91 protein-coding genes, 6 tRNA genes, 2 pseudogenes and 1 riboswitch (2 of these 100 only partly in view) are annotated in these 115,343 nt (G+C 53.8%); of the genes and pseudogenes, 30 read left to right on the top strand and 69 right to left on the bottom strand.

All coding sequences use genetic code 11. The features are described 5' to 3' along the window. A protein-coding gene (locus ABKA16_RS02435) for an alpha/beta fold hydrolase (RefSeq protein WP_380999161.1) crosses the window boundary here: on the bottom strand, positions 1-1,174 show its 5' portion. The gene continues 218 nt to the left of window position 1, outside the view; only the first 1,174 of its 1,392 coding nucleotides appear in the window; it begins with the start codon at positions 1,172-1,174; the stop codon falls past the left edge of the window. 150 nt (positions 1,175-1,324) lie between these two features. On the opposite strand from ABKA16_RS02435, the gene ABKA16_RS02430 reads away from it, so the two are divergent. Next, positions 1,325-1,398, top strand: a tRNA-Arg gene (locus ABKA16_RS02430). Between the two features lie 31 nt (positions 1,399-1,429). Further along, a complete protein-coding gene (locus ABKA16_RS02425; protein ID WP_380999163.1) occupies positions 1,430-2,623 on the top strand; it encodes an SLC13 family permease in 1,194 nt (397 codons plus the stop codon). A 72-nt stretch (positions 2,624-2,695) separates the two neighbouring features. On the opposite strand, the gene ABKA16_RS02420 is transcribed toward ABKA16_RS02425, so the two are convergent. Together ABKA16_RS02420 and ABKA16_RS02415 are read right to left on the bottom strand one after the other, a co-directional pair. After that, on the bottom strand, positions 2,696-5,239 hold the full coding sequence (locus ABKA16_RS02420) for an ATP-binding cassette domain-containing protein (RefSeq protein WP_380999166.1): 2,544 nt from the start codon (positions 5,237-5,239) through the stop codon (positions 2,696-2,698). An 81-nt stretch (positions 5,240-5,320) separates the two neighbouring features. After that, entirely contained in the window at positions 5,321-5,998 is a 678-nt protein-coding gene (locus ABKA16_RS02415) for an ECF transporter S component (protein WP_380999169.1), read from the bottom strand. Between the two features lie 276 nt (positions 5,999-6,274). Here ABKA16_RS02415 and ABKA16_RS02410 point away from each other — a divergent pair, with 276 nt between their 5' ends. From ABKA16_RS02410 to glnA, 4 genes are all read left to right on the top strand, one after another. Further along, positions 6,275-6,955, top strand: a complete 681-nt coding sequence (locus tag ABKA16_RS02410; RefSeq protein WP_380999171.1) for a DUF3043 domain-containing protein — start codon at positions 6,275-6,277, stop codon at positions 6,953-6,955. A gap of 12 nt (positions 6,956-6,967) precedes the next feature. After that, on the top strand, positions 6,968-8,497 hold the full coding sequence (locus tag ABKA16_RS02405) for a dihydrolipoyl dehydrogenase family protein (RefSeq protein WP_380999174.1): 1,530 nt from the start codon (positions 6,968-6,970) through the stop codon (positions 8,495-8,497). A gap of 64 nt (positions 8,498-8,561) precedes the next feature. Then, entirely contained in the window at positions 8,562-9,368 is an 807-nt protein-coding gene (locus ABKA16_RS02400; RefSeq protein WP_380999177.1) for a DUF4191 domain-containing protein, read from the top strand. Positions 9,369-9,473: 105 nt separating this feature from the next. Continuing rightward, positions 9,474-10,910, top strand: coding sequence for a type I glutamate--ammonia ligase (gene glnA, locus ABKA16_RS02395; RefSeq protein ID WP_380999180.1), 1,437 nt, complete (start codon positions 9,474-9,476; stop codon positions 10,908-10,910). 156 nt (positions 10,911-11,066) lie between these two features. Here the strand turns inward: glnA and ABKA16_RS02390 are convergent, their stop codons facing one another. The 5 genes from ABKA16_RS02390 to ABKA16_RS02370 form a co-directional block, all read right to left on the bottom strand. Beyond that, positions 11,067-12,365: a hypothetical protein gene (locus tag ABKA16_RS02390; protein WP_380999183.1), complete on the bottom strand. Its 1,299-nt coding sequence runs from the start codon at positions 12,363-12,365 to the stop codon at positions 11,067-11,069. Between the two features lie 72 nt (positions 12,366-12,437). Continuing rightward, positions 12,438-15,401 carry a multicopper oxidase domain-containing protein gene (locus tag ABKA16_RS02385; RefSeq protein WP_380999186.1) on the bottom strand — a complete coding sequence of 988 codons (2,964 nt, stop codon included), beginning with the start codon at positions 15,399-15,401 and terminating at the stop codon, positions 12,438-12,440. Next, complete coding sequence (locus tag ABKA16_RS02380; RefSeq protein WP_381000129.1) at positions 15,398-16,618, bottom strand: P-loop NTPase; 1,221 nt, start codon at positions 16,616-16,618, stop codon at positions 15,398-15,400. Before ABKA16_RS02380 ends, ABKA16_RS02385 begins: the two co-directional genes overlap by 4 nt. Before the next feature lie 139 nt (positions 16,619-16,757). After that, positions 16,758-19,361, bottom strand: a complete 2,604-nt coding sequence (gene ligA / locus ABKA16_RS02375; RefSeq protein WP_380999188.1) for an NAD-dependent DNA ligase LigA — start codon at positions 19,359-19,361, stop codon at positions 16,758-16,760. Between the two features lie 102 nt (positions 19,362-19,463). Beyond that, positions 19,464-23,225 (bottom strand): tetratricopeptide repeat protein, encoded by a 3,762-nt coding sequence (locus tag ABKA16_RS02370; protein ID WP_380999191.1) that lies wholly within the window; start codon positions 23,223-23,225, stop codon positions 19,464-19,466. A gap of 92 nt (positions 23,226-23,317) precedes the next feature. Here ABKA16_RS02370 and ABKA16_RS02365 point away from each other — a divergent pair, with 92 nt between their 5' ends. Next, entirely contained in the window at positions 23,318-25,771 is a 2,454-nt protein-coding gene (locus ABKA16_RS02365; RefSeq protein ID WP_380999194.1) for a hypothetical protein, read from the top strand. On the opposite strand, the gene ABKA16_RS02360 is transcribed toward ABKA16_RS02365, so the two are convergent. Together ABKA16_RS02360 and ppgK are read right to left on the bottom strand one after the other, a co-directional pair. Further along, complete coding sequence (locus ABKA16_RS02360) at positions 25,768-27,003, bottom strand: pyridoxal phosphate-dependent aminotransferase (RefSeq protein WP_380999197.1); 1,236 nt, start codon at positions 27,001-27,003, stop codon at positions 25,768-25,770. The two genes, ABKA16_RS02365 and ABKA16_RS02360, sit on opposite strands and share 4 nt — an antisense overlap. Before the next feature lie 57 nt (positions 27,004-27,060). After that, complete coding sequence (ppgK, locus tag ABKA16_RS02355) at positions 27,061-27,831, bottom strand: polyphosphate--glucose phosphotransferase (RefSeq protein WP_380999200.1); 771 nt, start codon at positions 27,829-27,831, stop codon at positions 27,061-27,063. 131 nt (positions 27,832-27,962) lie between these two features. Here ppgK and ABKA16_RS02350 point away from each other — a divergent pair, with 131 nt between their 5' ends. From ABKA16_RS02350 to ABKA16_RS02330, 5 genes are all read left to right on the top strand, one after another. Then, entirely contained in the window at positions 27,963-28,766 is an 804-nt protein-coding gene (locus ABKA16_RS02350) for a nitroreductase family protein (RefSeq protein WP_380999203.1), read from the top strand. A gap of 52 nt (positions 28,767-28,818) precedes the next feature. Next, positions 28,819-28,936, top strand: a riboswitch (FMN riboswitch). A 3-nt stretch (positions 28,937-28,939) separates the two neighbouring features. Continuing rightward, positions 28,940-29,506 (top strand): ECF transporter S component, encoded by a 567-nt coding sequence (locus ABKA16_RS02345; protein ID WP_380999206.1) that lies wholly within the window; start codon positions 28,940-28,942, stop codon positions 29,504-29,506. Positions 29,507-29,515: 9 nt separating this feature from the next. After that, positions 29,516-32,095, top strand: a complete 2,580-nt coding sequence (locus ABKA16_RS02340; RefSeq protein WP_380999209.1) for an energy-coupling factor transporter ATPase — start codon at positions 29,516-29,518, stop codon at positions 32,093-32,095. Positions 32,096-32,202: 107 nt separating this feature from the next. Next, complete coding sequence (locus ABKA16_RS02335; RefSeq protein ID WP_380999212.1) at positions 32,203-32,841, top strand: hypothetical protein; 639 nt, start codon at positions 32,203-32,205, stop codon at positions 32,839-32,841. 215 nt (positions 32,842-33,056) lie between these two features. Then, positions 33,057-33,887: a type III pantothenate kinase gene (locus tag ABKA16_RS02330; protein WP_380999214.1), complete on the top strand. Its 831-nt coding sequence runs from the start codon at positions 33,057-33,059 to the stop codon at positions 33,885-33,887. Positions 33,888-33,947: 60 nt separating this feature from the next. On the opposite strand, the gene ABKA16_RS02325 is transcribed toward ABKA16_RS02330, so the two are convergent. From ABKA16_RS02325 to map, 11 genes and pseudogenes are all read right to left on the bottom strand, one after another. After that, entirely contained in the window at positions 33,948-35,699 is a 1,752-nt protein-coding gene (locus tag ABKA16_RS02325) for an MDR family MFS transporter (protein ID WP_380999217.1), read from the bottom strand. Between the two features lie 73 nt (positions 35,700-35,772). Then, entirely contained in the window at positions 35,773-36,609 is an 837-nt protein-coding gene (locus ABKA16_RS02320) for a pseudouridine synthase (protein ID WP_380999220.1), read from the bottom strand. Then, a complete protein-coding gene (locus ABKA16_RS02315; protein ID WP_380999223.1) occupies positions 36,606-37,640 on the bottom strand; it encodes an ADP-dependent NAD(P)H-hydrate dehydratase in 1,035 nt (344 codons plus the stop codon). The genes ABKA16_RS02320 and ABKA16_RS02315 overlap by 4 nt, the downstream gene beginning before the upstream one ends. 24 nt (positions 37,641-37,664) lie before the next feature. Continuing rightward, entirely contained in the window at positions 37,665-39,551 is a 1,887-nt protein-coding gene (glmS, locus tag ABKA16_RS02310) for a glutamine--fructose-6-phosphate transaminase (isomerizing) (protein WP_380999224.1), read from the bottom strand. 191 nt (positions 39,552-39,742) lie between these two features. Next, a complete protein-coding gene (locus ABKA16_RS02305; RefSeq protein ID WP_380999227.1) occupies positions 39,743-40,315 on the bottom strand; it encodes an NADPH-dependent FMN reductase in 573 nt (190 codons plus the stop codon). A gap of 128 nt (positions 40,316-40,443) precedes the next feature. Beyond that, the gene (smpB, locus tag ABKA16_RS02300) at positions 40,444-40,929 is read right to left on the bottom strand and encodes an SsrA-binding protein SmpB (RefSeq protein WP_380999230.1); all 486 of its coding nucleotides are present in this window, start codon (positions 40,927-40,929) and stop codon (positions 40,444-40,446) included. Positions 40,930-41,031: 102 nt separating this feature from the next. Then, on the bottom strand, positions 41,032-42,534 hold the full coding sequence (locus ABKA16_RS02295) for a CHAP domain-containing protein (RefSeq protein WP_380999233.1): 1,503 nt from the start codon (positions 42,532-42,534) through the stop codon (positions 41,032-41,034). 145 nt (positions 42,535-42,679) lie between these two features. Then, positions 42,680-43,603: a permease-like cell division protein FtsX gene (ftsX, locus tag ABKA16_RS02290; protein ID WP_007147441.1), complete on the bottom strand. Its 924-nt coding sequence runs from the start codon at positions 43,601-43,603 to the stop codon at positions 42,680-42,682. A gap of 74 nt (positions 43,604-43,677) precedes the next feature. Further along, positions 43,678-44,622 (bottom strand): annotated as a pseudogene (ftsE, locus tag ABKA16_RS02285) (cell division ATP-binding protein FtsE); the annotation flags it as partial. Between the two features lie 48 nt (positions 44,623-44,670). Next, on the bottom strand, positions 44,671-45,792 hold the full coding sequence (prfB, locus tag ABKA16_RS02280; RefSeq protein ID WP_380999239.1) for a peptide chain release factor 2: 1,122 nt from the start codon (positions 45,790-45,792) through the stop codon (positions 44,671-44,673). A 167-nt stretch (positions 45,793-45,959) separates the two neighbouring features. Beyond that, on the bottom strand, positions 45,960-46,757 hold the full coding sequence (map, locus tag ABKA16_RS02275) for a type I methionyl aminopeptidase (RefSeq protein WP_380999242.1): 798 nt from the start codon (positions 46,755-46,757) through the stop codon (positions 45,960-45,962). 147 nt (positions 46,758-46,904) lie between these two features. Here map and ABKA16_RS02270 point away from each other — a divergent pair, with 147 nt between their 5' ends. Continuing rightward, positions 46,905-48,998 carry a M13 family metallopeptidase gene (locus ABKA16_RS02270; protein WP_380999245.1) on the top strand — a complete coding sequence of 698 codons (2,094 nt, stop codon included), beginning with the start codon at positions 46,905-46,907 and terminating at the stop codon, positions 48,996-48,998. Positions 48,999-49,119: 121 nt separating this feature from the next. Here the strand turns inward: ABKA16_RS02270 and ABKA16_RS02265 are convergent, their stop codons facing one another. From ABKA16_RS02265 to orn, 4 genes are all read right to left on the bottom strand, one after another. Then, on the bottom strand, positions 49,120-49,689 hold the full coding sequence (locus ABKA16_RS02265) for a single-stranded DNA-binding protein (protein ID WP_380999248.1): 570 nt from the start codon (positions 49,687-49,689) through the stop codon (positions 49,120-49,122). 253 nt (positions 49,690-49,942) lie between these two features. Then, positions 49,943-51,736, bottom strand: a complete 1,794-nt coding sequence (locus ABKA16_RS02260; RefSeq protein WP_380999251.1) for a proline--tRNA ligase — start codon at positions 51,734-51,736, stop codon at positions 49,943-49,945. A gap of 119 nt (positions 51,737-51,855) precedes the next feature. Beyond that, the gene (locus ABKA16_RS02255; RefSeq protein WP_381000130.1) at positions 51,856-53,289 is read right to left on the bottom strand and encodes a PIF1 family DEAD/DEAH box helicase; all 1,434 of its coding nucleotides are present in this window, start codon (positions 53,287-53,289) and stop codon (positions 51,856-51,858) included. A 72-nt stretch (positions 53,290-53,361) separates the two neighbouring features. Then, positions 53,362-54,087 (bottom strand): oligoribonuclease, encoded by a 726-nt coding sequence (gene orn / locus ABKA16_RS02250; protein WP_380999254.1) that lies wholly within the window; start codon positions 54,085-54,087, stop codon positions 53,362-53,364. 223 nt (positions 54,088-54,310) lie between these two features. On the opposite strand from orn, the gene ABKA16_RS02245 reads away from it, so the two are divergent. Both ABKA16_RS02245 and ABKA16_RS02240 read left to right on the top strand, forming a co-directional pair. Continuing rightward, positions 54,311-56,065, top strand: coding sequence for a glycoside hydrolase family 13 protein (locus ABKA16_RS02245; RefSeq protein WP_380999257.1), 1,755 nt, complete (start codon positions 54,311-54,313; stop codon positions 56,063-56,065). Between the two features lie 25 nt (positions 56,066-56,090). Beyond that, complete coding sequence (locus ABKA16_RS02240) at positions 56,091-56,624, top strand: peptidylprolyl isomerase (RefSeq protein ID WP_380999260.1); 534 nt, start codon at positions 56,091-56,093, stop codon at positions 56,622-56,624. Between the two features lie 107 nt (positions 56,625-56,731). Here ABKA16_RS02240 and guaB read toward each other — a convergent pair whose 3' ends face one another. From guaB to ABKA16_RS02175, 13 genes are all read right to left on the bottom strand, one after another. Continuing rightward, positions 56,732-58,282: an IMP dehydrogenase gene (gene guaB / locus ABKA16_RS02235; protein WP_380999262.1), complete on the bottom strand. Its 1,551-nt coding sequence runs from the start codon at positions 58,280-58,282 to the stop codon at positions 56,732-56,734. A 94-nt stretch (positions 58,283-58,376) separates the two neighbouring features. Then, positions 58,377-58,931: a hypothetical protein gene (locus ABKA16_RS02230; protein WP_380999265.1), complete on the bottom strand. Its 555-nt coding sequence runs from the start codon at positions 58,929-58,931 to the stop codon at positions 58,377-58,379. Continuing rightward, positions 58,915-60,261 carry a glycosyltransferase family 4 protein gene (locus ABKA16_RS02225; protein ID WP_380999268.1) on the bottom strand — a complete coding sequence of 449 codons (1,347 nt, stop codon included), beginning with the start codon at positions 60,259-60,261 and terminating at the stop codon, positions 58,915-58,917. The genes ABKA16_RS02230 and ABKA16_RS02225 overlap by 17 nt, the downstream gene beginning before the upstream one ends. Positions 60,262-60,299: 38 nt before the next feature. Then, complete coding sequence (locus ABKA16_RS02220; RefSeq protein WP_380999271.1) at positions 60,300-60,998, bottom strand: L-threonylcarbamoyladenylate synthase; 699 nt, start codon at positions 60,996-60,998, stop codon at positions 60,300-60,302. Between the two features lie 66 nt (positions 60,999-61,064). Further along, positions 61,065-61,691, bottom strand: a complete 627-nt coding sequence (locus ABKA16_RS02215; RefSeq protein ID WP_380999274.1) for a YesL family protein — start codon at positions 61,689-61,691, stop codon at positions 61,065-61,067. Between the two features lie 155 nt (positions 61,692-61,846). Further along, the gene (locus ABKA16_RS02210; protein WP_380999277.1) at positions 61,847-63,175 is read right to left on the bottom strand and encodes an ABC transporter substrate-binding protein; all 1,329 of its coding nucleotides are present in this window, start codon (positions 63,173-63,175) and stop codon (positions 61,847-61,849) included. Positions 63,176-63,374: 199 nt separating this feature from the next. Further along, on the bottom strand, positions 63,375-64,244 hold the full coding sequence (locus ABKA16_RS02205) for a carbohydrate ABC transporter permease (RefSeq protein ID WP_380999280.1): 870 nt from the start codon (positions 64,242-64,244) through the stop codon (positions 63,375-63,377). Continuing rightward, positions 64,241-65,095 (bottom strand): carbohydrate ABC transporter permease, encoded by an 855-nt coding sequence (locus ABKA16_RS02200; RefSeq protein WP_380999283.1) that lies wholly within the window; start codon positions 65,093-65,095, stop codon positions 64,241-64,243. The genes ABKA16_RS02205 and ABKA16_RS02200 overlap by 4 nt, the downstream gene beginning before the upstream one ends. 116 nt (positions 65,096-65,211) lie before the next feature. Further along, complete coding sequence (locus ABKA16_RS02195; protein ID WP_380999286.1) at positions 65,212-65,973, bottom strand: ABC transporter permease; 762 nt, start codon at positions 65,971-65,973, stop codon at positions 65,212-65,214. A 52-nt stretch (positions 65,974-66,025) separates the two neighbouring features. Beyond that, the gene (locus ABKA16_RS02190; protein ID WP_380999289.1) at positions 66,026-66,961 is read right to left on the bottom strand and encodes an HAD family hydrolase; all 936 of its coding nucleotides are present in this window, start codon (positions 66,959-66,961) and stop codon (positions 66,026-66,028) included. Positions 66,962-67,090: 129 nt separating this feature from the next. Next, positions 67,091-67,945 carry a sugar ABC transporter permease gene (locus ABKA16_RS02185; protein WP_231198091.1) on the bottom strand — a complete coding sequence of 285 codons (855 nt, stop codon included), beginning with the start codon at positions 67,943-67,945 and terminating at the stop codon, positions 67,091-67,093. 56 nt (positions 67,946-68,001) lie between these two features. Further along, positions 68,002-69,408 carry a carbohydrate ABC transporter permease gene (locus ABKA16_RS02180; RefSeq protein WP_007147463.1) on the bottom strand — a complete coding sequence of 469 codons (1,407 nt, stop codon included), beginning with the start codon at positions 69,406-69,408 and terminating at the stop codon, positions 68,002-68,004. 121 nt (positions 69,409-69,529) lie between these two features. Beyond that, positions 69,530-70,756, bottom strand: coding sequence for an extracellular solute-binding protein (locus ABKA16_RS02175; protein ID WP_380999292.1), 1,227 nt, complete (start codon positions 70,754-70,756; stop codon positions 69,530-69,532). A gap of 264 nt (positions 70,757-71,020) precedes the next feature. Between ABKA16_RS02175 and ABKA16_RS02170 the strand changes: the two genes are divergently transcribed. Then, complete coding sequence (locus tag ABKA16_RS02170; protein WP_380999295.1) at positions 71,021-72,787, top strand: alpha-amylase family glycosyl hydrolase; 1,767 nt, start codon at positions 71,021-71,023, stop codon at positions 72,785-72,787. An 18-nt stretch (positions 72,788-72,805) separates the two neighbouring features. Here ABKA16_RS02170 and ABKA16_RS02165 read toward each other — a convergent pair whose 3' ends face one another. The 5 genes from ABKA16_RS02165 to ABKA16_RS02145 form a co-directional block, all read right to left on the bottom strand. Continuing rightward, complete coding sequence (locus ABKA16_RS02165) at positions 72,806-73,894, bottom strand: N5-glutamine methyltransferase family protein (protein WP_380999297.1); 1,089 nt, start codon at positions 73,892-73,894, stop codon at positions 72,806-72,808. Positions 73,895-73,970: 76 nt separating this feature from the next. Further along, the gene (gene prfA, locus ABKA16_RS02160; RefSeq protein ID WP_380999300.1) at positions 73,971-75,065 is read right to left on the bottom strand and encodes a peptide chain release factor 1; all 1,095 of its coding nucleotides are present in this window, start codon (positions 75,063-75,065) and stop codon (positions 73,971-73,973) included. Between the two features lie 222 nt (positions 75,066-75,287). Further along, positions 75,288-75,500 carry a 50S ribosomal protein L31 gene (rpmE, locus tag ABKA16_RS02155; RefSeq protein WP_007147468.1) on the bottom strand — a complete coding sequence of 71 codons (213 nt, stop codon included), beginning with the start codon at positions 75,498-75,500 and terminating at the stop codon, positions 75,288-75,290. Between the two features lie 184 nt (positions 75,501-75,684). Then, positions 75,685-75,758, bottom strand: a tRNA-Ile gene (locus ABKA16_RS02150). Between the two features lie 272 nt (positions 75,759-76,030). After that, complete coding sequence (locus tag ABKA16_RS02145; protein ID WP_380999303.1) at positions 76,031-76,711, bottom strand: hypothetical protein; 681 nt, start codon at positions 76,709-76,711, stop codon at positions 76,031-76,033. A gap of 451 nt (positions 76,712-77,162) precedes the next feature. Between ABKA16_RS02145 and ettA the strand changes: the two genes are divergently transcribed. Then, on the top strand, positions 77,163-78,842 hold the full coding sequence (ettA, locus tag ABKA16_RS02140) for an energy-dependent translational throttle protein EttA (protein ID WP_380999306.1): 1,680 nt from the start codon (positions 77,163-77,165) through the stop codon (positions 78,840-78,842). 80 nt (positions 78,843-78,922) lie between these two features. Beyond that, positions 78,923-79,954 carry an acyl-CoA thioesterase gene (locus ABKA16_RS02135; RefSeq protein WP_380999309.1) on the top strand — a complete coding sequence of 344 codons (1,032 nt, stop codon included), beginning with the start codon at positions 78,923-78,925 and terminating at the stop codon, positions 79,952-79,954. A gap of 52 nt (positions 79,955-80,006) precedes the next feature. On the opposite strand, the gene ABKA16_RS02130 is transcribed toward ABKA16_RS02135, so the two are convergent. From ABKA16_RS02130 to ABKA16_RS02090, 9 genes are all read right to left on the bottom strand, one after another. Next, positions 80,007-80,936, bottom strand: a complete 930-nt coding sequence (locus ABKA16_RS02130) for a hypothetical protein (RefSeq protein WP_380999311.1) — start codon at positions 80,934-80,936, stop codon at positions 80,007-80,009. A 1-nt stretch (position 80,937) separates the two neighbouring features. Beyond that, a complete protein-coding gene (locus ABKA16_RS02125; protein ID WP_380999314.1) occupies positions 80,938-81,471 on the bottom strand; it encodes a DUF3180 domain-containing protein in 534 nt (177 codons plus the stop codon). After that, complete coding sequence (gene folK, locus ABKA16_RS02120) at positions 81,468-82,520, bottom strand: 2-amino-4-hydroxy-6-hydroxymethyldihydropteridine diphosphokinase (RefSeq protein WP_380999317.1); 1,053 nt, start codon at positions 82,518-82,520, stop codon at positions 81,468-81,470. The genes ABKA16_RS02125 and folK overlap by 4 nt, the downstream gene beginning before the upstream one ends. 9 nt (positions 82,521-82,529) lie before the next feature. Further along, complete coding sequence (gene folP, locus ABKA16_RS02115) at positions 82,530-83,480, bottom strand: dihydropteroate synthase (protein ID WP_381000133.1); 951 nt, start codon at positions 83,478-83,480, stop codon at positions 82,530-82,532. Positions 83,481-83,545: 65 nt separating this feature from the next. Further along, positions 83,546-86,134, bottom strand: a complete 2,589-nt coding sequence (gene ftsH / locus ABKA16_RS02110; protein WP_380999320.1) for an ATP-dependent zinc metalloprotease FtsH — start codon at positions 86,132-86,134, stop codon at positions 83,546-83,548. Further along, positions 86,131-86,697, bottom strand: coding sequence for a hypoxanthine phosphoribosyltransferase (hpt, locus tag ABKA16_RS02105; RefSeq protein ID WP_017147473.1), 567 nt, complete (start codon positions 86,695-86,697; stop codon positions 86,131-86,133). Before hpt ends, ftsH begins: the two co-directional genes overlap by 4 nt. A 57-nt stretch (positions 86,698-86,754) precedes the next feature. Then, on the bottom strand, positions 86,755-88,020 hold the full coding sequence (tilS, locus tag ABKA16_RS02100; RefSeq protein ID WP_380999323.1) for a tRNA lysidine(34) synthetase TilS: 1,266 nt from the start codon (positions 88,018-88,020) through the stop codon (positions 86,755-86,757). Between the two features lie 6 nt (positions 88,021-88,026). Further along, on the bottom strand, positions 88,027-89,277 hold the full coding sequence (locus tag ABKA16_RS02095) for a glycosyltransferase family 2 protein (protein ID WP_380999326.1): 1,251 nt from the start codon (positions 89,275-89,277) through the stop codon (positions 88,027-88,029). Then, on the bottom strand, positions 89,277-90,977 hold the full coding sequence (locus tag ABKA16_RS02090) for an AI-2E family transporter (RefSeq protein ID WP_434156700.1): 1,701 nt from the start codon (positions 90,975-90,977) through the stop codon (positions 89,277-89,279). Before ABKA16_RS02090 ends, ABKA16_RS02095 begins: the two co-directional genes overlap by 1 nt. 143 nt (positions 90,978-91,120) lie before the next feature. Here ABKA16_RS02090 and ABKA16_RS02085 point away from each other — a divergent pair, with 143 nt between their 5' ends. Then, positions 91,121-92,020 carry a glycosyltransferase gene (locus tag ABKA16_RS02085; protein WP_380999331.1) on the top strand — a complete coding sequence of 300 codons (900 nt, stop codon included), beginning with the start codon at positions 91,121-91,123 and terminating at the stop codon, positions 92,018-92,020. 60 nt (positions 92,021-92,080) lie between these two features. Here the strand turns inward: ABKA16_RS02085 and ABKA16_RS02080 are convergent, their stop codons facing one another. After that, the gene (locus ABKA16_RS02080) at positions 92,081-92,653 is read right to left on the bottom strand and encodes a TetR/AcrR family transcriptional regulator (protein WP_380999334.1); all 573 of its coding nucleotides are present in this window, start codon (positions 92,651-92,653) and stop codon (positions 92,081-92,083) included. Between the two features lie 129 nt (positions 92,654-92,782). Here ABKA16_RS02080 and ABKA16_RS02075 point away from each other — a divergent pair, with 129 nt between their 5' ends. Beyond that, positions 92,783-93,292, top strand: coding sequence for an HXXEE domain-containing protein (locus ABKA16_RS02075; RefSeq protein WP_380999337.1), 510 nt, complete (start codon positions 92,783-92,785; stop codon positions 93,290-93,292). Positions 93,293-93,298: 6 nt separating this feature from the next. On the opposite strand, the gene ABKA16_RS02070 is transcribed toward ABKA16_RS02075, so the two are convergent. Next, positions 93,299-93,370: transfer RNA gene (locus tag ABKA16_RS02070), tRNA-Glu, on the bottom strand. 135 nt (positions 93,371-93,505) lie between these two features. After that, a complete protein-coding gene (gene trmB / locus ABKA16_RS02065; protein ID WP_380999338.1) occupies positions 93,506-94,372 on the bottom strand; it encodes a tRNA (guanosine(46)-N7)-methyltransferase TrmB in 867 nt (288 codons plus the stop codon). 112 nt (positions 94,373-94,484) lie between these two features. Between trmB and galE the strand changes: the two genes are divergently transcribed. The 3 genes from galE (at position 94,485) to ABKA16_RS02050 (ending at position 95,764) form a co-directional block, all read left to right on the top strand. Next, the gene (gene galE / locus ABKA16_RS02060; protein ID WP_380999341.1) at positions 94,485-95,495 is read left to right on the top strand and encodes a UDP-glucose 4-epimerase GalE; all 1,011 of its coding nucleotides are present in this window, start codon (positions 94,485-94,487) and stop codon (positions 95,493-95,495) included. A 78-nt stretch (positions 95,496-95,573) separates the two neighbouring features. Beyond that, positions 95,574-95,647, top strand: a tRNA-Asp gene (locus tag ABKA16_RS02055). Between the two features lie 44 nt (positions 95,648-95,691). After that, positions 95,692-95,764, top strand: a tRNA-Phe gene (locus ABKA16_RS02050). A gap of 456 nt (positions 95,765-96,220) precedes the next feature. On the opposite strand, the gene ABKA16_RS02045 is transcribed toward ABKA16_RS02050, so the two are convergent. From ABKA16_RS02045 to ABKA16_RS02035, 3 genes are all read right to left on the bottom strand, one after another. Beyond that, positions 96,221-96,748 (bottom strand): low molecular weight protein-tyrosine-phosphatase, encoded by a 528-nt coding sequence (locus tag ABKA16_RS02045; protein WP_380999344.1) that lies wholly within the window; start codon positions 96,746-96,748, stop codon positions 96,221-96,223. A 162-nt stretch (positions 96,749-96,910) separates the two neighbouring features. Then, positions 96,911-97,606 carry a dihydrofolate reductase gene (locus tag ABKA16_RS02040; protein ID WP_380999347.1) on the bottom strand — a complete coding sequence of 232 codons (696 nt, stop codon included), beginning with the start codon at positions 97,604-97,606 and terminating at the stop codon, positions 96,911-96,913. A 74-nt stretch (positions 97,607-97,680) separates the two neighbouring features. Next, positions 97,681-98,556 (bottom strand): thymidylate synthase, encoded by an 876-nt coding sequence (locus ABKA16_RS02035; RefSeq protein ID WP_380999350.1) that lies wholly within the window; start codon positions 98,554-98,556, stop codon positions 97,681-97,683. 205 nt (positions 98,557-98,761) lie between these two features. Here ABKA16_RS02035 and ABKA16_RS02030 point away from each other — a divergent pair, with 205 nt between their 5' ends. Continuing rightward, positions 98,762-99,172, top strand: a complete 411-nt coding sequence (locus tag ABKA16_RS02030; RefSeq protein WP_380999353.1) for an OsmC family protein — start codon at positions 98,762-98,764, stop codon at positions 99,170-99,172. 20 nt (positions 99,173-99,192) lie between these two features. Here the strand turns inward: ABKA16_RS02030 and ABKA16_RS02025 are convergent, their stop codons facing one another. From ABKA16_RS02025 to manA, 3 genes are all read right to left on the bottom strand, one after another. Next, positions 99,193-100,269, bottom strand: a complete 1,077-nt coding sequence (locus tag ABKA16_RS02025; RefSeq protein WP_380999355.1) for a universal stress protein — start codon at positions 100,267-100,269, stop codon at positions 99,193-99,195. Positions 100,270-100,371: 102 nt separating this feature from the next. After that, the gene (locus ABKA16_RS02020; protein ID WP_380999358.1) at positions 100,372-101,463 is read right to left on the bottom strand and encodes a CHAP domain-containing protein; all 1,092 of its coding nucleotides are present in this window, start codon (positions 101,461-101,463) and stop codon (positions 100,372-100,374) included. Positions 101,464-101,581: 118 nt separating this feature from the next. After that, on the bottom strand, positions 101,582-102,910 hold the full coding sequence (gene manA, locus ABKA16_RS02015) for a mannose-6-phosphate isomerase, class I (RefSeq protein WP_380999361.1): 1,329 nt from the start codon (positions 102,908-102,910) through the stop codon (positions 101,582-101,584). A gap of 126 nt (positions 102,911-103,036) precedes the next feature. Here manA and ABKA16_RS02010 point away from each other — a divergent pair, with 126 nt between their 5' ends. After that, on the top strand, positions 103,037-103,303 hold the full coding sequence (locus tag ABKA16_RS02010; protein WP_380999364.1) for a DUF2530 domain-containing protein: 267 nt from the start codon (positions 103,037-103,039) through the stop codon (positions 103,301-103,303). Between the two features lie 284 nt (positions 103,304-103,587). On the opposite strand, the gene ABKA16_RS02005 is transcribed toward ABKA16_RS02010, so the two are convergent. Genes ABKA16_RS02005 through lysS form a run of 3 tightly spaced genes read right to left on the bottom strand, consistent with a single transcriptional unit; the run spans position 103,588 to position 107,142 of the window. Further along, entirely contained in the window at positions 103,588-104,328 is a 741-nt protein-coding gene (locus ABKA16_RS02005; RefSeq protein WP_380999366.1) for a phosphoglyceromutase, read from the bottom strand. A gap of 41 nt (positions 104,329-104,369) precedes the next feature. Then, entirely contained in the window at positions 104,370-105,524 is a 1,155-nt protein-coding gene (locus tag ABKA16_RS02000) for a prenyltransferase (RefSeq protein ID WP_380999368.1), read from the bottom strand. Then, positions 105,517-107,142 (bottom strand): lysine--tRNA ligase, encoded by a 1,626-nt coding sequence (gene lysS, locus ABKA16_RS01995; RefSeq protein ID WP_381000135.1) that lies wholly within the window; start codon positions 107,140-107,142, stop codon positions 105,517-105,519. The genes ABKA16_RS02000 and lysS overlap by 8 nt, the downstream gene beginning before the upstream one ends. A 360-nt stretch (positions 107,143-107,502) precedes the next feature. On the opposite strand from lysS, the gene ABKA16_RS01990 reads away from it, so the two are divergent. Both ABKA16_RS01990 and ABKA16_RS01985 read left to right on the top strand, forming a co-directional pair. Continuing rightward, positions 107,503-107,871, top strand: a complete 369-nt coding sequence (locus ABKA16_RS01990) for a YhbY family RNA-binding protein (protein WP_380999369.1) — start codon at positions 107,503-107,505, stop codon at positions 107,869-107,871. A 216-nt stretch (positions 107,872-108,087) separates the two neighbouring features. Continuing rightward, a tRNA-Pro gene (locus ABKA16_RS01985) sits at positions 108,088-108,161 on the top strand. A 61-nt stretch (positions 108,162-108,222) separates the two neighbouring features. Here the strand turns inward: ABKA16_RS01985 and ABKA16_RS01980 are convergent. Then, entirely contained in the window at positions 108,223-108,693 is a 471-nt protein-coding gene (locus tag ABKA16_RS01980) for a GNAT family N-acetyltransferase (RefSeq protein WP_380999371.1), read from the bottom strand. Positions 108,694-109,032: 339 nt separating this feature from the next. On the opposite strand from ABKA16_RS01980, the gene ABKA16_RS01975 reads away from it, so the two are divergent. The 3 genes from ABKA16_RS01975 to gdhA all read left to right on the top strand — a co-directional run bounded on the left by ABKA16_RS01975 (position 109,033) and on the right by gdhA (position 113,659). Further along, complete coding sequence (locus ABKA16_RS01975) at positions 109,033-111,360, top strand: DUF4037 domain-containing protein (protein WP_394968679.1); 2,328 nt, start codon at positions 109,033-109,035, stop codon at positions 111,358-111,360. A gap of 1 nt (position 111,361) precedes the next feature. After that, a complete protein-coding gene (locus ABKA16_RS01970) occupies positions 111,362-112,051 on the top strand; it encodes a DUF4125 family protein (RefSeq protein WP_380999375.1) in 690 nt (229 codons plus the stop codon). 258 nt (positions 112,052-112,309) lie between these two features. Beyond that, complete coding sequence (gdhA, locus tag ABKA16_RS01965; RefSeq protein ID WP_380999377.1) at positions 112,310-113,659, top strand: NADP-specific glutamate dehydrogenase; 1,350 nt, start codon at positions 112,310-112,312, stop codon at positions 113,657-113,659. Between the two features lie 58 nt (positions 113,660-113,717). Here the strand turns inward: gdhA and ABKA16_RS01960 are convergent, their stop codons facing one another. The 4 genes and pseudogenes from ABKA16_RS01960 to mobQ all read right to left on the bottom strand — a co-directional run. Continuing rightward, complete coding sequence (locus tag ABKA16_RS01960; protein ID WP_380999379.1) at positions 113,718-114,014, bottom strand: hypothetical protein; 297 nt, start codon at positions 114,012-114,014, stop codon at positions 113,718-113,720. Next, complete coding sequence (locus ABKA16_RS01955) at positions 114,007-114,267, bottom strand: hypothetical protein (RefSeq protein ID WP_380999381.1); 261 nt, start codon at positions 114,265-114,267, stop codon at positions 114,007-114,009. The genes ABKA16_RS01960 and ABKA16_RS01955 overlap by 8 nt, the downstream gene beginning before the upstream one ends. A 75-nt stretch (positions 114,268-114,342) precedes the next feature. Then, positions 114,343-114,990 carry a hypothetical protein gene (locus ABKA16_RS01950; RefSeq protein WP_380999383.1) on the bottom strand — a complete coding sequence of 216 codons (648 nt, stop codon included), beginning with the start codon at positions 114,988-114,990 and terminating at the stop codon, positions 114,343-114,345. After that, a pseudogene (gene mobQ, locus ABKA16_RS01945) lies at positions 114,968-115,343 on the bottom strand (MobQ family relaxase) (it continues 29 nt past the right edge of the window). Before mobQ ends, ABKA16_RS01950 begins: the two are co-directional and overlap by 23 nt.

The following is a 115,343-nucleotide window of genomic DNA, read 5'->3' as shown; positions in this document are numbered from 1 at the left end:
GCTGGGCGGCATCATAGATCGTGCCCCAATGGGTATCAGACATCATAAGGCTAACAGGATCCCGGAACGGTTTCAGTGAACTGTCCTCTTCAAACATTTCTGGGAGTGCAGCCTCCCCGATGAAAGCCAGAGGGCGCGCATCCGTGCTGAATCGGGGGTCTGAACCAATAACATGCGAAGCTGCCCATCCTGCCGGAGCACAGTCCCCATTCTGATAGATGAACTCCTGCAGAGGCCAGTACAGAGGGCTTGCATATGAGGAAGTAAGGCTCAGGACTTCCTGGAGGAACCCGTCAGACAGCTGGATATCCCCCGCATGCCCGGGACCCTCAGGCACACTTCCGTCCAGGCCGGCGAGCGCCCCGTCAACAGTCCAATGCATGCGTTCATAACCCGGCTTCATACCGAAATCGCCGCCCAGCATCTGCAGCCGCCTCACTGTGAACGGATCACCATTAGGCAACCGGACGTCATGGGACGAAATATAATCAGCAATTATATTTATACGTTTTATATCCTGCGGATAGCGGCTATAATATTGCTGAGTCTTTTTATACATGCGCGGAACTGTATGCTCATATACTTCTTTTGGATCACCGGGGATATGCATAACGCCGCCGGTAATAAACGATGCCTGCACAGCCTCAGGGTACAGCGACAGATAGGTGAGGGTAAGGAACCCGCCATATGACTGGCCTAAGGTCATCCACTGCACGCCGCCAAATTCGGACCGGCGCAGATACTCAAAATCCCTGATGACCGAATCTGCCAGGAAATGATGGAGATAGTCCGCACCGGCGCGCGGATCGTCAGCAAAACGCTGCATGATATGGGAATCAATGCGTGAAGACCTGCCGGTGCCGCGCTGGTCAGGAAGGACAACGCGGTAGTGTTTGACGGCTTCAGCAAGCCACGGGACCGAATCCGCGCTGTACGGGCGGGGACCTGCACCGCCGGGACCTCCCTGCAGGAAAAGGAGAAGCGGCATGTCATCATGCGCATGCCCAGCTGCACACACTGTCCGGTAAAACAGTTTCAGCCCGCTGCCTGCACCGCCTGGGATACCGGTACTGCCCGCAGTGATGCCGTCCGCACCGCCCCAGTCTAAAGGCACATCAACAGAATGGTCTTCAACATACAGGCCCGGCACATAATAAGAATCCAGAAGCGTCATAAACCCCAGTATAAAGCACAGCAGGCTCAACACCGGCACAGAAGGCCCTTATCAGGCGGGTTGCCTTGCGACACCCGATGTTGCACGATTTTGATAAGATATAGGTAGTGTCTGAGTGCGCATCACACCGTTGCCCGCTCATGGTACTGCGGCCCCGTAGCTCAGCTGGATAGAGCAGGAAACTTCTAATTTCAAGGTCGTCAGTTCGAATCTGATTGGGGCCACGTTTTAGTTGCACTTTCCATGGAGGATGCGGTGAGACGCTGGATCAGGCAGACGCTTAAGCGGGAAACTATACTCGTTATCGCCGCTATCCTTGCGATCATATCTTGTTTTATTGTCCATCCGGACAGCCAGTATCTTGGATATATACACACACATACCATTGCCCAGCTCGTATGCCTGATGCTCGTAGTGGCGGGGCTCCAGAGGATCGGTGTTTTCCGCATCATAGGTGCAAAAATGCTGAGCCACGCCCGCACACCGCGGCTGCTGGTACTGATTTTTATCAGCCTCACTTTTTTCTCCAGCATGTTCATCACTAATGATGTAGCTCTGGTGACTTTCGTGCCCTTTGCCATCGCGGTTATGATTATGGCCGGGATGGAGGATAAGACAGTCCTTGCAGTGACCCTTATGACGCTTGGGGCGAACCTTGGAAGCATGCTTACCCCTATCGGCAACGCGCATAACCTTTATCTGAAGGCAAAAACCAATATGCCGATGGGCGATTTTATCCTCATCATGGCGCCATATTCAGGCATAGCAGCGGTACTGCTTGTTATTGCAACATTCATCTTTTTCAGCAGCAAGCCTATACCTGGTTTTGAGGGGCTGGATGCAGACACTATTGAACGTAATATCCTTGCCCCGCATCCCGATACGGAAGCCCCTGATGAGATCCGCATCATCGGATACGGTGCCGGCTACGGAGGATGGCGGCTAGGCGTCTATATCGCCCTGTTTGTTGTGTGTACCTTAGAAGTGGCCGGCCTTATACCCATGTGGGCTATGGTAGTGATCTGCTTTGCAGCTTTCATGTTCTGCGACCGCCGAGCCTTCTTCCACGTGGACTGGGGGCTTCCCCTCACCTTCATCGCGTTCTTTATCTTCATCGGGAATATGAAGCGGGTACCGGAATTCTACACACTGGCTGCGCATCTTGTGCAGATCGATCCCCTTGATGTATCCGTAGGTGCAAGCCAGCTTATCAGCAACGTCCCTTCAACACTCCTGCTCTCCAACTTCTCTTCGGCATGGAAAGAGCTTATTGTCGGGACGAACCTCGGCGGTATGGGGACACTTATCGCTTCAATGGCATCCCTTGTTTCGTTCAAGGCAGTTACTGGGAAGTATCCGGACCAGAAGGGGAAATACCTCGGCGTCTATACTGTTACCAATGTCATTTTCCTTGCGATCCTGCTTACCGCTGCCCATTTGATCCTTTAGCCTTCCCCTTCCTTCTTTTCTTTTCCCTTCCCCTTTCAAAAAACACGCCCGTATATCCCTTCTAATATGCCTTCAGGCATTAACATGCCCCATAAAGGTGAATGTACCTGCAAACCATGCTGCAAGCAGTGCAAGTACAGGTATCGCAATACATAGCGCAACATACACATAATCCCGTTTATGCACAGTGCTCAGCCTCCAATGGGACCTTTTGCGATATCCGCCGAATCCGCGCGCCTGCATTGCAGTTGACAGGGATGTTGACCGCCGTATGGAAAGGACCAGGAGGGCAAAACTCTGGGATAAGAAATCTGCTGTTCTAGATTTCCCGCCGATCCCGCGTGACCTGCGCGATAAGGACAGGGCAGCCCAGTCGTCTGAAATAACTGAGAACAGACGCATCCCTGCCAGCCCGCCGTAGACGAAGCGGTCAGGCAAATGGAACTGTTGTGAGAAAGCGTCAGCCAGGCCGGTGGGATCAATACCCGATATCAGGGCAATTGCAGGGACGCCTATAGCAATAATGCGCAGCGCGGTTGCCAGCGCAAGCATAACCGACCCCTGTGAAACCGTTATGATCCCCCAGTGTGCATAGACCTGCCCGGACACCTGCCCATACAGGAGCACGGATACTGCCGATGCTGCAGACCCAAGAAAAATGATCCATGTCCGCCGGATTATCTCCCGTATCCCATACTTCGCCGCGGTGAGGGATACAAAAACAAGGAAGCATGCCGCTGAAGAAGAAACAATATCAAGGCTTATGACCATCAGCAGGCACAATACCAGTGCCCCCAGGAGACGGACAGCAGGATTGATGGATGCAATAATTTTTGAAGGGCTGGACCGTTTCTCCTCTTCACAGCGCTGCCGCTGAGGGGTAACGCCGATAGTCTGCGGTATCCCTGGATCTGCGCAGGCGGTATGAGGCGCATGGCCTGCATCCGGGCACCCCATACCTGGCGGATCCGCCCCCGGGCTGTCTGCGCCCAGGCCAACAGGCTGCAGTCGGATCACACGCGCACCGATACGTTCAATGAACTCTTCGTCATGGGTGACAACGACAATGCACTTCCCCTGGTCCCTGAGGCCTGAGATCATATCGACCATATATTCCCACGTCTTACGGTCCTGCCCGAATGTAGGCTCATCCAGGATCAGGACTTCGGGTTCGGCTGCAAGCGCCGCTGCAACAGTAAGCCTCCGCTTCTGCCCTCCGGACAGGGTATACGGATTAGCTGCAGACAGGCCGTCCAGCCCATACCGCTCCAAAAGGCTGTGCGCTTTCGCTGCCGCGCTTCCCTGAGGCTCGCTGCCAATCGACAGCAGGACTTCTCCCAGCACTGTCCCCGCTGCAAACTGATGTTCAGGGTTCTGGAACACATACTGGATCCTTTGGGCAAGGTCAGGCGATCCCCAGCCTGCGGGATCCGAGGACCCTAAATCCCCCTGGACACGCCTGCCTGCTGTTACCGTACCGGATACCGGTTCAAGCAGCCCCGCCAGAGTGAGGGCCAGCGTCGATTTTCCGGAGCCATTGTCACCGGTCAGCGCAGTGATCTCGCCGGACCGGAACGCGCAGCTGATATGCTCAGCAATGGGGATGCTGTTGTACCCGATCGCAAGGTCTTCGGCAGTAAGGGCAATATCGGCACTCAGAACGGGCCGGTCCGCTGAAGCATCAGGCGCAGCAGGGCTGCCCATGGCTGTGCTGCCGGCAGCGGTATGGATACCTATATCTTTGGCATCTTTGGCATTAAGGTACGGCTTCTTCCTGTACCGCTGCGGGACCCACACCCCCAGATCATCCAGTTCCTGAAGATGTCCGCCAAAAACATCATCCGGGGCGCCGTCCGCAGCAATAGCCGTTGAACCGCCATCGCTGCCGAGGACAACTACCCGGGTAATAATATCCAGCCATTCATCAGCTTTGTGCTCCACAAGGAGCATAGTAGGGTTTTCAGCGTCTAAAACAGTACGGATAGCATGCACCAGGCTCCGCACTCCGGCAGGATCGATCATTGATGCCGGTTCATCAAGAAGCAGGGCATCGGGCCGCATGGACAGGACCCCTGCAAGCGCAAGCCTCTGAGCCTGCCCTCCGCTTAAATGCGCTGCCTGCCTGTGCCATTGCACACTGCCGAGACCCGTTTCCTCCATAGCCGTATGGACACGCTGCGTTATCCTGCTGCGTTCGACACCCATGTTCTCAGGGCCGAACGCCACATTATCCGCCGTCCGCTCAAAAACCGTCTGCGCCTCCGGATCCTGCAGCACCAGGCCGCAGCGCCCTATTGATTCCGTGGGGGGCTTCCCGTCAATAAAGATGCTGCCCTCCCCTATGCCGCCATCTTCATCCGGCCGTGCATCCAGGGATACTGCGCGCTGAGACGGAAGCCCCTTATCATCTGCATCGTCTGCCCAAGCCCCGCGCGATGTACCTAAAAGCCCTGCCGCAGCCTGCAGGATAGTCGATTTCCCTATGCAGGAAGCCCCCATAAGGAGCACACGCTCCCCGGCATCTATGGTCAGGCTAAGATGGCGGACGGCCCACTGCCAGCGCAGGGCGGGCCGGTACCCCCAATCAGTGAATACTATTGAGCAAGGCTGTGCCATGGTTCCGAATCCCCGGGCTGACAGCGGCTGCTGCGGTATCTGCCGGCCGCCGCATTGCTGTCCTCCAACGCAGAAAGCATATCACTCAGCTTCAGCCGCTGACACATTATCCTGCCCATCCTGTACCTTCATACGCACTGCCTGCCCTGACGGGAAACGGTCCAAAGCACCGGTTTTCGCGATCGCCAGGTAAAGGAGCCACATACATATCCCGGCGATAACTGCCCCGGAAACTATTGTGCTTACACCTTCAACAGCCTTTTTCACAGCAGATGACCCCTGCAGGTATCCCAGAACCGCATATCCTATGTAGCATGCAGCTGCGGAGAACAGCCCCGACAATACCGCAGTGAACCAGTTCCACACCCTGTAAAGGCAAAAAAGGAAAACCAGTTCTGCACCGATCCCCTGAAGGAGCCCGCTGATAACCGTTTCAGCACCTCCCCAGGCGTTGCCGAGAAGGGATTCAAGCAGGGCTGCCACCATCTCAGCATAAACAGCAGCCCCCGGTTTCCTTATTATGATCGCTGCAAGCGGCCCAGCGAAAAGGAACAGTCCGTTAACGAGGCCTATCAGCCCCGGGATGAACGCGAAGGCAGGCTTAAGCGCCTGATAAGCCCATGCCCCTCCCCAATAGATAAAAGCACTGACTACCCCTATAACCGAGGCGACGACGATATCTACCACACGCCACCGCAGAAGAGCCGTGCGTGGAGATCGGGAATGTACTGGTTGTACTGATGGAATATTCGAGTCCATAATGTGCCTTTCCTTAGTAAAATACTCGAAAAGCACGGGTCAAGCGACTTTCCGTATGCCGGTATTACCCGGTGGACGTTCTATCGGTATCGGCCTGGCAGCCAGACCGTTTCTCAGCCTTGCCCCCTGCAGCAGAAGATCGGGATACCATACAGGTATCCGTATGACCTGTCTGCCGGGCAGAAGGGTAAAGCACCCGTGTCAGTTCCTATAATTGCACAGGGCAGCGATAATTGCAGCGTTTAGCGTCTATCCTTGCCGGTATGGTAAAAAACCATGGAATGGAACTTATTCAAGAGGAAAAAAGACTCCGAAACTGCTCTATCAGATGAAGGCAGCGGCACCTCATCACAGGCAGCTTCATCCGATAATGCCGGTAATGCTGCCGGCAGCAGCAAAAAAGGCAGGCCTACCCCTAAACGCAGCCAGGCAGAGGCCCGAAAGCTGCGCCCTCTGGTTCCCAAAGACCGTAAGGCAAGCCGCAAAGCTGCCCGGCTCCGGTCCCGTGAACGCCAGGACAAGGAATACGAAGCAATGCGTACGGGCGACATTGCACATATGCCTGCCGCTGAGCGTCTCCCATTCCGTATTTATATCCGAAATTACGTAGATTCCCGGTGGAATATTGCAGAATACTTCATGCCCTTCATCCTCGTTGTCCTCGTCCTGTCGCTGGTCGTGATCAGATGGTTCCCTGCCCTCGCCCTTGTGCTTATGGTCCTGATTTACGCATATTTCTTTGTTGCCGTGGCTGATCTGATTATTATGTGGCGCGGACTGAAAAAGCAGCTTATCCTGCATTACGGTGAAGAAAGCGTTAACCGCAAAATGCGCTCCGGGATGTATGCCGCCCAGCGGGCTATGAATATACGCCGCTGGCGCCTGCCTAAACCGGCCCATCCCAAACACAGCGGTTATAAGCAGTGGCGCGAAAAAAATATTATAAAAGATAAGTAGTATTGCCGGATTATGCCTCAGACAAACGGGAATATACGTAAAAGGCAGGAGCACGGCAGCTCCGGCCGTTATGACTATGACGTTGCTGTTATCGGAGCCGGCCCCGGCGGATACGCAACTGCACTGCGTGCCGCAGAGCTGGGGCTGAAAACTGCGCTTATTGAAAAAGACGCGACCCTGGGAGGTACCTGCCTGAACCGGGGGTGTATCCCCACCAAGGCGCTGCTCACCGCAGCCCATGCCCGCGAAGAGATATCAAAAGCACAGTATTGGGGTATTTCTGTAGATGAGACCGCCGTATCGGCAAATACCGGGAAACTGTTTGAGCAGAAGGCAAAGATAACCGGCACGATGGTTTCAGGCCTTGCATCCCTTATCGATTTCCGCGGGATAACAGTTATTAAAGGATATGCTTCAATCAGCGGTAAGGATGGCCCGCATACGGTCCGGGTCTCTGCTGACGGCACCGGGAAAACATCCGTCACTGCAGGGAATGTGATACTCGCTTTAGGGTCATGCACAGTACCATTCCCAGGCGTTGGATTCTCTGATACGGTCCTTGATTCTGACCGGGCACTTGAGCTCGCAGAGATCCCGGAAACTGTGGGGATCATCGGCTCCGGGGCTATAGCACTGGAGTTCGCCAGCTTCTGGAATGCGATGGGAAGCTCAGTCACTGTTTTTATGCGTAAAGGCCGTCCCCTGTCGCATGGCGATAGCCATATGGGGGCATCCGTTATGCGGGGCCTGAAACGCGCAGGGATAAAATTTATACCTTCGTCGCATGTGACAGATATTGCGGAAACCCGTGAAAGCAAGCCGCAGGCTGTTATCTCCTATACCCGCGGTACCGGGGACAGCAGCGAAGTGCTCGAATTCAAGGCAGACAAGGTGCTTATCGCTATCGGGCGCAGGCCTGCGACGGAAAGCCCCTGGCTGCACAGCCTCAATATTGCGATAGGCAGCGATGGAATTATAAAAACCGATCCGTTCGGGAAAACATCGATCCCCAATATCTGGGCAGCCGGGGATGTGACCGCCGGCCGCCAGCTTGCGCATAAGGCTTTTGCGCAGGGTATTGTTATTGCTGAAAGCATCGCCTGTGAACAGGGGATATTAAGCACCCTCCCCCGACCGGTCGATGAAAAAACTGTCCCGCAGGTAGTCTACTCGACAACCGAGGCAACAAGCGTAGGGTATACTTCCGAGCAGGCACAGGGGCTGTCCGGACAGTTCACAGATGTTGAGGAAACCGTCCTTCCCCTCCTGTCCAATTCACGGGTGCTTATGGAACAGTCAGGCGGGAGCATCACTGTTGTTACTGCACGGCATCCCGGGAAAGGCGGGGATACCCGTTATGTGATCGGGATACACATAGCCGGAGTGCGTGCAGGCGAGCTGATTGCTGAGGCTGAACAGATAATCGGGAACCATATCCCTCTGGCTGATGCTGCCCGGCTTATCCATCCCCACCCTACGCTGAGCGAATCACTCGGCGAGGCACTGCTTAAAGCTGACGGCAAGCCCCTTCACGTGCGTTAAGTAGTATCTGTCAAGTACACTGATATCAGGTAGTTTTACAGTTGACACTATATAAGAGGTATGTATGGCCGACCTGAAATCACGCAACAGCAGGAACACAAACCCTAAACCTTCCCCCGCATCTTCAGCTTCCCGCAAAAACAGCGGGAAGCCCAAGCGCCGCAATATTTTCAAGCAGATGAAGATGATCTATGATTTTACAAAAAAAGAAGACCCGTCCATCACATGGTGGATGCTCGGAGGCTTCATCATCCCTGCAGCCCTTATTATCGGGCTGGGGTTCATCCTGCGGAACGGGTGGATAGGCTGGATCCTCAACATCATCACGGCACTGCTGCTGGGGTTCCTTGTAATGACAGTCATCCTGACCAACCGGAGCGAAGCGGCCGGATACAAACGCCTTGAAGGCCAGCCTGGCGCTGCAGGGGCAGTGCTGGACAGCCTGTCAAGCGGGCGCTTCACAGGACGGGTCATCCAGTTCACCAAAGAACCGGTATGGGTCGATCCCCGCACGAAGAATGCGATCTGGCGCGGGACTTCACTGTACGGTGTCTACCTTGTGGCAGAGGGCCCGCTTGATGCCACAAATGCAGCGATGGACAGGGAGACCCAGAAAATACGGCGTGTTACTCAGGGGTCTGATATCCCTGTCTACAGGGTCTCTGTGGGCAACGGCGAGGGGCAGATCCCGCTGAGCAAACTGCGGAGGCATTTGCGCAAACGCCATAAAATCAAATTTACCATGGACGAGCTTGAGCATGTCAACGACCGCCTGCGTACGCTGCAAAGCAAAAATGGGCTGCCTATCCCGAAGGGCGTTGATCCTGCCCGTATGAAGAAGGTAAGCCGCAGGGCAATGCGCGGCAAGTAATTTACAGAACTTATGTGTACCCCGAACTACACTGGAAAGAAAGATATCTAACCACAGATATCACAAATCCGCAAGGATAAATACGGTACTGGAAAGGAGCGGCATATGGCCGGCATAAGTACAAAAGAAGATGTAGAAGCCCTTATCGATAAAGAAGAAGTAGAGTACGTATCTGTACGTTTCACTGATCTGATAGGTGTCCAGCAGCATTTTACAGTACCGGCAAGCGAATTCCTCAAAGACGCCTTTACCGACGGCATGCCGTTTGACGGCTCATCAATGCAGGGGTTCCAGGCAATCAACCAGTCCGATATGAAGCTTATCCCGGATGTAGAAACTGCTTATATTGATCCGTTCCGCACCCATAAAACCCTGAACGTTGCATTTTCTATCGTTGACCCTATAACGGATGAGCCGTATTCACGCGACCCCCGCCAGGTAGCTCTGAAAGCCGAAGCTTACCTTAACTCCACCGGCATTGCAGATACAGCTGATTTTGCACCGGAAGCTGAATTCTTTATTTTTGACAAAGTACGGTTTGAAAATTCCATGCGCCGATCTTTCTACGAGATAGATTCCGTGGAAGCACCGTGGAATTCCGCTGAGGAGTACGAAGAAGACGGTATGCCCAACGTCGGGTTCAAGAACAGGGTGAAGCGCGGATATTTCCCTGTCCCTCCAATCGACCACAGCCAGGACCTCCGCGATGATATGGTTGCCAACCTTCAGAAAGTGGGGCTGATACTTGAGCGGTCACACCATGAAGTCGGCGCTGCAGGGCAGCAGGAGATCAACTACCGCTTCAATACCCTGACCCATGCAGGCGATGACCTTATGAAATATAAGTATGTTGTCCACGAAACAGCATACCTTGCCGGGAAAGCTGCGACTTTTATGCCTAAACCCCTTGCAGGCGATAACGGTACGGGCATGCACTGCCACCAGTCGCTGTGGAAGAACGGGGAACCCCTGTTTTACAGCGAAAACGGGTACGGCGGGCTGTCGGATATTGCCCGCTGGTATATTGGAGGGCTGATAAAGCACTCTTCCTCCGTACTGGCATTCACCAACCCTTCCCTGAACTCCTACAAGCGCCTGGTTCCCGGGTATGAAGCGCCTGTAAACCTTGTATACTCTGCCCGTAACCGTTCGGCAGCTATCCGCATACCTCTGGCCGGCACTTCCCCGGCTGCCAAGCGTATTGAGTTCCGCGCGCCTGACCCCAGCTGCAACCCGTTCCTTGCCTTCTCAGCACAGCTGATGGCAGGGCTTGACGGTATCCTCAACCATATAGAGCCGCCGGATCCTATCGATAAGGACCTTTACGAGCTGCCGCCCGAAGATCATGCCCTGGTAAAACAGGTCCCCGCTTCTCTTGATGAGGCCCTGAAATCCCTGGAAGAAGACCATGACTTCCTCAGCGAAGGTGATGTGTTCACTGATGACCTTATCCAGACATGGATAGACCTCAAGAATGCTGAGATCGAGATGCAGAGGCTTGCCCCTACCCCATTGGAATACGAGCTGTATTTCCATATTTAATGTGATCCCTGCTCTGGCTGCCGGCAGTCAGAGCAGGGATGCGAGGAACCGGAAGTATTCGTGTTCTTCCTTTTCCAGAAGCTGCGGATCATGGATCCGAATTCCGGACCGGGAATGGGAAATAGCTGCCCCAACGGCAAAGTTTTTATCTTATGATTAAACTTCCAGTGTAACGTTTTCTCCAAATACTAAAAGGAGGGCACAGATAATGATCGCAACTGCTACCACTACTATCTCGTAGCCTGCCAGCCATTCGAAATGGGCTTTCCTACGTTTTACGCATGTCCAATAGGTCGCCAGCTGCATCCGGAAACCGATAATACCCAAAGCAGCAATCATAAGAAGTACAAAGCCATCAAACAGCACTCCGTTAGCAGCGATAGAATGGGCGAACAGTGCCTGGACAAGCAAGCCAACGGCCAGAATACCAAATAAGACAGAGCTGGAAACAAAAGCGGGTTTCCAGTAGGCGTCAGGATTTCCTTTGCTCCGGATCAAATACATATGTATCGCCAAAAGGCATACCACAGCGATGACGCATATTACCACGGTAGGCACGATATTGGCCGGTACCCTGTTATGCAGGCTATCCCACGTATCATACCACGTATACCTATCCGGAGAACACTCCTTACTCCCCGCAACACCAACACACGGTTGTCCAGGAATGTGCCCCTGCCACCGGGCCAGATTCAACGGAGCTGGCCTGCTATAATCCCATCGATCAGCAATAGGACCCGTCAGCACACCCGGCCTAATATACGAGTCATACCACCAGTTCCACCCTAAGCCATAGCCCACAAGGACAGAAAAAGCAAATAAAACCACTGCCGAACTAAAACGCAGCACAGGATACAGTATTTTTCCCGACACAATAACAGCGGTAGGATCCTTCTTCCACGCACGGTAACTGCTGATAGATACCCAAAACGACATGAGCACAATACTCATCAGGCCAAAAGATATAAATATATAATCGAATGCGCCTACGATAGTGTTGTCTTGCAGGTTCCAATACCAGTTTTTTACTGACTGCGGGACCAAGGAATCAGGCAAAATATAAATAAAATTAAACAGCCATGACTGGCCGCGGCTGCGGCTGTCCATACTCTGCCGGATATACCATGCCTCCAAAAACGTAGAAACACAAAACCCCACAGCATACACAACAGTCCATACCCACACACGCCGCCACGAATACGACGACCTCCCCTCCTTGGCATCAGGCATCGTTTTAGTGGACTGGACAGGTTCCCCCTCATTATTCGTATGCTTAGCCTCAGTAAACAGCATAGCGCCGGTAGGAAGCAAAGAGAGACTAGGATAGCCGTCATCCACGCCAGAAAAAGTAATGGGGTATTCGGCATCACCGACACGCTGTGTCAAACCCTTACCGTCATTATTATCACTATTCTCAGGCTTATCATTATACTGGAGATTACCGGAATCAGACATACTATACCTTTTCCCTATATGTTCCTTAATAGTTTTAAGAGTACCCTTTCCTTCAGAAAATAATGCGTATTATTATTTACTTACATCAATATACCCGTGCTGCCCCTTTTCAGCAAGGCTCATGGAATGGTTGACAAAGGGGTACCTTCCCGGCGTCTGGAAATCGATCTCCACAAATCCGCCCTGCGCAGGCATGAGGGGAAGTACCTGAGCCCCGGTATTATGTTCCATCGCACCGGATCCTGAAGAATTATCCTTCACCGTGTATCTGCCTTCGGTCCATACGCTTGAGAACTGCGCGCCTATCACGTGGAATGGCATGGAACAGCTGATCCCGTCATTCATCACCCAGATACGTATACGTTTGCCGGCCTGCGCAGTAAGGGGATGTGCGTCATACTGGAATGCGCGGCCGTTGAATACCGCTATATCGGGTACCATCCGCGCTATTTTTTGGGTGTCGGCACCTTTCCCATTGCCGCCAAGGTACATTTCCCCGCCGACAAGGACGTACTCCTTATCCACCCGAGGAAGGCCTGCCTGCGGTTCAATGACCACTGCCCCGTACATACCGCCCGCAATATGTACAGTCATCGGGGCAGTTGAACAGTGGTACATCCATATTCCTGCACGCGATGCCCGGAATGTGTAGACCAAGGATTTTCCCGGTTTTACGGAACGCATCGCCTTATCCGGAGCAGCATCATCGCCTGCATGGAAATCAAGGGAATGATCCATAGACCCTTTATTGACCAGGGTCACTTCAAAAACATCCCCTACCTTCCCGCGGAGCACAGGTCCGGGGATAGTGCCGTTGTAGCGCATTACTGTTTGCGTAAACCCTTCAGCAACAGTGATTTTTGCCTCAGTGACAGTCATTGTTACCCTGCGTACTACGCCCTGCATGCCATTAATGCTTCCGCTGCTCTGTGTTGACTGCGGATCCGTATAATCAGGCATACGGGGATCGTACGGCTCGCTCTTTTCCGCCTGCCTGCGCAGAGCTGCAGATGAAGGTACGGGAGTGGAAGACTGGGCGTTGCTGCTGCTACTGCTGTCTGAAGGCTGCCGGACATGGCTTCCCTGCTGTGAAGAAGGGCCGGCGATCTCATTGCCGTTATTATCTAAAGCAGCTATATGGAGGGCCATCCCCATCTGCCTGTGTCCTGCCAGGGAACACCATCCTTCCATACTGTACGCAATTACGCCGGCATCCAGCTTTTTAACCTCCCCGGGAGATACACGTCCGGTCGTCGCACCGTTATCTATAACCAGGTCATGCGTCTGATCACCCGTATTGGAGAACTCAATAACAAGCCTGTTGCCCGCAGGCACCGCCAGCCGTGCAGGGGCGAAGGACATCCCGTCAGCCCCTACGCGGAGTTTGACGGTTGTGGTTTTCCCGGTAGGTGCAACTGCTGCGGTGTGCTGACTCTGACCCTGTCCATGCAGCCCCTGCGGCAGCGAAGGGCTGCCCGAAACCCCGCCCTGGTTAGCCACAAGCGCAGGATGCATCCCGATTATTAAACTGCATACTAAAAGCACTGCTGCCGTACACAGTACAGACCATTCGGATACTGTGAAAAAGGTACGGCGGGACCGGGCATAGTCAGATATATCTGAATGCGTCTGCGTTACGCGCCTGCGGACCCTTGCGTGACTGGGCGTCTGCGCGGCAGGAGCCCCTGAGTTCTCCGGACGTTTCAGATGTCGGGGATCCTCCTTATGGGGCTGTTCCGGTTCCTCCGGATGCCCAGACGGATGCGCAGCTGAAGTTTCCCGGCGCGGAGAAACCGCCCTGGCGGGACCGGTAGAACCAACAGAACCAGCAGAGCTGGCGGGACTGGCAGGGACCACAGGATGCTTATTCCTCCGGCGCCTGGATGCTGCGTAAATATTCATCCCCAGGACGCATAATATAAGCGAAAAGACTGCAATAACATCAATAAAATCACCTGTCTGCCACAGGGCAGATACTCCTCGTGCAGCGCCGAGCAGCCTTAATACCAGCCCAAGATGCAGAAGGGCCAGCGGCAGCCACAGGACGGGGCTGTAGGGCATTGCCCGCCGGATAACAGAGGGGACGATAACGCATACATGGGCAATAACCATTGATATGGTGAATCCCAAAGCCAGTGCATGTATCCCCATATCTGCCCAATAACCATTATCGCCGTAAACTCCGAATATCCATAAAATACTGGCGAACAGCGCCCACGCATACCCCAGGAGCATGCAGACACCCATAAAACCTGTAACCCCGCGCACCTTCCATGTTTTTATTGCCGTATCATTAAGCAGCATTGTTGCCAGTAATGCAAGCAATGCCAGGCCGAGGACAGCATATCCCGCGGGAGGGAGCATCAGCTGCAGCGGCAACGAAAGCACAGCTGCTGCGGAAGAAGCTATAAGAACGGGTTCAACATACATGCCGACAAAAGAAACATGCGCAAGTTCAAGCCGCTCCCCAACAATAGTCAGCACAAGAAAAACCATCCACCATGGGGCAAGTGCAGAAGCATTGATGCCGGACGCCCATAATCCTGCCGAACAGGCGCCGGCAGCTGATCCAAGTAGCTGGATGAGGACAGACACAGAGTGCTGCCTGGCCCAGATAACGGCATACACGGCGCTCAGCAGGGACATCCCGGCAGCCCAGAAAATCCCCGGGACCAGCTGCCAGAGGGACAGTGGGACCACCCTCATCATGATGAGGATCATGGACAGCATTCCCAGCGCTTCGCTCAGAGGCGCGAGAAAACCCCATGCGGGCTTGCGCGGGGAACCCGCGCGGAAGGCGACACCCCGTTCCAGGCATATTGCGGTGCCCAGGAAACCAAACACCATCAATGCCCCGTGGGCATCAGCAAGCGGCGGACGTGTGACCGGCGAGGGAAGGTTGGAGCGCAAAAGCGCAGCAAAGGTCCCGGCCAGGGCGGCAAGGCCCGCACATATCAGCAGGAAGAACCGGGGCCATGGGAACGCAACAGAATGCCCTGTCCGGCGGGGGCCGTTTATTGTATCAAAATCTTTCATTTTTCCTGCCCCTTATCTTTTCCGCGGCTGCCTTCTGCCGTCCGGTACCTTGCTTCCTCATCGCCGCCGGCACCCATAAGCTGGTCAACAATATGTTTGAACTGCTGCGCGATCCGGGTATCAGCCACGGAACCATCCTCATTGAGGACGACAGGACGCCCCGCCTCCCCTGTTACACGGATACTCTGATCCAGGGGAAGCTGTGCCAGCAGAGGGACATCATACCCCACATCCCTGGTCAGCTGGCTGCTGACACGCTGACCTCCCCCCTGGCCGAAAATATGCAGCCTTTCGCCTGCATGGTCGTACCATGACATATTCTCAATGACCCCAGCAACCTTAACAGGAAGCTGGAGGCTCACCAGCCCGGCACGCACAGCAATATCGGACGCTGACGGCTGAGGCGTAGTCACAACAAGCATATGGGCATTAGGAAGAGCCTGTACCACAGTGATCGTCATATCGCCTGTCCCAGGCGGCAAATCAATAACAAGCACATCAGGCTGCCCCCACCACACATCCGACAGGAACTGTTCCAGGGACCTCTGCAGCCTCGGACCGCGCCACAGGATCGCCCTTTCGGAGCCGGCGAACATGCCAATAGATATAAGTTTGACCCCCCATGCTTCCATGGGCATAAGCATGCCGTTAAGATTAGTGGGGCTCCCGTGGATGCCGAACAGTTTCGGCAATGAAAACCCATAAATATCGGCATCAATGGCTGCCGTACTGTACCCCATTGCTGCGAAAGCTGCGGCGAGGTTTGCCGAAACCGCAGATTTCCCTACCCCGCCTTTCCCCGATGCCACGGCAAAAATACGTGTTTTTACACCGCTTTTATGGAAAGGGTTCTCCCTGCGTTCTTTTTTAAGCTGTGCTACCAGGCTGTTAAGCTTTTCTTCACTCATGGTATCGACCTGTGTGCTGATGCTCACATGTGCTGCCGAATAGCTGCCCGCCACATTTTCAATACCTGACACGATAGTGCTGCTCAGCGGGCAGCCCGGCACAGTAAGCTCCAGATGGACAGTAATATCATAATATGGGCGTTCCCGGGAAAGAGGCATGCCCTTGCTGCCGGCACCAGGGCTGTACCGGAACAGCTCCTCAAAAGTTGGCTTGCCTTCAACGGGCCTGATATCGATCCCCACGACCATATTAAGGTCTGTGATGCTCCTTCCAAGCTCAGGGTCGATCACCGCCGAAAGCCTGTCCATAATATCCGTGCAGACAGCCCGGCGGAATTCCTTTTCGTCATCAGAAATACATTCCGGGATGCCTGACCCCGATACAATATCGTCAGTATTGCCGGCATCCCCATTGCCGACATCCCCGGGGATGCTCCTGATAGGAAAATCATTCATGAGGGACATCCCCATGCATAAGGAGCTGGTTGAACTGGTCTTCATCCAGCATAGGTATGCCGAGCTCTTCAGCCTTTGCTGCCTTGGAACCTGCAGAAGAACCGACAACCACATATGAAGTTTTTTTGCTTACGGAACCGGAAGCCCTGCCTCCCCTGGCTTCAATAGCTTCTTTCGCCGATTCGCGGGAAAAACCAGCAAGAGTCCCTGTGACCACAACAGTTTTGCCTTCAAGCGTCTGCTCCAGCCCAGGGTCTTCAGCTGCCTGGCTCCCAATACCGGCAGAAGCCCATGCATGCAGTATTTTCCCTCTCCAGCTTTCCGGATCCCGTGCCTGGAGGAACCATGATGCAACAGAGGCTGCGATCTCGGCACCGACCCCATCAACGGAAACAAGGTCTTCTTCCGAAGCAGCCGCCACAGCATCCAGCGTCCTGAACCTTTTCGCAATAAGCCTTGCGGTTGGGGCGCCAACATGGCGGATAGACAGTGCTACAAGGACCCTCCACAGTTCAGCATCCTTAGCTTTATTAAATTCGCTGAGCATCTCTACTGTTGTGCGTGAGGGCTGGGCATCAGAAGCCTTATCCCCCTTGGCAGGAAGGTTATAGAATGCCGGGAACTGTGACCATAGTCCGCTTCCTCCCTTGTTTTTACGGGTTTTTGTTTTCTTCCCTGTGACAGGGTCAGTGTCCTGTGCCACTTCGATAATAGGGATTTCCCGCCATATCCGTACATCGCGCAGGTCTTCTGCCCTGAGGGAGAACAAATCAGCTTCACTTGTCACTGCAGGGGACTGCATTTCAGGGAGCTGTAGCGCGGGGTCGGGCTCATACAACGGCGGTTCCTGGCCGGGGGCCACCGTTATTTCCCTGGTATCAGGCAGGTATTCTGATACCGAATCAGGCCGGTTATTCTCGGGGTTAGTGAGGGCAAGCGCGCTCTGCTCCCCCAGATGCTCAACATCAAAAGCCTGGCGTGATGCAAGATGAAGTATCCGGTTGGACAGCTGCGCCGGGCAGGATTCCACATTAGGGCAGCGGATATCTTTATCGCCTTCCTTCTCAGGAGCGAGTTCGGTTCCGCAGCTTGGGCAGTATCGTGGCATAACAAACCTGCGCAGCTGCCCCTCGCGGCCTTTGCGCGCGGCAAGTACCGGCCCTACAAGCTCAGGTATCACATCTCCCGCTTTGCGTACAACTACAGTATCGCCGATCAGGACACCTTTATGGTCAACTTCATAAGCATTATGCAGGGTCGTCCGCGAAACAGTGGAGCCTGCTACACGCACCGGTTTCAGATGCGCTACGGGGGTAACGCGCCCCGTACGCCCCACCTGCACTGAAATATCAAGTAGTTCAGTATTGACTTCTTCAGGAGGGTATTTATATGCAATAGCCCACCGCGGTGCCCGCGCAGTGGAACCCAGCCGGCGCTGCAGTGCCAGGTCATCAACCTTTACCACGATCCCGTCAAGGGCATGTTCGATATCATAGCGGTGTTCATCGTAATAGGAGACCATTTCAAGGATCTGGTCAAAATTTACGGCTTCGCGGGTATGGCCCGATACCGGGATACCCCATATCTTATAAAGGCTGTATGCCTGCGACTGCGTGCCGGCCTGCGGATGCCCTGCATCCCCGTCCCCCCATTCAAGGGTCCCCATGCCATGCGCATAAAAACTGAGCCTGCGCAACGCGGTGACCCGGGGATCCTTCTGGCGCAAAGACCCTGCAGCGGCATTACGGGGATTGGCGAAAACAGCACGCCCTTCAGCCTGAGCCTGGCTGTTCAGGCTTGCAAAATCATCGAATTTCATGAACACTTCACCCCGGATCTCCACCATTTCAGGGATCTGTGCAGCTGTGCCCGACAGCTGCCCGGGAATCGACGATATAGTGCGTACATTCATGGTGATATCTTCGCCGATAACGCCGTCGCCGCGGGTCAGTCCCTGGTACAGTATTCCGTGCCTGTAAATGAGGTTCAGCGCAAGGCCGTCGATCTTGACCTCGCATGTCATAGGAAGCGGTTCCCCCTGCGGCCATTCCAGATCCCTGCGGACACCCTCATACCACTGTTTCAGCTCGCTGATCGAAAACACATCATCCAGGCTCATCATCCTTGACGGATGCCTTACCGATGCGAAATCGTTGGAAAAAGTCCCGCCGACCCTGTGCGTAGGCGACTGGGGCGTATCCAGCTGCGGGAACTGCGCTTCAAGATTCTGGAGCATGAGCATGCGTGCATCATACGCGGCATCTGAAGAAACCGGGGAATCATTAATATAGTATGCGATCTGGTCGCTTTCTACCCACGAAGATACTTTTGCCCACAGCCGGGAAGCCTGCCTGATATCCAGCCCAGGAACATTGATCCCTGCCAGTTTCTGCGCATCCGCATCCGTACGCTGCAGGGATTCGATACAGGTATCCATATCTTCCGGGGATCCGGGGCTTCCGTATGCCAGACCGGTATGTGCAGCGCCGGCCGGAACGTGAGCCGCATCACTGTCGGAAACGAATCCAAAAGACAGCTGTTCCCCTTCGTCCGCATGCATCCTGGCTGCACCGGATGCCCCGTATCGCACATTCATAGCTCTATCCTATTCCCGTTAAAGTCCGATTTTCAAGGCCTGCACCGAGTGATCCGAATCACTCCTACAATACAGCACAATACAGCATCTGTTAAGGGCCTGCTAAGCATTCAGTGATCTCAATACCTGTATCTGCTGGGATTTGACCGATAATTCATCCGTGTCCTTCATCCTCGCTGAAGAAACGAGCAGTGTGCGTGCAGGTATGAATAAACGGTTATCTACACATACCTCAGCCGCAGCGCTCACAATTTCAAGCACCTGCGGGTCGGGCCACAGGGGGAGGCCATGGCTGCGCATAACTGCCGCCGCCTCTTCTTCGCCTGACGGCAGCTGTATGTCCTGGGAACGGGCACGCCGCACAAGCTCCTCAAGCTCTGAGCCTAGCGGCTCCATACGCTCAGGGCCGATCTGGGCACTAAGGATATATGCGGCTGCAGCTACATCAAACTCATCACGCATCCATGCCGCATATGCCATCCGGTAATACCCGAACGCGGCATCATCCCTGTCCTGGGCAATAGTTACCGCATTCACTGTTGCGGCAAAAGCCGAATCCCAGTCTTCTACGAGGGCGAGCCCTACCGCCTGACGCAAATGGGCCATGGTATATGACGGAGCGTAGGAAACTGCCTTATTCAGATGCTCTGCAGCCTTGCGGGGCTGCCCCATAAGGAACAGGGCATCAGCCATCTTGAAATGGGCATCGAACAGTTCGTCCGGTATAAGGACTGTCCGCTCACCAGGAGTAGCAAATAAATGATTATAAATAACACGGTCAGCATATGAATTAAAATACCGGGGAACAGTACCTTCAACATGGAAGTGTTCATCCAGTTCGGCGATCGCCTTCTCCTGGTTGTCAACAGACTGTGCGATCCTCCCCTGCTGGATAAGCTCATTGGAATGGAAACGCGCCTGCTCAAATTCCCTGACCCATGACAAAGACAGCGGCGGCACATCATTGCCGTCAATAAGCGCTGAAGTAACAGCTGACGCCTGTGCCCTGGCCTCAGGATCGCCCGTTGCCTCAATATAGCCCATCACAGTTTGGGCTTTATCGGCACTCGACATATGCGGGTTCCGGGCTATCCTGCTGATGGAATCTGACAGCCTGTGGATAACATCCGCGCGCTGGATAGACAGCCCCGCAGTATCAGCAGCACCCATAACTTCAGCCATATCATGACTGAAATCCCTTTCAGCCACCTCCGGCTCTTCATGGGCACCTCTCGGAGAAAAACGTTCATCATGGATATCGACAGGCGCAGTTATCTCCTTAAGCCTGCCCTTCTCATCCGGATCGATAACTGCATCAAAATGGCAGTAGAATCCCATCGGGTCATTAAGCCCCTGCTGTTCAAGGAGGCTGACGAACTCGTCCCTGGTGAAAGTCACCGCTGCTACCGGCGTCAAGGGCATTATGCCGTCCTCGCTTGAATCCACATTGACCCCCGCGCTGCTTACGGAATGCACTGGGAACGGGAAGGGAAGGCTTGCGTCGAAATCTGCCTCAAAACCTGCACCTGTATCCGGACCCGTGCCGGTACCTTCCGTATCGGAAGGATCCGACAGGCCGGGAGTATCCCCTGCATCCGGACCTGTGCCTGAACCGCCTGAGGGGCCCGTCCTATCCGTGTCCAGATCAATATCATGGACCATCTGCTCAAAAATACTGTTGATCTCTTCCTGCGACCTGGCCGTATCTTCATTCCCGCCCTGGCTGCGCATACCGCGGCTGCCGGCAGGGTTGACAACGCCCCGCGGCTGCCCCGCTACTGTCATGCCTACATCACGCCCGTGGACATCCCCGTCTTTGGGGTTTGATTTTTTCTCTGTTTCATCATCATCACTGCCGCCAGACAGCATCTCTATCCGCTGGGACAGGTTCTGAAGCTGCTGGGAAAGCGATTCAAACGAGGTAAGGATCTTTTCAATAATATTGTGCGCAAGTACAGTACGTTCCTTCAGCTTTTCTTCAAGGCCAAGGGAATCCAGGCGCAGTGAGACCTCCCTGATCTCAGGCGAAGATGCGAAGGCAGCAGCGGCAAAGACGATGCCCAGGCGCAAATTGTACTGGGTACTCAGCTGCTCGCGTTCCTCTTCGGGGATGCCTATGCGTTCACCGGTATACGGATCATAGCGGTGCTGCGGCATCATCAACGAACTGACTGCGCTGTAGGCGACAGCAGCGACACCGCTGTCAATGTTGGACCGGAAATTGATGTCATACCTGAAGGGGATACGCAGATGGCTGATAATACGGGCAAAAAGCTGCCGGTACTGCCATTCGGTAGTGTGGGGGCCGGGGGAAGCATCAGTCCCGGGGGTGCCGCTTCCGGCCTGCGGGGCAAGCGACCTCACAAGCTGGTACAGCTCATAAGCTGCATTCGTAGAATCCACTGTTTCCGCAAGGTTCTGCGTATCCCCCAGCAGAAAACGCTGGTCCCACGGGAGGCTGCTGCTGTGCAGGGAGGCGGGAGGGCGTGCATCAGACGGCGTGAATCCAAAGGCAAACATGCTGTCAGAAGTATCATCAGCGGATGCAGCAGGATCAGCAGCAGAGCCGGCTTCAGTAAGCCTATCCCCGGCATTTTCATCATCTGACCTATCCTGCTGCCCACCGGTATAACCATAGCCACCGCCATCAGCGTGAGAAGCCGCGAGATAATCCTCTGCGGGAAGATATGACAGTGCGCCGAATGCAGGGTTCCTCAGCAGCGCCAGATCCAGTTCGCTGATATGCCGGGCATCAACGGTATCTTCAGTAAGGCGGTTCCCCATGGCATCATTTGCCTCAAGAATGTCGCTGATCATGCGGACACGGTTGATGGAGCTTTCCAGGCGGATGGCGTTAAGTGCCGGTGCAAGGTCCAGCCCAGCCCATGACATCATAAATAGATGGGTGTTTTTATTCGAAACCAGTTCGGCCGGCTCTTTGCCATGCACAGCTTCAAGACCCGGCACAGGTTCAAATACATGGGCATCATCAAGGGAATCTATGAAATAGGTCTGCAGCCCGGAAACCTTGAAACCGTCGGATGCAAGCTGTTCAGCATCTTTTCTGATACTGCGGACAGCACTTAGCGGGGCCTGCCGGGCCAGATGGTATGAAATATCCCCCAGCCCGTATATAGGGGTCACATTGCAGACCAGAGGATAAAATGCGATGCCGAAAAATGCTGCTGCAGCCATATCCTGGTAGCTGAGCTGTGCAGCCATGCGCGCAGGAAGGTCCGACAGGGTCTGTTCGAGGGTAAATTTCCCATCTGACTCAAGCCAGTTCGCTACCCATTGGCTGCGTGCAGAACCGGGCACCCGAAGGACTACAGCGCCATGGGAACCGTAAACGGTACTGCTGTCCGCCTCCCCGCCGCCTAAAAATCCGGCCCCCTCGATACGGCCGGCAGCAAAATGCCCCTCCGCTTCCTTCATAAAGCTCAGCAGAGGTTCATTGGAGGTGCTGATGCTCGGATACTGTTCATCTGTCGCATATATATTCCCTCTGCTGTCACAAAATGCCATCGGGATAATATGGCTGTCATCGGGAAAGAACCCTATAAGCACAGAGACGGGAAGCCCCACGGAAATGTCATGCGAAAGGCTGTCATCAAGCGCAGCCCATCCGATATGCGGGAACGGGAAATTATCACTGTAGGGGAAATCAGTGATAATATGCCGCTGTACAGAAGGCGAAATACTGTACCCCTGCCAAACGCTGTCGAACCCGCCGCTATGCGACTGCCGGAAATCGGAGGATGGGCCGGATGCATGGAACTCCTGCGGTCCCTGCGTGCCGGTCGGCACATCATTATGCTCGCGTTTGCTGCGGCGACTGAAAAAGCCACGTGGAAATATAGGCATTATCTCCTCGTATATGGATTGCATTATGCGGTTCTGTCTATTTTCCCAAATTTACTAGACATCTCATGCAGCCGTAACGCTACAATATTCATGTGGCGAAAAAAGGGTATCCATCTGTCTCAGCGGCACGCAGGAAACATATTCCGCGTACTGCAGTGTACCTTATTGCCGCAGCGCTTATTACCCTTATCCTTGAAGCCTCAGTTTTTAACCTTTCATTCTGGAAATCGAAAGCCTCTCCGCCTGTGCAGCCTACCGCCGAAACGTTCTCCCTGGTCCAGCTCCGCGCAGATAACCGCTTCGGCACAGGGCTGAGCTATGCATCTGCAGAGAATACGCTTACTATCACTGACCCTTCGCACGCCTATATTGATATCCCGGTAAAAGGGCGGATAACGCAGGTCTTTTTTGACACTTCAGGGGCACATCTGGATTATGCTAACCTTCCTGCTCACAACCTCGGCACTATCCATACAAGGATCGACAGCTGCACGGGTTCAGGCAGCACCTATATCTCAGGGAAGGCTGTCCAGTTCAGCCCCTCTGTCACGCGGACTGCGTATGTCCCTCTGCCGTCCCAAGTTTCCACGCTGACAGCCCAGGGGCACAGCCCGGGGGCGAAACTGCGCGTCTGGTTCAGCGATTCTGCAGGGTCGCATCTGGCCCTCCACGCCATTACAACGAACCCTGACACGCCTTTCTCTTTTAATCTGCTGCGCGTCGCCATACTTTTTGCACTGTTGTGTTTCCTGATCCTGCTCAGGCCCCGCTCAGAACTTTACAGGATCACCCTTGAACCGGGATCCGCACGGTTCCGCATATTTTTCTTTGTATGCATTATTGCCCCCTGCATTGCGATAACCGTCCTCAGCGGTATTTTCCTGGGCTGGACTCAGGATTCGGGCGTGTACCTCCAGTATCCGGGAAGCTATACATATGATTTCAGCCAGTACCAGCTTTCAGCACAGGCTATCCTTAAAGGGCAGCCGTGGCTTGACCTGCCCGTTGACCCCCAGCTCCTCACTGCACACCACCCGCAATCAGTAGCTGAACGCAACGCCCTCCTCGCCAATGGCACAACGATCTACTGGGATTACGTCTTTTATAACAACCACTGGTATTCCTATTTTGGCATCGTCCCCGCCCTTGTTGCCTTCCTCCCCTTCCAGGCTGTTACCTCCCTGTTTCACACCGGAGGGCTGTGGCTGAATACTATTGTTGCCAGTTTCGCGTTCCTGTGCCTTGCCGTTATTTTCGGGCTACTTGCACTCGTAAGGTTCCTCAAAAGGTATTTCCCCAATATATCCGTAGGGCAGACGCTTATTGTGACCCTTATGATGGTGGCAGGCAGTACTATCATTTCGCTGTTCACAAACCTGACCTTCTACTGCATCCCTACAGCAAGCGCTACTTTTTTCGCTGCGCTCGGCTTCTGGCTCTGGCTCGGCGCACGCCGGACCTATGATCCCGGCCTTAAACGGTACCGGCCATGGACCAGGGCCGATGCAGGAAATGCCGCAGAGAGCCGGATATCTTATCCCCATATTATTTTTGGTACACTGTCTATCGCACTTACTGCGGGCTGCCGCCCGCCGTTTATCCTGTCTGCAGTTCTGCTTATCCCCCTCTATCTGGAATTGCTCCAGACGCAGCGCGGCACTGCAGCACAGCCTGCCGCAGCTGCTGCAGGTACCGCAGCCCATGCTTCCGGTGCCTCACGCAGGAACATAACCCGGCAGCAGATCAGGCTTACAGCTGCTGCACTTATTTCAGCAGTTGCAGGACTGCTCCCTGTCCTGCTCAACAACCAGATCAAATTTGGTTCCATTCTTGATTTTGGCAGCAAATACCAGATAACTGTTGATGATCTGACTGCATATAAACCTTCCGCACAGTCAGTAGTACAGGGGTTTGCGGCCTATTTCTGGTCGCCGCTGCAGCCAACAGCCAGCCGCGGGTTCCCGTTCTTCAACTCCTATAAGCCGCGCCTTATCCCCTGGATGTACTCGGATAATATCATTGCCGGGATATTTATATTCGCACCGTTATGCTGGCTGGTTGTCTGCATTATATCCCCTTCTGTCCTGCGCGCACTCCGCAGGTCGCGGACCCTTCTGCTTACCGTGCTGTGCATTGCCCTCAGCTTCGCAATGTGCCTTATGGAAACATATATGGGAGGTGTTGATTGGCGCTATATGAATGACTTCTCCTGGATACTCACTCTGGCTTCTATCCCCATTTTTGTTATCCTGTCCACCTGGTGTCTGCAGGCCATGGACAGGACAGGCACGAAAGCAGCAGCATCGGGCAGCTCAGGAAAATCGGTCAGGTTAAACAGCCCTAAAAGTCCGGCAATGCGCCGCATAATACATTCCGCAGCACACTCGCCGGCTGCAGCAGCAGTACTTATGTGGATCCTTGTACTTACTGCATTTTTTGAGCTTATCTTCCTTGTGCTGACGATTTTTGACCCCTCAAGATCCCATGCCATTATAACGATGGCGCCTGCTGCATATCATCTGCTTGCCAGCGTATTTATGATCTAAACCCTATATTTATGTTTCAGGGCGGGACCTTGCACCAGCCTGTCCACTGCAGCGAGCAGGGCATGTACATGTGCCCGGAATACTTCGGGATCAGGAAGAAGGGACAGTGTTACATACCCGTTAGACGGCATATCGAAAAAATAGCCGGGCTGCGGCACAATATGGCAGCTGTTCAGCAGTTCCAAGGCCAGAGTGTCCTCATCCACAGACGCCGGGAATTTCAGGAGGACGTTCCAGCCGCCTTCAGCATTCAGCATATCAACAGTAGAACCGCTCTCCTGCCCGAGCAGCCGGTGCAGGGTTGCGAGATTCTCCTGTATACGCCGGAGGACAATCTCTGTACGGGATGGGACCTCGTTTAACAGGCCGGGAAGGGCGCTGATCTGGAACTGGGAAAGCGGGAGGAAATCATCAGCAATGATATCAAGCCTGCGCATAGCTTCACCAGCGTCATCCCTGGGGCCGCTTACCTGGATCCAGCCTATTTTGGCGTGAGGCGCAGCCAGCGCTTTCGACAGCCCATCCAAAGCAAAAGTAAGGACGCGGCTTTCCCCTGCGATCCTTCCCCTGCCTGGCACAAGCATAAGCGGATACCCAAAGAAGACTTCATCAGCAATAACCGCAATATTATTTTCCCGGCACAGCCTGATAACGCCTTCACGCTCCCGCTTCCTGACATATGATCCCGTAGGGTTATTGGGGTTGATCAGGACGGCTGCCTTGATTTTCCTGCCTTCTGATGCATACCTGTGTATTATGCCTTCCATAGCCTCCAGATCAATGTTCCACTGCCCGTCATAAAACAGTGTATATGGTACCGCTTCAACGGAAGCAAGCCGGGCTATGGATTCAATAAGCGGGTACCCCGGCTTGGGGCCAAGCACTGCGTCACCGGGATCGCACAGCAGCATAAAAAGCCACATATAGGCCTGGGATGTTGAGCTGAGTATATACAGATTATCTTCAGATACCGGATCTGATCCCGCATCCTCTGTATGTTCCCGTCTGAGGCGTTCATGCAGGAACCGGGCAAGGCTGGTACGGGCAGACGCATCGCCCCGCGGATCTGCAGTATACTCCTGAGGGAGCGCTGACGGGGCCAGTCCCCAATGGGTAGGGTTGGAATCATTCATCGCAGATAATGATATCCCCTGTGCCTTCAGGCGCGCAGCCTCACGGGCAACAGGGTTCACAGGCGATTCATCTATACGGTGCGAAAACTGGTAAGCCACCCCAACAGTGTAGCACCTGTACTCAGCCTCCCCGCAGGCGCATCAGGCAGGATCTGCCTATGCCTGGCGCCTGGCCTGCTGTGAAGCGAAATAGGCTGCACCGACGATACCGGCATCATTGAGCAGCTGTGCAGGGATTATAGGCGTAGTGATATCGATATAGGGGAAGAATTTTTCGCTCTTTTTGCTGACACCGCCGCCCACAACGAAAACATCGGGGCTGAAATAATGCTCCAGAAGGCGGTAATACTGCGTCAGGCGCTTGCCCCATTTCTTCCATGAAAGGTCTTTGCGAGAGCGCGCCGAATCCGCGGCATACCTCTCCGCATCCTTACCATCAAGCTCCAAATGCCCCAGTTCCGTATTGGGTACAAGTACGCCATCCATAATCAGTGCGCTGCCGATACCGGTGCCCAGGGTCGTTGCGATCACAAGGCCCTGTACCCCTCTGGCCGCGCCAAACCGGGCTTCCGCAAGGCCGGCAGCATCGGCATCATTCACAACATGACATTCCCGGCCGGTACGCTCGCTCATAAGCTGATTGATATCTACACCGATCCATGATTTATCGAGATTAGCCATAAAATCCAGAGGACGCCCGGGCTTGATAGGTGCCGGGAACGCAATGCCGACCGGAGTGCCGTCATGGACATCAAAATGGTCAAGTATCTGCCTGGCAACATCTGCTACTGCCTCAGGCGTAGATATCGCGGGGGTGGGGATCCGAAGCCGCTCATCGGCGAATTTGCCTTCGTTAAGGTCTACCGGCGCACCTTTTATCCCCGATCCGCCAATATCTATACCGAATGCCTGTGCTGTTTCAATCATGATCCCTCCTCGGACCAAGCAATTATCAATACCTTTTGAATTTTAGCATACCCCTTTATCATCTTTACCGCCGATACCTGAAAATCGATATCACAGTGGAACATTTTATGGTTTTGGAGGATAATACGGGTATGGCTGATTTCCACACTTCTTTACTTGATGCTGTCAATGTGCGGATCACAACGCGCATGTACGAAGATGAAAAGATCGACAGCGACCTGTCCCGGCAGCTTCGCCAGAATATAGATGCAGTGAACCTGATTTCAGGCCTGCATATGCAGCTTATTGAAAACTGCCCTCAGGTATTCGCCCGGGCAAATGCAGAAGGGCATTTCAGGAACGCACAAAATTTTATTGCGCTTATCGGTCCTGCAGGCAGTGATGAAGCCCGCGAAGCAGCCGGATACTACGGCGAGCGCCTGGTACTGTCCGCCGTCCTTATGGGGCTCCAGACAGGATGGGTCGCCGGAAGCTGGGATAAGGCTGAAGCTGAACGCTGCTGCGATATCAGTGATAATGAAGAGCTGTACCTGGGCATTGTTATCGGATACCAGGAAGAGTACAGCGCGCTTATGGAAGAATCATACGAACAGCGGTGCGAAACCCAGCGGACCCACCGGCCATCGAAAAGCGCTGATGAACTGTTCACTGTCAAGGCTGCCGCAGGCACTGCTTCTGCCGGTACTGCTGCCGTGCCTCCCCAGTGGTTTATGGATGGTGTAGCTGCAGCCGCCAAAGCCCCTTCAGCAATGAACCGCCAGCCTGCCATGTTCTCCTATGATCCGGGAAGCGGGTCTGTTGAGGCATATATCGGCGGCCGGGACAGCACTATGTTCGCATATATTGATCTGGGCATCGCCAAGCTCCATTTCCAGATCGGGGCCGGAGGCGGATCCTGGGAGTGGGGAGACCGCGGCACCTTCAGCCAGCGCTGAATACGGCAGGCTTCTGCCTGGTTGTCCGCGCCTGTGTTAGTGTTATAAGTATCACAAGTTTCAGGGCAGGGTGGGATCCCCTACTGGCGGTTGAGCCCGCGACCCGCGAAAGCGGCTGATCCGGTATGATTCCGGAGCCAACGGTATAGTCCGGACGGAAGAAACGAGGAAATATGGATAATCCCGGCAGCCATTCAACGAACAGGGCCGGCACACAGGGCTGGGGCACGCAGCAGATAGCAGTCTATGCACTTTTTGTGGCGCTGGGGATAGCGCTGAGCTTCATATCTTTCCCCGTATTCCCCGCAGTGCCGTTCCTCAAGTACGACCTGAGCGGTGTTATCTGCCTTATTGCCGCTTTTGCATACGGCCCGGCTGCAGGGGCAACTGTCAGTATCCTCACGTATGTCCCGCATCTGTTTACCAACCCGGTTGGTGCGGCCATGAATATGCTTATCATGCTGTGCTTCACGATGCCGGCTGCATTCATATATAAACGCAGCCATACCCGGGCCGGCGCAGCGGCTGCACTCGGTACAGGAGCTGTCCTGGCTGTTGCCGCAGCACTGGCCCTTAACCTTGCCGCAACGCCTCTGTACTATCACGTTGATGTTATGCGTTATGTCGCCCTGATCCTGCCGGCATATCTGCCCTTCAACCTTATAAAGATGGGGCTGCACGCTGTGATCACTTTTCTGTGCTATAAACCGGTATCACGCATGGTCAAAAAGGACAGCTGACTGACGTTCATGGCTGATCTGACCGCTCCCCCCGCTGTTGTACTCGACACGGTAACATATGTGTACAGCAATGCCGCTGTCCCTGCGCTGGACAGCATATCGCTCTGCATACGGCAGGGCGAATGGGTCTGCCTGGTAGGCGACAACGGTTCGGGAAAAACAACATTGTCACGTATTATTGCAGGTTTGTCGCATCCGGATTCGGGGAAGGTATCACTGCTGGGGACAACGGTATATAACAGCAGCCCTGCGGATACGGGGGCGGATGCTGTCGATTTTGATGCATACGCCGCGGTGAAAAAAAAGATCAGCATAGTATTCCAGAACCCGCAGGACCAGATAGTTTCCAGTATCGTTGAGGATGATGTGGCATTCGGGCCGGAAAACCTTGGAGTACCGTCAGATATTATTACCCAGCGTGTATATGGATGCCTTGATACAGTGGGCATGCGTGCAGAGGCAGGATCAGACCCTATGGACCTTTCCGGCGGGCAGCAGCAGCGCGTGACCATTGCTTCAGCGCTGGCTATGGACCCGGAGATACTTATCCTTGATGAGCCGACCGCTATGATCGACCCTGCGGGAAGGCAGAAACTGATGGCAGCCCTCCGCTCGGCACACCGGCAGGGGCTTACGGTCATCTTTATTACCCATAATATGGAGGAAGCTTCGCAGGCTGACCGTATCATCGCTTTAAGCCACGGGTCTGTACAGTATGACGGCCCCGCAGAAAAATACTGCCGCCCCTGCCCCCAGGATAGGACAGCAGAGGAAACACCGGCCGGGACCGGACATCGGCCGTATAGTACGTCAAGCGCTGATCCCTGTACCGCCGGCGACGATGAAGAGATAACGGACGAAGCACTAAAACCGTACGGCATCCCCGTATCTCATATCTTTACGCATAATAATTTTACGCATAATAATACTGTCTCCGACGGCAGGCATGGCATTCCGGGGGGTACTGCCCTGCCGGGCATATCTGACTCCCCTTCAGGCGGCAATACCGGCATTCCGGATAATCGCACCGCAGCAGTTGGGCTCTCGCATATCAGCTACAGGTATGCGGGCAGCGACACTGACATCATAAACGGGCTGTCGCTCGGCATCCGTAAAGGTGAATTTGTCGCCCTATGCGGGGAAAACGGTACAGGGAAATCTACCCTCGCCATGCTTATGTGCGCTCTGGAGAAACCCCGGTCCGGGAGCGTGGCTGTAGACGGCATGGATGCTTTTGCGCGCAAAAACCGCACAAAGGTCCGTTCGCACATCGGGTATGTCATGCAGCATCCGGAGAACCAGCTGTTTGCCGATACTGTAGCTGATGATATCGCGTACGGCCCTGCATGCCTGGGGCTTCCTCCCGATGAGGCGGGTAAGCGCGTGGACGAAATGCTGAAACTTGTAGGGATTGAACATCTCAGGCAGCGTTCGCCATGGGACCTCTCGGGCGGGGAACGCCGGCTTGCGGCCATAGCAGGGGTACTCGCCAATAAACCTGATATCATTGTGCTTGACGAACCGACAGTGGGCCTGGACACCCATGCGCAGGAACACATCCTTTCGATCCTGCGGAAGCTCCACAAAGAAGGAGCCACTATTGTCATCATCACGCATTCCCTGCATGTGGCAGCCGGGAATGCTGAACGCGTAGTGCTCCTCCATCCCGGTACCGAGCCTGGGCATAGTACCGATACGGACAGGGGCACAACGGATACGGGTACACATACACAACAGCCGCAGCCTTCAGATACCGGCCAAAAAACCGGTCCGCCGCCCGGGACAGCTGCCCGCTGCACCCCGCAGGGCTCCCCTCTGTCGCGCCTTGATCCCCGCACACTGATCTTATGCGCCATGGCAGTAATGGTCAGTTATTTTGCGGTCTCCAACGGCGCCATGCTGCTGTGGTCGGCAACGGTCACGCTATCCGCAGCCGTCCTGCTGCGCGCCAGTATCCGCGACCTGTGGGCAAGGCTCAAAGGGTTTATCGCCCTTTTCATTGTTATGGGAGTGCTCAATGCCCTGTTCACGCGCACAGGGCAGCCCCTTATCCGCTGGGGGGATTTCCTTATTACCACTGCCGGCGTATGGACGGCGCTGATCTATTCCATGCGGCTTATACTGATGGTCTGTATTGGCGCTCTGCTCCTTATGGCCATCCCCCCTATGCGTATGTCTGACGCTTTTGAATCGCTTATATCGCCGCTGAAACTGTTCAATGTCCCGACCCATGATGCAGCATTCACCCTCACGCTAGGGATGCGTTTTATGCCTGTGCTCTCAAGGGAATTCCGCCACCTTCGTCATGCTCAGGCTGCGCGCGGGGCATCTATAGGGTACGGGAGCCTGCGCACACAGGCAAAATCCCTGTCTTCCCTTGTTATACCGGTACTGGCTGCAGCTATCAGGCACGCGCACCACCTGTCCGATGCACTGGATGCGCGGTGCTACACCGGCACAGCCCACCGCTCCACGTGGCATCCGATGCATTTTACAGCCCGCGATATAACCGCAGCCGTCATCACCGCCTGTATGATCGCGGCACTGGTGCTTCTGCGCTTTGTTCCCAGCGGCAGTTTCCAGATCTGATTGGGTATTCTCAGCAGCATAACAAGTGGTATCTTGAAGAGCGAGGATAGTATCAAAATGCATATGCACAGATGAGAATCTGCACTGTACAAATAAGGAGGATCGAAATGCATAGACGGACATTCGTTGAAAACGGAGTCGGCATGCGATACGACGCCGGCTCAGCTGTGTGGTCTTTCGATCACGACCTATGGGGCAGTGTGGTACAAGGTGAGTCTGAATCGCAGGCATTAGCCCGGTTCAGGGAGCTTTATGGCCCCTTCACTGTTGCAGAACGTATTGAAGGTGATGAGAAGTCTTTCGCTCAGGATCGGTTACCCGCTACTATCCAGCAAAGGCTGTGGACACGGACTATCCTGTTGGCGCAGCATAACAGAGCGATCCGGCTGCTCCATACAATCCCGGCACAGGCATTGGACTTTGACGATCCCAATCAGCAGATAGCTTCCTACGCGACTTGGCGTACCCCCCGGCTTGTTTTCTGGCATATAGCCGATACAGAATCCCGATACTACATCCCCCGCTGCGGGCTGCCTGATCGTGACAGGCTGCCTGACCTCGAACAGGAACTTGTGGCCTCCCATGCATATGCAATGAATGTCATCGATTCAATCGATGCTGAGGTGGATGCGGTAACCGGCCATGAAGAATGGACATCCGTCAAACTCCTCAGGCGTCTGGCCTATCACGAACGTGTCGAACTGGATATTATCGAGGCAATGGTATCCGCCTGGGGATCCCGATAGGGCTCAGATAAAGGCGCCTGTCCTGCCAGCCGGTAGTATGCCCGACAACATGGCGGTCATTCTCTTCCACCGGGAAATATTCACTCGGGCACTTTCCTCAAATTGCCTGCCGGCGCCGGGGCCCCAGGCCTATGCCCGCTGACGGTTTGGCCTGCAGGAAGATACAATATCAGTAAACGGTACGGAAAGTACACGATCTGATAAGGCAGGTGCAGATGCTCGTTGCAGTAGATATCGGCAATACAAATATCGTTACAGGGTTCCTTGATACTCCCTCAGAGGGGAAGGGCCCCACCGTACAGAAGCTTGCACCTGCACGGCAGATCATCAATACGTACCGTATGGCTACCCATATTTCCCGTACCGGCGATGAATACGGCATAGGGCTCCTCCAGTTCCTGGCGCTGAGCTCCTACAAGCCTTCCGACGTTGAAGGCGTTATTATTTCCAGCGTCGTCCCCCAGATCATGCACTCCTTCCGCGCAGGCATTATCAAGTTTTTAGGCCGCTCCCCCGTTATCGTTGGCCCCGGTGTCAAAACCGGCATCAATGTAAAAATGGATGACCCTAAGAGCATGGGTGCCGATTGCCTGGCTGACTGCGTTGCGGCATACCATCTGTACTCCCGCCCGGCACTGGTCATTGATATAGGGACGGCTACAACATATAATATCGTTGACCCTCAAGGTTCGATCATTATGGGTGCGATCAGCCCGGGGCTGCAGGCTTCGGCGCACGCCCTCGCCGGGGATACGGCACAGCTGCCGAATGTGGAGATCACCCGTCCGGATACTATACTTGCCAAAAACACCAGTGATGCTATCCGGGCAGGGCTGTATTACACCTTCCTCGGCGGCCTGGGGCATATCGTCAGCCGCTGCAGGGAAGAATATTCAGAAGATCTGACCGTCATCATGACGGGCGGCCTGGGGCATGTTGTCGAAGAAGATGCCCGGCGTTCAGGTCTTATTGATATATACGATCCCGACCTTATATTCAAAGGAATGGATATTATTTATACACGCACGGCACAGGGCAGGAAATAGGCTACACATGCCCGTACCGCGCCAATACTGTTGCTGGTGCAGGCCGTAGTCCGGATATATTCACATTGTGTGCAGGACGGGAAGATGATGCTTCGCCAGCTCACGGTTCATCCGTGCGACAGCCCGATGCGCTACATCATGCGATGACCCTGCACCTGACCCTTTGATACCAAACAGCACCAGCATCACCATAATAAATGCAATAACTGCCGATATCCTCAAAACCCATTTAACAGCAAAAATGCTGGAAATAATGCGCAGGGACTGCACGGGGGCGCTTCCCGACAGGAAGGCAAAACGCGCTTTCGCCACTATATCCATAAGGATCACCAGTATCGGCGCCCCTACAGCCCCGGCTATTTGCCTGGCAGTGTTAGTGACTGCCGACCCCGCAGACACCTCCTGAGGCTCCAGACAGTTCAGCGACCATGTTGTTACTGGCATCAGGGTGAAGCCCATGCCGATCTGGCGTATAAACTGGCAGACAGAAACCCACCATATCCCCGTATGGAGGTCTATCATACTCATCATGACGGTCCCTATGCATAAAATGCTGGTACCTAGAAGGGCCACAGGGCGCGCCCCGAAACGGTCAAGCAGGCGCCCGCCGAAAAACTGGGCGATACACTGCCCCAAAGCGCCCGGCAGCATAATAAGCCCGCTCATCGTAGCTGTAAATCCGCGGTCATCCTGTATATACAGCGGGATAATGACTGTAATAGAGCTGAACGCAAAGAAGCTCAAAGCAGCAACGATCGTTCCCACGCAGAAGCTGCGGTTCCTCAGCACGCTCAAGTCGAGCAGAGGCGGCTGCACAGTATTATGATTTTGGCGCAGGGCCTTGGGATCGCTGCCGTGCCCCGTTGCTGCGCCGACCTTTCCAGTGACATCTGCCGCTGCCCCAGATACGCCGGAGAGCCCGGCAGATACGGCATCCCCTTCCGCCGGCTCCCCTGCTGCAACAGCCTGCTTATACTTCTTCGCAGCATGGAGCTGCCTTGCGATAAACCATATGATCCCAATAATCCCTATACTGGCCGGGATCCAGACCTGCGGATGGGACGGAGGATATGCTTCGATATTCGTAAAACCGAACATCAGGCCGCCAAAGCCAAAAACGGAAAGCATCACAGAAAAGAAATCTGTTTTGGCAGAAGCATCATTATCGCTGAAATTCCTCAGCCAGACAAAGGCGAGGATGAAAGCGATAATACCTGCAGCTGCAAGGGTGAAGAATATGGAACGCCATCCTGAATTATCTGTCTGGAGCCCGCCCAAAGTAGGCCCCAGAGCTGGGGCAACACTCATAGCCATCCCTACCGTCCCCATAGCAACCCCGCGGCGCGACATCGGAATAACTGAAAATACTGCGATCTGCAGCACAGGCCATAAAACGCCTGTACCAATTGCCTCAAGTATACGCCCTGAAAGTACAGCAGCAAAAGTGGGACCGGCCCATGCAAGTATCGAACCCGCAATAAATATGGCCATAGATGCCAGTACTATCTGCCTGGTCGTGAACCTCCGTGTGAGGAAAGCGGTCAGCGGCACCATAACACCCATAACGAGCTGGAATACTGATGTCATCCATTGCCCTGTTGTTACGCTTATATGGAACTCATGGACCATAGTAGGCAGCGCTGAGGAAAGCTGGAGCTGGGTAAAATTGCCCAGGAATGTGATCGCTGTCAGGACTGCGAGGGAGATAAAAGCCTCATGGGTAAGATGGCCGTTGCTGTAAGTCTCCTTGGCTGACAGGCTGCGGCCCAGCCTCCGGACGGAGAACTTCGTGCGACCTTTCTGCGCTGCCATATCTTCGCGACCTCCACTATGGATGCTACACCGGATCCCAAACCTTTTTCAGGCTTTTATCCGGTCCCTGTTCCTATTCCGGGATATAAAGCGTGTCGGCAGAAAGGGGGTACCGTGATCTGAAAACCCGTATTTCATGGGTAACGGGATCGGTAAAGCTGAGCTGCCGCGCTACAAGCTGCAGCGGATGGCTGAAATCATCATATCCCTGCTCCCGCACCTGCGGATACCACATATCATTCATGATTGGCAGGCCTATGCTGTTCATATGCACACGAAGCTGATGCGTTTTGCCGGTAAAAGGGTACAGCGTATAGGCACGGAAACCACGGCGGACGGCTTCAGCCGGCTGGTTTGCACTAAGTGTTATAAGCGTGCGTGCATTGACAGCGCCCGGGACCTCATATGCCTGCAGGGTTCCGCGGTCTTTAACGATGCGCGAGCAGCGCAGAAGGGGGAAAGGGCAGGCCCGGCTGTGACGCGTATAACGCCTGGAACAGCCAGTGCAGACATCATGCCCAGGTTGGGCAGGATAGCCGGGAGATCCACAGCAGGGGCGCAAAGTACCAAAACTTGGGACCGCTGCAGGCTTCATCGGGGCAAGGCATTCGTATACCTTATCTGCTTCATGGTTCTGGAAAAGCATCTGATATGCACGCCTGTACCTGGGGTCGCGGACGAATACCATCACCCCTGCAGTCATCCTGTCCAGCCTGTGCGCCGAGATAATATCATCACAATTGTAGAGTTTCCGGAGCCGCATGACTGCCGTTGACCTGTACCACATGCCCCGCGGCATTGTCGGCAGGAAATGGGGCTTATCCACAACGATAATGGCGTTGTTTTCATATAGTACAGGCAGGTCAAAAGGGATATCCGGCTCTTCAGTGACCCAGCGGTGCTGTTTCATCCCCTGCCCTGTTTCCGGGAGAGCACCAGGCCGACAGCAGAAGGTATTTGTGCGCATACATCCGTTGCGGTGATAGGATGCCCCTCACGGGCGCTCTGCCCGCTTTTCCTGCCCTGTGTATCCTGCCTGATACCATCCTGTATTCCCTGCATATCTTCGGCAAAAAGCCTTTCCACGCTCAGGCCATCCTCTGAGGCAAGGCCGGCGGCAAGGCTATGGATGAATACGGCAGCAGCAGCGACAGTCTGAATATCCTTCCCGCCTCTATTTATAGCCTCACTGTTCTGAGCGAGAAGGGTTCCCATAATCCCGGCCAGCACATCCCCTGTGCCCGCAGTTGCAAGCCAGTGTGTTGAATTGAGGCAGACGGGATAAGGCGCATCTGGGCTGCAGATGACCGTGGGGGACCCCTTCAGCACAACACCGCATGCAAGCTTTTGTGCAAGCAGTACCGCATATTTTTCAGGATCACCTTCCACTTCTGTCCGGTCCACATCATAACCGCATATTCCCAGCATCGAAACAGCCTCCCCCGCATGAGGCGTAACAACAGCGTTCCGCACACTGCCGGTACCGGGAACAGCATAGCGTACCGCTGCCTGTGTGAAATAGGGCAAAGCGCCCGCATCAACAACACAGTATCCGCTGGTGCCTGCACCGCTGCCTCCCGACCCGGCACAGGCATCAAACACAGCTTCCGCCGCTTCATGCCTGGCTTCCCCTACAGATGCGCTGCCGGTATCTGCCATACCGGAGCCTATGACCCATGCATCGATATGCGACCCGGGGCCGATCCCCATAACCGGCTCAGGCCTTGACTGGAGAACTAGCTGCTGCGTATATTCCGTACCCATATACCGGATATATCCGGCGCCAGCCTTTGCCGCTGCAGTGACGCCAAGCACAGCAGCCCCGGGATATTTATCCGAGCCGGTGATAAGCCCTACTACCCCGCGTGTGTATTTGGAATCTCCGGGCCCGGGGTAAGCAACCGCACCGCTTATATCCGCTAACGTTACAGATCTCAGCATAACCTCTCCTTGCCGGGGACACAGCTATTCTACGGTCACCGATTTGGCCAGATTCCTGGGCTTATCAACATCGTAGCCTTTCAGTTTTGCCATATCCATTGCGAACAGCTGCAAAGGCACTACGTCCACCAGCGGGCTCATCAGCGTCGGGCACTGCGGACGCCAGAACACTACATCAGCATAATCCCTGACATCATCATCGCCTTCCTCCGCGACTGCAATGCAGTAGGCCCCGCGGGCACGCACTTCCTGGATAGATGAAATGACCTTTGAGTGGAGGATATTGCGCCCGCGTGCAGGCGGCACGATAACGACTATCGGCTCGCCTTCTTCCACCAGGGCGATCGGCCCGTGCTTGAGCTCGCCGGCGGCGAAACCCTCGGTAAACGTATAGGCGATCTCTTTCAGCTTAAGCGCGCCTTCAAGTGCAACAGGATATCCCACATGGCGGCCCAGGAAAAGGAAAGACCGTGCACCGGCGAGCCTCCGTGCAGCCTGTTCAATAACATCAGCCTGGGTATCAAGTATTTCCTGGATCTTTGCAGGCATATCCTTCAGGGACCGGATCACTTCGCGGATCTCGTCCCGGTACATTGTCCCTTTTATCTGTGCCAGGTACAGCCCGACCAGATAAGCTGCAGTGATCTGGGCGACAAAAGCTTTTGTAGAAGCTACAGCAATTTCCGGGCCTGCATGGGTATACAGCACCGCGTCTGATTCCCGCGGGATAGTCGCACCCTGCGTGTTGCAGATAGCGAGGACGCGCGATCCCTGTTCCCTTGCATGCCGCAGCGCCATCAGGGTATCCATAGTTTCCCCTGACTGTGAGATCGCTACCACTAAAGTATGCGGGGTCAGGATAGGGTCCCTGTACCGGAATTCATGGGCCAGCTCCACTTCGACCGGTATGCGGACCCAATGCTCAATGGCATATTTCGCCACAAGGCCTGCGTAAGAAGCCGTACCGCATGCTACAACGATTATTTTATCGACAGACCGGAAAACATCTTCACTGATATGGACTTCATCAAGGTCAAGGCTGTTCTCCATATCGAAACGCCCCAGAAGGGTATTCTGTACAGACACAGGTTCCTCATGGATCTCCTTGTCCATGAAGGAATCCCAGCCGCCTTTTTCAGAAGCCGACATATCCCAGTCAACAGTATATTCTCTCGGCTGCGCCGGATTACCGTCAAAATCAGTGACCGTAACAGCATCTGCGCTGATCATGACGGCTTCGTCCTGCCCAAGTTCAAGGGCTTTCTTCGTATACGCAACAAAAGCTGCAACATCAGACCCGAGGAAGTTCTCCCCGTCCCCGATCCCCACGACGAGAGGGGAATCATGGCGCGCGCCGACTACTATATCAGGCTGGCGCACATCTACCGCCAGAAGGGTAAAGGTGCCGGTGACCATACGCGCTGTGCGGCGCATAGCCTTGAAAAGGTCCGGCTTGCCTTCCTCGCTGATGATCTGGTCCTGGATCTTGCCCAGAAGCTTTGCAGCCACCTCGGTATCTGTACTCGACGCAAAATGGTATCCCTCAGACTGAAGCTCGAATTTAAGCTGGGGCGCATTTTCAATAATGCCATTGTGGATAAGGGCAATACGCCCGTCTTCACTGGTATGGGGATGCGAATTCGTATCGCTGGGTACGCCGTTCGTCGCCCATCGCGTATGCCCAATACCAACAGTCGCATCCTGAAGAGGATGCCTCTCTATATCATCGACAAGGTTATTGAGCCTGCCTTCTTTTTTACGTACAGCGACTTTGCCCATACCGGGGGCCGCCAGGGCTACTCCCGCTGAATCATACCCCCGGTATTCCAGCCTCTTCAGGCCCTGCAAGCATACTTCCAGCGGCTTCCCGCATGCAATGCCTCTACCGGCATATCCCACAATTCCACACATGGTTCCAATTCTAACGGAACCCTGTATTATCTGCCCTCATACGCGCCGAATATACACAAAAACCGCAGAGCGCCTTATACGGTACCCTGCGGCATAACACCGCTGCAGACGTGCAGGACAGATTCTGCGCCAGGCCTGCCCGACTCCAATACCAGCCCGGCCGAACAGCCCCTGCACCACATGCCCCGCACCTAATGCCGGGGATTCTGTTCTACAAGCCTGACGAAACCGTCGATATAGCCTTTGACAAAATTGCGGGTAGATTCACTGGCGAATTCCCCGCTGCCGTTGACCATATCTGCCGACTTGCCCAGGAACACCTCAGGCTGCCCCATCAGCGGCATATCAAAATATGATAATGCCAGGCGCAGGGACTTCTGTGAGCTGTAACCGCCCATCGCGCCTACAGAATGGCTGATTATCCCTGCAGGCAGGCCTTTCCACGCTACATCGCCGTTAGGCTTGGAAGCCACATCGATAGCATTCTTCATTACTGCAGGGACGAGACGGTTATTCTCAGCAGTCACAAAGAGTACGCCATCACTGGCCTTGATAGTATTGCGGAAATCAGTATAGCTCTGCGGGAGGGGGGCATAATCCTCTTCAGGATTATCATAATCTGCGTTATACAGAGGCAGATTGCCAATCTCTGCTATCCGCGTGTTATACCCTTCAGGGAACATGGGGATAACTGCCCTGGCAATCTTACGGGCAATCGAGCCTCTGCGAAGGCTTCCTACAAGTACAGTAATTTCTTTTGCCACTATGGCCTCCTCGATCGTTCAGTTACATGCTGTATACCTCTGGCACATAAATTATGCCTCTATCAACAATACAGCAGGCAGCATGCGGTATTCCACAAACGTGAGAAAAGCCACAGCACGTAAAATGTTCAGGCAGCCCCTAGATTATGCAGACGCATCTGCCGCTGGGCATCGCGCTTGTCCTGCTGCTCGCGCAGGGCCTGGCGTTTATCATACTCGCGTTTGCCTTTTGCAAGCGCGATCTCGACTTTTGCCCTGCCGTCCTTAAAGTACAATGACAGCGGCACAATTGTATACCCTTTGGCCTCAACGCCGCGTTCAAAACGCATGATCTGGTCAGCGTGGAGAAGCAGTTTGCGTTTGCGTTTCGGGGCATGGTTCGTCCATGTGCCATTAAGGTATTCAGGGATATTCGCTCCCTCAAGCCACATCTCATGATGCGGGTCAATGCTGACAAAAGACTGGGTCAATGATGCCCTGCCTTCGCGCAGGCTTTTTACCTCGGTCCCCTGCAGGACAAGCCCGGCCTCAACCGTGCTGTCAATAGTGTAATCATGTCGGGCGCGCCTGTTCACTGCTATTGTCTGTGTGCCGGCACTGTTATTCTTCGGCATACCGATACCCCCTGTTTTATAGAGAAATACTGATATGAATCATATGGCTGCTGCCTGCCGCGCCTGCCGGTACCCCGGGATGCCTCGAGCCTGCGCACAGGCCTAGTAATGGATATAGCGATAGGAACCTGCATTTCCCAGTATGCGGGTTAATATCCTTCCATGGTTCTTGGCTCCGCATTCGGAAATAAGGATCGTCCCGTTCGCATTCACACGTTCGACAACAGCCACATGCCCGTAAACCGGCGATGAGCCCACCTGCCCGGGAAGGAAGGATACTGCCGCACCCACGTGCGGGGTATTATTCACATAATATCCTAAAGCCGCAGCCTTAGATGCCCATTCCCCGCCGTTGCCAAGATACGACCCTACCGGCAGCGCAAGCTGAGTACGGCGTATATACGCCCACCATGTGCACTGGCTCCACGGATAGGCCCCGCCCAGAACAGACGTGCGCCCGGTGGCATGGCCGTAACATGTGGTGGCAGTTGCAGAGCAGTTACCCGGCACGGAATAATTCATACCCCGTGCGGTAGCACCTGGGTTCGCCGGTGCCGGGATCACTGCCGGGGCTGTATCCCTGCCTTGGGAAGATGATCCTGATGTATTCCTTTGCGCAGCTGCCCTTCTGGCCGCTTCGGCGTTATACTGCTGGGCAGCCAGCTGTGCAGCCCGGGCCTGCTCGGCAGCCCTTTGCGCAGCAAGCTGCCTGTTATACTGCTCAACTGCCTGCTGGGCCTGGAGCACAGCCACAGCTTCCCTGGCTTCCTGCGTAGTAAGCTGGCTCTGCATCGCAGTAAGCTCAGCCTGCTTCTGCTGGGACTGTTCCTGCAGCCGTGCAAGGCCTGCTGCCTTCTGCTGCGCCTGGTCAGCCGCAGACTGTGCAGCTGCCGACGCAGAATCAGCCTGCTGTTTCAGAGAGAAAACACGCTGTTCTATAGCCTCAAGTCGCTGGCGCCGGTTCAGCGACGCACTCAGGGTATGTGCGGCATCGTCTGCCTCATTGGCTTCCACACGTGCCACAGCTGAATTTGTCTGCATGTTTTCAATAAAGCTGTCCGCACTTTTCGATTTGGTCACTACATTCATGATCTGGCCGGAAGCGGAACTGTGGAAGCTTTCCCGCGCTGACTGGGCAACCGCAGCTTTTGAATCATCATAGTCTATGCCGGTCTGGCGGATACGTTCTTCAAGGGCGGCCCTGTCATTTTTAGCTGCGGCCAGGCGCTGGGCAGCTTCCTGGGCTGTCTGCTGCGCCTTTGAAGCCGTATCCTGTGCTGAATTTGATGCATCTTCCGCAGCAGGTATCTGATTGTTCACCAGGTCATTAAGCTGCAGCACAGTCTGCTGGAGGTCTGAGTTGACCCCGGCAAGTTTTTTCCTGACATTTGCCTGGCTCGTCTGGGCCGCAGTCAGATCTTTATACGGGTCGGCATAGGCGCGCGGAGCACCTGCCCCTGCCAGCGATGCCGCAGCCATACCGCTGATAAGTACGGCGGATACAGCCAGCCCCACAGCCGGCCGTAACCGGGATACCCTGCTCCATATAGTCGTCATACCAGTCCTTCCATCCTTCACAGCAATAGCTTTTGCCTGTTTATCCATACGAACCTGCTTATCTATCCTAAGCGATATAGCCGTGCAATAGCAAAAATACAGGTGACTTATTCTGCATATCCGAGCCTATACCGTATATAATACCTTATTTTCCAATGTTTTCAGCTCAACGCATATATGCGTTCATATGCACCTATACCTTCAGATACCTGCGGAGGGAAACAGATGAGGCAATAATCGACAGGAGCACCGCACCGGCGATGAGGAACGGCGACATCATAAGCACCGTATTGATATTGACCATCGTCATCCATGCCACATTCTGCGCAGCCCAGTCTGTGATGAACACTTTGACGATCACCCCGAGGGCAGCGCATGACAGGGCTACCCCAATAAGGGTAACGATTATCCCCTCAAGTATGAACGGCATGCGGATCGTCCAGTTCGACGCCCCGACAAGCCGCATAATCTCAGTCTGGGTCCTGCGTGAAGCCGCGGACAGCCTGATAGTAGTACTGGTAAGCAGGATCGCCACAAGGACCATAACTGCAGCCAGGACTATGACAACAACAGTCACATTATTCATGACCCGAAGGATCGGGTCGAAAACATCGCGCTGGTCCTCGACGCTTTCCACATACTTCTTATTAGCCAGGACCTCGGAAACGATCTTATACTTATTAGGATCTTTCAGCTTGAGATGAATAGAGTCCTGCATATCCCCGGCTGTCAGGGTCCTCCCCTTGTAGACGCCGCCCGGATACCTTTTAAGGAACGTATTTTTATAAAAATCTTCTTTGCTGACGAAAGACATATGTGCTACAGCGCCATCCGTATCATCGGAGATCGAATTCTCAATATCGACTATCTGATCCTGAGTAGGGGATTTCCCCGCAGAACAGTTCGCAGACTGGCTTGAACCGTCGGGGCACAGCCATACGACAACTTCCACCTGCGAATACCAGTCGTTTTTCGCCTGCTGCACCTGCACCTGGGTAAGCACAGAAGCGCCGATGAACAGGAAGGAGATAAAGGTCACAAGCATAAGCGACACTACCATGATCCCGTTATGCTTCAGGCTTGACCATGTTTCAGAAAGGATCAATCGTAAACGCATCAGTTGCCGCCTTCCTCGTGCGTATCATGTCCCGGATTGTCAGGCTGGTCCGGGCTGCCGCTGTTTTCAGGCAGCAGGCCTTTGCCCCATGTCAGCGTATCTTCTGCAGACTGGAAAGTATCGGCATACCGTCCGGTACGGCCGGAATGCACACTATTGGCAAGCCGTTTCAGGCCGCCGTCCTCAGCCTCATCGCCGGCCGGGACACTTCCTTCCTTGTACCCCTTATCTGCTGCCCGATCCGTACTGCCGGCAGGCTTATCATCCCTGCCTTCACTGTTCTGCCCTGAAGATGCCTGTGCTTCAGTTTCCTTGTCGGGGAAATAAACGGAGGAATCATACCCTCCTTTGCGTTCATCACGCACGATCTCCCCTGTATGGAGTTCAACTACACGCCGCCTCATGGAATTGACGATCTCTTCATTGTGCGTAGCCATAACAACTGTTGTCCCGGTACGGTTGATAGCATCAAGGACCTCCATGATCCCCACTGAAGTCGTAGGGTCAAGATTGCCTGTAGGCTCATCTGCAAGGATGATCTGGGGATGGTTCACGTATGCGCGCGCAATAGCCACACGCTGGACTTCCCCGCCAGAAAGCTCATGCGGAAGCCTGTCTTCCTTGCCCTTCAGCCCAACAGCTTCCAGCACCTGAGGGACAAGGGTCCTGATAGTGGAACGTTTGGTACCAATCACTTCAAGGGCAAATGCCACATTCTGGTAAACTGTCCTGTTCGGCAGGAGTTTATAGTCCTGGAAGACAAAACCGATTGTACGGCGGTACCGCGGGACATGGCGGTCAGGCATGCGCCGGAGGTCATTGCCTGCAACACGGATATCGCCGTCAGTAGCTTCCTCCTCACGCAGGAGAAGGCTGAGAAGCGTGCTCTTGCCCGCGCCGGATGCCCCCACAAGGAAAACGAATTCACCCCTGCTGATAGTGAGGCTGATATCATCCAGCGCTGGCCGCGAAGCGCGGGGGTATATTTTGCTGACATGCTTTAATGAGATCAGTGCCATGGTTGTTCCATCCCAGCTTTCCGTAACATGTGTATGCTATTAAAGTTCTTAAGCATTACCGGATCCTTTGCGCTGCTGATGCCTCCACCGGATACCCGCATCAATGAGCCCGTCGATGTCTCCGTCAAATACATTCTGGGTATTTGACGTTTCATAGCCCGTGCGAAGGTCTTTGACCATCTGATAAGGGTGCAGCACATAGGACCGCATCTGATCCCCCCAGCTGGCCTTGATATCGCCGGCAAGCTCCTTTTTTTTAGCCGCCTCTTCCTCCTGTTTGATGACCAGAAGGCGGGACTGGAGGACAGACATGGCTGCGGCCCTGTTCTGGATCTGGCTGCGTTCATCCTGCATCGTGACCACTATCCCCGTAGGAAGATGGGTGATACGTACAGCTGAATACGTTGTATTGACACCCTGCCCTCCCGGGCCATGCGACATATACGTATCCACACGGATATCAGAGTCCGGGATATCAATGTGGTCTGTCGGCTCGACAAGCGGGATAACTTCCACAGCAGCAAAACTTGTCTGACGGCGTGAATTATTGTCGAACGGCGAGATGCGCACCAGCCTGTGCGTGCCGCCTTCTACTGAAAGCTTTCCATACGCATAAGGCGCATCGATCTCAAATGTCGCCGATTTAATGCCTGCTTCTTCGGCATATGATGTGTCCATGACCTGAAGCCTGTACCCATGGCGTTCCGCCCACCGCACATACATGCGCATAAGTATCTGGGCCCAGTCTGCGGCGTCCACCCCGCCGGCTCCGGAACGGATAGTCACCACTGCAGCACGGTTATCGTATTCACCGTCAAGGAGTGTCTGTATCTCTACATCTGACAGCTCTCTGCTCAGGGCTTTCAGCTCCTCACGGGCCTCATCCCTGCTGTCTGCGTCTTCTTCTTCGCTGCCGAGGCTGTACAGCACCTCAATATCGTCAAGCCTGCTGCCGATATCTTCGAGCTGTTTCAGTTCGTTATGCGCCTGTGCCAGCTGGCTTGTCACCCTCTGAGCATTATCCTGGTCATCCCACAGGCCGGGGGCTGCCGCTTCCTTTTCCAGGCCGGCGATTTTACGGCGCAGGGAATCCAGGCCTACCGCCCGGGTGATCGTAGTGAATTTAGTGCGAGCTTCGCCTAAGTCCTGGGTAAAGTCATAGTCAGCCACACATATAAGACTAGCGTTATGCCGATAACACGCCCCGCAATAGCCGATTTTTTAACAGGCTCCGCACAAAACTGCCTGCATGGTGCCTGAAATATACACTAAAACACGCAAATCTACGGATTCCATGCCCGGGCTATATTTCAATTCTTACCGCTATACCGTATAGCCTATCTGAGAAAATTTTTTTCATTCGGCCGCCGCGTGAGGACAATCGGACCGTCATCCGTAACCGCAATAGTATGCTCGCTGTGAGCCCCGCGCGACCCGTCAACAGATTTAAGGGTCCAGCCGTCGCGTTCATCCTGGTAAAGCTCATCAGTCGTTTCAAAGAACCATGGTTCAATAGCGATGACCAGCCCGGGGCGCAGCCTGAATCCGCGGCCTGCACGCCCGTCATTGGCAACATACGGCTCGCCATGCATAATATGGCCGACGCCATGCCCGCCGAACTCAAGGTTGACAGGGTATCCGTAGCCGGCAGCGATCTCACCGATAGTCGCCGAGATATCCCCCAGACGGTTGCCCGGAACGGCTTTGCGTATAGCTGCATGCAGCGCTTCTTCCGTGCACTGGATAAGGCGGAGGTCTTCAGGCCTCTTATTTTCACCGACAACGAAGCTGATAGCCGAATCGCCTACCCAACCGCCAACATTGATAGCCAGGTCAAGGCTGACCAGATCCCCGTCTTTGAGATCGTAATCATAGGGCATCCCATGCAGCACGGCATCATTGACCGAAGTGCAGATGTAGTGTTTGAACGGCCCTGTGCCGAAATCCGGGGCATAGTCTACATAGCATGACTGCGCATCGGGGCGGGATTTGATCTGCCCTTTAACATAGTTGTCTATATCAAGCAGATTCGTGCCAACAGTCGTCGTTTCACGTAAATGTTCCAGTATCTTCCCTACAAATGCGCCTGCCGGACGCATAGCTTCGATCTCTTCAGCCGATTTCAGTTCAATCACAACAGTGCCTTTCCATCGTTCCCTGCCGGAGCATACAGGTTCGCATACGCAGGATGCTTTATACCCTTACTAAGGGTACGGTCTCAGGATACAGACATATTCCGCACTCCCCTGGATATTGACCGTTCCATACGCTACCGTATAGGTATGTCACAAAATAATAATATAACACCTCATGATGCCGAATTAGACGGCATCCTCAGTTCACTGTCGGACAGCGTGCGCCCGCAGGACGATTTCTTCCGTTATGTGAACGGCCCATGGATCGACTCCTATGAGCTCCCGGCCGATAAACCTGCATACGGGGCTTTCGCAAAGCTGGTTGATGAATCTGAAGAGCATATCCGCGATATCCTGGAGAATTCGCCTGAAACTTCACCCAAATCTGCTGCCCTGTACAACGCCTATCTTGATAAAGAGACACGTGAAAAAGCGGGCCTGGACCCTATCCGGGAAGACCTTGGCCTGATCGATACTGCGCAGACTAAGGAAGACCTTACCCGCGCGCTGGCAGTCCTTAACGTTGCCGGCGGGCCGGTGCCTTTCAGCAGCTTTGTTTACGCTGATTCCAAGAACCCTGAGACCAATATACTCACTATTGGCCAGGGCGGCCTTGGGCTTCCTGATGAAGCGTACTACCGTGAGGATAATTTTGAACCCGTCCGTCAGGCGTACAGCCAGATGGTCGGCAGGCTCCTTGCCGCTGCCGGCTACACGAAAGGCGATTCCGATGCCCAGAAGCAGGGACGGGCGCTCCTTAATTTCGAGACACGCATCGCTTCGCACCATTGGGATAATGTGAAGACCCGCGACGTCAATAAGACGTATAACCGCTATTCGATCTCCCAGGCTGAAGAATCCCTGCCCCATTTCAATCTCAGTGCATGGCTTGATTCATGGCAGGAGGCTTATGACAATACCCCTGCCGCTGCCGCCCTGCCGGTGGATATCCGTCAGGTTTTCGCTGAGGTCGTAGTCTCGGAACCTGATTTCCTTACCGGGCTGGATATGGAATGGGATAAGGCCTCCCTGGAAGACCTCAGGCTGTGGTCGCGTGTGCACGTGCTTCTGCATTGGGCCGATTCGCTTACTGAAGAGCTGGATGACATCCAGTTCGATTTCTTCGGCAAAACCTTGATGGGGACATCCAAGAAAAAGGAACCATGGCGCCGTGCTGTCCGCCTTGTTGATACCCTGTGCGGTGAAGAGGTCGGGCAGGAATATGTTAAGCGCTATTTCCCGGCTTCCAGCAAGGAGCGCATGGAGAAACTGGTCTCGAACCTTATTGCGGCTTACCGCGTGTCCATTTCGCACAGTACCTGGCTGGGCGAAGGTACCAGGGAAAAGGCGCTTGAGAAGCTGTCACTTTTCACTCCGATGATCGGATACACGGAACACTGGCGCGATTACACGGCTATGGATATTTCCACAGGATACAGCCTTGTCCGCAATTTAAGGAGTGCGGCTTACTGGCTTAACGGCTATGAACTTGGCAAGGCCGGCAGGCCTGTTGACAAGACTGAATGGGAAATGACCCCGCAGACAGTCAATGCGTATTACTCGCCTAATACCAATGTTATCGTGTTCCCCGCTGCTATCCTGCAGCCCCCGTTCTTTAACCCGGACGCTGATGATGCAACGAATTACGGCGGCATCGGTGCTGTGATCGGCCATGAGATAGGCCACGGTTTCGATGACCAGGGAAGTGAATTCGATGGGCACGGCAGGCTGACAAGCTGGTGGACAGAGCAGGACCATAACAACTTCACTGAGCGCACCAGGCAGCTGATTGCAGAATACGACAGGTTCACCCCGGCAGCAGTAGCTGAGAAGTATAAGGCCGAAGGCAAAACCGATAGTATGCCCCACGTGAGCGGCGCCCTTACTACCGGGGAAAATATCGGCGACCTCAGCGGCGTCAATATTGCCCTTAAAGCTCTGGCGATCTCACTTGGCGCCAGCGATGATTCCGCGGAGGAAATGGATAAGGCTCTGGATTCGGCAACTGTTATCAGCGGGAAGAGTGTCCTGGAACGTTTCTTCCTTTCTTATGGGCATATCTGGCGCGAAAAGGCAACAGAAAACTTTGAAGAACAGATGCTGCAGATCGACCCGCATTCCCCTGCGGAATTCCGGGTCAACGGCATCCTCCCTAATGTTGACCGTTTCTACGAAGTTTTCAATGTGCAGCCTGAAGATGCCATGTATATTGAACCGGGCAAGCGTGTCCATATCTGGTAGGCTTCAGGCCTCTGGCTCAGGGTACTGAGTCTCTATGGTCTGGCAAGAGGGGGATGGCAGTCTGCCATCCCCCTCTTATGTATCACTCGCATACGAAAAGACGAATTACCTTCATGTATTGTTATACTGCTGTTCCCACCTCCTCCAGCTCATCAGGGACAGAAAACTCACCGGATGTATCTTCTGAAGGGCCGACGTTGGCCTTCCCGGATACGTTTCCGCTGCCATCCTGATCATCTATGCCATGGTCCTGCTCAGGGTCCGGTGTTCCACGGTCCCCATCCTGCAGCCCGTCAGCTGCTGCATCATGTGCAGGGTCATTATCCGACCGCTTTATCCTGACAAAAGCGGAACGTCCCAAAGCCAGATCATGCCCTATGCTTGCAGCATCAAGGACAGTTGCCGAATGGCGCTGCCCGTCCTTTTCCCATTGATCAGTGGTCAGGCTTCCGGCAACGATTACCGGATCCCCCACATGCACGGACGTCAAAACGTTGCCGGCCAGCTCCCGGTAGCACCTCACATCCATCCACGTTGTTGAGGATTCCTGCCATTTCTGGGCTTTACGGTTCCAGTAATTGCGGGTGGATGCTACCCGGAACCTGCAGATAGGCGGCGTATCATCTGCTGATACCTGCCTGGGTTCCTGCCCTACATATCCGACGATCGTCACAGCAGTTTGCTGTACCATACCATCTCCAATCCTGATGTTTTATTACCGCCGGCAGAAGTCTCATTATCTGCCCTTGCGGTGCGGTAACTCCACTATCTCTCAGAAAGCAGCAGGAAGGCAAAAAAGAAAAGGGGATGTGGTCGAATGGTCCATCACATTCGGGTTTTCCACATCCCCTGTGTACAAAAAGGTACGCACATATTGTATATATGTGTATGTATATACCTAAGCGTATACCGCGTATACCTGCCGCATGGGACAGATCCTGCTGCTATGCATCAGCAAGGATATCTGATATCACACCTAAAGCATCTTCCGCCGGGACAACAGCCTTTTCACCGGTTGCACGGTCCCGGATCTCCACAGTGCCATTATCTGCTGTATCCCTGCCGGCAACAACGATAAGCGGTATGCCGAGAAGTTCGGAATCTTTGAACTTGACACCGGGGGAAACTTTAGGCCGGTCATCGTACAGCACTTCAATATCTGCCTCTTCCAGCTGCCCTGTCAGTGAATCAGCAACAGCGAATGCCCTATCATCTTTTCCTGTTGCAACTATATGCACCTGTGCCGGCGCCACAGACCGGGGCCATATAAGTCCTTTATCGTCATGATGCAGTTCTGCGATACAGCTCATCACCCGGGAAACACCAATACCATAGCAGCCCATCCACACAGGGACGGCCTTGCCGTCCCGGTTGAGGACATTGAGGCCCATTGCTTTGGAATACTTCAGCCCAAGCTGGAATACCTGCCCGATCTCAACTCCGCGCTCAAAGCTCAGCGGCCCGCTTCCGTCAGGGCTCATATCCCCATGGCGCACTTCCACTGCCTCAACAGTACCGTCAGCTTCAAAGTCGCGGCCGTAGACAAGGTTCTGCACATGCATGCCTTCGCTGTCAGCACCGGTAATCCACACAGAACCCCGCACAATATGGGGGTCGATCAGATACCGCACCGCATCCTTATTGCCGGCAGCCCTGCCCTGCGGTCCAAGCGCACCCGGGCCTATATACCCCTTCACGAGTTCGGGGTGCCCCTGCAGGTCTTCAGCCGTAGCTTCCTCTATCTCAGCCGGGGAGAAACTTGCTTCGAGCCGTTTCATATCGACCTGCCGGTCCCCCGGGACGCCCACTGCAACGAGCTCCCGCTCACCTTCAGGATGTTTGACCGCAATAATAACGTTCTTCAGCGTATCAGCTGCTTCCCAGCCTCTGCCGTCCGGGCGCGGGTACAGGGTATTGAACTGGCTGACCAGCGCATCGATAGTTGCCGAATCGGGGGTATCCCTTGTCTGGGCTGCAGGCACGGAGCTGAAATCGAGATCCTCCATATGCGGGGTGGTCAATGCCTCTACATTCCATGCTTTGCCTGAGGGGGCAAGGGCAAAAGTATCTTCACCAATCCCCATAGGGGCAAGGAATTCTTCAGATTCGGAACCTCCCATCGGGCCCGACACTGCATGCACGATCACATAATCTACGCCGAGGCGCCTGAATATCCTTTCGTAGGCAGCGCGTTCCTCCGCGTATGACTGTTTCAGCCCTTCCTCATCGATATTGAAAGAATACCCGTCTTTCATAATAAACTGCCGTCCGCGGATCATACCTGCGCGGGGGCGGAATTCGTCACGGTATTTGCCCTGTATCTGGTACAGGGTCACCGGCAGGTCCTTGTAAGATGTGTACATATCTTTGACCATAAGGGTAAACATCTCTTCATGCGTGGGGGCAAGAAGGTAGTCGGCCTGGTGCCTGTCCTTGAAGCGGAAAATATTGTCGCCGTATTCTTCCCAGCGGTGGGACATCTCATATGGTTCACGCGGCATCATCGCGGGGAAATGGACTTCCTGGGCACCTATGCCGTTTATCTCTTCCCGGATAATAGCTTCGATCCTGTTCAGCACACGGAGCCCCAGCGGCAGCCAAGAATATAGCCCCGGCCCGATCTTGCGCACGTATCCTGCACGTATGAGGAGTTTCGCTGAATCAACGTCAGCGTCGGAAGGGTCGTCGCGCAAAGTGCGCAGGAACAGCGTAGACATACGTAATGCTTGAGAACTCATAGTTCCACACATTACGGAGGTTTATAGACAATTTTGAGGTTCCGGTTCCCGGGTTTACAGCGGACCCGTATTCGTCAGTCCCCAAAACAGCGCCCAGTACTGCGCTGCTTTGCTGAAGCTTAAAACAGCTCCCCCTGGCCAGATCTGCTGCCTATCCTGTCCTGGGATGCCATATCTGCTGCAGCCCGGGCATACTGCCGCGCAAAACCCTCTGCACCCTCTTCCCTCAGCAGTGCAGATGCCTCCGTGGACTCCTGCCTGAGCCGGGAATCCACATAGACAGCCTGTTCAGATACATAAAATGCCCTGCTGCTGATCCCCATCAGATAAAGCCCGCCCAGTGATTCAACACGTGACAGGGCTACATATCCCATTCCCGGGGCAAAGGTATGCCGCAGGTCCATTACTGCACCATCAAGCGTCATCCCCTGGGATTTATGGATAGTTATCCCCCATGCCAGGCGCAGGGGAACCTGCGTAACAACTGCCAGAACAGCTTCCCCGTCAGCGATCTCCCAGTTTGCCGGCGCCATCACTGCGCTGTGCCCATTTTCAAATTCGACTATGGGATATCCGCCCTTTTTCTTATCCGCAAACCCAACTACTTCCCCTAATGAGCCGTTGACGAACCGCCGGTCGGCATCATTACGCAGCGCCATCACTGCAGCACCTTTTTTCAATACCAGCCTTTCAGGTGCCAGCATATTCATTTTCAGCTGCCGCACGAGCTGCGCAGAACCGCCTGACTCCGCGATAAACGTATGCTCCTGCCCGTCAATATGCGCCAGCTTGCTCATATTCAGGGTATCTGCCGCACTGTTGACAGGGAAAAGGTGGACGGCGCTGCGGTCCGGTGGAGGCATCACCCCTACACGGGAACTGAGCATATCACAGTCTTCCTGGCTGACCTCCACCCGACGGATATCTGTCAGCACAGACAGCAGCTGGCCGTCATCCTGGCGGTACTGGCCGGTCAGATAGCAGACTGCCGGATGCAGCGTATCCCAGCACAGCGCCTCAGTGATAAAGCCTTCCGGATCTTTTCCCGCAGCAGCATAACGCTGGCGCTGCCTCATAAAAGCTTCATCTTCGGCAACGGGATCAGTCCGGTATTTTCCCCTGCTTACCGGCGGCAGCTGGTACAGATCCCCGGCAAGGACTACCTGTATGCCGCCGAATGGCTCATCAACGCGCCTGACTGCCCTGCAGACTTCATCGACCATATCCAGCAGCCACGCATGCAGCATGGAGACCTCATCAATGACGAGGATATCTGCTTCTTTGATGGCTCTGCGCCTTCGGGTCCTGATCCGTTTAAGGACTTCAGGGGTCAGCACAGTATCCATCCCTATGCCGCTCCAGGAATGGACCGTCTGCCCGTTGATATGGGTAGATGCGATACCTGTTGACGCCGTCATGGCAACGTTTTTGCCAGCCTGCCTGCTTATCTCCACAAAACGGTTGAGCACATATGTTTTGCCGGATCCCGGCGCACCAGTGAGAAACACCGGCACACCGGACGAAAGGATCGTTAGCGCTTCTGACTGTTCCAGTTTGCCGCCCTCTGTTCCGTTTTACCGTATGCCGGGCGCGTAAACCCCCGCGTTCCAGCAGCCCGGATGATCTTAATAATCTTTCTTTTCAGCTGACGACCGGTCCGTGAGCGGATCGCCCTCCTGCTCATATTCCCGCAGGAGGCTTGTCCCCTCAACGTGTGCGCATCCCTGCGCGGCCTGGTCGAATGTCGGGCCGGGATCAGGCACGAACATCATCTCGCGGTAGTACCGCAGCTCATCAATAGATTCAATGATATCTGCAAGCGCACGGTGCCCCCCGTGCTTGACAGGGCGGTTGGAATACACATACGGATACCATCTGCGGGAAAGCTCTTTAAGCGTACTGACATCAATAGTACGGTAATGCAGCAGTTCCATAAGGCCGGGCATGAAACGGTCAAGGAATTTCTTATCTGACCCGATAGTGTTGCCTGCCAGATGCGCTTTGCCCTGCCCTTCGGAAGGAAGGAACTGCCGGACGTATTCAATCACCTGTTCCTGTGCCGATTCAAGGGGCAGCCCCGTTTCCATCTCGGCGATAAGCCCCGATGACGTATGCATTTCGCGCACAAAATCATCCATATGGTCAATGGCTTCCTGGGACGGCTTTATCACCAGGTCGATTCCCCTATCGAGGACTTTCATATTAAAATCTGTGGGCACAACAGAGACCTCGCACAGCTCATCATGGCCAATATCCAGCCCTGTCATCTCGCAGTCTATCCATATAAGCCTGGAGCCTTCCGGTGTGAATATCTGGTTATCACTGTGTACTGCATGGCTGATTACTGCCATTATGCACCTCCCGTTCCTTACCTTTCTGCTGATAAAAGCGTAACAGGCCATTTTAGCATATACCGCTAAACACACTGCGGTGCAGGCATACGGCTGATTCCGCAGATGTACTGGGAAGGGCTGCCGTTACGGTATCCTTAGTATCTGTATTTATTGATCCATTATAAACAGGCCGGCAGCACAGGGCAGAGCTAAGGCAGACAAGGCAGACAGGACAGGCAGGATGGCAGAGCAGGCAGGCAGCAGCCGGTATATACACGGCGAACAGATCGATATGTCGGATCCTGATAACTGGTGGAAGCAGGCGGTGATCTATCAGATATATCCGCGGTCTTTTTCCGACAGTACCGGCAGCGGGACCGGCGATCTGCGCGGGATCGCGGAGCGTATGGGATATCTGGGGTCCCTTGGTGTGGATGCCATCTGGCTCAGCCCTTTTTATCCGTCGCAGCTTGCGGACGGCGGGTATGACGTAGATGATTACCGTGATGTTGACCCCCGCCTGGGGACTGTCGCGGATTTCGATGATGTGGCACAGGCTGCACACAGGCATGGCATCAAAGTGATCGTTGATATAGTGCCTAACCATTCGTCCAACCGCCATCCATGGTTTATAGAAGCCCTCCAGTCCCCGCCAGGATCGGAGCAGAGGGACAGATATATTTTCCGCGATGGCAGGGGCGACCATGGGCAGCTGCCGCCCACCGGCTGGCAGTCCCATTTTGGAGGGTCTGCCTGGACCCGTGTACCGGACGGGCAGTGGTACCTGCATCTTTTTACTGAACAGCAGCCGGACTGGAACTGGGATAATCCCGATGTCCATGAGGATTTCATAAAGACTATCAGGTTCTGGAGCAGCCACGGAGCTGACGGGTTCCGCGTAGATGTGGCGCACGGGCTCGCCAAAGACCTTGACAGGGACGACCTCGATGATTATCCGGTCCTTATGCAGCTGCCCGCGGACGGTTCGCACCCGCTGTTCGACCGCAACGAAGTGCATGATATCTACCGCGAGTGGCGCACAGTATTCAACGAATATACCCCTCACCGTTTCGCTGTGGCCGAAGCATGGGTCAATCCTGACCGCCAGTATTTATATGCAAGCGGGGATGAGCTTGGGCAGATATTCAATTTTGAGTTTGCTAAAGCCGACTGGTCACGGAACCAGTTCCACACAGCTATTGAGGAGGGGCTGGCTGCATCCCGGCGTGCACATTCGCCGGCCACATGGGTCCTGAGCAATCATGATATCCCCCGCCATGCTACACGGTTCGCACTGCCCCAGGTGCCTTCAGCCGATTACCACCAGTTTGCTGCTGACTGGATACTGCGCGGCGGCAAAACGTACGCTGAAAACCGTGAAGCCGGTGCGCAGCGTTCCCGGGCAGCCATCATGATGGAAATGGCTCTGCCGGGATCGGCATATATCTATCAGGGTGAAGAGCTTGGCCTGTTCGAAGTTCCCGATATCCCCTGGGACCGCCTGGAAGACCCGGTAGCATCCAATACCCGTCATTCAGAGCTGAATAAAGGGCGCGACGGATGCCGTGTCCCCCTTCCGTGGACTGCCGGCAACATGGACTCTTTCGGCTTTTCCCCTGCACACAGCGCCGCGCCCCCTCATCTGCCCCAGCCCGCATGGTTCAAGGATTTTGCTGTGGACAGTGAAGAGCAGGACAGCACATCAATGCTCAATTTCTACCGCCGTGTGCTCCGTCTCCGCCATAAGCTGCAATGCTCTGTCACCTCCCTGGAATGGCTTGATGAAGATATGCCGAGCGGCAGGCCTGACGGCGCAGACGGGCTTGAGGGAGGCGTCATCGCCTACAGACGCGCAAATGGCTGGGCATCGGTGACTAACTTCAGCAGCAGCCCTGCAAAACTCCCCTCGGGGGATGTTATCCTCACTTCATCGCGGCTTGAAGACGACGGAAGCCTCCCGCAAGATACCACAGCCTGGGTTATGCTGAAACAGTAATATCAAAACTACACAAAGGATCACTATGAAAGCTGTACTCCATACTTCCTGCGGCGATATCACTGTTGAGCTCTTCAGCGATGATGCGCCGAAGACAGTTGCCAATTTCGCCGGCCTTGCCGCAGGCACCAAAGAATGGACTGACCCTATTGACGGCATGAAGCACACTGAGCCTTTCTATAACGGCCTGACATTCCACCGTATCATCAAGGATTTCATGATCCAGGGCGGATGCCCTCTGGGGAACGGCACAGGCGGCCCCGGATACGAATTCGACGACGAGATCAACAGCCATAAATTCGATAAGCCATATATCCTCGCTATGGCTAATGCCGGACGCAGGCGCGGCCCTGATGGCGCTGTCCACGGCACCAATGGTTCCCAGTTCTTTATAACAACTGTCCCAACCCCATGGCTGGATGGGCACCACACTATTTTCGGCGAGGTCACCGATGCTGATTCCCAGAAAACTGTCGATGCGATCGATTCGGTTGAGACTGATGCCGGCGACGCCCCGCTGGAACCTGTATTCATTGAGAGTGTTGATATTATCGAATAGTTTTACAGGTACCGGATACAGACAGGGGTGCTGCACACTTTATGGCGTGCGGCACCCCTGTTTTCAGCGCAGTTTATGCGCATTCATCCTGACTGGCCCAACCCGCTTTATTCATGGAATCCTGTATAGTTAGGGGCTTCCTTGGTCATGACGATGTCATGCGGGTGGGATTCCCGCAGGCCCGCATCGGTGATCCGTATAAAGCGCCCTTTTTCCTGCAGTTCCCGGATAGTGCGCGACCCTGTGTAGAACATACTCTGGTGGAGCCCTCCCACAAGTTCATAAAGCACATACCCCAGCGGTCCGCGGTAAGGTACCTCGCCTTCCACGCCTTCGGGAACTACTTTATCCCCGCTGGATACATCAGCCTGGAAATAGCGGTCCTTGGAATAGCTCTTCTTCCCGCGCGGGGCCATAGCACCAAGCGAGCCCATCCCCCGATAGACCTTGTACTGCTTGCCGTGCAGGAGCACTTTCTCCCCCGGGGCTTCTTCGGTCCCGGCAAGGAGGCCTCCCAGCATTACTGTTTCTGCACCTGCTACGATGGCTTTGGCAAAATCGCCTGAATAATGGATGCCTCCGTCAGCCACAAGCGGGATATCCGCAGGCCGGCACGCCAGGGATGCGTCATAGACAGCGGTCAGCTGCGGTACGCCAATGCCTGCCACTACACGTGTTGTGCAGATGGATCCCGGCCCCACACCTACTTTGACAGCATCAACGCCTGCGTCGATCAGCGCCTGTGCCCCCTCCCGCGTAGCCACGTTGCCGCCGATAATATCTACACCGCTGAATGCAGGGTCAGCTTTCAGCCTGGCGATCATATCAAGCATCAGCCTGGCATGGCCATGGGCAGTATCGACTACAAGCACATCTACCCCGGCCTCCACTAAGGCAGTGCAGCGCTGCCATGCATCGCCGAAAAACCCTACTGCAGCAGCAACGCGCAAACGCCCCTGGCTGTCTTTCGTCGCATCCGGGTACTGCTCCGTTTTAACAAAATCCTTGACAGTAATAAGGCCGGTAAGCTTTCCTTCGCCGTCAACCAGCGGGAGCTTTTCGATCTTATTCGCAGCAAGGATCTTATGCGCATCTTCTTTTGAAATTGCTGAAGGCCCTGTAATAAGCCCCTCTTTTGTCATAACATCGCGGACGCGGAGCTTTTCGTAATCCGCAGGGTCGATGAAACGCATGTCCCGGTTCGTAATGATGCCGACAAGGCGGCGTTCATCATCAATAACCGGCAGCCCCGATACATGGTAAGTCCCGCAGAGCTTGTCAAGATCCGCCAGAGTCACATCCGGGGATACCGTCAGAGGGTCGGAGATCATGCCGGATTCGCTGCGCTTAACAATATCGACCTGGTTCGCCTGGTCTTCAATGCTCAAATTGCGGTGAAGGACACCGATACCGCCGTTACGGGCCATAGCAATAGCCATCTGTGATTCAGTCACTGTGTCCATAGCGGCAGAAAGCACCGGCGATTTCATTGTAATATTGCGCGTCAGCCGCGTAGTCGTGTCCACTTCAGAGGGGATAACATCAGATTCGTTAGGGAGCAGGAGCACATCATCATAAGCAAGCCCGAGTTTCTCAAAAGGTGAGGGCAATGGTGAATACTGTTCTGAAGGATGATTATTAAAGATATCAAAAACCATAACATAACTTTAGAAAAGCGGTATGACGAAACAGCATACGATATTTCGTCCATTTCGCATGGTGAGACCTGCCCGGGCGCCTTCCGCTTCCTGCCTAACCGTCCGCGCCTGAATGCGGGTCAACATAAGGCACCCTGGCGCGGGCCACCCCGAAAACATTGATGGGGGTAACCAGTGCGGCACATATAAGGATAGTAAGCGCAAACACCTGTGTATCCAGAGGGGCAAGGCGCAGCATAATAAAACAGAGAAGGACGGTTGTTATGACTTTGAACACCCATATAATGATGAACCCGGCAGTGAATGCCCGGCCCTTCAGGCCTATCCTTTCCAGCAGTATCACGCTTGCAGGGGTCATCTCACTGAAAACGGCAACGATGACGGCCCCGCATATGGCACCCCACAGGCCTGCCGTACCTTTCATAGTGAACGATACAGCAATGCATATGGCTGATGCAGCCAGGAAAACGCCGGCTGACCATTTCATCACAGGAATAAGCGCATGGGATAAAGGGTACCTGAAACTGCTGCCATCGGGGATGCTGATATCGGTTTTCGGCCCCGCTGCTGTGCTACCCTCCGGAATATGCCCGTGGGGGGCGGTTATGCCTTCCGCCCTGCTGTTGGCATCATTATCTGTCTGAGCCATAGTATGAATACCTCCGTGCCCCCGCAGCAGGAACACTTTCATCTGCCGCCGTACGGGCGATATCCCCGGTGCCGGCATGCCTTCCATTACCGCTATTATTATCCGGACGCCCATGCAGGCCGTAAACAGCATGTCCCCTGTCCCCTCGCCCGGCGCGGTGGAGCTGCCGTCCGCCTCCACGGCCAAGTTTGCCATCCGCAGCCGTGTCCCCAGCTTTATCCGGGCTATTGCTGCCCCCTTCATGCCGCTTCCGTTTATAATATGGCGCCAGCGTAGCGGCTGTCAGGAGTACCGCAGCAATACCTGCACCAATAAGCACGTACCGGACCCGGACAAAAATAGTCATTACTGAGCTGAATGAAATGAGCGCAGCCCACGCCCACAGGATAAGCACTGCAGACTGGACGCTGTGCCCTATGCGAAGCATGCGGTGATGCAGATGCATACGGTCAGGGTGCATGGGGGACTGTCCCCTGCTCACCCGCCGCACTATAGCCAGGACCATGTCCAGCACAGGGAGGAACAGCACAAGTATGGGCAAAAGAATAGGCATGAACAAAGGCAGATAAAGGCTGGCATGGACGGCTGACGGGTCAAGCCGGCCTGTCATCATAATGGACGCACAGGTGATCAGATACCCCAGGAGCATTGAGCCGGCGTCGCCCATAAAAAGCTTTGCAGGATGCCAGTTATGCAGCAGAAAACCCGTGCATATGCCCACAAGGGCAACATCCAGAAGGGTCGCCACAGAAGCATAGCTCGCTGAGTTCCTGCCAAGGATATAAGAATACGCGCCGAAAGCAATGCCGCCAATCGCCACAATCCCGGCAGCCAGGCCGTCCAGCCCGTCCACAAAGTTCACCGCATTGATCGATGCTACAAGCAGGAATGCAGTGATTGCCATAGACAGGCTTGGGGATGCTGTCAGCAGGCTGTTGCCGAACGGCAGTATTACTATCTGCAGTCCGCCAACAGAAACAAAGACTGAGATAAGGAGCTGGCCGGCCATTTTAAGCATCCAGTCAAGGTCGGCAATATCATCGATGATCCCGAGAAGGCAAACGAGGAAAGCCCCTAGAAGTACTACCCAGATAACATTGTTATCCTGGAACAGGCTGGATACAAAAGGGAGCCTGCTGGCAAAAAGAAGCGCCGCAGCAAGCCCGATAAGCATCGCCAGCCCTCCCATACGGGGTGTCGGCACTGTATGCACATCACGTGAACGGACTTCGCCGACTGCCCCCCAGCGGATGGCTATATGGCGGACCAAGGGGGTCACCAGCCATGTGACACCGCCTGCGATAGCAGCTATAAAAATATATACGCGCATCGGGGCGGACCTCCTGAAAGATGACGGACGTTATAATTTTACTGTGACCTCATTACAGTGCGCATGGCCGCGGCCACATCTTCCGCGCTGATAACGCCTTCCCGCAGCACGTCAAGCTTTGCCTGGGAAGTATCGGCATCCTCCCCTTCTGCGATCCGCAGCATAGTTGCCCTGTCCAGGGATACAACAGTACTGGCTGCAGCTCCCGGGGTACTCCCCCCGTCTACATACAGCGATACAGTCTCGCCCAGTTCATCTTCCGCCTGTTTCACATCTGTTGCCGATGCTTCCCCTGAACGGTTGGCACTTGATGCGGCTACAGGGCCGGCTGTTTCCAGCAGGTACTGCAGGCTTCTGCCAGCAGGGAAACGTACAGCCTGTGTACGCATACCGCCTTCCTCCCTTGCGGTCGCAAGCCTGCAGCCATCCGAAGCAGGGCAGACGATGCATAAGGACCCGGCCGGGAAGCAAGCCAGCAGGCGTGTATACAGATGGGGTATAATAATGCCGCAATCCTGCGCCTGACGGATATCCGAGCATAATATCTGTACGCTTTTCTGCGCCGGGCGGTGCTTTGCAGCAAAGATCCCCTCGACTGCAGCAGCCGACCGCGGATCGGCGATGATCCCATATACCGTATCCGTCGGTATTACGGCAGTTTCCCCTTTGTGCAGGACCTCCCTGATCCGCCGGGCTGCTGCATGGAGGCCATCTTTTATACTGATATGTCCGCTCATCCTTCACCGCACTTTCATAGCTGCCTGCACTTACTGCGCTGCACAAATACCTCACGTACAAATGCTTCAGCCGGCCTGTGTCTGCGCACTTTTGCCGGTATATGCACGCAATGCCCTCTCAATAAGCGGCACATGCAGTGCGACCATCATCCCGGGTCCCATCACCATAAGGAAGAACAGCGACTGTATCCAGTACATATACGACACATACACCAGAATCAGGCATGCGGTGTCGATGAGAAGGATGGCCGCTGTTGTTATGATATGCGAAATACCGAAAATAAAGGAATTAGAAACCGTCCTTCCTACAGGGTTCTCGAAACGCGACTGCACAGGGAAGACCCACCAGAAAAAGAGCAGCCACAGGAATGCTGCCAGTATTTTGAAAGGCAGAAGCAGGGGTATCTGCAAGGATATCCACGAATAGCCCAGCAGCGCACCCGCAGCTGCCATAGGGATCCATATAGCTGTTGACTGTACGAAATTCTTCCTGAACGATGTAAAGTAATTCCTCGTCAGGTTCCCTCTGGATTCCTGGGAACGGCGCGCAGCATCATATGCTGCTGTTACTGAAGCACCAACAGTTATTATCGGGATCGATGTAATGATCAGGTAGATATTGATAAGCACGATATCCGTAAACCACCACAGTCCTCGCATAAAAACAGAATCCTGGCTGAAAATACGACCCATATATCCCAGCATATACCGTCCACTTTACCGCCAGCCCCTGTATCTGCCTTCTCCCCTCCCCTCCTGCCCTCAGACAGCCCTGCCGGATGGCATGCAAATATGCATAAGGCGCCCAGACCGGGATCCGGACGCCTTGAGTTCAGTTTTCAGCAGTTCTAGTGTGTAGCGTCGTATTCGGTCTTCCAACCGTCTACGAATGCCTTTTTGACACCATCCCACGTCCCGGTGCCCTGGGCATAAGCAAGCAGTGCCGAGCCGAGGTCATCCTTCCACTTGGTCGAAGGGATAATAGTGAAGTTCCACGTTACATCCTTCTTGCCGGATTTAGCATCTTCCTGGGCGATCTGGGTCAGAGGGTTTTCAGATTTGATGTTTTCCATGGACTTGAAGGGGGTCACGAAGCCCATATCCTTGGCAAGGGCGTCCTGGCCTTTCTTATTGGTGACCATCCACTTAAGGAATGCCTCGGTAGCCTTCTGGTCAGCCGCAGAAACCTTGGAATTGATGCACCAGTAATTCTCAGACCCTGTGGTCAGGCCCTGGTTCTTTTCATCGCCTGCACCAATATACAGAGGCATCATACCGAGGTCACCAGCCTTGAAGCCGGATTTCTGCAGATCAGACCATGCCCATGTACCATTCTGGTAGAATACGGCCTTCCCCGTAGCAAACTCTGAATTCGCATCATCAGCAGTCTTGCCGGACAGCTGTGTTCTCGGAGTTGTGGAATCATTGAGGTAAAGGTCAAAGATATTCTTGTACTGGTTGAGGTAAGTCCCTTTCAGTGTCTTGGGCTGGCCTGTGATATGGCCGGCAAGCATTTCAAAATACAGAGGCATATTCGCCAGATGGGTCTTGAAACGCCAGTCAGAGCTGGAGTCGAAACCTGCAGAAGTGAATGCGCCGTCTACCCCAAGATCCGACTTGTGCTCCTGGATGCTGTCGGCAACAGCCTTGAGCTTTTCAAAAGAGTTGATCTCATCTGCAGACTTGACAACCGCATAGGATTTCTCACAATACTTGCTCAGTATCGCCTTGTTATAGATGATGCCGTAGGTTTCCATTGCATACGGGACCGCTTTCACTACACCGTCTGATTTCAGGGCGAGATCAGGGTTCTGCAGCTGTTTGTAGACCTCGCTCTTGCTCATATCGGCAAGATACGGCTTCAGCCATGATGAGTCCTGTATCGGCCCGCCGACCTGGAACAGTGTTGGTGCATTGGACTTGGCCATTTCGGACTTCAGTGTCTGCTCATAAGTGCCTGACGCCGCAGTGCGGATATTTACTTTAACACCTGTCTCCTTGGTGTAGGTCTCCGCGATCTTTTTCCACTGGTCAGCGGCTTCCGGCTTAAAGTTCAGGTAATATACCTTGCCTTTCCCATTCGACCCGCTGCTGCTGCCGCATGCAGCAAGGCCCCCGATAGCCAGCACCGACGCTGCCAGCGCGCCGATTACCCGTGTAACTGTACGATTCATCATCGAGCCTTCCTTTTACTTGTACTGTTACCTAAATGAAAGGATACTGGCGGGAACTGCCGTATCTGGGCTGCACAGGGTTGTGAGGCCCCCGCAGGCAGGATCGGTATCATCCCCTCCGGCATTGCTTCATTTATACCTTTATTTATTTGAACGTTCAAACCGCTGTAATACCATAAGCGCAAACAGCCCCTGAACATCCCTAACCTTTCACCGCACCGGCCGTAACACCACTGATGATGTACTTCTGGCAAATGAGGTAAAAAACTATGATCGGCGCTATAGCGAGGACCAGGCAGGCCATCATCGCGCCCATATCTGCCGAACCGTATCCGCCCTTAAGGTATTGGACGGCAATAGGGATCGTCTGGATTTCCCGCGGAAGGATGAGGTATGGGAGAAGATAATCGTTCCATATCCACATGGTCTCCAGGATACCCACGCTGATAATACTGGGCCGCATCAGCGGCACAACGATGCCGAAGAATGTATAGGGGACGCTTGCACCGTCTATCATGGCAGCTTCCTCGATCTCGGAGGGGAGGCTCTTTATCACCCCCGTGAACATGAACACAGCAAGGCCCGCGCCGAAGCCAAGATAAATAAACCACAGCCCGTACGGCTGGTTCAGCCCTATCCTGCCGCCGTCATCCGGAAGGTCGAAGCCAATAACATCCGCTATTTTGACCAGGGGGAACATGACCATCTGGAACGGGACGATCATATTGAACAGGAAAAGGGTATAAATAAATTTGGCGAACCAGTTATTCACCCGCACTATCCACCACGCGCACATGCTGGTGCACAGAAGAATAAGGAACACAGACCCTACAGTAATGAACGCAGTCCATCCGAAGGATTCCATGAATCCCGTGCGTGCAACACCCAGAGTATAGTTGTCCAGCCCCGCAAAAGATTTGGAGTTGGGAAGCTGGAAGGTATATGTTGATGAAATATAGGCCTTCGTCTTAAAAGAGTTATACAGGATAACAGCTATGGGGAAAAGCCATGCCAACGACAGGATACCGAAGAATATGGTCCATAATGGGGTATGTTTGACCTTCTGATTCATGCCTGCACCTCCCTGCTTGTTGTGAGATGGTTCTGCAGGAGCGCAATAGCAGCGACGATAATGAAGAAGACCACTGCCTTAGCCTGCCCTACGCCTTCGAATCCCGGGCGCCCGTAAATCGTATTGTATATATTCAGGGCCAGCATCTCGCTCTGGCGCCCGGGGCCCCCGTTAGTCAGCGCAAGATTCTGGTCAAAAAGCTTGAACCCGCCTGTCACTGTAAGGAACGTGCAGACCGTAATGCTGGGCATCATCAGCGGGATAATGACCCTGAACATGGTCTGAGGGGGGGTTGCCCCGTCCACCTGCGCTGCTTCAAGCACATCCGTAGGCAGGCTCTGCAGTCCTGCTATATAGATGATCATCATATAGCCGATCTGCTGCCAGCATACAAGGATAACAAGCCCCCAAAAACCGTATGCTGGCGAAAACGTGAGCGACTTGCCCCAATGTGCAAGTATGCCGTTGAGGATAAGCTGCCACACCCACCCCAAGATGATACCGCCAATAAGGTTCGGCATGAAGAATACAGAACGGAAGAACGTTGCGCCTTTCATTGCCTTAGTGAACATATAGGCAACGGCAAAAGCCAGGACATTGATAATAACCGTTGTTACTACGGTAAACGCTATAGTGAACAGGAGCGCATGGAGGAACGTCCCGTCAGTGAAAATGCCCTGGTAATTCTTTAGCCCCGTGAACCGTGCGTCAGCTACTGTCCCAAACTTGCAGAAGCTTAACCAGACGCCCATAATAAACGGGGCAATGAACCCTATAATAAAAGCGATAAATGTCGGCATTGCGAACAGCCACCAGTACCGCCTGATGGATTTCCCCATCATAGTGATCATAGAAACCTCACTCAGCTCTGAGTCAATAAGATATACCTATTATACGCACGTTCTAATAATCTGCTGCCAAGCGTGTTGCCTTCAAACTGCGCCGGTCTTATGCAGCAGGCCTGATGCTAATACACCAGATACCTGACGGCAGCAAAAGCCGCCAGCAGCAGCGGGTATGAGGCAACAAGCATCCAGCGGAACGGAGGGGCCGGATACTTCTCCTCATCATTACGCGCATGGAGGAACAGAACCCCAATCCCCGGGGCAAGGAGGAACAGTGCGCCCCACGCCCCCGCAATGTAAACCATGGTGTTTTCTTTAGATTTCAGTGCATGGAAAACGACAACAAAACCTATAAGGGCAATACCCTGGTAAAGGATATGCTCGCGCAGGCCCAGGCGGAATACATAAGCCCACGTCAGCGCACCGATGATGGCTATAATACGCCAGATCCAGCGGGTGAATTCTTCGAAGCGCCCCAGCCAGTCCCATGCAGCGAGGACAACGGAACATACTGCAAGTGCCCACAGGGGATTCTGTGTTTCCCACGTGACCCACTGGCCTGTAGAAACGAAATCATACGGTACTTCAGACAGCGCCGCGGCAGCCAGGAGTATAAGCGAATACCGCAGCTTCATACCCCATGTCTCAAAATGTTTGACGAACAGCCATGCTGCTATCGGCAGGGCCATCCATGACAAAGCTTCGCAGAGGACAGCAACGGTCAGCGTAAACATATCCATTTTTGAAGGGTCTATGGATCCGGTCCGCACAAGGCTTGAGCCAAGCATGGAAAGAACCATGAACAAAATAACAAAACAGCTCAGGCGGTAATCGCTGTTCCCCCTGTGCCTGCGCTTTTTCTTAAGTTCGCTGCTTGTCGGCATATCAGTTCAACCCACTTATCCTGTTCCTGATCCGTTGATGGATGTGTCCCCATTATAGACTGCGGCCTGCTATAAAATCATAAACAGCCTGATAGTCTGCACCATGGACGGATAACACTGCCTGTGGCTCCTGTGCAGAGGAACGGCAGGTGCCGTTATCCGTTCCGGCAGTTTCGGCAGTACCGGCTGTACTATCGGCATTACCGGGACCACCGGTGCCGCCTGTATCAAGGTATATCCCGTCAATGCCCACACCGGCTGCTCCCCTGATATCACATACGCTGTCGTTGCCTATCATAACCGTTTCGGCCGGAGCAGCGCCCGTGCACTGCAGAATATGCTCGAAAAAGGCGGGGGACGGTTTTTTATACCCTATCCGGGATGAGAGGAATACCCTGTCCAGGAAGGGTTTAAGCCCCTCTAGTTCCTTATCCGTATACAGCTCCTGGGCGTTGGATGCGAGCACTGTGGTCAGTCCCTTCTTCCTCAGTGCCGTGAGGAAGTCAGCAGCCCCGGGGAATATGCGGATCCACTGACGTGACGCCTCCCTGAAAACGGTAGGTGCGCGCACAAGCAGATGTTCCCCGCTCACAGTTTCCGCGCTGATGCCCATATCGGAGAATATCCCTGTATACACCTCAGCAATATCTATCTCGACCTGCGAAGCATCCTTCCCGTCCCGTAACGCTGCTTCCGGGTGTCCCGCAGCGCCGTCCGCCGGGACAGCGCCGCCAGGCAAGCTGCCGTTGCCCGTACCGGCAAGCGCCAGCTCGGTTTCACGCTGTTCCCTGGCCATAAACCTCTGCCTGAGGTTTTCCGGCGAATGTATACCGGCACCGCTGTCCTCTGCATCCGCCCCGGAGCTGTGATTCCCTCCAGAGTATGGAAGCAGATAAGCATACAGGGCCTCCCACGGCTCCGGGGACGCTTCATCTGTATGGATATCAAGCAAAGTACCGTACAGGTCAAGAAAAACGAATTTATACATCACACCTCGTTTCCCCGGAAACACCCCCGAAACATAACAGATGCCCGCCTGCGGAACCGTAAGCGGGCATTGTCCAATATGTCCGGCTGCATATATCCCTTGCAGCCTCTGTCATTATCCTGCGATATGTCAGCCCTTGACGGAGCCTGACATTGCTTCCTGGTAGAAGCGCTGCATAAGGATGAAGAGGATAGCGATAGGGACCGATACGCATACCGCACCCGCAGCAAAGCGGGTGTACCACTGGTAGATATACTCTTTCTGAAGCATATTCCACAGGCCCAGAGCCACCGTCCAGCCATGCTGGTCGCGGGCAATCACCCCTGCCATGACGAAATCAAGCCACGGGGCAAGGAAGCCGACAATAGCCTGGTATACGATCATAGGCTTGCAGATAGGGACGATGATCTTCCAGAACACCTGCCATTTGGTGCAGCCGTCCAGGTAAGCAGCCTCATCCAGGGAGGCCGGGATCGTATCCATATAGCCTTTCATCACGTAGAAACCTGCACCGGAACCTGCAGAATAGACAATGATCAGCGCAATCAAAGTGCCGGAACTGCTGGTCAGACCCATAGCCTTAAGGATGAAGTAGATAGCCACAACAGCCATGATCCCCGGGAACATGCCTAGGATAAGGGCAATATTCATGAAGGTCTTGCGGAAATGGAAGCGCAGGCGGCTCATGCAGAATGCTACCGACAGCACAAAGAACAGGCTGATAAGGCAGACAAAAACTGCAATAATGAATGTGTTGAGGAACATCCTCGGGAAGTTCATCACATCCGTTTCCGTAAACAGCTTCACATAATTGTTTACCGTATATTTAGTCGGGAAGAAGGTATTCTGGGTAGCCCCCTGGTCTGCGTTGAAGCTTTCCAGGAATACCCAGACTATCGGCAGTATCCAGATGATCCCCATCACTGCGAGGAACAGATGCGTGAGGATATCAAGGATGATCCGTCGCGTCCTCTGGTTCTTCAGCCCTGAGGCACCATTCTGATACTGGCGTTCTTCCTGTGCAACTGCTGTACTGTTACTCACTGGAATCCCTCCTCATTCTTGTAGGAGCCGGAGTTGCGATACGTTATCAGTGAAACTACGGCAAGGACGATGAACGTCATAATACCTATGACTGCGCCAAGGCTGTAATTCTGTTTATCTACAGTCAGCTTGTACAGCCATGTGATAAACAGGTCCGTCTTGCCCGCGGACGCGCCGACAGGGGTCGGGTCGCCGTTCGTAAGAAGGTAAATAACGTTAAAGTTATTGACGTTGCCGGTAAATGTCGTGATCAGGTAAGGCGTCATGACGAAGAACAGGTACGGCATGGTGATCTTGCGGAATATCTGCCACCAGTTCGCACCGTCTATCCTTGCTGCCTCATACAGGTCAGCGGGGATATTCTGAAGGATGCCGGTAACCTGCATGATCGTGTACGGGATACCCACCCACAGGTTGATGACGATAACAGTCACACGAGCCCATGTCGCGTCGGACAGCCACGGCAGCGGTCCGCTGATCCATCCCCAGCTTTCAAGCAGGCGGTTTATTGCGCCGTTCTGCTGCAGCATCGTACGCATAACAAGGAGCGAGACGAACTGCGGGACAGCAATAGACATTGAGAATACTGCGCGCCAGAACCCCTTCAGGCGGGTCGTCTTACGGTTGATGATCATAGCCATGAACAGCCCGAAGAAATAATTGAGGAATGTAGCAAAGAATGCCCATACCAGGGTCCAGACGAGGACACTGGCAAACAGCCCGATATTGATAGTGGAACCGGTAGTCGAGAAGACCCGCTTAAAGCTGTCAAACCCTACCCATGTGAACTGGTCGGTATGGCCTTCATCATAATTTGTAAACGCCATGGAAATCATGAAGACCAATGGCAGGATAGTGAAGATGAAGATGCCCAACGTCGGCAGGAACATCAGCGATACTGAAGCATTCTCATTGGTAAGGCTCTTCAGGTCATCGATGATCCCTGGGGCATGCCCGTTCTCCCTGGCAAGGGTCTCTGCCTTGTACGCCGAAGACATCGATATGGACATCAGCCATACGAAAATCAGGATAAGGACAACGGTTATGACCCCATAGAGGAGTACTTCAACTGAAGGGTCCGGATTAATATAGTTCCAGACACCATCGATTTTGACCCGCCGCTGTGTGCCTCCGCCAAGGCTGGGAAGCCGTGACAAATTGTGGATACCTGCAGTAACGAAGAAATAGATAAAAGCCGCTTCTACAGCGAGGAAAGCTATCCCCTTGACGAACTGTTTATGGATCAGATTGCCTAAACCAAATATGAAGAAAGAAAGCTTAGAAATAACGCTTCCGTGTTTCAAAGCGTGTATAAAAGAGAAACGGGACGGGGCAACATAATCTTTGCTTACCTTTTTTTGCTTCTTCTTACTGACTGCCGGCGTCTGTGCCGTCGCTGTCACGATCCACCTCCTTTTATTGTGTGGAATGAATATGGAATAATGATGGGTGCCCGCTGCACAATCTGCTACGGGCCCCCATTCACACTAATGTGGACTTTTCAGCCCTGTGTAGTTATATGAACTACTTCTTATAGGAGTTCAGCCATGACGTGGTCTGAGCTTCAGCATTGGACTCAGTCACGGTCTTGCCTGAAAGTGCCTTGCCGAAAGTCGTTGCCGGCTCCCAGAAGTTATTCATAGCAGAAATCGTAGGCTGGTTCACAGAGTACTTCTCAATGGTCTCAATCTGAGCAATAGCGGCAGGATCAGACTTGATATCGGCCTGATCCGCAAGGGTCTTGTCAGACGGGACAACATTGCTCATTGTGTAATGTGCCTTCTGTGCCTCCTTGCTGCCAAGGTATGCAGCAAACTTCGAAGCCCACTTCGGGTTCTTGGAGTTAGGGTTGGAAGCGATTGCCTTGGAACCGGAGAATGGCTTGATCTGTACAGACTTGCCGTTCAGGGTGTAGGAAGGCGCCGGGGCAGCAGCATAGTTGTCGCCGAGGGCTTCTTTAGCATTGGAAGCATCCCATGTACCGGAGAAGAAGACATCAGCCTTCCCTGCCTTGACAGCAGCGATACCTGAACCGTCAGCATCATCTGAGAAGTTCGGGTTTGCAACGAGCTTAGCAAGGTATGCGGTTACAGCAGCAGCATCCGGGAAGTTCACGCCGGCCTTTGCATCTGTGCCCTTCGCGCCAAACATGGTACCGCCATTGCCCATATAGAATGCAGGGAAATACCATGAGTTGGAAACGGGGAAAGTTACCTTGCCCTTCTGAAGCATGGTGTCAAGGCTCTTGATGTCATCGGAAGTGAACTTTGACTTGTTGTAATACATGAACCATGTATTGCCGGTGAACGGTACGCCGTAAAGCTTGCCGTCGGAACCGGTTACAGACTCGATAACAGAATCAGAATTCTGCTCCTTTACCTGCTTTGCCGCATCATCAGAAAGCTCTGAGATAGCATTGGATTCTTTCAAAGTACCGAGCTGGTCGTTAGCAAACATATATACGTCTGCCGCGGCCTTAGCATCTGTCTTTACCTTTTTGCCGGCATCCCCTTCAGACACTACAGCATTCTTCCATGTGAACTTGGTATTCGGATTGGCCTTCTCAAAGTTCTTTTCCATGGTCTGAAGCCAGGAATCGGACTTAGCCTGATCCTCGGAAGGACCCCAAACAGTGAGTGTCACATTGCTGTCATTTGAGCCGCCGCCATTGTTGCTGTTACCGCATGCGGACATACCAAACAGCACGGCACCGGCAGCTGCAATGCTCATTACTTTTGTGAGTTTTTTCATAAATAACTCTCCTTAAACCCCCACTGCTTCGCGGGGACTATTCCTTTTTCCGCGTTCCTCATATACCTACTGTGGTATTAATTAGAACGTTCACTTTTGATGGTAGCAGAAATGTATTTTGCGTACAAATCAGACACGCGAATAATGCGAACCAAATCCGATAATATTTTTAAGTAATATTTTCAGCAGGCCGCAGGAAATGGGCACAGGAAGACTTTCTGCAGGTTCCCCGACGGGTACCTATGATGCATTAAAGTATCCTTCATGACCAGTACTGAAGAAAAACCGGCAGCACGGCAGAACCGGCAGATGAGTACAGAGGGCGGCAGCTGCCCCGCATCCCCAGATGCAGGCAGCGGGCCGATCCCTATTGCGGAAGGTACAGCCCCATGGCACAAAGACAGCCCGCAGTGGCTGCAGGATGCAGTGTTCTATGAGATATACCCCCAAAGCTTTTACGATTCCAACGGTGACGGGATCGGTGACATCCCCGGCATCACACAGAAGCTGGGCTATATACAGTCGCTGGGATGCAATGCCCTGTGGATCAACCCCTGCTTCGATTCGCCTTTCAAGGATGCCGGTTATGATGTGCGCAACTATAAACTGGTTGCGCCGCGGTACGGCACTAATGATGATCTTATCGGGCTGTTCAGCGAAGCGCACAGGCGGGGGATGCATGTGCTGCTGGACCTTGTCCCGGGGCATACCAGCGAGGAGCACGAATGGTTCACACGCAGCTCGTCTGCAGATCCTGGGGAATTCGCCGACCGGTATATATGGACCGACAGCGCCTTCAGCAACGGCGATTCACTCCCATTCATAGGAGGCGAAAGCGAGCGTGATGCTACGTATATACTGAATTTCTTCAAATGCCAGCCTGCCCTCAATTACGGGTTCGCCCATACGCGCAAGCCCTGGCAGCAGTCGGCGGGAAGCAGGCATGCTGCGGAAACCGAAGCCGCAATGGTTGATATCATGCAGTTCTGGCTTTCACGCGGATGCGACGGCTTCCGTGTTGATATGGCCGATTCGCTGGTGAAATTCGATCCTGACGACAAGCCGTATACAACCGCAGCATGGAAACGGATGCTTGCACCTGTCAGGGAAGAGTTCCCGCAGGCTGCTTTCGTATCGGAATGGGGGCGCCCGTGGCTTTCCCTCAAGGCAGGCTTCGATATGGACTTCTATCTCGACTGGCGCTGGGGAAACCCTAACGGGTACAACCAGCTGCTGCGGGATACGGATACACCTCTTGTACGCGATGATGACAAAAGCTATTTCAACGCCGATTCAGGAACATCACCTGTAGGGTTCCTCAAAGATTATCTGCCCCAGTATGAGAGGTCACACTTGCTCGGCAGCTTCAGCTTCCTGACCTGCAACCATGACACCCCGCGTATTGCACCCCGCCTGACAGCGCGTGAGATAAGCCTGGCCTACGGGATGGTCTTCACTATGCCCGGGATACCTTTCCTTTATTATGGCGATGAGATCGGGATGCATTACCGCGATATCCCTACAAAAGAAGGAGGATACCGGCGGACCGGCAGCAGGACCCCCATGCAGTGGGCGCCGTATAATGCCGGAGCGTCGCCCTCATGCGGCTTCTCTTCTGCCAATCCCTCACGCCTTTATCTGCCCGTAGACACTTCCGGCGCGGATGACGGCATAAACGTGGAATCACAGGATGCTGACCCGCATTCACTCCTCAGCATCATCCGGGATATCATAAGCCTGCGCCGCGCACATCCTGCGCTTTCGCCGTCTTCAGGGCTGTCAGCAGTTTTTGCACAGGAGGACATGCGGAGCCTTGCCTATACCAGGACAGACCCGAAGTCCGGTGAGTCTGTCCTTATTGCCGTCAATCCGGGGACATCCGAAGAAGCATTCGACATTGGGACTGGCCCTGCTGCCGGCCTGCTCCTGCATATCGGCGGTATGCCCCGTTGGGAAACAATCGAAGGGAATGCCTCCCGATACCGGCTGCATCTGCCGCCGCAGACGTTTGCAGCTTACCTGATGCGGTAGCTTATCTGAAGCAGTAGCTCACCGCTTTATTGCTGCCAGGAAACGGTCCCTGCCTGTAAGGTCCGGGCAGGTCCGGGCATCACTGAACCCATGCCGTGATGCGAAGCTCCGCAATGCTGCCGCCTGGGAGATATCATGCTCCATAACAAGCAGGCCGCCGGGGCGCAAAAGCCGGGAACTGCTGATGATGATCTTCTGCGGGATATCCAGCCCATCTGCCAAGCCGCCGTATAAAGCGATATCAGGGTCATATTCGCGGACTTCAGGCTGCTGAGGTATCCGGCTGAGGGGCACATACGGCGGATTGCTCAGGACAGCGTCGAACCGGCCCGCTCCGAGGATATCAGCGATCTCAGAATCCGTAGCATCGCCGCGGATAAGGTGATAGCGGTTTTTAGCTGACGGGTCAGTCCGGCAGATTTTATCCGCATTTTTATGCGCCCATTTCAGCGCATCATCGCTAAGCTCAACAGCATATACTTCGGTGCCGGGGCACTCTGTTAACACTGAAAGCCCCACTGCCCCGCTGCCTGCGCACAGGTCGGCAATACGCGGATGAGCTGGAGCCGCGCTTCGGCCGTCCTCATTGCCCTGCCCTTCCCCTGCCTTGCTGCCTTTTCCTGTACTGTCGGTCCCCTCTCCGGTGCTGCTGTCCCCTGCTCCGGCACTGTGCCCTTCCGCGCTGACACTTTGCCCTTTATCCCGCAGCCAGTCAAGGCCTATCTGGACGAGGGTCTCTGTTTCAGGGCGGGGGATAAAAACCCCCGGTCCCACGGATATCTTCAGGAACCTGAAAGGGGCATATCCTACTATATATTGCAAAGGTTCCCGAGCCTGCCTGCGCATGACACGCTGCCTTAAAAGCTGGAAGTTCTTTTCCTGGGCGCCCGCAGTGCTGATCGGGCAATGCCCGGCAGACTGCAGATCTTTCAGGCTTGTCCCCATAATCACTGCAAGGGTAATATCTGACGAAGACACCCCAAACGTAGAACTGAGAAGGAGCCGCGCCTCATTATCCGCATGTTCTATGCCTGCCTGCCCCAGAGCCTGCGCAATCCCGCTGAGGACATCCCCGACTGGGGAATTGAAAGAAAACCCAATATCCATTGTTCAATATCTATCGTAGTGGCCCGCTACCCTGCCGTAGCCTTGCCGCCGTACTGTGCTGCAGCTGCTGCTTCCGCTACTGGTTCTGCCGGGCCAGGCGGGCTTCCTCATCAGCCTGTATATCGGAATCGATCACAGCCTGGAGGTCGCCGTCAAGGACAGCATCAAGATTGTATGCCTTATAATTCGTGCGGTGGTCTACGATGCGGTTCTCGGGGAAATTGTATGTGCGGATACGTTCCGAACGGTCAAGGGAGCGGACCTGGGAGTGGCGCATATCAGCGGCCTCCTGGGCTTCCTCCTCATGTTTCATTGCCAGCAGCCGTGACTTGAGGACACGCAGTGCTGCCTGCCGGTTCTGTATCTGGGATTTTTCATCCTGCATACTTACTACGATCCCTGTAGGGATATGCGTCATTCGCACAGCAGAATACGTAGTATTTACTGACTGCCCGCCGGGACCGGAACTCATGAATATGTCGATCTTCAGATCTTTAGGATCAATGGTTATCTCATCATCGTCATCATCGGCCTCAGGAAACACGATCACGCCGGCGGCGGAAGTCTGGATGCGCCCCTGGGATTCAGTCACGGGGATACGCTGCACACGGTGCACGCCGCCCTCATATTTGAGCGATGCCCATACACCGTCGGCAGGCGCCACCGCCCCTTTAGTGCGGAATGCAATCTGAAGGTCTTTTACGCCGCCGAGCTCAGTCATGTTCTGGCTCATGACCTCAGTGGACCACCCGCGTTTTTCGGCGTACCGGGTATACATACGCAGCAGGTCGCCCGCAAAAAGCGCTGCCTCTTCGCCGCCGGCGCCTGCTTTGATTTCCATGATCGTATCGCGGGCATCGTCGGGATCACGCGGGATCAGCGCTGTACGCAGCTTTTCTTCCAGCTGCGGCAGCTGCGCCTCCAGCCGGGCGGCTTCCGCGGCGAAGCCTTCATCCTCGGCGGCAAACTCCTGTGCCGCTTCAAGGTCGCCTGCAACGCGCCTGTACTCCTCATATATGGAGACGATCTGTGCCAGCTCGGCGTGGCGCCGGCCGAGCTTACGTATCTTATCCGGATCCGATGCCACCTCCGGAGTGCTCATCTGCTGCTCAATATCATGGTACTCATCCAGTGCCAGCTGTGCTGCCGGAAAATCTTCAACCTGTGCCATTCGTATATTCCTTATTTGATATTGTGCGGGATATTATGAGGGACCGCCAGCATCCTTCTGCTGCCGGCGCCCTCAGCGCCTGTTGCCAGGCGCATGGGTTATGCCTGTTTATATCTGTTTATGCCTGCCTGTTTTTGTGCAGAGCCAACTCAGCGGAAGATACAATGTAGAATACAAAAACGCCAGCCCCAGCGTATGCCGGGCCTGGCGTCAAACGTATAGCTACTTGTTCTTCTTGCCGTAGCGTGCCTCGAAGCGGGCAACGCGGCCGCCGGTATCAAGGATCTTCTGCTTACCGGTGTAGAAAGGATGGCAGTTAGAGCATACATCTACGGTCATATGTCCGGATGTGACAGTTGAACGGGTAACGAAGTGGTTACCGCATGAGCAGGTTACCTCGGTAGGTACGTACTCCGGATGGATATCCTTTTTCATATTTCTCCTAGGGACTTAAGGGAACCGGGTCGCCATGCCCCTTTAGCAGGCGTGAACCGGAAACCTTGAGTGATTATACGCTTTGCGGGCGACGTGTCAAGTCCCGTGAAGATTCCTCTGCGAGCGGATAAGAGCGGATCCCGGCCATTTTGCGATTCATACCCGATGCCCTAGAAGCAGTACGTGGGGATGCAGGGGCTTGAACCCTGGACCGAACGATTATGAGTCGTTTGCTCTAACCGACTGAGCTACATCCCCAAGTCGCTACGGAGTACATAGTAGCAGCCGCCGCGTAAAATCCGCCGCACTGATGTGTCTCATAAAAGTATCTTCCATATCTGCTAACTAATGCAGTGTCCCATTGTCATTTACAGTACTATATAACTTTGGATAGTTTCTATTCTTTCTAAAACCGAGCATCTGATATTGTTCCAGCTCCGTTGGGAAATATGCAACATTACCTGCCTTTTCTATCGTAACGCCAATCCTAAAAGGATTACTTCCTATTCGTGTCAGCCGACAAACCAAACCTACCGGATAGACACATTCCCAACGTCGCATGTGATTTTAAAAAATGGAGTGCCTTTTTTACTGTCCGCAGCAGTCAAGGCGCTGATCTGCCGGGAGCCCAGGGACAGCTTCCCGACACGCAGTTTCGCATCATACCCGAAATCTTCCGGGATGCCTTCAAACGTCGCATTGCCGGCAGCGCACGCCAGTTCCATGGATTCGCGGAGCACGCCGCTGCGCCACTTCACATTCCCGGCCTCAATACTGACTTTAGCAGTCCCGATATCAACATTGTCCAAATCGATATTCGCCGCTCTGTTCCTGATAGTCAGTTTCTTTGAATTCAAGCCGTTTACAGTACAGGCAGCCCCATTCAGCTTGATCTTGGTGCTTTTAAGAACACGAGCAGGAAGAGTGATCTTCACCCGCGGTATATCAGTATCAGTAAGGACAAAAATATTCTTGAGCAGCGGCTTCTTGCGCCTGACAGTCAGGACCGAATCAGCATATTCAATAAAGAAATCCGACTTCTTGCAATTCTCAAACTCAAGCGATTCAGCCTCACCCACATTGACGCTGCAGCCAACACCTGCAAGGTTGAGCTTCAGCCCCACCATCGTTTTCCCGTTAAAACTGGCGTGATGCTCATCCCTGCCGTCCTCGGCGCCTTTATTATCTTTTTTGCCGTCTTTGTCGCTCATCGTGTTTCCTTTCACACATATACCTCTATTATAGCCGCCTATCTGAACTCTAAGCCGGATTCCATGCCAATAAGCCAGTCAAGCTGATTGGGGCGCCTTGGGCAGACTATTTATCTGCTAATTATCCGCTAAAAACAGGATGTATTTTAATTTTATTTTCTGTATTTCTGCCGTACGATTCATCCCTGGTGGTAAAACACGCATATATAAAATCTAATTCGACGGTTTTTCAGCGATTCCTATTTTTATATCTGCGTGTTTTACCACCAGCATATGGGAAGGTGGAGAACAGATGCTTTCCACCGCCTCATCTCCGCAATACGCGCATCGTCACACATATCCAGTATTATTGGAGCCGTTGTAAAACCTTGGAAATAACCGCGGAAACTAAGGGCTGAGGACCTTCAAAGCCCTGAGCGGCCAGAACTGCAGACAGAGAACAGGACATACGTTGGCTGAATTTATTTATCAGATGATAAACGCCCGCAAGGCTTTTGGAGACCGCGTCATCCTTAATGATGTGACGCTGAGCTTCCTTCCCGGCGCCAAAATCGGCGTCGTCGGCCCTAACGGCATGGGCAAATCCACGCTGCTGAAAATCATGGCGGGGCTTGACACGGTATCAAACGGCGAATCAACACTGACACCCGGCTATACGGTAGGCATACTCCAGCAGGAACCGCCGCTTGACGAAGACAAAACAGTCGGCGAAAACATTGAAATGGCATTCGGCGATATCCAGAAGAAAGTTCGCCGCTTCAATGAGATTGGCGAAGAAATGGCTTACCCGGATGCCGATTTTGACGCTCTTATGGCAGAAATGGGCGAACTGCAGACTGAGATCGATGCTGCAAACGGCTGGGATCTGGAAAGCCAGCTGTCCCAGGCGATGGACGCCCTGCAGTGCCCAGATCCTGATACCCCGGTGAAAGTGCTGTCAGGAGGCGAACGCCGCCGTGTAGCACTGTGCAAACTTCTGCTTGAAGCCCCTGACCTGCTGCTGCTTGACGAGCCGACCAACCACCTGGATGCGGAATCGATCCTGTGGCTGGAGCAGTTCCTCCACACGTATAAAGGCGCCGTGCTCGCAGTGACCCACGACCGGTATTTCCTTGACAACGTTGCGGAATGGATCTGCGAAGTTGACCGCGGGCATCTGTATCCGTACAAAGGGAACTACACCACGTATCTGGAGACCAAGGCCAAGCGCCTTGAAGTCCAGGGGCAGAAAGATGCCAAACTCGCCAGGCGGCTCAACAGCGAGCTCGAGTGGGTGCGGAGTTCGCCGAAAGCGCGCCAGGCAAAGAACAAGGCGCGCCTCGAACGGTATGAACAGATGGAAGCTGAGGCCAGGAACTCCAGGAAGCTTGATTTCTCAGAGATCCAGATCCCGCCGGGGCCGCGGATGGGTTCCAAAGTCCTTGAGGCTTCACATATCCATAAGGCTTTCGGCGACCGGGTGCTTATCGACGACCTGAGCTTCACCCTGCCGCGCAACGGCATCGTTGGCGTCATAGGCCCTAACGGTGTCGGTAAGACTACGCTGTTCAAGACTATTGTAGGCCTGGAACCGCTGACAAGCGGGAACCTGGAAATTGGCGATACCGTAAAGGTCTCTTATGTTGATCAGAACCGCGAAGGGCTGGACCCCAATAAGAATTTATGGGAAGCAGTTTCCGACGGTAATGATTTCATTGAAGTGGGCGGCATTGAAGTACCCACCCGCGCATATGTTGCCAGCTTTGGCTTCAAAGGGTCAGACCAGCAGAAGCCGACGGGCGTGCTTTCCGGGGGTGAACGCAACCGCCTGAACCTGGCGCTTACTTTGAAACAGGGCGGGAACCTTCTGCTTCTTGATGAGCCGACGAACGATCTGGATGTGGAAACACTGGAAAGTCTGGAAAATGCGCTTATCGCATTCCCCGGATGCGCTGTAGTCGTTTCCCATGACCGCTGGTTCCTTGACCGTATTGCGACCCACATCCTCGCATGGGAGGGCGATGACGAAAACCCTGCCAACTGGTACTGGTTCGAAGGCAACTTCCAGTCATACCAGGAGAACAAAGTACAGCGCCTGGGCGAAGAGGCCTCCAAGCCGCACCGCCTGCACCGCAAACTTACCCGTGAATAGCAGGTGTATACGAGTAACAGCTGCACATAACGGACAGGCGGTTCCCAGCTTTTTATCACGCCAGCGAATACAATAAAGCTATGTCCGAAAATATGCCTGGCCGCAGTACCCCTACAGGATCTGCGCAATCGCCTGTCAACCGTCTCATAGATGTCCTGTCGCTGGGAGAGCCGGCGGCAAGCCTTCAGCATACGTATATCAAGGGCGAAAGCCTCTACTTCCCTACCGGGCATGTTTATGGCGGACAGGTGATTGCACAGTCTGTTGTCGCTGCATCGGAAACTGTGCCTGAAGGCCGCCTCCCCCAGTCTATCCACGGATATTTCATAGCGGCAGGCGATATCCATCAGGATGTCCTGTTTGATGTGGAAAACCTCCGCGACGGCAGGTCTTTCTCCTCCAGGCGGGTGAATGCCACCCAACGCGACGGTGCGATATTCACAGCGATCACAAGCTTCCAGGAGTACGGGCAGGACGGGTTCCAGTTCCATGATCCGGCGCCGGATGTGGCCGTGCAGCCTGAAGACCTCCCCAGCGTCAAAGAGCTCATGAGGCCTTATGAAAAGGTCTCTCCCCTGGCAGCATACTATGCTAAGGAATCACCGTTCGATATCCGGCATGTTACACCGACAGTCCTGCTCGGAAACGGTAATAACAGCAGCGATAACGGCAATAACGGCAATGACGGCGGGAAAGGCAAAAAAGACAGTAAAATCGGGGGCCAAGGCCACAGCCGGAACAGCACGCCAGGCAGTGCACATACAGAGGGCGGGCAGCAGCTCGTATGGATGAAAGCAGACGGGAATGTAGACGCAAGCCAGACCATACACCGTGCACTTCTGGCTCTGGGATGCGACCAGATCATGATGGAGCCGATACTAAGGCGCGCTGGGATAAGTTTTACAACTAAAGGGATATCATTCGCATCCATAGACCACTCCATGTGGTGGTATGACAATATTGACATGAATGACTGGATCCTTTTTGAGCAGGATACGCCGGTTGCGGGCCACGGCCGCGGGCTGGCCACGGCAAAGGTCTACAGCCGTGACGGGAGACTTATAGCGGCTATGGTCCAGGAAGCTATGATCCGCGTGCCACAGGCTGAATAATCTTTTATACCTTCATAGTTATCTTATAACTTCAGTTGGCAGGATAAGCTCGCTAAGAACGGAGATCCTGCTTCGGGGCGATGATATTAGCAAAATGCCCTGCAGCAGAACGCAGCTGTGCCGAAAGGTACCGCGGGTCATCCTTATCAAGGGTGTTATCTGGGACAGTATAAACTTCTACAGGGGTATCCGGGAAAACCGCATCGTGCTGCCCCGCTTCAGAACGCAGCCACTGGGCAAGGGACTCGGCATTATGAAAAACAAGCATATTAGAATCCCTAAGAAGGGCAGCGATTTCCCCATAATACGGATAATCAAGGTTTTCTGCAATAGCTTCACGGATCTGCCCTATTGATGAAGGAATATTCCCCTCCCCGGTGCCCTCAGCGTGCAGCAGGGCGTCAAAAACAGCATTGATCCCGCGATATGCCTTAAATACATCTTTCCGGGGGTTAGACCGCGAATATACTTCTGTGACGAACCACGCATCAGGGTTTGCAGGGACCCCTTTATAAGGCTGGTTCTTCTTCCAGTTATGCGAGCGCCTGACATCTGTTATCGGCTGCGCTTCAGGTGTGACAATATGCTCCAGGACATGCTTTTCAATCTTATCCCACAGTGCCCGGGCATCTTTGAAACGGCGGGCATTGCCCGATCCGTCAGCAGCACGCCTGGCGGCATGGGCGCACAGGGACCTCAGATGTACCACAGAACCGGGGATCCCGGGAAGTGATCCCGCATCAGCAGTATCCGCAGCACAGTAGTCATCGGCATTACCGTCAAGGATATCAACGATATCAAGGAAAAGGTCCGGGGCATCATTGATATACCGTCCATTCGCCAAAGGGTACTGTTCCTGCGGAGGGTACACATGGATAAGTTTCAGCGCATCTATGCCGCGCAGCCCGGCGTCTTTCCGATAAAGGGCAATATCCTCCCCATGGTCATGGCTGCGCACCATCTTCAACTCGTAATGCGGCATATTATGCCATCCTCACATTCGATTCGCCTGCAGCGCGGGCACGGCGTTTTTTATGGGCAGCCTTACGTTTAGTTTCAGGATGTTCAGGCCCTGGGGACGGAGGCCTCCTGCACCACCTCTCGCCGACGATGCCAAAAATAACATCGGCTATGCATACTGCTATTGCTATGGCACACTGGATAACAGCGGACCTGTAATATTCGATCTGCACATGCGGCAGGCTCAGCAGCAGCTGGCCGCCATACCAGCCCGTAAGCGCCGAACAGGCAAGGGATAACGCCTTGCTCATGATCAGGGTATTGACCGCCTGCTGCGGGTTGATCTCTTTGCGGTCCCCTTTCGCATACCTTCTCACCTGCCATGCAAACCAGAGGATAATGCAGCCTACAAGGAGCAGGATAACGGAAATGAACCACGGCACACCAAGCAGATAAATATTTGCCTGTTCTGTAAGGAATTCCAGGAAACCGCCTGCAAGCAGCCCCAGCAGAAGGGCAACGGCGAGATGCCACCACGGTGTGAATCGTGCTTTCATGCTAAACCTCCCAGTATCCAGTCATCAGAAACTTTGTTGACAGCATCCCTGTCGGGCGCCTGAAGGATGAGCTCGCCAACCGGCCCGCCATGCTTGCCGCGGAGCACCGCATCAGGTTCAATATCACGCCAGGGGGAAAGAACAAAGGCCCTCTGCCATGCACGCGGATGGGGCAAAGTCAGATGGGGGCTTTCACTCACTATACTATCAAAATCTATAATATCCAGATCCAGAGAGCGCGACCCCCAGTGCACTTCACGGGACCGCCCATGCGCGGATTCGATCATATGCAGGCTGTCAAGGAGCTCTTCAGCACTATGCGTCGTGTCCACCTGGACTACAGCATTGAAGAAATCAGGGGTACCATCCGGCATCCCCCAGGGAGCAGTCCTGTACAGCGGGGATATACCGGTCACCTGGTTCCCGGGTATGGCATCAATTGATACCACCGCGCTCCGCAAAGCCTGTTCGCAGTCGCCCAGGTTTGCCCCCATCGCAATAACAGCATGATGCACTGCAGATGATTGCGGTACGCCGGGCGCGCCGGCATCATCCGCAGAGCGGCTGTCCGGCATACGGTTTCCGTTCCCATACACGGTAAACGCTCCGCTGGCTGCTGCCCCCGTATTCCCTTTCCCGGCACTCTCGGCTGCTCCGGCGGACAGCTCAGCCTGCATATTATGATCCTGTGACTGGCGCTCAATGGATACGCTTACATCATCAAACAGTGCCTCAGAGGATCCCGTGGCAGTTTTATGCACTGTTACAGCAACTTTCTGTACACGGTATGACAGAAGGACAGCATCGGCGATTTTCTGGGCAAGCCTTTCGAGCAGATCAACATGGTCTCCTTCAACCACTGATACGACCCGGGAAGCTATCTGATCATAATTGACTGTATCCACAAGCTCATCGCTGCGGGCAGCATCAAACAGATCCAGATACATGACGACATCCACGGAAAACAGCTGCCGGGCCTGCTGACTGCTGCTGCCGTGCAGGCCATGGGTACCGTATGCACGGATGCCTGTAAGTGTTATCCTGTCCATCCTTCACCGTCACTTCCCCATATAGTGCCGCAGGATATCCCCAGCAGCGACCGCACATACATTCCTGCGCACATCATGCACCCGTACCGCCCACGCCCCGCGCTCGGCAATAAGTGCGCTCAGCCCTGCCGTTACAGCATCTTTATCATCAAGGTTTACTTCCTGCTGCGGCACAGGCTTCCCCTTCACGGTGCTGCCCTGGCTCTTCCACACAGGATAAGGGCCGGAGGCGATACTCCCAATGAACCTTTTGCGGGAATGGCCTATAAGCACCGGATACCCTGTTGCCTGGAATCTGGCAAGGGAACTGATAAGCGGGAGGTTATGGGATATCCCAGGCTTGGAAAAGCCAAGCCCCGGGTCAATAATGATCCTTTCGTCGCCGACCCCTGCAGCACGGACAGCATCCACCTGATGCATAAGTTCTGCATATACGTCATTGACAACGCCATCTTCGTATATTTCAGAGCTGCCGGAAGAGCCGGGATCCAGCCAGCCGCGCCAGTGCTGCACAATATAGGGGCAGCCGTATGCGGCAGCAACATGAGGAAGTTCCGGGTCAAGCTGCCCGCCGGACACATCATTGATGATTGCAGCCCCATGCTTCAAGGCAGAATCGGCGACTTTTGACCGTGTCGTATCAACAGAAACAGGCACCATGTGCCTGCCGCTATCAGATCCGGCTAAGGCAGCCAGTACCCCAAGCACACGCTGCCCCTCCACATCTTCAGGGACCCGGCGGGCACCGGGGCGGGTCGATTCGGCACCGATATCAATAATATCAGCGCCTTGTTCAGCCATGTCACGCACATGCCGGACCGCGTCTTCAGTGCGCAGCCATATACCGCCATCAGAAAATGAGTCTTCTGTAACATTCAGCACACCCATAACGAGCGTACGCGATACGGGTATCCCAATCACCACATTGATACGCCCGTTTATGGCCAGCACAGTTTCCATATCAGGCTCTTTCCTGTTTTCCAATATCCCCATACAGCTGCAGCCAAAGCAGCAGCAGTTCACAGTTACCTGGCAGGCTGTTGCCCGCCTTCTTCGGATGCACCGCTTTCCCGGTTTTCCGGATCATGCTGCTGGGTATCCGGATAGGGGCCATCCCCATTATTCCCGTTATCCCCGTTATTATCGGGCTGGGCTTCCCCTGCCTCCTGCTGGCTCCCCCATGGTGCCTGGCCCGGCTGAGGCAGAGGCGGCATCTGGAGTGACGGGGCGGGCTGCACAGGTGCCCCTGTATTGGGATGTTGCCCATCCTGGACAGGAGCCTGCCCCTGCACCGGTCCCCCTGCCGGAAGCTGCCGATCCTGATCCTGATCCTGCTGCCCCTGAGCCGGTTCCTGGGACCCCTGTACCTCCTGGGCATGGCCTGCAGACGGCTCCGCCCCCTGCGCAGGGGTATCCGTACCTGCACCATTGCTACTGCCATCAGTGCCGGCACTGCCTGAAGTAGCATCTACAGCAACTGAACTCCGCAGGTTCTCAGGGATTGGGACAGGAGGCAAGTCTGAATCAGGGCGGCTGCTGTCTGAAAGCCACAGCTCCCGTTCCGGAGCCTTCTTCAAGCCCTTGAACACTTCATCAAGCTCCTCACGGTTGAGGGTCTCCTTGACCAGCAGCTGGCGGACAAGCTCGTCAAGCACATCGCGGTTCTCGGAAATGATCTTCCACGCTTCCGTGTGAGCTGTTTCAATAAGCTGGCGTACTTCTTCATCGATAGTGCGCGCAGTCTCGTCAGAAAGACGCCTGTCTTTGAGGTCTTCCAGGCCGCCTTCCTGCTGGCTGTCTTCCCATTTTACGGATCCCAGCTTCGAAGAGAAACCATACTCCAGTACCATTGCGCGCGCTATCTGCGTGGCATGCTCAATATCATTGGAAGCCCCCGTACTGGGATCGTGGAAAACCACTTCTTCAGCAGCACGCCCGCCCATTGCATAAGCCAGCTGGTCGAGAAGCTCATTGCGTGTCTGGGAATAGCGGTCTTCTGTAGGCATAACAGCTGTGTATCCGAGCGCACGCCCGCGCGGAAGGATAGTCACTTTAGTGACAGGGTCTGTATGGTGCAGAGCAGCCGCAACCATGGCATGCCCGCCCTCGTGGTATGCGGTGTTGCGCAGCTCGCGCAGCGCCATACCGTTCGACCTGCGCCGCGGGCCGGACATCACACGGTCGATCGCCTCATCGATAGCCCTGTTGTCGATAAGGTCTGCATTAGAACGGGCTGTAAGCAAGGCAGCCTCATTAAGCACATTTGCCAGATCAGCACCGGTGAAGCCGGGGGTACGTACAGCAACTGTGTGCAGATCAACATCAGGGACAAAAGGCTTGCCCTTGGCATGGACTTTCAGGATCGCTTCACGCCCGGCCAGATCAGGGGCCTCTACGGCTACCTGACGGTCGAAACGCCCCGGGCGCATAAGCGCGGGGTCCAGGACATCCGGCCGGTTGGTAGCAGCGATAACGATCAGGTCTGTATCGTTCTTGAAACCGTCCATTTCCACCAGAAGCTGGTTGAGGGTCTGTTCACGCTCATCCACTCCGCCGGAAGCGCTTGAACCGCGGCGGCGTCCAACAGCATCGATCTCATCGATGAAGATGATTGCGGGTGCAGTCTTCTTGGCTTCCTCGAACAGGTCACGGACACGCGAAGCACCAAGCCCCACAAACATCTCAACGAAATCTGATCCGGCCATGGAATAGAACGGGGCTCCCGCTTCGCCTGCGATTGCACGGGCCAGAAGGGTTTTACCCGTACCCGGCTGCCCGTACAGGAGCACGCCCCGCGGTATCCGCGCCCCGAGCTTGCGGTATTTGCCCGGATCCTTCAGGAAATCACGTATCTCTTCGACTTCCTGGACGGCAGCCTCTTCACCTGCGACATCGGAGAACCTCGTCTGCGGCACTTCGCCTTCAAGCAGTTTCTTATTCTTGGGGCTTCCCAGGCCAAACATCTCGCCTGTCCCGTCGCCCATCCTCCTGAACAGCCACCACATTGCAACAAACAGAAGGACAAGCGGGAGGACGCTTGTAATAAGGACAGCCCAGAAATTATTTTCCGTTACCGTTGTGGAATCAAACCCGTGCTGTGCCTTCGCATTCTGCACGATATCCAGTATCTGCTGCGTCTGGCCGCTGACAAAATAGAACTTGACAGTTTTCCCGTAATTCTTGTTCCTGATACTCCTGTCAGGTGAATTAGGGTTATAAACATTAACTTTATAGTCCTGGTCAAGCCATATCTCAACGTTCGGCGATATCCCGTTGGATACTTTCACATACCGTACAGTATATTTCGGAGCATTTTTTGGAGCGCCTTTAGCGGATTTCCCCTGAAGGAGGGCTATCCCCTGCTCGGTAGTGATAACAGGGGTATTCCTGTTGTTCCGGTTGACAAAAAAGAAAACCCCCGCTACAAGGACTGCCAGCATCAGTACCCAGATAACAGTATTCCTCCACCATGGGCGCCCGTCATTAGGGCCATCCCCCTTATTCCCATTGGGGTTGCTGCTGTTGCCCTGCCCGTTCCCCCTATCAGCCGGATCCTGCTGGAACGGGTTTCCTGATAACGGGTTGCGGCGCTGCGGATCACGTCCGTAAGTCATGCGCATTCTCCTTCTATATATACCGATGGTTTAAGCACTGCTATGGAATTAAGGTTACGGTAATACTCGTTATAATCCAGGCCATATCCCACAACAAATTTATCGGGGATCTCAAACCCCCTGTATTTAACATCCACATGATATTTCCTGCGTGCAGGCTTCTCCAGCATCGCAAAGATCTCGACAGACGCTGCACCGCGCCTGTTCAGTTCCCCTACAAGCCAGTTCAGAGTGTATCCGGAATCCACAATATCTTCGACTATCAGCACATGGCGGCCTGCCACATCAGTCGTCAGGTCTTCGCGTACGGTGATCTTCCCGCTCGATTCTGTCCCGGAGCCATAACTTGATAAGCTCATATAGTCGATTTCAAGGGGGATGCTCATAGCCTGGGAAAAAGTAACCATAACGTTGGCCGCACCTTTGAGCACCGCTATAAGGAGCGGATTTTTCCCTTCATAATCACGGCTTACGGCGGCAGCCACATCAACTATCCTTCTCTCAAGAGCATCATGCGATATCAGTTCTTCGTCAATATCGTCTTGTATGTCTTTGATTTGCATAGGTATTATTCTGTCATAAATGAATGACGTTAGAAACGGCTTTCGCTGAAAGGTTCCTTAGGCTTTATCCAAAGCTCTGCGATCTTTTCCGATAATATATATCCAGAAACGCTTATCGCGGGTTTTCGCTGCAAAAACAGCGGCTCCATATGGATGCCCGTTTTCTGCCGATATCCGCGGAAAGGGTCCCGAAACCCGTTTATACACCAGGAAATCATCATATTCTGATACGAGTTTTTCTACAGGGCGGATCCCCCGGGATTCCAGAATTTTTATGAGGATGCGCGACCGTATAGACGGATGCAGGCTGCTGTAGCCCAGCAGCTCATAGACGGAAATATCTGCCCGGCTTTCCAGCCCATATTGCCGGAGGTATCCCCCAAGTGCCGCAAGATCCTGGGGGCTGCAGCCATCCTGCGTATCAGCTCCTCCTGCTCCGCCAGCCAGGACCAGCCGATGCCCGTCCCACACTGCAGGGTATTCACGGACCGACTCCCTGTATGCCGCTGCAGCATGACTGTCGATATAATCACGGTCCTGCCGGTTGACGCCTGTATAGCGCGACCAGAGTGCCGAAATATCTTTCCCAGCAAAACCGGCCAGATACGGCATAAGGTCCTGCCGGATACGGGATCTCAAAGGGAACTGCCCGCTGCTGAGTTCATCCGGAGACAGCGCTTCGGCATTTGTGGGGTCATCCCACCATGGAATGCCCGCGTTTTCGCATATGCGGGTAGTATCCTGCCGGGCCAGGCCTTTGAGGAAGGGCCGCAGGAATGTAACACCGCCTTTTTCAATGCTGGAGGGCATCCCGGCAAGCGCTGAAACAGTTGGTGCCCTTAGCAGCCCGATGGCAACCGTCTCCGCCTGGTCCGTGGATGTATGGGCAAGCAGCACTACAGCAGAGCTGTGCTTATGGGCTGCAGCGATAAGCTCATCGAACCGCGCATCCCGGGCATCAGACTCCTCCCCTGAGCCCGTAGCCTGCACCTGGGCATCAGCAATGATCACCGGTTCCAAGCCCAGTTCCGTGCACTGCCGGGCTGCAGTGCACGCTGCCTGAGCGGAGCCTTCCTGAAGATGGTGGTCTACGACCACCGCACCGCACCGCACGCCAATGCTGGAGCAGACGATACGGGAAATATAAGCCAGCGCCATGGAATCGCGCCCGCCTGAACATGCCACCAGGACCAGAGGGGAATCAGCGTGCGGAGTGTGGTTCCCGTGCTCACGGAATTCGCCGGACTGCAGGGTGATGCCGCTGTTTCTCAGAGCCTCACGGACAAGGCCGACAGCACGTTTTATCTCTGCGGAATATACCATGGCATCCTACTTATCCTCTTTGCCTGCCGCACCTGTACCTTTATGCGTAATAGGCTTCCACTGAGACTTGGAGAAAATCGCCACGAAGGAGATAGGGACATAGCTGAGCATAAACCAGGGGAAGCTCAGGCAGTAGGCGACAAGCTCCCGGTTTGTAGCGTTGATCTTTTTCCGTTCAAGGATGCAGACGAAAACTGCCAGGACTGTGAACCCGACCACTGTGCCGACCAGCGACACCCAGTATGTCGAGAAATTCGCCAGCTGGCTTTCCCACGATACATATCCAAGTGCAGCGTAAAGGATGCTGAGGGCAAACCTGATCAGGGAGATCACCATGAAGGGGCAGATAATAAGCGTCAGGTCCATTGCAGAGAGGTCACGTTCGCGGATCGACCAGCGGATCATGCTCAGCCCGTAGTACCGGAACACCTGAAGGAATCCTTTGCTCCAGCGCACCCTCTGGTTCCAGCTCTGTTTGAAGGATGCGGGCTGTTCGTCATAGAACACAGCTGTTGAGCAATATCCAATGTGGTCTCCGCTTAAGATGCAGTCCATGGTAAATTCCACATCTTCGGTCAGCAGATGGAATTTCCAGCCGGCATTACGTTCCATGACTTTTTTTGAAAACATAAAACCGGTACCGCCGATCCAGCCGTTATTCCCCAGGATAGAGCGTCCGGCATTCAGCAGGCGGGACTGGAAAATGAACCATAGTGCTGAACCGGCAGATACCCAGTTCTCCGCAAGGTTCGTGGAATTCCTGTAGCTGGTAACGGCATCATAGCCCTGCTGGAAAGCATTGTTCATTTCTTCAATGTACTTCGGATCAAGAAGGTTATCGGCATCAAAAATAAAGTACGCATCATAAATATCGCTGAACTTCCTGTCGCGCATATAGTTGAACAGGAATTTCAATGCGTATCCCTTGCCCACCTGCTCCTGGTTGAACCTTTCAAGTACACGGCATCCCAGGCCCCGGCACACATCAGCCGTATCATCCGTGCAGTTATCCGCGACGACCCATATATCCACAAGCTCTGAGGGGTATGTCTGTTTATGCAGTGACCCTATAAGGTTGCCGATGACCTGCGACTCATTCCGCGCTGAGATCAGGACCGCATAATGCTTATCCTGCGGTGCAGCTGCATACTTCTGCGGTTTGCCGAAAAACCCGGCAATAAAGTAAAGCGCCTGGTATCCGAAGCTCAGTATGCCAAGGACAAGGATAACAACATCGAGGAATTGCAGAAGGACCATTATTTCCACTGCCCCCGGGCGCCCCTGCCTTTGGAACGCTTACGCTGCTGCCTGCGGCCTCCCGTATCGGTCCCGGTACCGGTTGCTTTTCCGGTATCTTTTCCGTCAGCCTGGTCCCGGCCTTTACCGGTACCGCTGCCGCCGGACCCTTTGCCGCTGACAGGGACCGCTGCAGGCTGTTCGTCATCATCGTCCGGTCCCTGCGCGCCAATAACAGGCCGCTTGCCCGATCCTCCTCTGCCATACCCTGCACTGCCCTTCTGCGGGATAGCAACTGTTTCTGATGCATCTTCCTCTTCGGAAGTACGGTACGTGGCCTGATCCTGCTCCCCTGCGCGCCTTCGCAGGTCAGCAACACTGTCAGCCATAATATTTGCGGATGAGCCCCGGGAACTGCGCGGCATATGTTCTGCGATCGGCTGTATTACATTCTTCTCGATCATTTCAGCCCCGGAGACAATACCGGATTTTTTCACCGGTTTAGGATCATCAAGCAGATCGGAGTCTATAAGGTCATAGCTGCGCGTATACGCGCTCAGAAGGGCCTGGAGGCTTGCAGTTATAGGCAGTGCAAGGAATGCGCCCAAAGCGCCGAACAGCCCGCCGAAGAAGAATACCGACAGGAATGCTATAGCCGGATTGATATCCATCGTATCTTTTGAGATACGCGGCGACAGGATCATATTCTCAATCTGCTGGTACACCGTTATGTAGATCAGCAGATAGACTGCATACGGCCAGCCGTTGGTGCTCCATGCCGAGACCATAGGGACTACAGCACCGATATATGTGCCGATAGTAGGGATAAACTGTGATACAAGCCCGCAGAAGATCGACAGCGGCAGCCAGTACGGGATCTTCAGGATGATCATAAAGATTGCTAGGAAAGTCCCGTTCAGGATAGCAAGGATGAACCGGCTGTACAGGTAATTCGATATCTGGGTCTGTACCGTGGTCCATACAACAATGAATTTACGCTGGGATTTACGGGGAATCCACTTGCACAGGCCCCTTCTCATCTTAGGGCCTGCAGCACAGATATAATATGTGACCAGAAGGATCGTCAGGACTGCGAACAGCCCGGAAATAAGCGAAGAAACGGTGGAGTAAGCCCGGGTCAGGTATTCCTGCATGCCGTTCGTATTGAAGAATGACATGATGCTGGAGCTCAGATCCTTGATCTCAGGAAGGCGGTATCCCGTCATATCCAAAATACTCTGGCGGATATTCCTGTACGTGTCAGGAAGCCCCTCGATCATTGTTGTAAGCTGCTGTACAAGAAGCACGCCAAACATTGAGAAAAAAACTGCGCACAGCACCACAAAACCTATAAGCACAACGCCTGCGGCTGCACCGCGCCTCCATCCATGCTTGATAAGCCGCAGGATCAGAGGCTCCAGCGCCAGCGCAATAAAAAGCGCTACGATAACGTAAAAAACAACATTTTCGATTTTAGGCCATGAATTCCATACAAAAATAGCAAGGTAGACTGCGATCACTGCATACAGCAGGGCGCGCCCCAGCCACTCAGGGGGCCTGCGCGGATCGCCCTTTGACGGGAAGATCGTAGCAAGGTCAATGCGCCGGATGGCGCTTGTGTCAGAAATATTTACTGTCCTGCTGCCATCATTACTGTTATTGTTCCCCGGCTGATCACTGCTCATATCTGTACCTTTTGCCAGCTCCTGTCCAATGCGCATGCTTTTATAGCTGCCCCTATTATCGCACAGGCGATAGAACGATACTGCATAATCGTACAGAGTATATCCGGGATACAGAACACTTGGGGATAAAACGGCAAACGGGATCATCTCATGGCATATATCTGTTTATAATGGGATCCATGAACTCAGTTTCAATAATTATTCCTGCATGGAATGAATCTGACCGTATTGCGCAGTGCCTGCTCAATGCTACGGCGCAGACGGTCCCTGCCCATGAAGTTATTGTTGTTGACAATAAGTCAACTGACAATACCGGCCAGATTGTTGAACAGTTCATAAAGGACAACCCTCACAGCAATGTGGTCCTGCTCCGTCAGAATGAAGAGCAGGGGCTGATACCGACCCGCAACGCCGGTTTCACCTATGCAACGGGGGATGTGCTCGGGCGTTTTGATGCCGACTGTATGATCAAGCCTGACTGGGTAGAAGTGGTCAGCAAGCTCTTTGAAGAGAACCCTGAGGCCATGGGCGCCACGGGCCCCTGCACTTATTATGATATGCCGGGGAAAAATATCAGCCTTGCCGGGGATAATTCCATCCGTAAGCGCATCTATATCGCCGACGGCAAGCGCCAGCTGCTGTACGGCTCAAATATGGCGATCCGCAGGTCGGCATGGGAGGCGATAAAAGGTGAAGTGTGCCGCGATAAGGAAGATATCATGCACGAAGATATCGATATTTCCCTGCATCTGTTCGACCATGATTTCGAGACTGTGTACAGCCCCAATATGATCGTAGCCTGCAGCGCGCGCCGTATGGATACCGAGCTGTCATCGTTCCTTGCTTACATGAAGCGCTTCAAGAATACTTTCGCGGCGCATCCCCGGCACTGGCGCGAAAAGCGGCCTGAATATACGCTGACTGCGCTGTATCCGGCGATCCGCGCCTTCTATTCCACATATCAGAAGCATCTGGAACGGCATGATATTGACCCCGCGGAAGAAATGTGGATCAAAGAATGGATCGAGCTTGCCGAAAAAGATAAGATGGAATTCCCCGGGCAGGTGCTCAACCCTTAAATCAGGCCAGCTGCAGCCTGTCCATGCCGGGCATGCCGATGTACACGCCCGCCACACCGCTTATTCCTGACGGATTGCCGGGCCCCTATCGCCAATATACTGTGTATAAAATCTCAGCTCACGCAAAATCCTGTGCGTGATATCTGAGGCTTCCAGCTTCATCCCGCCTTCCAGCCAGTAGAGGAGGACTGTCCACATCCCGCCGATAACGATCAGGTTGACACAAGTCTCATCTACCCCCGGTATCCCATGCCAAGGAAGACTGGAACCGGGCAGGGCCCTGAGGAATTTCTTTCTCTGTACATCGAAAACCATATCCAGAAGATGGTGCCGCTTCAGAAGGCCGATATACTTCCTCCGCTCTTTCCAGAATGTAAAATACAGTACCAGCAGGCTTTCAAAATCCGTTACCCCCTGCCGCCTGACTTCAGCCAGATAACTGTCCAGCAGCCACTCCACAAAGAATTCGACCACAGAATACTTATCTGTAAAATGGCGATAGAACGTATTGCGGGATACATGGGCATGGGCTGTGATCTCAGAAACAGTCAAAGCGCTGAAATCATCACTTTCCATTAGCCGGAGGAGCGCTTCTGTTATCCGGACCTTAGACTGGTATACCCGGCTGTCCATTTTTCTCCTTATTCCGCTGACACACTATCCGCTGATCTGTACCTTTTCCCGAAATCCGCTTGCTGCTGCATGGCCCGCTTTCTATAGTATAAACGAATTCCGTTATATAAGTTCAGGAGGAAATAAATTATGCTGATCCTATTCCATTATTGGAGCTTGCCTATACTGTTCCTGCTCCACGATTTTGAAGAAATGATTTTTATGCCGCTATGGAAAAAGAGGGCAAAATTCATTTCCCTGAAAGAAACGAAAATCGGCAGCTTCTTTGGGAAAGTTACCGACGGCTCCGCATTCAGCACAGGGGTGCTGGAAGAGTTTACCGTACTCCTCCTAGTCTCAGCGTTCTGCGAGCTGAACCATAATACCAGGCTTTACCTCAGCTTCTGCATCGCATATATGCTCCATTTCATTATGCATTACACGATGTGCTTCCGGTTCAAAGGGTATGTCCCCGGAGTTGTGACAGTTACCGTACAGCTTCCTGTTATGCTGCTTCTTATTGCCCATTACTGGACGATGGACTGGCTGACACTGATATACTTTTGTGCAGCTATGCTTATTGCCTACACTAACCTGTATGTTATGCACCACATTATGCCACATATCCAGCGGATCCTTGCACGCTATGCGCAAGGGTGAAACCAGTACCCCCGAGGAGAGTCGAACTCCTGTTGTCAGATTGAAAGTCTGGTGTCCTAACCGTTAGACGACGGGGGCGCACTTGATACAGGATATACGCAGGTGTAGATTTACGCAAATAGGGCGCGTCCCGGTATCCCGCAACCGGTATGGCCGGGAGCTGGGGCGCGTGCGCACCACAGCATGGCAGTGCGCCGGCATTGCGCTGCCAGGCTATTCACATCCGGATATCCCATGGCGTGCATGGAACGTAAAATCATGGATCGTCCGGCCTGCTGCAAGGCCTTTCTTTTCAAAATTCGTGAGTATCCTACCCTCGAAACGGTGTGATTCCTGAAAATCGGCATGCTCAAGCAAGTACGCCCTGTCAGAGTTCCCCTTGCTGACATGCTCCACCGGGAGGCTGACCGTCAGAGTGCCTGTATTCGTGAAGTCATCCCTGTGATCCATAACCTCATGGATATGCAAAGCATAATCGTCAATATCCGTAGCGATCCTCCACATACAGCCGTCTTCCAGGGCAGTACCTACCGAATGCGCAAACTTCCCCTGGATAAGGCGGCGCTTATGGTGTTTTGTCTTCGGCCAGGGATCAGGGAAAAATGTCCATACTTCCCTGACTGTGCCCGGCTGCACTGCCGCAAAGAACTCGGGGGCATTGACCTGCGCAACCTTAACATTCGTCAGCCCGTTTTTCCCTCCAAGCAGCATTGTGTGGGCCACGCCCGGCTTATAGACCTCTAAGGCAAGGTAATTATTATCCGGATGGGACAGCGCGGCAGCAGCGATATTCTCGCCCTGGCCCGAGCCTACTTCGACTATGAGCGGGTTGCTGTTCTTCCAAATCCTGCTTATGGAACTACGGGAGAATACGAATCCCGGCGGCATGCCCAAATCATATTCTATTTCGCCAAAATCACTAAAATCCAGAAGGAAACTGTCCGCATAATCATCCCATGCATTCTGCAGGCGCCTGTCCAGGCGCGAAGAGCGGCGCACGAAAGAAACTATCGGTCTTGTATGATGCCCCTCCACGCTGCCGCTGTCTGGCAGGCCCGCAGAGGCCGTAAAATCTGTCATAAAGGATATTGTAAGGGTGGGCGTGAATCACGCATGCCTTTCCCCACCCCGAGATATGTGCTCCGAGCTATGATAGTGACGGCAATAGAAGCTCACAGATTGGAAGGAAAAAATGACAGTCCTTGTTACAGGCGGATGCGGATATATCGGTGCCCATGTTGTACATGCATTGCATCAGGCCAAAGACGAAGTGGTCGTTGTTGACGATCTCAGCTACGGGAAGCCCGCCCGGATCGAAGGGGCACGCCTCTATGGCATGGATATTTCCGCCGCAGGGGCTGATAAACGTATGGCAGAGATCATGCGTGAGCATAATGTGGACACGGTCATCCATTTTGCGGCCCGCAAGCAGGTGGGCGAATCCGTTGAAAAACCGCTGTGGTACTATCAGCAGAATATCAACGGGATGCTCAACGTACTCCAGGCGATGAAAGATTCCGGGGCGCAGAAGCTCGTTTTCTCAAGCTCAGCAGCAACCTATGGCGTACCGCCTGTAGATGTTGTCCCTGAAGATGTTATCCCCATGATCCCAATCAACCCCTACGGGCAGACGAAGCTTTTCGGCGAGTGGATGGGGCGCGCATGCGCCAGCGCTTTCGGCATCCGCTTCTGTGCACTGCGTTATTTCAACGTTGCGGGATGCGGCCCTGCAGAGCTTGAAGACCCGGCGATCCTTAACCTTGTGCCTATGGTATTTGACCGTTTGAAGAAGGGGCTTGCCCCGGCGATTTTCGGGGATGACTACCCTACCCCCGACGGCACCTGTGTCCGGGATTACATACACGTGTCCGACCTGGCTGATGCCCATGTGGCTGCTATGCGCTATCTCGACCGCGATGAACGCAGGTACGATGCATTCAACGTCGGCACAGGCAAAGGCACATCTGTGCGCGAGATCGTTGATGAAATCAAGAAAGTGACAGGGCTGCCTTTTACCGAGACCGTCAAAGAACGCCGCGCAGGCGACCCCCCGCATCTTATCGGTTCCCCTGAACGTATCAATACCGAAATGGGCTGGTATGCTCAGTACGATGTGCACGACATCGTAGAGTCGGCATGGCAGGCGTGGCAGGCCAACCCTGACCACCATATTGACATTGATACATGGAAGCAGGTGGGCTGAAGCTCCTGCAACATGCCGATGCTTGCACTTGACCAACCGTTCATGTAATATTTCTACTCGGTTGCGAAATGCAGCTGTGGCTCCGTAGCTCAGTTGGTTAGAGCGCCGCCCTGTCACGGCGGAGGTCGCCGGTTCAAGTCCGGTCGGAGTCGCTTGGAGCAGGACCCGGTTTCTCCGGGTTTTTTTGACGCTCCATGGCTCTGTAGCTCAGTTGGTAGAGCGTACGACTGAAAATCGTGAGGTCAGCGGATCGATACCGCTCGGAGCCACAGCATATGAAAGGACCCTGCGCGTGCGGGGTCCTTTCATTTTTGTTTTATACCCAGCTGGTATATCCTGAGACAGCTGCTCACACAAAATCCTATGATAAACACCGCTGCGGGCGCAGGCACTGTCCTTGGCACATGTCTGACAGCAAGCTCCTGGTGGTAAAACACGCAGATACAAAAACAGGAATTGCGGAAAAATGCGGAATTGTATTTTGTATCTGCGTGTTTTACCACCAGGGCCTACAGACAATCATATACACTCATATTTTTCACCATAAACAGTAAAGGCTGTCCAGCACGTTGCCGAACAGCCTTACAAAATATCAAAATACAGTATACGGTTACAGAATCTCTTTCCAGCCGCTGCCTCTGCATAGATATCTGACTCCGCTCCCCGATATCCGTATTAAGAGGACATGGAGAACCGCCGGAATATCTCCTAACGGTTGATTCATGTCAGTTTGTATTCGCCTGCAGCTGCCGTCTGATCCAGCCAACGATATACGGTGCAGCAGTTTCGATCTGGTCCATAGCGGTTTCAAAATCTTCAGGACCGCCGTACCATGGGTCAGCAAGGTCAATAGTATCCTCATTCCCGGCTTCCGGCTGAGGGAGCTTCGGGTCAAAAGAACGGTACATATGGACTTTCCACGCATCGCCAGACGGTATCTGACGCAGCAGCGACCGCATATGCGCTGCGGTCATGGGCAGGAACAGATCCGTGCTCCTGATCTCATCGGCAGTGACCCGATGGGCATAATGGCTGCCGGGCAGGCCATACCCCCGCTCACGGAGCACACGCCGGGCACGGGGATCTATAGAGTTCCCCTGTTCCTCAGAACTGACTCCGCTGGAATGGACTTCCACAGAACCGTCCAATCCGGCATCAGCAACATATTTGCGCAGCACTATCTCTGCCATGGGAGACCGGCAGATATTCCCCGTACATATTGTCATCACTGTATATTTTCTGTCAGTCGGCATATCTTATTTCCCCCTTACAGGAGCTCCTTTACAGGACCCTGCAAACTGCTATTAGCAGCTCAGCCCCGCAGGGCACTGTTGCGCTGCCCTGCCCATTTACTCTGGCCGGGGCTATTTTCTATTTTATTTGGCTATTGTAACCCTGTGCCCGGCAGCACCGTCTTATTCAGCAGCATACCTGGAATCGTTACGGTGCAGGGTCCGGAAACGGTACCGCGGGATATCCCCCTGCCCCGACGGGACCATCCAGCCGCTGTCAGAAACCACTTCAAATACGCCGCGCTGCAGCAGGTCGTCAATATCCGGGGCAAAAGCATCTGCTTCAACAGCAACATCAATATCTGTTATATAGATATTATCTGCACGATAGATAAGGCCGTTGTACAGCTGTGCCCCACCGATAGCCCAAATCTCCCCCCGCAGTATGCCGTCATCCGGGATCGCCGGCTGGGATGCCATATGCAGCGCCTCATCAATACTGTCCACTACAGACGCTCCGGGGGCTTTGTATCCCATATCCCGCGAAACTACGATATTATCACGCTGGGAAAGCGGCCTGTACTGCGGATCGATCGACTCCCACGTCCTGCGCCCCATGATGACAGGATGCAGGACAGTAAGCTCTTTGAAATGCTGGAGATCCTCTTTCAGGTGCCACGGTATAGCACCACGTGCACCAATTGCGCCGGGCTGTCCCAGCTGCGAATATGCCTGGGCCCAGATCAGATTGAGCTTCGGCACCGTATCAATACCGTCTTCTTCGGGCTCTTCATCGTCCCATGCATCGTCAGAAAACTCTGGCCCGTCTGGCTCGGGCCTGGGTTGGTGGTAACCGCTGCGGCTACTATCATGCTCCATAATGGACATACTCCTTTTTGCTACTCACATCATCATACACTACACGGGCTATTACAACAGCAGTACCAGTCCTGCTAAACCGCTACAGGTGCTGAGATCTTAGGATGATGCACATAATTGATAACGTGGAAATCCCCGTATGCATACTCCCCGATCGAAGGGGCTTTGTCGATCTCCAGGGTGGGATACGGATACGGTTCGCGTCCAAGCTGTTCAAGGAACTGCTCAACATGGTTGTCGTAAATATGGCAGTCCCCGCCGGTCCAGACAAATTCCCCGGGCTCCAGATCCGCCTGCTGAGCGATCATGCACGTGAGCAGAGAATAAGAAGCAATGTTGAAAGGCACCCCAAGGAACATATCTGCCGAACGCTGATAGAGCTGGCAGCTGAGTTTCCCGTCAGCAACATAGAACTGGAAAAGCGCATGGCAGGGAGGCAAAGCCATATACTCGACTTCTGCAGGGTTCCACGCCGAAACGACCATCCGCCGGGAATCAGGATGGTCCCTGATGAGCTCAAGGACATTAGCGATCTGGTCGATAGTCCGCTTAGGGTCTTCCTGCGTCGGTGCAGGCCAGCTGCGCCACTGTACGCCGTAGACTGGCCCAAGCTCGCCGGTCTCCGGATCTGCCCACTCATCCCAGATATGGACATTATTCTCCTGGAGCCAGCGCACATTGCTCGACCCCCGCAGGAACCACAGCAGCTCGTACGCTACGCCTTTGAAATACACAGATTTGGTAGTTATCATGGGGAATGAATCCTGCAGATCGAAACGCATCTGCTTCCCAAAGAGTGAGATCGTCCCCGTGCCCGTGCGGTCAGATTTCAGAGTACCGGTCATAAGTATTTCACGCGCCAAGTCTTCATACGGGGTTGGAATACTGCTTTCGGGACGAGCCGGGACACGTCTGCGGATAGCGTCAAGCTGTTCTTGGGTCAATGCCATACCTTTTATATTAGGAATAAGGCTTAACAATTTTTGTGTAATGGGTCCGCCTGTACTCCCACCGCATAGTCTGCGTTTTTTCTGACATGCATACGGTATCCTGTAGGTATTGCCCGTCGCGGCCTCCGCCTGTGTATAATTTACGCGCGGTGCGGATGCCAGAGTACGGCAGCATAATTCCATCCGCTACTGGAAATGAGGTAAAATGGCTCGTTTATGGGTTGAACGCAAAGAAGACGGAACATGGGTAGGTCATAAGGATGATAAGGCGGAAATCGTTTTCGGGCATGGGGACGGGCTTTTTACACCCGGCGACCTGCTGAAAATTGCACTGGCAGGATGCGGCGGCCTGTCCAGCCAGTTTGCCGTAGAATCCGTTCTCGGCGAGAATAAGGGCGCGCGCGTGATCGTTGACGGCACGTATGATTCAGACTCAGACGCCTATATCAATTTCAGCGAACAGTTAGTAGTCGATGCAGCAGATGCACACTTAAGCGACGAGGACGCGCAGAAGCTCAAGGAACGTATCAGGCGCCATGTAGACAAAAGCTGCACAGTTATGCACACCCTGAACGAGGCACCCCCTACACGGCTTGACATTACTATACGCCGTTAGAGCCTGAAGATCTATCGCCGTCAGGTCCTGTCCTGGGGATCAATGATATCGGACAGGCCCTTCGCAGTATTATCATCAGCCTGGGATATCGAGACTTCCTGGATGCCCTTAACGCTTTCGAGAGGGACTTCCGGCACATTTTCAGCAGTCTGCGCAGTCCCCTCCTCCGATTCGGATTCGGCCGACTCAACGTATTTGCGCGGGACGACATAGACCGGCCCCACCGCGTGCTGGATAAGTCCCTGGCTTACTGAGCCGAATATCAGGCCTGTAAAACCGCCGCGCCCGCGGGAACCCACCACAACGACATCATTATCCTTGCTGGCCTGTGTCAGTGCCTCAATAGCAGAACCTTCCACTACCGATTCAGTAATATTCAGGTTGGGATATTTCCTGTGCAGGGGGCGTATGCTGGACCGCAGATCTTCAAGATACGATTCCATAACAGAATTCTGCTCCGAATTGTCGATCCCGCTGGCACCAGTGCCGGTCATACTGGTCAGGTTCGGCACAGCTGAAAGCACTGTAAGCATAGCCCCCCAGTGGTCCGCGAATTCAGCCGCGGTTTCAATAGCCTTAACACCCCACCTGGATTCGTCGGCCCCAACAACAACACGCCTAATCCTGTTATTCAGGTGCATCACTTTGCCGCTGTCATCAGTATATGGGATAACTACAACCGGGCAATAAGCAGCAGCGGGAAGGCTTGAGCTCGTAGTGCCCAGCATGCGCTCGGCAAGCCCGCCCTTACCCCTGTTCCCAATAACGATAAGATTATAATTATGCGACAGCTCAATGAAAACGCTTGCCGTATCACCCGTGACAATAAGCGTTGTTGCCTGCACACCCTGCTCATCAGCGATCGCCTTAGCCTTAGCGAGGATAGTCTGGGCATCATTATGTGCAGCTTTATCGTCACCCATTGAAGTATAGGTAACATCAAAAGATACTGCAGCATAGCTCGGCAGTGAATACGCACACACGATATGAAGGGTCAGCCCTGCATGATGCGCATAATTTGCAGCCCACCATACGGCCTTATAGCTGGCATCGGACCCATCCACCCCTACAAGGATCGCTTTATCATACTTAGCCATAATTCCTCCTTTGGAACGATTCTGATAAAGGCTATACTCCTATTGTATACTCTTTACCTTATACCTGTATGGGAATTATGCCTTTGCTCCGTACACCGCCTGTCAGCTGTGGATGAACTGGAAACGCCCTGGATTCTGGAGCGTCCTGGAAGCGATGCGTCCATGGAGTTTTGCACCGCTTTCCGAAATCGTGATTGTCCCATTGGAATTCACAGACTCAACGATCCCGACATGGCCATACCGGGAACTGGAACCTTCGTTCCCGCGGGCAAAGACTATAACATCGCCTACCTGGGGGTTATTGTCTACTGAATATCCCAGAGCTTTAGCCGACGCCGCCCACTGTGCCGCATCCCCGAAATGCGACCCGACCGGCAGGCCCAGCTGATGCCTGCGGATATAAGCCCACCATGTGCACTGGGAGAAAGCGTAAGCATTGCCCGAGTCCCCCGTGGGATGGCTGACATGGATCGTAGAGGCAAACGGCGCGCTGGCGCTGTATAAAGTATTCGTTGTATAGGTAGCCCATGAATCCGAACCGGAACGTGCAATGCCGGCCAGCTGGTCACGGGTCTGGGGGGTCTGATGCGTCTGTGCAACTTTAGCCTGCTGGTTATCAATACTGACTTGGTCAGTATCAACATTGAAAGCGTTAGCCTCAAGGCTCCAGTCTGATTCTTTGCTTTCGCTGACTGACTCTTCTTCGCTGTACAGCGAGGTACGTCCCGAACCACGGCTTACAGTATTCCCGCTGTTCGGATCAGCCTCATAAATCTGTGAAGCCAGAGCCCTGTTCTGCAGCCCCTGGCCTGCTGCAGAAGCGTAAATAGAACCAAGGGTACCTGCAAGAAGCGTTACCGCGCTCGCCATCATAAAATGTGCCTTGCGGTTGGACTGCTGCGCCATCCTGCGCATTGCCTTGCGTGTTGCAGGGGCATTATTAAGCTTCTTTATCAGTGCAGCATTAAGCTGCCTGCTTGCCGCCGGCGTGAGGGCAACACTGGTGCTGCGGGAGCTCCCCGGCAGTGACGAAGGGATTACGGCATGCGCCCCGCGGCCTGAACGACCTTTTTTCTCCGGTATATGCTTGGAGCTTATATTCTGAGCTATATGCCTGCCTGCATCACGCTTCACCACACCCTTATTATGTGCAGTTCTGCGCGACGAATGTACTGCGTGTACACCACCTGGCATATATGACTCCTTAGATTTGCTAAGAATCAAGAGTAACAAACACACCGAACTTTATAGCTTGGAGTTTCTTAAAATTTACATTAGCCCGTCCTGACAGCACCGTCCATATACCGGACAGCTAAACCGCCGTAGTCGCAAGGATATATGATCCCGGCTCTTCCACTGCACCGCTGACGGTAACGGAAGGCTCGCTTGCCGGTATAAAAACAGCTTCCCCCTGGTGCAGGTCTATACTGTGGCTGTTGCTCCGGCACCGTATTACCCCATCCAATGCCACGATCACACGCGGGCGCCGCCGGGAGGCCACTACATGCTGCGGGCCTACAGCCTGGGAAAATTTAGCCTGGGTGCGCCGGAGCCTGTCGCTTACTGCCCACCACCGGCCCGTCGCACCCGATTTAGGGTCAACATGTCCATACGCCACCATAAATTCATCCAGAGGCGGCCTGTACGTCACGATATCTGCCTGGAAAACAAGCTTCAGAAGGCCTGAAGCGGGGTCTATCGGAGGGGACGGGATACAGTTGAGGTTCTCCATAAAACCGCTGATATCCTTATGCTTAGGCGTCATCCCCGCACGGAGGACATTATCCGAATTTGTCATGATCTCAGCGCCAGTGCCGCGCAGATATACATGTACTGTACCGGCAGGTATAAAAACCGATCCACCCTGCTCAAGCTCAACAGGGTTCATCATCGCAATGCACAGCGTACTGGGATCATCAGGGAAAGACTGCGCCGCATCCTGCGCATGGCGGAGGGCACTGAGCACAGCAGAGCTGGGAGGCTGGCTTCGGTTTTCCCCACTGCCCTCACGTCTGAGAGCTTCTGAAATGGCAGCAGTAATGCCCGCACCCATAGCGGAAGCTGATGATACAGCCAGCCGGAATGCGGAATAGATCCTCTCCTGCCTGCTGCCGGCGCTTTCATCAGATAAAAGCGCGGCCATACTCCGGGCAAGAGGATGCCCGATAGCGCCGAGTGCTCTGATCTGCTGACGGATGGGCATAAAACCTACTGATGCACTGAAGGGTTCCAAAGCAACAACCATCTCATGCTTAGCAACAGCATCTTTGAAGGATCTGCGCGGATCGCTGATATCAATATGCCTGCTGTTCTCTTTTTTGAACCCTTCCTGCGCATTCTCCTGCGAAGGGTGGACCTGCAGCGACAGGGGCTTACGCGCAGAAATCACTTTGAACAGGAACGGGAGTTCATCGCCCCACCGGTCCGCTATAGTACGGCTGACCATAAATTCCGGCGCGCGCTTGATAGCAGTTGCTGCATCAATAGTGTCGCCGTCACTGCTGAGCATGGAAGGGAACTGGGGATGGCCGCTGAACCACAGCTCAGCAAGAGGGCCTTCATCATCAACACCAAAAAGCGACTGCAGCCGCATATCAGATCCCCACGCATAATTACGATGGACAGGAAATATGCGGTACATGCGCCACCCCGATCTGCTGCTGTGATCCAGCCCGAACATGTGTATATATGCGATCTGCGTATATGGCTATTATCATAACAACAATGCCTGCCTATCGCCGTACATAGCCCGAGTAAGATAGGAACTGTGAAGATTGCCCCGATTTATGATCCGGAAGTGCGCAAACCCGCGCCTCATGCTGAGCAGGTTGATCTCCGTATACTTTTTGCGGCTGGAACTGTTTTATGGACTATTGCTGCAGTCGTTTATACTGTCCTGCTTATTGCAGGCTTCCATGTACGGCAGCCGCTGTTCGTATGCCTGTGCGGCATCGGCATCGGCATCGCACTGCTGCTCTGGGAACTTGCCAACCGCAGGAATTACCGGCTTCTCGCTTTCTTCCCCCAGAGCTGAAACCCGGGACCGGCAGACGGGATACCCGTACGCCCGCATTTATGATTTATGCCTGTCCAGATTATTCCTGTATCTGTTAGCTGAACATTAATTAATGGATAATGCAAACATAAATAATGTTACAGATAAAGCATAAACAAAAAGGCCCGTGCTGCAGCCGGCCGGGCCTTTTACTATTGCTGTACCAATACCGTCAGACTAACATATATCCCTGTAAAATACTGTAAATACCGTTCCAGGAATTCTCAAGGCCGGGGGCATCGCTGTCCTGGCTGCAAAACAGCTTATTTCTGCCCCTGTGCGGCAACTGCAGCAGCACCGGCAGCAGCAGCCTCAGGATCCAGATATTCACCGCGCGGCTTTATCGGCTTGAAGTTTTCGTCCAGTTCATACAGCAGCGGGATAGCTGTAGGGATGTTCACTTTGGATATCTCCTCTTCGCTCAGGTCGTCAAGCATCTTGACAATAGCGCGCAGGGAGTTGCCGTGGGCTGCGATAAGGACGGTCTTCCCTGATGTGAGCTCAGGGATGATATCGCTTTCCCAGTACGGGGTCACACGTGCAACAACGTTTGCCAGCGCCTCAGCCTCAGGCACTTCACTAGCACTGTACCGCGGATCATGGTTCTGGGAATACTGGTCGTCAGGATCGATATCAGGAGGCGGGGTACCGTAAGAGCGGCGCCAGATCATGAATTTTTCATCGCCGAACTCTTCACGGATCTCAGTCTTATTCTTGCCCTGCAGCGCACCATAGTGGCGCTCATTCAGACGCCAGCTGCGCTTTACAGGGATCCACAGGCGGTCAGCCTCATCAAGCGCATAATTTGCCGTGTTGATGGCGCGGCGGAGCAAAGAGGTGAAAACAATATCCGGCAGGACATTCTTCTCCTTAAGGAGCTGCCCGCCGCGCTTTGCCTCTTCAACGCCCTGCCCAGTCAGGGGGACGTCCACCCAGCCGGTGAACTGGTTCGTTTTATTCCAGGCGCTCTGACCATGTCGGAGCAATACTAATTTGTATGTCATATCTCAGATACTACTGAGTGATACAGACGAGGGCAAGGCATTCAGAGTACAGCAATAAAGCCTTCAGCAACCATGACGGCAACGTAGCTGCACGCCAGGGCGATGCACACACAGAAAGCTGAATGATATCTGTATGTATAGGCAAAAATAATGACAAAAACCGCAAATACCAGCTGCAGCACGCCGATGGCTGCAACCGCCGCCGCAACAGGAGGATGCATTGCGCAGCTTATATCAGCGGTATATATAACAGTTTGCGACTGTATGCACTGGCAGACGGCCACTGCGGCGATAATGGCGGCAAGGCTCCAGCCCCGCGGGGCTGTTGCAGAGAACGTGAGCTTTCCGTGAATGCGGTCAGACTCGGCATCACGCATATTATTGAGCAGCATCAGGATGAGGGCCAGCGCTCCCGACCCTACCGGGGCAGCCAGGCTCCAGGCTCCAGAATATCTGATATAGTCGCCCATATATACGCCTAAAAGGGCCCACTCAGTGCCAAAAACGGCAACTGGGCCAAAAACGGTAAAAGCTGCAGCTTCGCCGAGCCCCCTGTATCCGTAAGGCTTTTTACCGCCTGAGTAAAACCATGCTGCCGCAATGCATAAGAGCCCCACAGCAGGCAGCGCCCATAACCTGGTGATACCAGCTGCCGCTATACCTGCCGCAACTGCAACAGCCGTGCATATTACACCTGCCTTCAGAACCTTCCGGGGCGGGACACCCGACGCCACGAGCCTCTGAGGTGCGTTAAAACCAGGGCCGGATGCCGCCTTTAGCCGGCCGGCGCCCGATTCCGGCCGCTTAGCATCTTCATCCGAACGCCCTGCATCGACCCCTTTCACTCCATCCGCATAATCATTGAAATAGTTTGCCGCAATCTGCATTGAAACAGCGACAGTCAGGCATAATACTGCAATTGCTGCAAAACGCAGGATAGCTGCGCTGTCGTTCGTCCGGGAAACCGAGGTGTATACAGCCCCTTTCCTGCTGGCATGCCCCCGCAGTACGAAAAGCCCATATCCACGCGCAAAAAGGTATGATGGGACAGCTGCCGAGAGTACTGATACCACACTTATGACAAGGGTCAGAGGGCGGGCACCCTTTATCCACATACGCACACAGCCCCAGGCTGAGCCTGCGGCGCATCCTTGGCCTATGCGGTCCGTACCCGGGGCGGCCTGACGCTCAGGCATTAAGAGGCTTTACCAGCGGGAAGGTAATAGTCTCGCGTATGGTTGCACCGGTAAGGGCAATCAGCAGGCGGTCGATCCCCATCCCCATGCCGCCGGCAGGAGGCATACCTACACCAAGCGCCTCGAGGAAATCCTCATCAATATCCATCGCCTCGGCATCACCGGCAAGCGCCATTCTGGCCTGGTCAACAAAACGCTGGCGCTGGACAACAGGGTCATTGAGCTCCGAATACGCTGTAGCCAGTTCAAAACCGCGCACATACAGATCCCACTTCTCCACCTGCCCCGCTATGGAACGGTGCGATTTCGTCAATGGGCTAGTTTCTACCGGGAAATCACGGACGAATGTCGGTTCCCACAAGGTATGGGGATCTTCTGTATAAAAATGCTCCCACAGATGCTCAACAAGCTTACCGTGGTTTTCCACTTCTTCACGCTCAACGCCAAGCTTATCTGCAAGCTGACCCAGGTGCTCCACAGACGTCTCAGGCGTGATCTCCTCGCCAAGCTTTTCTGACAGGGAGCCGTACATTGTGATGGATCTCCACTCACCGCCCACACTGTACTGCGTACCGTCCGCAAGCGTGAGTTCCGTGCTCCCAAAAGCATCAAGCGCCGCCTGCTGTACAAGCGACTGGGTAAGTTCGGCCATAGTATCGTATGTGCCGTATGCCTCGTAAGCCTCAACCATAGTAAATTCAGGGGCATGCGTACCGTCTGCGCCTTCGTTACGAAAATCGCGGTTGATCTCAAATACTTTGTCGATCCCGCCCACAAGCAGGCGCTTAAGGAAAAGCTCCGGCGCAATGCGCATAAAAAGGTCAATATTAAAAGCATTCATATGGGTCTCGAACGGGCGCGCAGTAGCACCGCCATGGTTCGTCTGAAGCATTGGCGTTTCAGCCTCGACGTAACCTCGCCCGTCAAAATTACGGCGAAGGGAAGAAACGACTTTGGCCCTGTTACGAACCATATCACGCATTTTACTGTCTGCGATCATCCCCAGATAAGGCTTGCGGGTGCGCTGCTCTTCGCTCAGCCCCTTATGGAGCGCCGGAAGCGGACGGAGCGCCTTTGCTGCAATCTTCCATGAATCCGCCATAACGGACAGTTCACCGGTATTCGATACGGCCACGGAGCCGTGAAGGTACAGATGGTCGCCCAGATCTACCAGCTGCTTGTACTGTTTCAGCGACTCTTCGCCTACCGCACGCTTGGAAATCATACCCTGGATATGCGAGCCGCTCCCTGACTCCAGCTGCACGAAACACAGCCCTCCGCTGTTGCGCATAAACATCACGCGCCCGGCGATACCGACGATGTCATCTGTCTGTACACCTTTTTCAAGCGTAAGCCCCCCGTTATCCCCAGTATATTTATTACGGATATCATGAATAGTCGTTGTAATATCAAGTCTTACCGGATATGGATCGATACCTTCCTTGAGCATCAGTGCGCGTTTTGCCACGCGCATCTGCACCTGCTCAGGATGGGCGGAAGGTCCGAATTTCCTGTTAGAAATGTCAACCGCATCATCCAGTGCAGCGCCGCTATTGATACGGCCTGAAATCGCTTCATCCTGCTCCTGCAGCATCTGCGCATGCCTGATCGTTTCCATGGCGCGGGTACCCTGATCCATACTGTCCCCGGTATCCTGAGTATCTGCATTATCACCGGTGTTACGCATCTCTTCAGCCGCTGCTTCCTTCTGAGCCATATCCCTGTCCATATCTGTCCGTGAAATCCTGTCAATATTTGTTCTCGGCTCCGCACATATAATCATATATCACAGAGCCGGCTCTACCGTCATAGTGTACACATGTGCTGCTACCAGAGTGCATCCGGATTTTCCTGACTGTGCGATACAGTATCCCCGGCAGGCTTTCGACTGCCGCAGCTACCATACACTAGTAAAATAAAGAAGCATATACTGCCCGCTGACATACACATACATTGATATATTGTGAGGATACATAAGATGGCATCTACTGAAAGAACCGGTATCGCACCATCCGGCGCACATTCCGCAGCACCGTCACAGCCGGCAGCCCTGACAAAGGCACAGATCAAAAAGCTCAGAAGCCTTTCCCACCGGACAAAACCTTTGCTGATCATCGGCAAGAACAATATTACTGACGCTGTCCTCAGGCAGGCAGACAGTACTATTGAACAGCGCGAACTCATCAAATGCCAGGTGCTCAGCGAATCTGACGTTACTGCTGAAGAAGCGGCTTCTGACCTGGCCGAAAAACTCGGTGCAGCTGTGGTCACCGTGATTGGGAACCGCGCAGTCCTGTTCCGGCGCTCACGTCGTGACGATATCGAACATATCCGGCTGGATGGCTAGGCCCTGCTTTCTTTTACCCTTTTACCCGGATAATGATACTAGTTATAAATACGATACAGCTTATATGTATAGGCTAAGTGCAGATTAAAAAACCTGCCTTTTAATGCTCAGCCTTAAGGCCTGCATGGACCGAGGCAGCCGGGTACGAAACACGTCCATACTCCCAGGTCTCCCTGTTTATTCCACTGCTGCGTGTAATATGTCTTTTTGTGATTACGGGCTGTAGCGCAGCTTGGTAGCGCGCTTCGTTCGGGACGAAGAGGCCGCGGGTTCAAATCCCGCCAGCCCGACCCGTATGGGGAGGTACCTTCAGTGCCTCCCTGTTTTTCATTTTCAGGGTCGTTTATTTTGTTATTTTAGGTTTTCTGCCTTTACCCGGTAAACATCTAAAGTGCCGTCCCTCCCCGCAAAAATAAAACCATTACGCTCGGCAATCCTTTTCGTTATTTCCTGCCCGGGGCTGCACTCAATAACCAGATACCCTGTCTTCTCTCCCGCATACGCTACCAATGCTTCAGTAAGTTCCTGGGCATATCCTTTTCCCCATTCATCTTTTCGCAGTACCCACCCTATCTCGTAAGATTCCTCATCGTATGGATGGTAAATGATATAACCGATAAATTTTCCGCGCCAATCATCAACGGCATAAATCAGAGGCGGCCGGGAAAGCCCCGTCTGATTGAGGAACAGTGCTGTTTTATCTTTTGAGTAAGGCCTCTCAAGATATCTCATCACCTCTGTATCAGACAGGAGCCGATACAGGCTTTCGGCATCATCCTGCCTGAAATCCCGGATGACCAGCCTTCTGGTTCTTATCTGCATTCAGCGGCCTCACACATATTTTGTTATCCGTTTATTATTTACTATTTTGTTTTTGATCCGTTTTTCATTCTAGCAGCAGTCCTGCGGACATATCCCATTGATATCCCACCGCGCCGGCCCCTCAGTATCTCAGCCTCTGGTGGTAAAACACGCAGATACAAAATTAAAAAATGTGGAAAACTGCCAAAATAGTTTTTGTATCTGCGTGTTTTACCACCAGAGGCTGCGTATCAGTGACAGCTTTACAATGGAAGCAGCTGCACATCATTATTGGATAGCCCGCATGCTGCCTTCCACCGCTGCGTGCTGCAATACCTGTAATCATCGTCAGGCGATACCATGGCAGGTATGAGCAACACCAGTGCTGATGAATACAAAGACGAGTACGGCGGCAACGAATATGATGCCGGAAACATGGCTGCCCCTAAGCCTGAACCCGGCACCCTCGGAGGCCGAGACGGGAGCACCAGCGATTACGTAAAAGGCGGGGATCTTCCCGATTTTGACCCGCAGCGCTTCCTCTCGGGGCTTGACGCTATCTATTCCAGGCATGAAGGCGCTTCCAAAGCCGAACCGTACATGATCCATGCGCTTGAGCAGGCCGCTGAAGCCGGAGATGAGCCCGGACAGCTGACTGTGATCAACGAACTCATGGGATTTTACCGCTCCCAGTCCAGGCATGAGGACAACATCCGCCTCGCGCATGCTTCCCTTGACCTGGCGCTCCACATGGGGCTTGAAGGGACTGCCCAATGGCTTGCAGTACTTATCAATGCCGCGACAGCGATGCGCGCTGCCGGGCATTATGATGAATCCCTTGAGCTTTATGAGCAGGCCCTTTCGGCAAGCACAACAGTGCCTGATGCAGATCCGCGCAATATTGCTGCACTGCATAATAACCTTTCTATGCTCTATTCAGAAACCGGCGATCTTGGAAACGCCCTGGAGGAGCTCAAAAAAGCACTTGATATGATAACACTGGCAAGCCCTGATCCCGCGAATGACATTGACATCGCCACTACAAAAACCAATATCGCCCTGCTGCTTCTACAAAGGCCCTCGGAAAATGCGGGCAGCGGAAACCACCACGAAGAGCACGGAAACCGCAGTACAGAAAGCAGCGAAAGCTCCGGAAACAATGCGAAAGGTACCAGCGACACCGATAACTGTGCAGACTGCGGCTCCGCTGTCCACGGCGAGGATATCCAGGAAGCCCTGGATTATGCCCGCGAAGCCCTGGAGATATACCATCATGATCCGTCACTCAGCCTGACGGACAGCGCCCACTACGCTTCTGCCCTGGCAGGATACGCGCAGGCTTTGCTGATGTCGGGCGCTGCAGCGGAGGCACAGGAATTTTATGATAAAACGCTACAGCATATCTCTAAGACCTACGGTACACAGAATGACTATTACCGTACGACCCTTGCCAATGCCCAATCTGCCAGGGAAATCGCCGAAAAACAGGGGCAGCATGCAAATACTGCAGATCCGGTAATACCCGTACCTCGCATGGTAAAAAGCATGACAGCAGATATGGCCTCAAGCCCTGTAACGGGTATGGCAGAAAATACAGCAGCAGAGGGCACGGCAGCAGGACCTGCAGCGGGCACAGCGGAAACCTCTGCAGAGAGCATGACGAAGAGCCCCGCAGCGAATGTTAAAAACCCCGATATCACAGGTCTTGAACTGTCACAACAATACTGGGAAAAATACGGCAGGCCTCTCCTCAGGCAAAAATACCCCCAATATGCGGGCCGTATAGCTGCCGGGCTTGTGGGGCACGGTTCGGAATGCTACGGTTTCGACGACAGGTATTCGCGGGATCACGATTTTGGACCACGCTTCTGCCTGTGGCTTACCGATGACGATTATGCTGAAATCGGCAGCCAGCTTCAGGAAGATTATGACAGCCTGCCTAAGAGGTTTATGGGATACTCCCTTGAAGCTTCTGCCTCTACCCCATGCTCGCAGGGGGAACACAGGCGCTCCGGTGTTTTCCGGATCGGCGATTTCTTTGAATCAATTACAGGGCTCAGGCATGCGCCCGGAGGCGATGAACCGCTGCTGTGGCTGAACATGGATGAGGCAACGCTGGCAGCAGCAACTAACGGAAAGGTATTTGCCGATCCTCTCGGAGCCTTTTCTTCGAGCAGGCAGGGCTTCAAAAATATGCCCGATGACGTGCGGCTTGCCCTGATCTCGCAGCGGGCAGGCATGATAAGCCAGTCGGGCCAGTATAATTTCCCCCGCATGTCTGCGCGCGGCGATCCTGCAGCCGCTATGCTGTGTATTTTCCAGTTCGCAGAGGCAGTAACCTCGCTGGTATTCCTTATCAATAATCCGCTGACTGTAGGCTATGCACCGTATTATAAATGGCGGTTCGCCGCACTAAGGGGCATCAGCGCCAGGCCCGCCACACGCCTGCCCCAGGCCTGCGGACAGCTTGAACAGCTTATGGGCAGCGCATCGGACGCAAGCCGTGGGCAGAGAGATAATCCGGCTTATGCGCACGCTAACGCACTGATATCGCAAATATGCAATGAAATTGTTGCAGAACTCAGGTACCAGGGGCTTACATCAGGCAGCGAAGATTTCCTCGAATGGCACAGGCCCTATATTGAAAGCCATATCTCGCAGGAATATCCATTCCTCAGGAGTTTATAATATGCATGAAACAGATGGAAGCATAAACAAGGCGGGCAGCAGCGCAGCAGCATCCGGCACTGTCCGGCTCACTGACGAAGAATTCCTTCACACTGCTGAAAGCATAGTCAGGCATGAGTGGGAGCAGTTCCAGCGTGTTGATAATAAAGGCGGCAGGGCACTCTGCCAGGGTAACTGGCCGGTATTCCATCAGATGCGCATCAGCCAGTTCCTCACATGGGACGCTCCCCTGCTGTTAAGCTATGCGCAGGACCTCAACGATGCCGATGCTGCCGGGCGCAATCTCCTGACTGAGAAATATGCGCGGATGATGGGATCTACCGATCCTGTGTATTATCATCAACATCTCGAAACTTTTATGCCCGTCCTGAGCAGGCAGCGCGTTGCACAGCAGGAGCATATTATCGTGCAGCAGCTCACATGGGCACGTGATTTTAAGGACAGATATCCCAGGCTCGGGCAGAAAATGCGCACCCTTACCACGGACGGGGATTCGCCTGAGAATACGAGCTTTGAAACATATCTGCGCGGGGAACTGGGCACATATTCTGAACGCACACTTGACCTGTATGGCATTTTTATTGAAAGCTGCATAAAAAAGGGGATCAACCTTACTGAGCAGGCTATTGGCTGGACCGTACGCATCGCCGGATTCCCAAACCTTGCCGACGCAGAAAATGCTGAGAGCTGACAGCATACGATATGGAAGTCTTATATGCTGTTTTCCTTCTCTCCTCCCGTATATAAAATTCTATCAAAATTATCAGGAGATCTGCAGGGATAATCGCGGATTGAGACGGGACAGGGGGATAGTCTTTTAATACAGTTACGATAAGTTTTGTGCTGCAGCCCCGGTTATGGCGGCTGCGCAACACCATTAACAGGTAACGAATTAAATAAGACGGCAGTAAGACGATACAGCCTGAAAGCCTGAAACCTAAGGAGTGCTATGGCTTTTTCTGACCCATATCTTGAGCGTGTATACCAGCAGGCGGAACGCCGCGACGGCGGACAGCAGGAGTTCCTGCAGGCTGTACGGGAAGTTTTCGAGACCTTGGAGCCTGTTATCAAGGCCCATCCGGAATATGAGGCGAACGGCATCCTTGAACGTTTCATAGAGCCGGAGCGGGAGATCAAATTCCGCGTGGCATGGGTCGATGACAATGGCAGGATCCAGGTAAACCGCGGCTATCGCGTAGAATTCAACAGTGCTATCGGGCCGTACAAAGGCGGTTTGCGCTTCCACCCTACCGTTACCGAATCAGTAGTCAAGTTCCTTGGCTTTGAACAGATCCTGAAGAACTCGCTGACCGGGCTGCCTATGGGCGGAGGCAAAGGCGGATCGGATTTCGATCCCCGCGGCCGTTCTGACGGCGAGGTCATGCGCTTCTGCCAGGCATTCATGACGGAGCTCCAGAGGCATATTGGGCAGTTTACTGATGTACCGGCAGGTGATATCAACGTCGGCGCCCGCGAAGTTGGATACCTTTTCGGCCAGTACAAACGTATCCGCAACGAATATAGCGGGACGCTGACCGGCAAGGGGCTTGAATTCGGCGGTTCGCTTATACGTACAGAAGCAACGGGATATGGCCTGTGCTACTACACGAATGATGCTATGAAGGAGCTGCGCAATGATTCCTTTGAAGGCAAAACTGTAGCAGTATCAGGCTCCGGGAATGTGGCTATTTTTGCCATTGAAAAGGCGCAGCAGCTGGGGGCGGCAGCAGTCACAGCATCTGATTCTGACGGTTATGTGTATGATCCCAACGGGATTGATTTAGATGTGCTCAAAGATATCAAACTCACTGAACGCGGGCGTATCAGCGAATATGCGCAGCGAGTTCCCGGCAGCGAATACCATGAGGGCTGCTCCGGCGTGTGGGAAGTAAGATGCGATATCGCCCTGCCCTGCGCTACACAGAATGAGATCAGCGAAAAGTCGGCAAAAAAGCTGGTTTCCAACGGATGTACGGTGGTGTGTGAAGGTGCGAATATGCCTTCAACCCCAGCTGCGATCGCTGTATACCGCAGCAATGGTGTGCTTTATGGGCCGGCCAAAGCGGCGAATGCGGGCGGCGTAGCAGTTTCCGGGCTTGAGATGAGCCAGAATTCGCTCCGCCTCCAATGGCCTTCTGAAGAAGTTGATCAGCGCCTGCAGGATATCATGAGGGGGATCGTCAGCGAGAGCCTTGCCGCAGCGCATGAATATGGCCATGATGGAGATCTGATGCTGGGTGCGAATATCGCAGGCTTTACTAAAGTTGCCAATGCCATGGTCGCACAGGGAGTGATGTAGGTTTCGGGCTATAAAGCTGCACAGCCAATTGGATACGCAGGGTGATATGGAAGTTTTCCTATCTGCCTAATATCTGATTGGCTGCCCTTCTGTCCGCTTCACTGAGTTTATCAACGATCACCCCAATAGCAGCATCATCGCTGATAATAGCTTTGCGATATTCTTCCAGTACGCGGTCAACCACCGGAGACATGGCGTCATGGACTCTGGCAGCAGAGTTTGAATCATCTGCAGCCAATTCGGTAAGCGAAAACATCGTATATCCTTCGGCACCTTTAAGGCATCCGCGGGCGGTTGAAGCCCCATCAGATGAGGATGCGATTACCTGCTTCGCGCCTGTAGCCAAATCACCCATGATAGGTGTTCCTCCCCTCCTGGAGCTCATCAAAGATCTGACGCCGCTCCCTTCGTATACTAAAAATAACCTGTTCGAATTCGTTGTCTGCTTTTACACAGGCATCCTCAACTCTGCACAGGATATCACCGGTCTCATTGACCAGGCCTGCATCCATGTTATATGCAGCCTCCATAGCAAGTTCACGCACCTTGCGTAGATACTCGCGGCTGCTGTCCCATGCGGATTCCCATTCACATTCGCTTTTTTTCAATGCGTCATACAGCTTTTCGCGCCTGAGACGAAGCTGCCTTGCCTCATCCTCCGAAGATGACGGACCTCATACTATTCATCGCCATGTCTGTCCCTCTCTCCCTGAACGATGCGCAATAAAATCCCAATTAGTGTATGTGCTATTTTCAGGCACAGGATCACCCGCCCGATGCGAAACACTGCCATCCGGATTGATTCCTGTTTCCACATACTTCAACTTCGCCGGTTCCCCGAGCCATTTTAAGAAAGCACGCATTCCAGCAGGCCATTTCAGCTTGCCGCCAGCCGCATATACATACGGGGGATCCTCCAGAAAAGATTCCATCCGCTCCTCTGAAGGTATCTCACGGTCGGGATGCACTACTTTATATCGTGCAACCGCAAGCGGAAAAACTTTCTTCGCAGAATCAGAAAAAACATACCGCACACATTTGACCTTGGGAGATACACCATGCCCGCAAGGGGCTTGCACCAGTGTAATATCCGATGACCCCTCATCGGATAGTGGAGACCTTGATACTACGTAATCCAGCTCCACTACCTGCACAGACCCTGCCGCATCAAGGTACTCCTGCGGACGGTGAACCGCTTCAGCCACCTTATCCCATATCACGCGTCCAACACTGAAACCGACAAACCCGGTAAAACAAACCACAGCCACCGCCATCACAGAAACAATAATATTCTCCCAGCGAAGACGCTCACCAATGTGGGTTTCCGTCATTTTTATCGTGTATGGCAATATCGGCACACATACCGACTTTCACAAAATTTTCTTTTACATACTCCCGTACAAGATTGATCTGTTTTTCTCGGTCTAATTCTTTGGGTAAAGCAACTTCTATTTCTCTTGCAAGTTATGAGTTTTTACTTTTCTCTATCTTCTCAACACTATTCCATAATATTCCTCTATCCGAAAATTCCTGTGGTGCGTTTTGGGGTAATAGAATTTCGGTATGGGCAATTCCTCCTTTTCTTGTAAAGTCATGGACTATGCCGTCATACTCGTTTTTTATATTTTCGCCACTTCGATAAGCAGAAGCTGCAACTGCACTTTTGCCTTTGCCTCTTGAAATA

Origin of the sequence: Scardovia wiggsiae, from assembly GCF_051045985.1 — a bacterium.
In the GTDB taxonomy this organism is placed as follows: domain Bacteria; phylum Actinomycetota; class Actinomycetes; order Actinomycetales; family Bifidobacteriaceae; genus Scardovia; species Scardovia wiggsiae.
The sequence above is the reverse complement of the archived record's forward strand: the minus strand, read 5'-3'. Positions and strand labels throughout refer to the sequence as shown.

Bases quoted from the DNA above. Each gene is read 5' to 3' on its own strand.
- ABKA16_RS02420 (WP_380999166.1), bottom strand. From the start codon at position 5,239: ATGGCACAGCCTTGCTCAATAGTATTCACTGATTGGGGGTACCGGCCC.
- ABKA16_RS02415 (WP_380999169.1), bottom strand. From the start codon at position 5,998: ATGGACTCGAATATTCCATCAGTACAACCAGTACATTCCCGATCTCCA.
- ABKA16_RS02410 (WP_380999171.1), top strand. From the start codon at position 6,275: ATGGAATGGAACTTATTCAAGAGGAAAAAAGACTCCGAAACTGCTCTA.
- ABKA16_RS02405 (WP_380999174.1), top strand. From the start codon at position 6,968: ATGCCTCAGACAAACGGGAATATACGTAAAAGGCAGGAGCACGGCAGC.
- ABKA16_RS02400 (WP_380999177.1), top strand. From the start codon at position 8,562: ATGGCCGACCTGAAATCACGCAACAGCAGGAACACAAACCCTAAACCT.
- glnA (WP_380999180.1), top strand. From the start codon at position 9,474: ATGGCCGGCATAAGTACAAAAGAAGATGTAGAAGCCCTTATCGATAAA.
- ABKA16_RS02390 (WP_380999183.1), bottom strand. From the start codon at position 12,365: ATGTCTGATTCCGGTAATCTCCAGTATAATGATAAGCCTGAGAATAGT.
- ABKA16_RS02385 (WP_380999186.1), bottom strand. From the start codon at position 15,401: ATGAAAGATTTTGATACAATAAACGGCCCCCGCCGGACAGGGCATTCT.
- ABKA16_RS02380 (WP_381000129.1), bottom strand. From the start codon at position 16,618: ATGGACAGGCTTTCGGCGGTGATCGACCCTGAGCTTGGAAGGAGCATC.
- ligA (WP_380999188.1), bottom strand. From the start codon at position 19,361: ATGAATGTGCGATACGGGGCATCCGGTGCAGCCAGGATGCATGCGGAC.
- ABKA16_RS02370 (WP_380999191.1), bottom strand. From the start codon at position 23,225: ATGCCTATATTTCCACGTGGCTTTTTCAGTCGCCGCAGCAAACGCGAG.
- ppgK (WP_380999200.1), bottom strand. From the start codon at position 27,831: ATGATTGAAACAGCACAGGCATTCGGTATAGATATTGGCGGATCGGGG.
- ABKA16_RS02350 (WP_380999203.1), top strand. From the start codon at position 27,963: ATGGCTGATTTCCACACTTCTTTACTTGATGCTGTCAATGTGCGGATC.
- ABKA16_RS02345 (WP_380999206.1), top strand. From the start codon at position 28,940: ATGGATAATCCCGGCAGCCATTCAACGAACAGGGCCGGCACACAGGGC.
- ABKA16_RS02340 (WP_380999209.1), top strand. From the start codon at position 29,516: ATGGCTGATCTGACCGCTCCCCCCGCTGTTGTACTCGACACGGTAACA.
- ABKA16_RS02335 (WP_380999212.1), top strand. From the start codon at position 32,203: ATGCATAGACGGACATTCGTTGAAAACGGAGTCGGCATGCGATACGAC.
- ABKA16_RS02330 (WP_380999214.1), top strand. From the start codon at position 33,057: ATGCTCGTTGCAGTAGATATCGGCAATACAAATATCGTTACAGGGTTC.
- ABKA16_RS02325 (WP_380999217.1), bottom strand. From the start codon at position 35,699: ATGGCAGCGCAGAAAGGTCGCACGAAGTTCTCCGTCCGGAGGCTGGGC.
- ABKA16_RS02320 (WP_380999220.1), bottom strand. From the start codon at position 36,609: ATGAAACAGCACCGCTGGGTCACTGAAGAGCCGGATATCCCTTTTGAC.
- ABKA16_RS02315 (WP_380999223.1), bottom strand. From the start codon at position 37,640: ATGCTGAGATCTGTAACGTTAGCGGATATAAGCGGTGCGGTTGCTTAC.
- glmS (WP_380999224.1), bottom strand. From the start codon at position 39,551: ATGTGTGGAATTGTGGGATATGCCGGTAGAGGCATTGCATGCGGGAAG.
- smpB (WP_380999230.1), bottom strand. From the start codon at position 40,929: ATGCCGAAGAATAACAGTGCCGGCACACAGACAATAGCAGTGAACAGG.
- ABKA16_RS02295 (WP_380999233.1), bottom strand. From the start codon at position 42,534: ATGGATAAACAGGCAAAAGCTATTGCTGTGAAGGATGGAAGGACTGGT.
- ftsX (WP_007147441.1), bottom strand. From the start codon at position 43,603: ATGCGTTTACGATTGATCCTTTCTGAAACATGGTCAAGCCTGAAGCAT.
- ABKA16_RS02270 (WP_380999245.1), top strand. From the start codon at position 46,905: ATGTCACAAAATAATAATATAACACCTCATGATGCCGAATTAGACGGC.
- ABKA16_RS02265 (WP_380999248.1), bottom strand. From the start codon at position 49,689: ATGGTACAGCAAACTGCTGTGACGATCGTCGGATATGTAGGGCAGGAA.
- ABKA16_RS02260 (WP_380999251.1), bottom strand. From the start codon at position 51,736: ATGAGTTCTCAAGCATTACGTATGTCTACGCTGTTCCTGCGCACTTTG.
- orn (WP_380999254.1), bottom strand. From the start codon at position 54,087: ATGGCAGTAATCAGCCATGCAGTACACAGTGATAACCAGATATTCACA.
- ABKA16_RS02245 (WP_380999257.1), top strand. From the start codon at position 54,311: ATGGCAGAGCAGGCAGGCAGCAGCCGGTATATACACGGCGAACAGATC.
- ABKA16_RS02240 (WP_380999260.1), top strand. From the start codon at position 56,091: ATGAAAGCTGTACTCCATACTTCCTGCGGCGATATCACTGTTGAGCTC.
- guaB (WP_380999262.1), bottom strand. From the start codon at position 58,282: ATGGTTTTTGATATCTTTAATAATCATCCTTCAGAACAGTATTCACCA.
- ABKA16_RS02230 (WP_380999265.1), bottom strand. From the start codon at position 58,931: ATGGCTCAGACAGATAATGATGCCAACAGCAGGGCGGAAGGCATAACC.
- ABKA16_RS02225 (WP_380999268.1), bottom strand. From the start codon at position 60,261: ATGCGCGTATATATTTTTATAGCTGCTATCGCAGGCGGTGTCACATGG.
- ABKA16_RS02220 (WP_380999271.1), bottom strand. From the start codon at position 60,998: ATGAGCGGACATATCAGTATAAAAGATGGCCTCCATGCAGCAGCCCGG.
- ABKA16_RS02215 (WP_380999274.1), bottom strand. From the start codon at position 61,691: ATGGGTCGTATTTTCAGCCAGGATTCTGTTTTTATGCGAGGACTGTGG.
- ABKA16_RS02210 (WP_380999277.1), bottom strand. From the start codon at position 63,175: ATGATGAATCGTACAGTTACACGGGTAATCGGCGCGCTGGCAGCGTCG.
- ABKA16_RS02205 (WP_380999280.1), bottom strand. From the start codon at position 64,244: ATGAATCAGAAGGTCAAACATACCCCATTATGGACCATATTCTTCGGT.
- ABKA16_RS02200 (WP_380999283.1), bottom strand. From the start codon at position 65,095: ATGATCACTATGATGGGGAAATCCATCAGGCGGTACTGGTGGCTGTTC.
- ABKA16_RS02195 (WP_380999286.1), bottom strand. From the start codon at position 65,973: ATGCCGACAAGCAGCGAACTTAAGAAAAAGCGCAGGCACAGGGGGAAC.
- ABKA16_RS02190 (WP_380999289.1), bottom strand. From the start codon at position 66,961: ATGTATAAATTCGTTTTTCTTGACCTGTACGGTACTTTGCTTGATATC.
- ABKA16_RS02175 (WP_380999292.1), bottom strand. From the start codon at position 70,756: ATGAAAAAACTCACAAAAGTAATGAGCATTGCAGCTGCCGGTGCCGTG.
- ABKA16_RS02170 (WP_380999295.1), top strand. From the start codon at position 71,021: ATGACCAGTACTGAAGAAAAACCGGCAGCACGGCAGAACCGGCAGATG.
- ABKA16_RS02165 (WP_380999297.1), bottom strand. From the start codon at position 73,894: ATGGATATTGGGTTTTCTTTCAATTCCCCAGTCGGGGATGTCCTCAGC.
- prfA (WP_380999300.1), bottom strand. From the start codon at position 75,065: ATGGCACAGGTTGAAGATTTTCCGGCAGCACAGCTGGCACTGGATGAG.
- rpmE (WP_007147468.1), bottom strand. From the start codon at position 75,500: ATGAAAAAGGATATCCATCCGGAGTACGTACCTACCGAGGTAACCTGC.
- ABKA16_RS02145 (WP_380999303.1), bottom strand. From the start codon at position 76,711: ATGAGCGACAAAGACGGCAAAAAAGATAATAAAGGCGCCGAGGACGGC.
- ABKA16_RS02135 (WP_380999309.1), top strand. From the start codon at position 78,923: ATGTCCGAAAATATGCCTGGCCGCAGTACCCCTACAGGATCTGCGCAA.
- ABKA16_RS02130 (WP_380999311.1), bottom strand. From the start codon at position 80,936: ATGCCGCATTACGAGTTGAAGATGGTGCGCAGCCATGACCATGGGGAG.
- ABKA16_RS02125 (WP_380999314.1), bottom strand. From the start codon at position 81,471: ATGAAAGCACGATTCACACCGTGGTGGCATCTCGCCGTTGCCCTTCTG.
- folK (WP_380999317.1), bottom strand. From the start codon at position 82,520: ATGGACAGGATAACACTTACAGGCATCCGTGCATACGGTACCCATGGC.
- folP (WP_381000133.1), bottom strand. From the start codon at position 83,480: ATGGAAACTGTGCTGGCCATAAACGGGCGTATCAATGTGGTGATTGGG.
- ftsH (WP_380999320.1), bottom strand. From the start codon at position 86,134: ATGACTTACGGACGTGATCCGCAGCGCCGCAACCCGTTATCAGGAAAC.
- hpt (WP_017147473.1), bottom strand. From the start codon at position 86,697: ATGCAAATCAAAGACATACAAGACGATATTGACGAAGAACTGATATCG.
- tilS (WP_380999323.1), bottom strand. From the start codon at position 88,020: ATGGTATATTCCGCAGAGATAAAACGTGCTGTCGGCCTTGTCCGTGAG.
- ABKA16_RS02095 (WP_380999326.1), bottom strand. From the start codon at position 89,277: ATGGTCCTTCTGCAATTCCTCGATGTTGTTATCCTTGTCCTTGGCATA.
- ABKA16_RS02090 (WP_434156700.1), bottom strand. From the start codon at position 90,977: ATGCGCATTGGACAGGAGCTGGCAAAAGGTACAGATATGAGCAGTGAT.
- ABKA16_RS02085 (WP_380999331.1), top strand. From the start codon at position 91,121: ATGAACTCAGTTTCAATAATTATTCCTGCATGGAATGAATCTGACCGT.
- ABKA16_RS02080 (WP_380999334.1), bottom strand. From the start codon at position 92,653: ATGGACAGCCGGGTATACCAGTCTAAGGTCCGGATAACAGAAGCGCTC.
- ABKA16_RS02075 (WP_380999337.1), top strand. From the start codon at position 92,783: ATGCTGATCCTATTCCATTATTGGAGCTTGCCTATACTGTTCCTGCTC.
- trmB (WP_380999338.1), bottom strand. From the start codon at position 94,372: ATGACAGATTTTACGGCCTCTGCGGGCCTGCCAGACAGCGGCAGCGTG.
- galE (WP_380999341.1), top strand. From the start codon at position 94,485: ATGACAGTCCTTGTTACAGGCGGATGCGGATATATCGGTGCCCATGTT.
- ABKA16_RS02045 (WP_380999344.1), bottom strand. From the start codon at position 96,748: ATGCCGACTGACAGAAAATATACAGTGATGACAATATGTACGGGGAAT.
- ABKA16_RS02040 (WP_380999347.1), bottom strand. From the start codon at position 97,606: ATGGAGCATGATAGTAGCCGCAGCGGTTACCACCAACCCAGGCCCGAG.
- ABKA16_RS02035 (WP_380999350.1), bottom strand. From the start codon at position 98,556: ATGGCATTGACCCAAGAACAGCTTGACGCTATCCGCAGACGTGTCCCG.
- ABKA16_RS02030 (WP_380999353.1), top strand. From the start codon at position 98,762: ATGGCTCGTTTATGGGTTGAACGCAAAGAAGACGGAACATGGGTAGGT.
- ABKA16_RS02025 (WP_380999355.1), bottom strand. From the start codon at position 100,269: ATGGCTAAGTATGATAAAGCGATCCTTGTAGGGGTGGATGGGTCCGAT.
- ABKA16_RS02020 (WP_380999358.1), bottom strand. From the start codon at position 101,463: ATGCCAGGTGGTGTACACGCAGTACATTCGTCGCGCAGAACTGCACAT.
- manA (WP_380999361.1), bottom strand. From the start codon at position 102,910: ATGTACCGCATATTTCCTGTCCATCGTAATTATGCGTGGGGATCTGAT.
- ABKA16_RS02005 (WP_380999366.1), bottom strand. From the start codon at position 104,328: ATGACATACAAATTAGTATTGCTCCGACATGGTCAGAGCGCCTGGAAT.
- ABKA16_RS02000 (WP_380999368.1), bottom strand. From the start codon at position 105,524: ATGCCTGAGCGTCAGGCCGCCCCGGGTACGGACCGCATAGGCCAAGGA.
- lysS (WP_381000135.1), bottom strand. From the start codon at position 107,142: ATGGAAACGATCAGGCATGCGCAGATGCTGCAGGAGCAGGATGAAGCG.
- ABKA16_RS01990 (WP_380999369.1), top strand. From the start codon at position 107,503: ATGGCATCTACTGAAAGAACCGGTATCGCACCATCCGGCGCACATTCC.
- ABKA16_RS01980 (WP_380999371.1), bottom strand. From the start codon at position 108,693: ATGCAGATAAGAACCAGAAGGCTGGTCATCCGGGATTTCAGGCAGGAT.
- ABKA16_RS01975 (WP_394968679.1), top strand. From the start codon at position 109,033: ATGGCAGGTATGAGCAACACCAGTGCTGATGAATACAAAGACGAGTAC.
- ABKA16_RS01970 (WP_380999375.1), top strand. From the start codon at position 111,362: ATGCATGAAACAGATGGAAGCATAAACAAGGCGGGCAGCAGCGCAGCA.
- gdhA (WP_380999377.1), top strand. From the start codon at position 112,310: ATGGCTTTTTCTGACCCATATCTTGAGCGTGTATACCAGCAGGCGGAA.
- ABKA16_RS01960 (WP_380999379.1), bottom strand. From the start codon at position 114,014: ATGGGTGATTTGGCTACAGGCGCGAAGCAGGTAATCGCATCCTCATCT.
- ABKA16_RS01950 (WP_380999383.1), bottom strand. From the start codon at position 114,990: ATGACGGAAACCCACATTGGTGAGCGTCTTCGCTGGGAGAATATTATT.